This window comes from Acinetobacter sp. YH12208, from assembly GCF_013418055.1.
Taxonomy (GTDB): Bacteria; Pseudomonadota; Gammaproteobacteria; order Pseudomonadales; family Moraxellaceae; genus Acinetobacter; species Acinetobacter pseudolwoffii.
Genome location: NZ_VPCT01000005.1, coordinates 1 through 115343, shown reverse-complemented (window position 1 = coordinate 115343; position 115343 = coordinate 1). Strand labels below are relative to the sequence as shown.

The following is a 115343-nucleotide window of genomic DNA, read 5'->3' as shown; positions in this document are numbered from 1 at the left end:
TCACGTCGGCCTGTAAGGTGACAAAGGCACAAATTCCCTGCCCTTTAATGTCATGCGGCATACCCACCACAGCAGCCTCAGCCACTGCTTCATGCGCCACCAGCGCACTTTCAACTTCAGCTGTGCCTAAACGGTGTCCGGACACATTCAGCACATCATCGACCCGGCCAGTAATCCAGTAATAACCGTCTTTATCGCGACGCGCGCCATCTCCGGTAAAATAAGTACCCGGATAAGTCGAGAAATAGGCTTCGATAAAACGTTCCGGATCACCCCAGATGGTTCGCATCTGGCCCGGCCAGGAATCTTTAATCACCAGATTGCCTTCAGCTTCGCCTTCCAGCTCCTTACCATCCGCATCGACAATCGCAGGTTGTACCCCAAAGAAAGGCCGTGTTGCAGAACCCGGTTTCAAATCAGTCGCGCCTGGCAATGGCGTAATCATAAAACCGCCGGTTTCCGTCTGCCACCAGGTATCAATGACGGGACAGCGACTTTCACCGACCACGGTGTAATACCAGTTCCAGGCTTCAGGATTAATCGGCTCACCCACCGAACCTAGAATTCTCAGGCTGCTGCGGTCACTTTCCCGCACAAAGGCATCACCTTCACGCATCATGGCGCGGATGGCTGTCGGTGCGGTATAGAGAATGGTGACGTTATGCTTATCGACAATGTGTCCGGTACGCGCCCAGCTCGGATACTGCGGAACACCCTCGAACATAAGAGTCGTGGTGCCATTCGACAATGGGCCATACAGCACATAGGAATGTCCGGTAATCCAGCCGACATCTGCGGTACACCAAAAGATATCATCCTGTTTGATGTCAAACACTTCGCGGAAACTGCAATTCACATAAGTCAGATAGCCGCCCGTGGTATGCATCACGCCCTTGGGCTTGCCGGTCGAACCTGAGGTATACAGGATAAATAGCGGATCTTCGGCATTCATCGGTTCCGGTGGGCAAATGTCATTCACCGACATGATTTCCATGTGATACCACAGGTCGCGCCCCTCTTGCATTTCAATCGGGTTGCCGGTGCGATGCACCACTATTACATTTTGAATGGAGTCTGTACCAGCCAGTTTCAGAGCTTCATCAACATTGGCTTTTAGCGGAATCGGTTTCCCGCCACGCATACCGGAATCGGCCGTAATCACCATTTTGGCCTGACAGTCTTCAATCCGGCTGGCCAGAGAATCAGGTGAAAATCCACCAAATACCACGCAATGCACCGCCCCGATGCGTGCGCAGGCCAGCATGGCAATCGCGGCTTCAGAGACCATGGGCATGTACAGCATCACCCGGTCGCCTTTAGCAATGCCATTTTTTTTCAGCACATTGGCGAAACGGCAGGTTTCGTCATGCAACTCGGCAAAAGAAATAATCTTGTGCCGTGAAGGATGATCCCCTTCCCAGATAATGGCCGGCTTATAGGGATGTTCTTTCAGATGACGGTCCAGACAGTTGGCGCTGACATTGAGCTGACCATCAGCAAACCATTCAATTTTAAAATTGTCGGGATCGAAACTGGTATTTTTGACTTGGGTAAAAGGCTTGATCCAGTCCAGACGTTGTGCCTGTTCTGTCCAGAATGCTTCTGGCTGCTCGATGGAATGTTGATAACGTTCGAAATACTGGTCTTCAAGCGTGCGTGCTGTTTTTTTAAAATCTTCGGGTACTGGATAGATCTCTTGCATATGTCACTTCCTTGATTTTGTTCTATCTCATCACGAGAGGTTAATGCTGTGTTGTTGATTGTTTTTTATGCATAATGGCAGTATGGCCTGCTTATTTCGAATCCGGCAATCATGCTTTCGTCGTAGATTATTTATTCAAATTCAAACAAAATAAAGCACAACTTACAGTACAGAATATTCTGCATAACTGTGTATGATCTGTAGCAATGCCCTTTAAAAAATAGAATTTAGCTCTCGCTCTTATTTCATTTTGTTCAGTTCAGGATCATATTTATGAAATCGCCCGAATCTCCCTATTTCACCCCTCCCGCTTTGGCGGCAACGGATCATCCCTTGTCGATAAAAGGCCGTTTCGGGCGTTTGAGTTTTATTGCGTGGTCAGCATTTCTACATTTCATCTTCCTGTTTAGCAGTATTGCACTGGGCTTAAGTATTGATATTGTGAATCTTGCAGTCCATTCAATGGATTCTAACTGGCTACTTTCAATACAAGGTTTGGCCGGTATCGGCGTGCTGATCATGATTCTGGTCTATGCCTATTTCGCTTTAGTGGTGACCGTTCGCCGTTTGCATGACATGAACCGCAGTGGCTGGTGGGCGCTGCTGCTGTTGCTGCCCTTGGTGAACATTTTTGTATGGCTTTATATCGTTTTTGGTTCGGGAGATCGCGGCATAAATGACTACGGCCCTGCGCGGATGACCCTGCTCTGGGAAAAGATGCTGGCCTGGCTGATGATTGTCCTGATACTACTGAGCCTATTTGGATCGCTGGCTTTATTGGGTTATATGAGCGGTGGAGAACAGCCACATATCCCGCCTGAGATCATGCAAAAAACCACACAATATTTTTAACAACTGTCTGCTTATTTTTAGGAAATATCCATTCCTGGCGGATAGCGCTTCTTAATTTTTTGCTCAACATCAGGCAAAATAGGCAAAATTTAAATGATGGAATTTTTGTGGCAGAGCAAAATAATACCTTAAGCCAGGTCACTGAGGGCACCACGGAGTTGTTGCATCAGGCAACTGAAAAAACCACCCAGACCGTGATTGAACATACTGCCAAATACAACGATGCCTATAGCACCATTGACAAGATCATGGAAGGTTTCTGGGAACGTGTGCCTTATTTCTGTATTGCGCTGGTGGTCATTGTCATCTTCTGGCTATTGTCAAAACTGTTTAAGTTTTTTGTGCGCAAAACCTTAGAGAACCGCTCTTATACCCGCCAGAATCTGGTACTGGTCCTGAACCGGGTCGGCAGTACGTTTATTATCTTCTTTGGGATTCTGATTGGACTGGTGATTGCCGTTCCTGGCTTTACTCCGGGTCAGCTGATGAGTGCCCTCGGGATTGGTTCGGTTGCGATCGGTTTTGCCTTCAAGGATATTTTCCAGAACCTGCTTTCTGGTGTGCTGATTCTGCTCAGTGAACCCTTCAAGATTGGCGATGATATTATCGTTAATGGCATGGAAGGCACAGTCGAAGATATCCAGATTCGTGCGACTTTTTTGCGTTCACCGGATGGCCGCCGTATCGTGATTCCCAATGCCACGGTCTATACCAGTGCCGTGACGGTAAACACGGCCTATACCCGCCGTCGCTGTGAGTTTGTAGTGGGCATTGGCTATGAAGATGATATCCAGAAAGCCAAAGACCTGATTACCGCCATTTTAGATAAAGACCCGACCATCCTCAGTCAGCCGGGCTTTAGTGTCAATGTCACGGCGCTGGCTGATTTTTCCATTACCTTAAAAGCGCTCTGGTGGGTCGATACCACTGAGACAGGCACAGGAACCTCAATCAGTGCGGTGCAGGAACGCGTGATTCAGGCATTTGCCGAACATCATATTTCAATTCCTTATCCGGTACAGGAAGTCAAAGTCTATCGCGGCGAAGGCAATGAAGATGCCTCAGCTCGTGCTAAACAGTCGACCTAGAACATAGGGAATCACGGTTTCAGTGCGGAGAATACGGTTGCCCAGACTCACAGCCTGGCAGCCGTTTTTAACCAGTAAATCTACTTCATAAGGAATGAATCCACCTTCCGGGCCGATGATCATCGTACAAGGATGCGGAATCGCAAAAGGCATGGATTGTTCGGCATAAGGATGTGCCACATAAGCGGGTCGGTCAGCCGTAATCAAGTCCGGTAAAATATCTTCAACAAAAGGTTTAAAACGTTTATACAGCTCGATTTTCGGAGCTATTGTATCTCCTGCCTGTTCCAGTCCCAGCTCGATATAATGATTTAACTGCTGTAAAAATGGGGTTTGCCAGTAGCTTTTATCGACGCGATAACTATGCAGTAAAATGATTTTTTCCACGCCCAAGGTGACACTGTCCATGATCAAACGGCGCAGCACTTTCGGCCGTGGCAAGGCCACAATCAGGGTCACCGGTAATTTTTTTGGAACAGCATCCTCTTGAAGCGGTTTTAGTCGCACTGCTTTTTCAGAAATCTCGACAATCTCGGTGAGATAACGCTGACCTTCCAGCACCCCTACTTTTAAGGTATCTCCAACTTGAATCTGCACATGCTGCTGTAAATGTTCCAGTTGACGTTTCGATGAAATCGTCCAGAGATCCGATTGTGTTTGTCGATGGTCAAGCAGGACAATATTCATAGAGGATTTTATACCGAAGAACTGTTGAATGACCTCTATCCGCTAGAGGGTAGCGACATGGATGTCGCGCGTATCCCTGAGGGATAAGGACATCCCTTCAGTGATACAAAAGATTTTTGCTACTTTTCATCTTTGAAAAGTAGGCTAGATAAGCCAGCTTAGAAATATTGAAAAAACTTCAATCCACACAGCCTAACGACGGCATCCTTGCCGTCTTGGTAAATCCAATATCTGTTACTTATCAATATCAATTAAAGATACTGATCAATCACCTGAATATGCTTGGCAAGCGATCCCGTATTTAACTGCATAATTCTCTGCGCTGCTGTATTTAAACGTTGTGCCTTGATTTGATCTTGCAAAAGTTCCAGCAATACCTCTGCCGCCTGCTGCGCATCCTGCACAACTTCTACTGCATCTGCTTGAACGAATTCATCGACAATGGTCTGAAAATTAAAATAGTTTTTGCCTAAAACAGTCGATACATTCAAAGCAATCGGCTCCAGAATATTATGCCCGCCACCCGGCTCATTCAGCGAGCCACCGACATAACAGGCCTGACTCAAAGCATACCAGAGCCACATTTCCCCCATCGAGTCCGCCAGATAAACCTGGGTATCTGCTTCAATGTTCTGGGCCAAACTACGGCGCTGAGTTATTAAATTTAAACTCTGTGCAGCCTGAAACACCTCATCAAAACGTTCCGGATGACGGGGTACGACGATACATAAAAGTTTTGGGTTGCTATCTAAAGCCGATTTTAAAGCGCTTAGAATGTCTTTTTCTTCAGGCGCATGGGTACTGGCCAGTATCATAATTTTGCGACCTGCCAGTTGCCATGCTTGCTTCAAGTTTGCAGCATGTTCTACAAAACTTTGTGGTGCAGTAATATCAAATTTGATATTGCCCAAAACCTGGGTTTTTTCGGCGGTGATCCCCAACTCGATATAACGCTGCTGGGTGGCAGTATCTTGTGCCAAAAGCTGACTTAACTGCTGTAGCATGCTCCGGGTCAGACCTTTAACCCTGGCATAGCCCTTGGCCGACTTTTCCGAAAGACGCGCATTTAACAAAATCGTGGCTACATCAAACTCTGGTGCCTGATCCAGCAGATTCGGCCAAAGCTCGGTTTCCATCAGCAATAACAGTTTTGGCTGATACTGCTGATAAAAATCACGGATCAGTACTTTCTGATCAGCAGGTAAATAGACCGCTTGAAATAAATCCAGATAAGGTGCTTTTAAAAAAAGTGATTTGGCCCGTGCCTGACCTGTTTTGGTGGTATTGGTGACCAGTACCGGATGGCCAAGTTTCAAATAATGCTCGATGAGAGGCTGGGCAGCATTGGTCTCACCCACTGACACCACATGAAACCAGATGGCATGCAGATTTTTGGGCGGCTGAAATGGGCCGAAACGCTCGGTCAGCTCTTGTTGTAATTGTTCAGCATCGCTCGCACGTTTACGAATACGTGATTGATATAAGGGTTTAATCAGAGCTAACGCTGCGTTATACCAAAATGGAGTAGCCAAATGCGCCTCGAAACAGATTCAATCGGCAAAATATAACAGAGCCACATCGACATGTTAATCAATGTGGCCCATTTTTAGATTATTCTACTGTAGTTAAAGCGTCTGCTTCAGCCAAGGTCGGATAATCAATATAACCTTCCGCAACATTGGTACCGATCATATTTTCCAGCTTCAGTTCATTCAGTGGCGCATCTTCGAGCAGGCGCTCGTATAGATCCGGATTGGCAATATAAGCCTTACCAAAAGATACTGCTTCGGCTTTGCCTGAAGCCAGTAATTCAATCGCATCTTCACGGCTCAAACGCATATTGGCAATATACGGCACGCCATTTGAACGCTGTTTCATATCGTCCGAAATACTGTCTTCTGCCAGATATTCACGGGTAAAGAAGAAGGCAATCTGACGTTTGCCCAACTGTTCCATCACATAACCGAATGTTTCACGTGGATCATTGTCACCCATATCATGTTCATCACCACGTGGCGCCAGATGGATACCGACACGGTCTGCACCCCAGACTTCAATCAGTACATCCATGACTTCGAGCAGGAAACGGGCACGGTTTTCAACAGAACCACCATATTCATCTTCACGCTGGTTGGTTTTGGTTTGCAGGAACTGGTCGATCAGGTAACCATTGGCTGCATGCAGCTCGACCCCATCAAAACCGGCTGCTTTGGCATGAATTGCTGCCTGTTTATATTGTTCGGTGATGGCGTGAATTTCTGAAATTTCCAGCGGACGTGGCAACACATAAGGACGTTTTGGACGTAATAAACTCACATGACCTGCTTGCTGTACTGCGCTTGCCGATACTGGCGTTTCACCATTTAACAGTTCAGGATCTGAAACACGGCCCACATGCCAAAGCTGCGCCACGATCAGGCCACCTTTGTCATGTACTGCTTGAGTAACCTGCTGCCAGCCTGCTACCTGAGCATCGGTAAACAGTCCCGGAGTATTGCGGTAACCATTGGCTTCTTCAGAAATCACCGTGGCTTCAGAAATGATCAAACCGGCACTTGCACGCTGTGCATAATATTCGGCCATCATCGGCGTTGGCACCCGGTCATCCGTTGCACGACTACGTGTAAGCGGTGCCATGATGACACGGTTTTTAAGTTCTAACGCGCCTAGCGTTAAAGGAGAATTTAATTCAGCCATCGTTACTCCCACCTGTTGGATTAAAGGTGTTGTTGCATATAGTCGATATATTGCTGAATCAAGGCTTCGTTACGCGAAAAATAAGACCATTGTCCGTGCTTGGTCGCGGTAATCAACCCGGCCTGCTGCAATACAGACAAATGATTGGACATGGTGGACTGAGAGACTTGTCCTAACTTTTCAATCTGCCCTGCACAGACCCCGCGTTGAAAGCCGCCACATTCTTCTGCAGACAGATAATGTTCTGGCGATTTCAACCATTCCAGAATCTGCCGGCGTATCGGATTGGCTAAGGCTTTAAAAATTAGATCAAGGTCCATAGGTACATCACAATCTGTGGCGCAACAAAACTTGTTCAGCATCTGAAATTATTATATCGTATTTTTTCGATTTATATATCGATAATTTTAGATATAAGAGTCACAGTCTGTACAAACTTGGTTACGCCAGCTATTTAAACGACTTCTTACAAGCCCTGTTTCAAGCTTGCTTCGATAAATTTATCCAGATCGCCATCCAGAACCGCGCCGGTATTGGAACTTTCGACACTGGTACGTAAGTCTTTAATACGTGAATCATCCAGAACGTATGAACGAATCTGGCTTCCCCAGCCGATATCAGACTTGGTATCTTCCAGCGCTTTTGCAGCATCATTACGAATTTGCATTTCACGTTCATAAAGTTTGGCGCGTAACTGCTTCCAGGCATGGTCGCGGTTGGCATGCTGTGAACGCTGGTTCTGACAGGCCACTACAATCCCGGTCGGTGCATGCGTTAAACGAACCGCAGAATCCGTTTTGTTAATATGCTGACCACCGGCACCCGATGCACGATAGGTATCGGTACGCACATCTGCCGGATTAATTTCGATCTCAATATTGTCATCGACTTCAGGCGAAACAAACACAGCCGAGAACGAGGTATGACGACGGTTGCCCGAGTCAAATGGCGATTTACGCACTAAACGGTGCACCCCAGATTCTGTACGTAACCAGCCATAGGCATATTCACCGTCTACACGAATCGTCGCTGATTTAAGCCCTGCGACATCGCCGTCCGATTCTTCCATGATTTCTGCTTTAAAGCCATGGCGTTCAATCCAGCGCAGGTACATCCGCATGAGCATCGATGCCCAGTCCTGCGCTTCAGTACCACCCGAACCGGCCTGAATTTCTAAATAACAAGGATTAGGATCCATCGGATTGTTGAACATACGACGGAATTCAAGTTTAGCCAGTTCTTCTTCAGCTGTAGTCAGTTCAGCCTGTACATCTTCCAGTAAGCCTTCATCATCCGCTTCCACTGCCAGATCAAGCAAGGCCTGCGCATCTTCAAGCTGTGTGGTCAAACCATCCAGCACATTTAATACGTTCTCAAGTTCGCCTTTTTCTTTGGCCATTGCCTGGGCACGACTTTGGTCATTCCAGATGGTGGGATCTTCTAATTCACGCAGGACTTCTTCTAAACGCTCTTTTTTCAGATCGTAGTCAAAGATACCCCCGTAGTGTTTGACCACGTTCGTTTAAGTCTTTTAATTGGTTTAGATACGGATTAATTTCCACGTGAATTACTCTCAATCAAAATTAGGCACAAATTATTTAGCCCCATATTATAGCACAGTCTATTTCTGCTATTTCAGTGTGATGGATCCAGTCCAAAGCTCGAATGTCATCCCAATTTAGAGTTATGTTTTCGTCAGAAAATTTTTGACAATTGAATCGGTTATTAAATGTCGTTTTGATCTGAAGCTTGATCGGATTTCGCATCTCGCATTCATTATCAAAATATAGTTTTTCATTTGATTTTATCGTCTAAAAACACCTACCAAACTAAATAAAAAATCAGCAAATTCAATACATTCCACAATATCTACACAGTTTTAATAAAACACTACATTATAAATTTAATTCTATTATTCAGTTACTTATTTAGAAAAGATTACATAAGATTACGCTATTCACATTGCTGTAACTTTCCTTTGATTGACGATCTTTGAAATTGCTCTAGACTGAAAGTTGTAACAAAAAGTGTAATGTTTTTAACTAAAGATTTGAGGGGTAGTAACCATGAAAAAATTAGCGATTGCTTCGGCACTACTTTCAGCAATAGCAATGACAGGTACAGCAGCACATGCTTACCAGGCAGAAATTGGTGCATCAGCAGGCGTATTTGATCCTGATAACGGTGGAACCAGTGGCTCTTTCGGTGTTGATGGTACATATTACTTCAATCCAGTTCAAACACGTAATGCACCATTAGCAGAGGCAGCGTTCCTTGATCGTGCCAGTAACGTAAATGCTCACTATCAATATAATGAGATTGGTGACAGTGAAGCGCATCGTTATGGCGTAGGTGCAGAGTATTTCGTACCGAATTCTGACTTCTACCTCAGCGGTAACGTGAATGGTCATGATCTGCAAGATAATGATGAGATTGATAACGATTTAACTACTTACGGTGTAGAAGTTGGTTATTTACCAGCTCCAGGTCTATTGATTGCGGCGGGTGTAAAAGGTTGGGATAACGACAATGATGATGGTGTAGATCCAACACTTCGCGCCAAATACGTGACTACACTTAGTAATGGTAAAGATATCAACCTGGAAGCAGGTGCAGCTTTTGGTGATCTAGATGAATACAATCTGGCAGCAGATTATTTCATTGACAAAACCTTCAGTGTCGGTGCTGATTATCACAACAATGATATTACGGATCGCAGCGAATTCGGTATCAATGCACGTAAGTTCATTAACCAGCAAGTGAGCCTGGAAGGCCGTGTCGGCTTTGGTGAACAGTTCAACAATGACTATAATACTTTTGGTGTAGCAGCGAAATACCGCTTCTAATCTAAAACCACAGATTAGTCATTTATAAAAAACCCATCCTCGGATGGGTTTTTTTATTGCACTCTTAACCAGCATTTAGGTATTTTTTGCACATTGACTCGGCGAATATAAACTGTACAATTTGTTACAACTGTTAATAATACAGTCATATTTTTATAACAAAGAGAGAAAATCTAAATGTTTAAGAAACTTGCTCTTGCTACAGCACTTCTTGCTAGCCTAGGAACTGCACATGCTTACCAAGCTGAAATCAATGCTGGATATGAAAATACAGATATTGATGGCTTTGGTAACGATGTAGATACTTTTTCTATTGGTGGAAAATATTACTTAAATGCTGTTCAAGTTAAGAACTCTCCACTTGCAGAAGCAGCTTTCCTAAATAAAGCTAGCAATATTGGTTTAGCTTATGCGAATGCAAACACTGAAGATGAAGGCGCTGAACTTGAAATTGATACTGTAGGTATCAATGGCGAATTCTTTATTCCAAATTCTCAATTCTATGTTTCAGGTAGCCTTAATCGTGCAGAGGTTACTATCGAAGGTGAATTTGGCAAAGTATCTGATGACAATACAGGTTATGCAATTGAAGCCGGTTATCTGCCTATTAATGGCTTACTTTTAGCAGCCGGTATTTCTAAAGAAAATATCGATGCAGCTCAAGTTGCTAAAAAGGGGTTCATTAACGCTTATAGCACATCAAGTGCATTGGCAGATGATACAGCTCTTACACTACGTGCTAAATATGTAACTTTAATTGGCAACCACTACGCTAACTTTGAAGCATCCACTGCTTTTGGTGATGAGAATGCGTATGGTGTAGCTGCTGATCTTTATATTGATCCAACTTTAAGCGTGGGCGTATCTATTAACGATGCAACCTTAGAAGATTTTGATACTGTATTCTCAGTACGTGCACAAAAATTCTTTACACCTGTTATTGCTGCTGGTGTGAATTACACAACTACTGATGGTGCTGACTCTTTCGGTATTAACGGTACTTTCCGCTTCTAATCTCTTCGATTAAAAGTCAAAAAACCGCTCACTCGAGCGGTTTTTTATGGCCTATTGTTCTAAATGGATAATCCGCATTTGCAGGCTGACATTGCCATTAAAGACATTTTTATCCAGCTCATACACCAAGCGCGTATCTTTCATCGGATCAAATTCATATTTATCGGCTGCATTGAAGGCGATCGCATCAATCACCTGCCCATTTTCCAAAGCCACGCGTAATTTAAGATGTACATCTTTGAGCCAACGATAGTCCATAATCTTGAAGATCCCTTCAAAAATAGGTGGAGGGAATTTTTGCCCCCACGGACTTAAATGTTGCAGGATATCGACTGTTTCGATCTGGAAAGCCGAAGCGGATAGCTCCCCATCCGTCCATAAAGTCGCAGTGAATAAATCCGCGTCCATCGTAGCAATCAGTGCTTCAAAGACCTGCTTAAATTCAGCAAAATTTTCTTTTTTCAGGGTTAAACCCGCTGCTGCTGCATGCCCGCCAAAATGACTGACTAAATGTGGATATTGCTCCGCCACCTGTTCAATCGCATCACGGATATGAATCCCTTCAATCGAACGCGCCGAACCCTTGATATGTCTCCCATCTTCATCTGCGGCAAAGACAATACTCGGACGATGAAACTGCTCTTTTAAACGCCCCGCCACAATACCAATGACACCTTGATGCCAATGCTGTTCAAACATGATTAATGCAGCCGGCAATTCAGTTTCGTCTAGCTGGATTTTCTCAAGTTCGTTTAAAGCGTCCTGCTTGATTTTAGCTTCGACCTGACGGCGTTCAACATTCAGTTGATTCAGCTGTTCAGCCAATGGATAGGCCGTGGCCAGATCAGGTGCCAATAGACACTCGATCCCGATGTCCATGGTTTCCATCCGTCCGGCTGCATTAATTCGCGGCCCTAAGACAAAACCGAGATCTTGCGCTTTTAGACCTGCCGGATCACGTTTTGCAATATCCAGTAGCGCACTGATCCCTGCGCGGCACTGCCCTTGCTGAATCCGTTTCAGGCCCGCATCGACCAGAATACGGTTGTTATAGTCCAGGCTCGCGACATCGGCATAAGTACCGAGTGCCACCAGATCAAGATAATTGGTAATTACCGTAGAGGATTTTTCAAGTTTCTTGCGATGGGTAGACAGATTGGCCAATACATAAAAAGCTACCCCGACCCCGGCCAGTGCTTTGCTTGGAAAGTCGCAACCCAACTGATTGGGATTGACCACGGCTTCAGCTTCGGGTGTCGGCTTGGTCGTCAGATGGTGATCGGTAATGATCACCTGCATACCATGATCTTGCGCCTGTTTCACTCCTGCATGGCTGGAAATACCATTGTCCACGGTAATCAGCAGATCAGGCGTGAAATTGACGAAAGCCAGATCGGCAATGGCAGCAGTCAGACCATAGCCATACTTAAAACGGTCTGGTACCAGATACTCGACCTTGGCGCCCATATCACGTAGAGCCAGCACCATGAGTGCAGTACTGGTTGCACCATCGGCATCGTAATCGCCGACAATCACGATTTTCTGGCCACGATCAATTGCCTGATCGATCAACTGAATCGCATCCGTCAGGCCTTTCATGGTCGGTGCCAGCAGATGCTTGAGTTTAAGCTCAAGTTCCTGCTCGGACTCCACCCCGCGACGGGCCAGAATTTCAGCCACAAACGCTGGAACACCCTGAAAATTTTCAGGACGGGTCAGAAAGGGGCGCTGTTTGATGTCAAGTTTTGGCATGATTTTTGGCATAATCAAGGCATCAAGCGTTGCAATTGCCATGCACCGTCAATTTTCTCATAGCTTAAACGATCATGCAGACGGTTCGGACGGCCCTGCCAGAATTCATAATAATCGGGTTCGAGACGATAACCGCCCCAAAACTCCGGTTTATCCAGCTGTTGCTGATTCGCCACCTGATTATGCAAATCCCAGAAACGCTGTTGCAGCTCTTCACGGCTGGCAATTACCCCACTTTGCGGGGTGCTAATATGCGCAGCAATCTGGCTGTCACGTGGGCGTTTATGATAGTAATCAGTCGACTCCTGTTCAGAAATCTTGATGACTTTACCACTTACCCGAATCTGACGTTCCTGATCCTGCCAATAGAACAATAATTCGGCATACGGATTTTCGGCCAGATCCAAACCTTTTTGGCTGTCATAATTGGTATAGAAGTCATAGCCGGCCTCAGTCGCCCCGCGCAGTAATACGGTACGCACATGCGGATGACCTTGAGCATCCGCCGTTGCCAATGACATGGCATAGGGTTCATGCAGCTTCGCTTCTAGTGCATGGTTAAACCATTGCAAGAACTGCATATGCGGATTCGGGTTGACCTGCTGTTCTTGCAGCTCGCCTTTCTGATAATTCAGGCGTAGCTCACTCAGATCTTTGATCAGATCACTCATTCTTTCTTCCTCTAAGCGGCATTGGCACGTACAGCATCAGCTAATGAATTTGCCAGTGCAGTCACTTCACTTAAATCTTCGCCTTCAACCATGACACGAATCACCGGTTCAGTGCCTGATTTACGAATCAACAAGCGGCCACGCCCTTTAAGCTGCTGTTCGGCTTTTTCAAATTCAGCGGCCAAGGCCGGGACTGAATAAGGATCAAACATGGCATCTAAACGCACATTGACCAGGACATTTGGCAACAGTTGAAAATCAGCCACCAGCTCATGCAGGGCTTTCTTCTGTTCAACCATGACTGTCAACACTTGCAAGGCGGCAATAATAGCATCGCCGGTGGTGCTCTTGTCCAAGGTCAGAATATGCCCAGAAGGCTCGCCACCAATCGTCCAGCCATTTTCTTCCAGACCTTGCAACACATAACGGTCGCCGACTTTGGCACGTAATAATGGCACTTGAGCTTTTTCCAGTGCCAGTTCCAGTGCCATATTACTCATTAAGGTGCCGACGATACCTGCCGGCTTTTTCGAGCTTTGCGTGGCAAGAATATACAGAATATGATCGCCATCAATCAGCTTTCCAGACTTATCCACCAGAACTACACGGTCGGCATCGCCATCAAAAGCAACACCTAAGTCGGCCTGATGCTGGATCACGGCTTGTTGCAAGCTTTCAGGATGAGTCGAACCACAGTCTTTATTGATATTTAACCCGGTCGGTTCATTATGAATGGCAATCACACGTGCGCCTAGCTCACGGAACACAGCAGGCCCGACGTTATAGGCGGCACCATTGGCACAATCCACCACAATGGTGAGTTCATTCAAGTCCAGATGATAGGGGAAAGTCGATTTACAGAATTCAATATAGCGACCATTGGCATCTTTGACCCGGATACTTTTACCCAGGCTCGCGGTATCTTCAATGATGAAATCTTGTTCGAGTTCCTGATTGATTTCTTCTTGCAAGGCATCCGGTAATTTCTTGCCTTCCGCCGAGAAAAACTTAATACCGTTATCGAAATACGGATTATGCGAAGCAGAAATTACAATTCCCAGGCTGGCATGCAAGGCGCGGGTCAAATGAGCAATCGCCGGTGTTGGCAGTGGGCCTAAAAGATGAACATAGACGCCAGCCGCATTTAAACCTGCCTGCAAGGCGGCTTCCAGGATATAGCCAGACAAACGGGTATCTTTACCCAAAACCACCAAGGGCTTGGCTTTTTTACTATGACGCTTTAAAACCTTACCGGCTGCAAACCCCAATTTCAGGGCAAACTCAGGGGTAATCGGCAATTCGCCAAACTTTCCACGAATACCGTCCGTACCAAAATAACTCATCTTTATCTCACTTCTTAGCGGATGATTGATCTCACCCATTTTTTCCCTGTGCCACACTTTACACCAAAATAAAAAAGCCGTCATTTGCATGACGGCTTTTAAAAATTTTAAATCACAGGAGATTACCCCACGCGATAGTTGGGTGCTTCTTTGGTAATGGTCACATCATGCACATGTGATTCCGACATACCGGCAGAAGTGATTTTCACAAACTTGGCATTTTGACGCAGGTCTTCAATCACGGCAGAACCGGTATAACCCATCGAAGAACGTAGGCCGCCCATCATCTGATGCACGATATTGCCCATTGGACCTTTGTACGGTACGCGACCTTCAATGCCTTCAGGAACCAGTTTCTCGGCACCGGCTTTAGAGTCCTGGAAGTAACGGTCAGCCGAACCGGTTGCACCCGCCATGGCACCCAACGAACCCATACCGCGGTAGGCTTTGTAGTAACGGCCCTGGAAGAATTCAACCTCGCCCGGTGCTTCTTCAGTACCGGCCATCAATGAACCGACCATAATGGTACTTGCACCCGCACCAATCGCTTTGGCCATATCGCCAGAGAAACGGATACCACCATCCGCGATCAAAGGAATCTGATCTTTCAGCGCATTGGCCACAGAATCGATTGCAGAAATTTGCGGCATACCAATACCGGCCACAATACGTGTGGTACAGATTGAACCCGGACCAATCCCGACTTTAACCGCATCCGCACCTGCATCAAGTAAGGCCAATGCAGCATCGCCAGTTGCGATGTTACCGCCAATCACCTGAACTTGTGGATAGTTGGCTTTCACCCAACGTACCCGCTCGATCACACCCGCAGAATGACCATGTGCTGTATCGACAACAATCGCATCGACTCCAGCTTCAACCAGTGCTTCAACACGGCTTGGGGTTTCTGCACCGGTACCGACTGCAGCACCGACACGTAGACGACCTAAATCATCTTTACAGCTGTTTGGATAAAGTTCAGCTTTACGGAAATCTGTCACCGTAATCAAGCCTTTCAGCTCTTGCTGATCATTCACCACCAATACTTTTTCAATACGGTGCTGCTGTAATAAGGCTTGGATATTTTCTTTCGATTCGCCTTCGCGAACTGTTACCAGACGATCCTGACCAGTCATGATGTTGCTGACTGGCTGCTCAAGATTGGTTTCAAAGCGTGTATCGCGACCGGTGACAATACCGACCACTTTGCCATCTTTCACCACTGGTACACCACTGATATTGTTGGCTTGAGTCAAAGCAATCAATTCACGTACTGTGGTTTCAGGAGTAACTGTAATCGGGTCTTTGACCATACCCGCTTCGAATTTTTTCACACGGCGCACTTCTGCAGCCTGAACAGCGATATCCATGTTCTTGTGCAAAATACCGATACCACCGTTTTGCGCCATTGCAATTGCCATACGGGACTCAGTCACCGTATCCATCGCTGCAGACACAAGAGGAATATTCAGGTTAATGCCACGGGTCAGGCGTGTCTTTAGAGAGACATCTTTTGGGAGAACAGTAGAATAGGCAGGGAGTAATAGGACATCATCGAAGGTTAACGCGTCTTGAACGATGGTCAACATAACAGTCTCACTGGTAATTTCCGTGCACTATTATAAACAAATATCGACTTAAATTTCATTGCAATTGCAAAATTATTTTTGCATTAAAATAGTTTTGAGGGCTGGATTTTTCCAGTGAATCAATTTGAGAACTACGACATCAGAAAAGAACTGACCACAGTAGTCTGATGCTTGAACTCAATCCCGATACTTTGAAAAGCTAAAAAGCAGAGCCTAAACTCTGCTTTGGGTCGATTTAGCTGACGTATTCAAAACTGTCATCATTGTCAGCTTCATCATTTTCAATCTGAATAAAAGGCAACATATTATGTGCCAAACGGGCTTTATTGCATTGATCATCGGCGATCTGTACTTCTTTGCAGGATGAACTGCGCAGCTCGTACATACCGCAACTGACCTGCTGGCCAATGGTGCCATCCAGTGCAATACAGCGTGGATTTTTTTGATTGGTTCCAGCCATACATGAATAAACTGCTGTTACAGGTTCCGTATAATGCTCAGGCATATGAATCCCTTCAGCCCAGTAAAACGAAACCCTGAAATAGGCGCAGCACGCCCCGCAGCTTAAACATGCATCTGGTGTTGGAACTTGAGATAACATTTCTTATAAGTTCTCATGATCAAAAAAAAGTTTTTTGGAGAAGAAATATAAAAAATGTTGTTTTTCTACACAAGAAAAATTTTATTTTTCTGTGAACTATTCAGGACAGGTAAAAACAGTTTCGTCCATCAGGTCGGTGCCACATTGCAGCGTTTCAATCCAGTCCAGAAACTGGGTGATCTGCTCTTTACCCATAAAAGGCGTGCCATGCTGCGGCACAATCATCTCGATATCCATGCCCCGCACCATGTTCACCCAAAGACGAATCACCTTGTTATTGCACATATAACGCTGATGAAAGCTTTTCATTTTTGGGATATGCGCAGCAAAATTTTCCAGTGGCTTGGCGGCATCATCCACCATAGAGGCACCCATATCGCCTGAAAACAGGATTTTGGCAATCGGATCGTAAAACTGGAAATTGCCTACCGAATGCAGAAAATGCGCCGGGACTGCCACGATATTAGAATTACCCAAGGGAATAATCTGGCCATGATCCGGCAGCTCGACCAGCCGATCCAGCCAGTTGCCTTTCATGCGGTCACTCATAAAAGCCGAGTTTAAATGTGGCAAGAAACGCGCCCAGAGCTTGGAAGCCACCACTTTGGCATCGGTATATACCAGCCAGCGCGGCATGGAAGTGATAATGTCCGGGTCCTGATGTGAAGCCATGACATAGTCCAGATGGGTCAAGCGGGTGTATTTATTCAGCTCCATGGTCAGCGGAACATAGGTCAAATCGCCACCCGGATCGAGTACCGCAGCGCGCTCATTGTCAATAATCAAAAACTGGTTTGCCTGAACGCCTTCACCTTTGACCAGACTGGTAAAACTAATGCATTTATGTGTCCCGTTATCAAACAGGACTTGCGATGTGGTGCGCTCAAAAACCATGTAAATTCCCCAATTTATAGTTAAAACTGCTGTTTTATACCCGTACAACATATAAGGAATTAATAGAATTTACAATCCATAAAACTGGCCATATCACGAGATTTATCAAGGTTTTCAGAGAATTTTAAGCAGAAAAAATCCTGAGTTTTTAGCTCAGGATTGGATTCATGCAGTTCTTGTTTCAGGCTTTAGAATAAATAGTATTGGACCAGTGTCGCGACACCTATGACCAGGAAAATGGCCGCGCCAATTTTATGGATCAGGCTGATCGGCAGTCTGTTCGCCAGTTTATCACCCAAAAATACTGCAGGTGCATTGGCCAGCATCATACCCAGCGTAGTACCTAACATCACCCAGAAGACGCTGTCGAAACGTGCCGCCAGTGCTACTGTAGCAATCTGGGTCTTGTCGCCAATTTCTGCCAGAAAGAACAAAATGAAGGTTGCACCAAAGACCCCGAATTTTTGCCATTTATTGATACTGGCATTTTCATCACCCAGTTCATCCGGAATCAGCATCCAGGCCGCCATCGCAATAAAACCAATAGACACAATCCACAGCAACACTTCCGGCCCAATCACCGTGGTGATCCATTGCCCCAATACCGCAGAAAGGCCATGGTTAATCAGCGTCGCCAATAAAATAGCAACTAAAATAGGAATGGGTTTGCGAAAACGTGCGGCAAGCAGCAAAGCCAGCAGTTGGGTTTTGTCACCCATTTCAGCCAGTGCCACGATTGCGGTCGACAGTAAGAATTCATACATGAGGTCTTTCTCTGGCTAGCATCCAATACCAATGACTCACCGCTCCTGCTAGCCAAAATCTACAGAGTGGTAAATCAAAGGTCTTGCCAACAAAAGAAAGCTTCGAGAAGCTCATTTGGTTCTTTGCTATGATGACCATGTCCGGTTCAGGACAAATATGTTGACCATCACCCTTCTGCTTTGCGCAAAAGGCGGCTACTCCCCAATGAAGTGCGCCAAGTATAGAATCAAATCCATTATTTTTCAATGTGGCAAAAATAAACCCCGCCGAAGCAGGGTCTATGATTGAAATAATCTGATCAGATTAAATCAATAAAGTACGGATATCTTTGAGCAGCTGGGTCAGCTTGTTGGTGAAACGCGCAGCATCTGCACCATTAATCACACGGTGATCGTATGACAAAGACAACGGTAGCATCAAGCGTGGATCAAAGCCTTCACCATTCCAGACGGGTTGCATGGTGGCAGGTGAAATTCCCAGAATTGCCACTTGCGGCCAGTTCACCAGCGGCGTAAATGCAGTACCACCAATTGAGCCCAGGCTGGTAATGGTAAAGTTCGCCCCTTGCAGATCTTTTGGCGACAATTTCTTGTCACGCGCTTTTTGACCCAAGCTTCCCAGCTCAGTGGCAATCTGTTTAATCGACTTCTGATCGGGATGACGCAATACCGGAACCGTTAAACCATCTGGCGTTGCCACCGCGATCCCCATATGGATCTCGTTACGTAGCAATACTGACTTGCCATCATCGGCCAAGTGACCAGCAAACTCGCGCTCTTCTTTTAACAAGTGCGCAACTACTTTGATGATGAAGGCCATAATGGTCAGGCTCAGGCCTTCTTTCTTGAAGTTGCCTTTCAGCTCATTACGCCACGCTTCTAGTTCAGTAATATCGGCTGCATCAAACTGGGTCACTTGCGGAATGAAATTATTCAGCGACAACTGCGGAATAGACACTTGTTGCAAACGCGTCAAGGCTTTTTCTTCCACACCACCAAAAGCACTAAAGTCTGGCAATTTTGGTAGACCTGCGGCTTGAGCAGCAGCGGCTACAGGAGCAGCCTGCGGCGCAGTCAGGCGCGCTTTGACATACGCTTTCAGATCTTCTTTCATCACCCGGGCATTGGAACCTGAAGCCTGAACTTCTGACAATACTACGCCCAGTTCACGTGCCAGTTTACGTACAGCAGGGCCGGCATAGACTTTCGAGTTGGCGATATTCTGCTCTTTGGTCAGCTTGTCGGCATTGTCAGAGGTCGCCACCGCTGGAGTAGAAGATGCAGCAGGTGCTGCTTTGGTGGTCTCTACTGGTGTAACAGCTGCTTTCGGTGCTTCCGCTTTAGCCGCAACAGGTGCAGCCTCTGCTTGCGCTTCAGCTTGAACTGTCATCAGTGCAATGCCTTCAGAGACATTTTGTCCCAGCTCAACATGAATGGCCTTGATTACCCCAGCAGTTGTGCTTGGCACTTCAACCGTGGCTTTGTCTGATTCCACCACAATGATGCTCTGGTCTTTTTCAACCGTATCACCGACAGAAACCAGAATTTCAGCCACAGCTGCTTTGTCTACCCCGAGGTCAGGCGCCATCACTTCAACCTCACCCGCAGGTGCTGCTGCAGCTTGAGCCACTGACTCCGCTTTAGCATCTTGAACTGGCGCAGCTTCAGCTTTTGGCGCTTCTGCTGCAACAGTCGGGGTCGATCCTGAAGTTTTCACTTTTAGAATCACCACACCTTCTTTAACCGTGTCGCCTTCTTTAATGTCGATGGATTCCACCGTGCCTGCAACCGTACTTGGCACTTCAACAGTCGCCTTGTCCGATTCCACCACCACGATGCTTTGATCCACCTCGATTTCATCACCGACAGAGACCAAAATTTCACCGACAGTGGCTTTCTCTACACCAATATCGGGGACTTGAACATCGACCACTTGTGAACTTGCTTGAGCCTCAGGCGCAGCAGAAACTTTTGGCTGATGTGATGCCAGTTCTTGCATGATTTCCTGATCAGGCAAAGACGTCGGTGTATTTTCTGAGGTTTTTTGTGAGGCATCTGCTTGCTGTGGCTCGACCACATCCGTACTGCCATCTTCAGCTTGCAGTTCAATCAGTACCGCGCCTTCAGTCACTTCATCACCCTGACTGACCAGAATGCTTTTCACCACCCCTGCTGAAGTGCTGGGCACTTCAACAGAGGCTTTATCGGATTCAAGCAACACGATGCTGTCATCAATCGCAATCGTATCACCGACTTTGACCAGAATTTCGGCCACGGTTGCCTGATCTACACCAATATCGGGAGTCGTAATTTGCATGCTTAGTTCTCCTCTTTGTAGTCAGCAACAGCATGTACAGATGGGGTGTCTTGCGGTGCCCAAGCCACCGGACGATCGGTATCCAGCTCAAACGTCGAGATCGCGTCTTTCACCAGGCGCGGATCAACTTCACCTTCATCTGCCAGTTTTTTCAGAGTTGCCACCACAATATGGGCAGCATCGACACCGAAGTAGCTACGTAAATTACCACGTGTATCTGAACGGCCATAACCATCGGTACCGAGTGCCACAAATGGGCGGCCATCTGGAAGATAGGCACGAATCTGTTCGCTATAGGCACGCATATGATCAGTTGCAGAAACCACAATACCTTCGGTACCGCGTAGCTGTTTCGATATCCATGCTTCTTTCACATCCTCAGCAAGTGGATGCAGGCGGTTGTATTCTTCACATGCCATACCATCACGTGCCAGTTCATTGAAGCTGGTGACACTGTAGACATTTGAGTGAATTTGATATTCCTCACGCAGAATCTTCGCCGCCTTGATCACTTCACGCAGGATCACACCCGAGCCCAGTAACTGAACCGTGGCTTTTTCATCTTCTTCCAGTAAGTACATACCACGCTTGATGCCTTCTTCAACACCTTTTGGCATTTCCGGATGCTCGTAGTTTTCGTTCATCACGGTCAGGTAATAGAACACACGTTCCTGATTCACATACATACGTTGTAAACCGTCATGCACGATCACTGCCAGTTCATAACCAAAACATGGGTCATAAGAGACACAGTTTGGAATGGTATTGGCCAGAATATGGGAATGACCATCCTGATGCTGCAAGCCTTCGCCGTTTAGTGTAGTACGACCAGCAGTCGCACCGAGCAAGAAACCTTGTGCCTGTGCATCGCCTGCTGCCCATGCAATATCACCGATACGCTGGAAACCGAACATCGAGTAGTACATGTACATCGGGATCATTGGCAGGTTATTGGTTGAATAACTGGTGCCTAACGCGGCCCAGGCACTCATGGCGCCGGCTTCGTTAATTCCTTCTTGCAACATGTGTCCGTCTTTGGCTTCACGATAATGCATCAACTGTTCTTGGTCTTCAGGCGTATATTTCTGACCATGCGCAGCATAGATACCGAGCTGGCGGAACATGCCCTCCAAACCAAAAGTACGTGCTTCATCTGGCACAATCGGAACAACACGGTCTTTAATTGCTTTCTCTTTAAGAAGCGCAGAGATTAAACGTACCATCACCATCGTGGTCGACTGTTCTTTACCATTTGAACCCGCCAAGACCGAATCAAATACCGAAAGTTCAGGAATCGCCAGTTGCTCGCTTTCCTTCCGACGTGCAGGCAGATAACCACCCAATGCTTCACGACGTGCTTTCATGTATTTCAGCTCAGGTGAATTTTCGCTTGGACGATAGAATGGTACTTCTTCCAATTGCTCATCGGTAAATGGCAGGTTGAAGCGGTCACGCACGTATTTCAAAGAGTTGATTTGCATCTTCTTGATTTGGTGTGTTTTGTTGACTGCTTCGATTTCTTCTGACAAGCCATAACCTTTGACGGTTTTCGCCAGAATCACGGTCGGTTGACCTTTGGCAGTACAAGCTTCAGCATAGGCAGCAAAAACTTTGTACGGGTCGTGGCCACCGCGGTTCAGATTATCAATATCTTCATCGCTTAAATCCTTGACCAGCTCTTTGGCTTCTGGGTATTTACCGAAGAACTTTTCACGTGCATAGGCCCCACCTTTGACCTGGTAACGCTGGAAATCACCATCAACCGCTTCTTCCATCACCGCTTTGAGTGCGCCAGATTTATCTTTATCCAGTAATGGGTCCCAATGACGGCCCCACACCACTTTAATCACACGCCAGCCTGCGCCGCGGAATAGTGACTCAAGTTCCTGAATGATCTTGCCATTACCACGTACCGGACCATCCAGACGTTGCAAGTTACAGTTCACCACCCAGATCAGGTTGTCGAGTTTTTCACGACCTGCCAGCGAGATTGCACCGAGGCTTTCTGGCTCGTCCATCTCGCCATCGCCCAAATAAGCCCAGACCTTACGATCTTCTTCTTTGATCAGGCCACGGTTCATCAGGTACTTTTGAATATGCGCCTGATAAATCGACATGATTGGGCCCAAACCCATCGATACCGTTGGGAACTGCCAATAATCCGGCATCAAATAAGGATGCGGATAAGATGGCAAACCTTTGCCACCGACTTCACGACGGAAATTATTCAGATGATCTTCAGTCAAACGGCCTTCTAAAAACGAACGCGCGTAAATACCGGGGGCACAGTGACCTTGATAATAGATCATGTCGCCGCCAAAGCTGTCACTGTTGGCACGGAAAAAATGGTTAAAACCGACATCATATAAAGTTGCGGAAGAGGCAAAGCTGGCCAAGTGACCACCGAGGTCATCACCGGTTTTATTTGCGCGCAATACCATTGCCAAGGCATTCCAGCGAACCAGCGCACGAATCCGGCGTTCCATATCCTGGTCGCCCGGCATTGCCGGTTGTTCTTCAACCGAAATCGTATTTAAGTAGGGAGTATTTAAACGCTGAATAGGAACATGCTTTGCAATTGCGCGTTGATAAAGTTTTTCTAATAAAAATGCTGCACGCTCGGTACCCATGTGTTGCAAAACAGAGTCAAATGCATCTTGCCATTCTTGGGTTTCTTGCGCGTCTGTATCGCCATAAAACGCCATAATCTACAGTTCCTAAAAGCCTAATTTAATGTCTTATATGTACCATATTTGAGACCTCAGCAGGTATGGCTCTGGCTGAATGCGATTTGGCAGTACTATTTAGGAACTAAATGATTGGTGACGTTTAATTACACAACATAACAAAAAATAGTCAATATAGGAGATTTATTATACATTCATTATAATAGTTGGTGATAATATCAGACTTAAAAGCGATTATCTGAAGAACCCTTCAATGTGGGTTGAAGAGCCTTAGCTTAATCGCTTTGAAATGCTTATTGGAGAGATGCTTATGTATAAAGAGCCTAATAGAAATTCAGGTCTATACTTAAGGTAACATAGCCAAATAAGTAGATGGGTTTTTACGTTGACCGTCTTTTACAACTTCATAATGCAAGTGTGGACCGGTACAGCGGCCAGTACAGCCAACGTTGGCAATATGATCACCTGCCTGTACCTGTTCTCCCACACGTGCAATAAGACGTGAAGCATGAGCATAACGTGTTAAATAGCCATTGCCATGATTGATTTCAACATATTGACCATAACCCGTACCCCAACCTGATTTGGTTACAATACCTGGGCCTGTGGCATAAATTGGTGTACCACTTGGCGCTGCAAGATCAAGACCTGAGTGATTTTCAGCACGGCCACCCATGGTACGACCACCGTAATTTGAACTTACGCGAGAATTGGGTAAGGGATGAGCGATCAGCCAGGAATAAGCACTATTTGCAGCAGCTCGATTAGATGAGGTATTTGCATACTTCTGTGCCAGCGTGCGATTGTTAAGCTCAACTGGCTTTTCACGTAGCTGAACATTCAATTTGGTTTGCGCTGGAATATCGATATCATCTGGATGAGTATATGCACCCTGTGCCAGAGTACGCGTCAATTGCTCGATACGATCTGTTGAACCATTTTCTTGATTTAGATTGACTAAATCTGCAAACGCTACCGAAGCAGCTGAAACTGATAAAGAAAATGCCAACAAAATACGTCGCATATGCATAAAAAACCTCTCTAAACTGCTTTAATCGAGTTCCTTGAAGATCTCTATCCTTGATATCCACTAAAAGAAGCGCATAAGATTAAGACATAAACATGTAGGAATTATGTATGTCGGAACCTGTCAACGTTTTTCAACAAACCAGAAAACAGATAAAAACAGGAAACTTTTCGTTTCTCTCATCACAAGTTGCTGCCTGGCAGAAACTTACGAAACTCGTACAACCGCTATTGCCCCAACCGGAACGCTGGCAAGTTGTGTGCTATCAAAATGGTGTGTTAACGATTACCGGTGAAAACCAGGCCATGATCAGTCAATTGGCCTATCTTCAAAAGCAATACATTTCACAACTCTCTCAAATAAATGAATTAACAGATCTTACAAAACTTCAAGTTTGTTTGCGGAATCCTTCACAAACGCAACCTGTTGCAGCAACACCTGAAAGAGCCTTAAATGCAGAAACACAGGAATTACTTCGTGGTGCTGCTGACTTTATAAGCGACCCTAAGCTTAGCCAAGCTTTGCTACGTTTGGCAAGCAATAAAAAGTAACATAGCAATCAAATGTAATAAATTAGAAAAGCAGTATTATGCGACACATGTCACACTATTGACGCAATAACTAAAACATAAAGACACAAACACAATGACTTATGTCACATTCACATACATGATTGGACAATTGGCCTCGTCATCAAATGTTACAATTTCATAGCAGCTTGGATCACTTTTCACATTGCGCAACAGCTGATTATTCAAAGCATGTCCAGATTTATAACCATCAAATTTGGCAATGATCTGATGTCCAAGCAGATACAAATCCCCGACTGCATCCAAAATTTTATGGCGTACAAATTCATCAGAGAATCTTAGACCCTCTTCATTCACCACTCCGGTTTCATCCACACCAATGGCATTCTCCAAACTGGCTCCCAGTGCCAGATTATTGGCTTTGAGATAATCCAGATCTTTCATAAAACCAAAGGTACGCGCTTCACTAACCTCATAAACAAAAGTTTCAGTCGAGAAATCGATACTAGCGGACTGATGTTCTTTTTTAAAAGCAGGATGATCAAAATCAATGGTGAAATTCAGCTGAAAGCCATGGTGCGGACTAAAAATAGCACGCTTATCATCAATCAGTGCTTCAACCGGTTTAATAATCTTGACGAATTTTTTCGCAGCATCCAGTTCTTGCAGACCACCTTGCATGAGCAAATAGATAAACGGGCCTGCACTGCCATCCATAATCGGCACTTCCGAGGCAGAGACTTCGATAATCAGGTTATCAATTCCTAAACCGGCAATCGCACTCATGACATGTTCAATCGTACCGACTTTGGCATTTTCCTGAACCAGATTCGAGCACATGAAAGCTTCCTGAATCAGCATCGCATCGGCAGGAATGTCGACCGGCGGATTCAGGTCAATACGACGAAACACAATTCCCCCATCGGCATGGTGCGGCACAAAGTTAATCATGACTTTTTGCCCACTGTGAAGACCGATTCCGCTCGCTTTCACGATACGTTTCAGGGTACGTTGTTTCAACATGCTTCTTTCATCTGTTCATCAATAAAACCGCTATACGTTAGCATATTTGGCCATTGAGAAAAAACAAAAAGGTGGCTTAAAAGCCACCTTTCCTGTGTAATCATGGTAAACACATGATGTTACATGTTATTTACGCTGTTGATTCTTAAGATAATCCTGAATACTCATTGGCGTTGGACGCGGGCTTGAAACTGATGCTGCAGCATTCGCTGGCGTAGCGGTTTCATGCTGTTGGCGCTGAATCGCTGGTACATCATCATCTTCTACCACAGCCTGTGAGGCTGCTGCTGGGCGCGTTGCCTGTACATTGGTACGTTTGGTCGGTTCAACTGAATCCGCTGCATGACGGGTTAAACCCGTTGCAATCACGGTCACACTGATTTCATCACGTGCATCCGGATCAAATACCGTACCGTAGAACACCTGACCTTCATCCAAATCGACAATCTGGTTAACAACATCGGTGATTTCTTCAATTTCACCGAAAGTGACATCATCGCCACCCGTTACGTTAATCAGAATACCTTTGGCATTCATGATGGTTACGTTATCGAGTAATGGGCTACGAATAGCCTGTTCAGCAGCCTGACGGGCACGGTTTTCACCACGGCCTAAACCAACACCCATCATGGCATAACCACGAGTACTCATCGCTGTTTTCAAATCGGCGAAGTCAAGGTTAATATGACCCGGACGTACCACAAGATCAAAAATACTGCGTACCGCATTCAGTAGCACATCATCCGCTTTTTTATAGGCATCTTTCATTGAAATATCACGGAAGACTTTCAATAAACGCTGATTTGGAATGATAATCAATGAGTCGACATGCTGCTCAAGCGCTTCAATGCCTTTTTCCGCAGATTGTAAACGGCGCTTGCCCTCAAAGTTGAATGGCGTCGTCACTACACCAACCGTCAGGATACCCATTTCTTTGGCAATTTCAGCAACCACTGGCGCAGCACCCGTTCCGGTACCACCGCCCATACCCGCAGTGACAAAGACCATATCGGTCCCTTCAAGCTGCTGGCGGATCAGTTCACGGCTTTCTTCTGCGGCAGTCTGACCCACTTGCGGATTGGCACCTGCACCCAGACCACGGGTACTTTGCTCACCCAGCTGAATTTTAAATTCGGCTTCCATGCGATCGAGTGCCTGCTTGTCCGTATTGGCACAAACAAACTTTACGCCCTGGATATCAGACTGCAACATGTGTTGTACAGCATTACCACCCGCACCGCCTACACCAAACACAGTGAAACGGGCTTGACCATTGCTATCGCTATGATCGTCTTCGAAAAATTCAAATGAGGCCATGACCTATAAAATTCCTAATTCATAATTGGCAGTCACTAAGCCCGTACACTGCCTTAATCTTAATAAAATTGTTTTTAAGAATGCTGCTCATGCGTTAACTTGTCAAGTACAAGCCCGATTAACTACATCTTCTCAACAATATTCACAATAAAAATCGACTTAAAAGATTGATTTCAAGGTGTCATTAAAGCCAGACCAAGCCCGCTTGACGCGCTGAGTTAACGATAATCGCTCTACATCATCCTGTTCTACAATCGTGTCTTGAGTATCACTCTGACTAAACATCAGCAAACCCGCGACCGTACTATATTGCGAACGGCGTAGCGCTGCCTGATGCTGTTCATCGGCATACACCTGCGTTGGTGGATTACCCAAATGAGCTGACACACCCAAGGTACGGCGTACAAAACTCACCATACCTTCAATATGACTGGCATCACCGGTCAGGACCACACCATGATACAAGCCCTGGATCGCGCCATTTTTCACCAGTTCATCACGCACCAATCCAAGAATCTCGTCATAACGCGCCATGATAATTTCGGTCAGCTCAATCCGGCTGATGGTTTGTGGCCCATCAATCCCCTGGAACTGAATCATATGGTCAGGCTTGACCACTTTCAGGTCTACGCAGCCATACAGCAGTTTCAGGCGTTCAGCTTCTTCGGTCGTGGTCTGCAACACCGCCGCAATATCACGGGTCACATGCTCGCCACCACGCTGGAAGGTATGGGTTAAGGCCAGACGACCATCCACATACACCGCCACATTGGTGGTGCCGGCACCGATATCGACCAGACAGACGCCATATTCTTTTTCATCTTTGAGCAGACTGGCCTCAGCAGTTGCCAGACTTGAGACCACCATTTTCTCCACACCAATATTGGCGCCCTTGAGGGCACGGTCAATATTTTGCATGGTGCTAATCGGCAGCATCATCAGATGATAATGACCAGTCATGCTATGTGCAGACATCCGAATCGGATTCAGCACCCACTCTGATGAGTCATCCAGCTCGAAGCCCAGAGGCACAGCACTGACCAGATAATGGTCTGAAGTCAAATGACTGGCTTTGGCCAACTCCAGTGCACGAACCACTTCGCTGGTGGTAATCGCATGTTCGCTATTGTCGATCGAGGTTCGACCTGAAGCATAAAAACTTTTTAATTCGGCACTTGGAATAGAGACCCAAGCAGAATGCACCCGACACTCCGCCATATCTTCTGCTTCTTGGACGGCATTTTTAATTGCGGTAATAACTTTATCGAGACTGACAATTTTCCCTTTACTCATGCCTCGGTTACGAGCGGTAGCCATACCAATCACTTGGATATTGTCTGGCGCGTGTACCTTGCCAATCAAAACTGAAACTTTGTGTGTCCCAATGTCAATCGCCACAACCGAGGGAACAGCTTCACTCATTATTCACTACTACCATTACATGTTTGTTAGATTTATGGCTTGAATGCCTCTATTTTTTAAAGCCGATCATTATGGCTTTACTGTTACATTATTCTCAACGCCCGTGTCATCAATGGTTACAATAAAATGCCCATTTACAATTTTAGGCGGAATTGAATTTTTCCACTGTATCGACAATCCATTGCGATAACGCAGGTCGATGGCCGAAATTTTAGACCAGACCGGCTTTAAGTCGCTTTGAGATAGATAGCTCAAGCGCTGTAATTTGCTCATGGTCTGATCTTTATCCACAATTATTCTTAAACCCGAATCAAACTGCATAAACCAGGTCATTCGCTCGGTGAGATAGAGTTCTTTTAGACGAATGCCGTGTGGCAAAAATAACTGATTAATTTCATTATAACGACGCATCATGGTTTCTGCATGGCTCGCCGGCCCATGTAGTAACGGTAATGCCTGATAATTCTTGGGTGTGACTTCCGTGAAAATAACACCACTGTCACTTAGTAAACGCCCTGTCCCCCAACGCGCAATCGCATGATGCGGCATGACCCGTACCCGAATGCCATTTGGCCAAGCTCGGGACACCACGACCCGATCTACCCAGGACAATTCCAGGGTACGATCACGGATCGCTTCCAGATCCGAAGTAAAATAGTTTTCGGTCACAATCGGTGACACATATTGCATGACCTGACGCTGTTCAGCAGCCGAGCGCGTACCTATCACGCCCAGCTCTGCCACGTCACTATTGGTCATGACTTTATATAAGCCCAATATTCCAAAGGCCAGCACCAATACCGCAATACACAACAATAACCAGCCACCAAAATTGGTCAGCTTTTCTTTACGTGTTGGCGGCTTGTCGTGAATTGAAGTAATCGCAGCACGTTTACGGCGCATGGAAACAGGAAGTTGAGCCATATTTAGTGTGCCGAACCGGTCAGAGTCTGTTCCAGAATCGCAACACACAGCTCATCAAAACTGTATCCAACTGCAGCTGCCGCTTTTGGCACCAGAGAATGACTGGTCATACCCGGTACAGTATTTACTTCAAGCAACCAGAAGTTGCCCTGTTCATCCTGCATGGCATCAATCCGGCCCCAACCACTGGCACCGACTGCCTGGAATGCGCGCAAACTCAAGGCTTTTAACTGCTGCTCTTCAGCTTCGCTTAAGCCACACGGAATGCCATATTGCACATCATTACGGTTATATTTAGCTTCATAATCGTAGAAGGCGACATCTTGAGGTGGTTCAAGACGAATCACGGGCAGCGCCTGACCATTTAAAACCACAATGGTGTATTCACGGCCAGTAATCCATTTTTCTGCCATCACCACGGCATCATGTTCAGTTGCCTTGGCAATTGCTTCTGCAAAGTCTTCAATTTTTTCGACCTTGCTCATGCCGATACTTGAACCTTCATGCACCGGCTTGATGATCAAAGGCAAGCCTAAAGCATTGACAATATCGGTCGCATCAGAGTCTTTGGTGACAATGCGATATGGTGCTGTCGGCAATTCCGAACCCTGCCAGACCTGCTTGGTCTTGACCTTGTCCATGCCGATTGCAGAGCCTTGTACCCCTGTACCGGTATAGGGCACATTTAGCCATTCCAGTACACCCTGAATCTGACCGTCTTCACCACCACGACCATGCAATACAATGAAAGCACGGTCATAATTTACCAGTTCTGTGACACTACGTTGCTGCGGGTCAAAAGCTTCCGCATTGACCCCTGAACGCACTAATGCCTCAAGTACCGCCGTACCACTGTCTAGAGAAACCTCACGCTCTGCAGATTTACCACCAAGCAACACGGCAACTTTTCCGAATTTTGAAGCATTTGACACGTTTATATCCTTAAACTTTTTTCAATCTGGTCAATTCAATTCAGTCACGCAAGATGACTATTTTATATATAAGTGATTTTGCGCAAGCTCGACTGAGATTGCTCCAACATTACCTGCGCCCTGGGTTAATAACAAGTCATTTGCTTGCAATACTTTTCTCATGATCTGATTCAGGTTGCCGTCCGCCGCATCGACCAGAATCGGCTCGACTTCACCACGTAGACGAATGCTACGGGCCAAAGTACGGCTGTCTGCCCCGACAATCGGTTTTTCACCGGCAGGATAAACATCCAGCAACAATAACTGGTCTACAGTAGAAAGCACTTCCACAAAATCATCAAAGCAGTCACGGGTACGGCTATAACGGTGTGGCTGGAACATCATCACTAGGCGACGGTCCGGATGGCTCTGACGCGCGGCTTTAATCGTCGCTTCTACTTCTTTTGGATGATGACCATAATCATCCACCAGTTTCACATCACCGCCCTCAATCGCAAACTCACCCTGAACCTCAAAGCGGCGACCCACACCACTAAAACCTTCCAGTGCACGGCAGATTGAAGCATCAGACACGCCTTCATCGGTTGCTATACCAATCGCGGCCAGGGCATTCAGCACATTATGCAAACCTGGCTGGTTGACCGTTACACGCAATGGCTCACGCTCTTTACGCAATACGGTAAAGTGGGTTTGCATGCCATCCTGATCAACATCTACTGCGCGGATGTCATTGTCTTCATTGAAGCCATAAGTCAGTAATGGACGTGCAATCCGCGGCATGATTTCACGGATATTGGCATCATCACCACAGACTACGGCCAGGCCGTAAAATGGCAGTTTTTGCAGGAACTGGATAAAGGTATCTTTCAGGACATCGAAGCTACCGCCATAAGTATCCATATGATCGGCATCAATATTGGTCACCACGGCAGCCATCGGTTCCAGGTGCAGGAAAGAAGCATCTGACTCATCGGCTTCGGCTACGATATAACGGCTGGCGCCCAAGGCTGCGTTCATACCGGTACGGTTCAGCAAACCACCGATCACATAGGTTGGATCCATGTTTTCTTCAGCCAGCATACAGGTGATCAGACTGGTGGTTGTGGTTTTGCCATGCGTGCCGGCAACGGCAATACCATGACGGTAACGCATCAGTTCACCCAGCATTTCCGCACGGCGAACCACAGGAATACGGTTTTCAATCGCGGTTTTAATTTCCGGATTTTCTTTATCAATCGCGGTAGAGACCACGATCACATTGGCACCCTTAATATTATTTGCCGCATGTCCGATATAGACTTTAATGCCATTCGCTTCCAGCTGTGCGGTGGTATTGGATGCCTTGATATCTGAACCGGAAACTTTATAGCCTTGGTTTTTCAGTACTTCTGCAATACCACACATGCCTGCGCCGCCGATCCCCACAAAATGAATGTGTTTGATACGGCGCATTTCCGGCACTTTAATTAACTTTTTCGCTTGTTCAGCTGGGGTTGTTGGAGACATAGTTTACTCGGATTACAATTCTTGAATTAAACGGACCACATGTTGAGTCGCATCGGGTTGAGCCTGTCGACGTGCTTTTACCGCCATTTCCATTAATAGCTGGCGATTCAGCATCGGCTCTAATAAGGTTTTTAAACTTTCCGGGGTCATGCTGGCCTGTGGGCAGATTTTTGCCGCATTAATCTTGGCCAGAAAACCGGCATTGGCAGTCTGGTGATCATCCACCGCACTTGGAAGCGGTACAAAAATCGCAGCCACACCTGCCGTCGCAATTTCGGTCACCGTCAATGCGCCAGCACGACAGATCACCACATCGGCATCACTATAGGCTTTGGCCATATCTTCAATAAAAGGCTGGACTTCGACGTGCAGATTTGCCGGAGCATTGGCATAACATGCACGCGTCGCCTCAGCATGGTTTTGACCACACTGATGATAGACATTTAAAGGCACATTGAACTGTTTTAAGGCTTCAGGCACCCGTTCATTTAAGGCCTGCGCCCCCAAAGATCCGCCCACGATTAAAATGCGTAAGGGTAATCCTGCTTTTTCACGCTCCTGATAACGCCAGGACGGATTTAAAATGTCACTAATTTCTTGGCGCACCGGATTGCCCGTGGTCACGATTTTATCCTGTGCGGGAAAGGTGTCCGGAAACGCCTGACACACCGTCTTGGCAACACGCGACAATTGGCTATTGGTAAAACCGGCCACCGCATTCTGCTCATGAACCAGCACCGGAATGCCTAGGATACGCGCAGCCAGACCACCCGGCCCTGCCACATAACCACCAAAGCCGGCTACGGCATCGACTTTTAGCTGCTTCATGTATTTCATGGCACTAAAAGTCGCTTTCATGATTTTAAAAGGGGCCAAGGCCTTACGTACAAAACCATTACTACGCACACCCTGAATATCAATTTGATAAATAGGAATATTCTGATTTTTTAATAAACGATTTTCCATGCCTGCAGGCGTAGCCAGCCAAGACACTTCAATCCCTTGTTGTTGTAAATTTTTTGCAACGGCTAACGCTGGAAACACATGTCCACCCGTACCTGCGGCCATCATCATGACATGTTTAGGCTGTTTTTGCTGAGCGTCGGTCACGGTCTAATTCTTCAATTTAAAAAATGGAACAGGAAATCTGATTTAAGTGGTCAATTGTAATCACAATTGTAGGGCCTTGAAAGTTTATTTACTTTATTTCAACAAGGCATTAATTGTTTTTTTCATACGATTTTAAAGTTTAAACTAGTTTTGTTATCAGGCAGGCATTTTTCCTTAGACTTAAGTGACATATAAACACAATTTTAACCCTCTTTCATTTAATCTTTCCCTCACTGTATTTGTTAGATCTATTTGTTTTTCGGGATTTTCTCAGCAATTTCTATTCATTCACCAGTTTAATTGCTCTATTAACTTATGCCTAAATCATATAAATCTTAATAAAATTTTATGTTATCCATATCGCTATATACTTTTTTAGCTGTATTAGCGCATTGATTGAATGGATTAAATCATTATAAATGTCAAAAATATCAATTCGTGACCTATGGATTATTTTGGCCGGCTATTTGGCGGCTATTCATGTCGGGAAACTTTCTGCGGTTATTCCCATTTTACAACAGGATTTAGGTCTCAGCTTTACGCAAGCCGGTTTTTCCCTGTCTCTGGTTCAAGGCGCGGGGATGCTGTTTGCCTTGTGTATTGGTGCATTGTCAGAAAAAGTCGGTTTAAAACGCTGTCTGATCTTGGCGTTGATCATTTTAGGCCTCAGCAGTATGGCAGGCCTCTGGATTCAGCATGTCGCGGCGTTGTATTTCTTCCGTTTTACTGAAGGGATCGGATTTTTAACTATCTCCTTATGTGCCCCTGCCATTCTCAAACGTATCAGCCGAGTTGAAACACTCAATTTTAAAATGGGACTCTGGAGTTCCTATATGGGGGTTGGTGTCAGTCTTGCTGTTTTTACCATTCCCATGCTGCTTGAATACCTGAGTTGGCAAAGTATTTGGGCCATTTTAGGGAGTCTCTGTCTGCTCATTGCAGTGATGATTAAACGGTATTTATATATTGAAGCGGTCACACCGGTACAGCCGAATCGCCCGCAAGCCAGCACAGAAAATACCTCCTTCTGGCAAATTATTAAAGTGACCCTGACTCACCCACCGATTTTGTGTTTGGCCATTATTTTTGCCTGTTATACCAGTCAGTGGATAACCGTGACTGGATTCTTGCCTACCCTGTATATCGAACATGGGATTGATTTAAAAGTCGCAGGGGCTCTGGTCTCGATGGTGGTGCTTGCTAATTTAGGCGGTACCTTTGGCGCAGGTATGTTGCTGCAAGGTGGCTGGAAACCCAAAACCCTGTTAAGCACAGGATTTATCGCCATGCTGTGCAGCAGCTTGCTGACTTTTGCGGCAAGCTCTTGGCTGTCATTTGAATTACAGTTTGTGAGTGCCGTACTGTTTTCACTCATTGGCGGAATGATTCCGACCACGATCTTTGCGATTACCCTGCGCTATACACCGCGTGCCAATGCCGCAGCCGCCAGTGTCGGTCTGGTTTTACAGGTTTCAGCCTGTGCGCAATTCTTTGTACCTCCTCTGAGTGCGGCACTGGTATCCACGACACAACAATGGGCCCATATCGCGACAGTCACAGCCTGTCTTTCTATCTTAGGGATATTGATGACGCTGCTTTTATTTAAGCGATATGCTTAATAAAAAAAAGCCTCAGATGAGTAATGCCAGTCAGTTAAGAAATTGACTAGCATTTTCTTTTTTAAATTCATGATCATATTTGACAAGTAGAAAAGTCATCCGCAACTGTTTGAGGCAGGACTAGATTTAAAAATGATTGTTTCTGCGACAAATTTACTAGTCGATGGTGGCTGCCGAGTTTTGCGGTGAGGAGTGTTGCTCCGCAAGATGCCTTCCTTGCGAAGCTTCGCTTCTCATTTGGGCGAAACCAAAGTAACAAATTATTTTCAAGCATTTGATTTATAAAGTTAAGACTCCGTCGTGAACGACTAAAAAGTTAAAGAGTCTACTTCTAAACTCCTTAACTGATCAGCATTACCTCAGATGAGGCTCTTTTTCTGTCTGGTTTAAACCTGCCGCGAACGGCCTGCCTCTAATACAGCAAACAGATCATCGGCAATTGAGGTTCCAAACTGGTCATCAATTTCACGAATACAGGTTGGGCTGGTTACATTAATTTCAGTGACATAATTACCAATCACATCCAGTCCTACAAAAACCAGACCTTTTTCTCTAAGATAAGGGCCTACTTTTGCCGCAATGGCGCGGTCATTTTCAGTCAGTGGACGTGCTTCTCCCAGACCGCCTGCCGCCAGATTGCCGCGCACTTCACCATTTTGTGGAATACGGGCCAAGCAATATGGTACTGGCTCGCCATTAATCATCAGGATACGTTTATCACCTTCGACAATTTCAGGAATATAACGCTGTGCCATAATCGGCTGGGTACCGTTATTGGTCAGCATTTCAATGGTTGAACCAATATTGATGCCATCCTGATACAGGCGGAAAATTCCAGTACCCCCCATGCCATCCAGCGGTTTCACAATCACATCGACCTGTTCTTTGAGAAACTCACGAATCAGGCTTTGCTGCGAAGTCACCAGTGTCGGAACTTGCAGATGCGGGAACTGGGTCGCAAACAGTTTTTCATTACAGTCACGCAGGCTTTGTGGCTTGTTAATAATCCATGCACCTTCGCGTTCTGCCTGCTCCAGAATATAAGTGGTGTAGACAAAATTCATATCAAAAGGTGGATCTTTACGCATTAACACCACATCATAAGCAGCGATGGATTCTTTCTTTTTTTCACCGAGTTCATAATAGTGATCGTAGTCTTCAAACACCTGTAGCGGCGCTATCAAACCAAAAGCTTTGCCCTGTTCAATATATAAATCTTGTTGTAATGCATAACCAAGCTCATGCCCACGGCGTGCTGCTGCCCAAAGCATGGCCATGGTCGAGTCTTTCTTCAGGTTTACATTTTCGATGGGATCCATCACAACAAGTACGCGCATGTGTCTCTGCTCTTTTTCAAAAAATGACTTAGCAAGGAGTATAGCTTGTGTGGATTCTTTTGTTTATGGTGATTTTGCATGACTTGTTCTGTATAGATTTTTAGATAAGTACTGAGGCAGATTGAGCTCAAAAGGAGGTTTGCCATGCAACAGGCAATTATCGGTTTTCATTTGGATGAAGAACAGCATTGGGTTGCAGAGCTGGCCTGCGGACATGGCCAGCATGTACGGCATACCCCGCCGTGGCAAAATCGGCCCTGGGTGATGACCGAGCAAGGTCGCAAAGAAAAGCTTGGCATGCTGCTGGATTGTAAAAAATGTGAAAAGTGCGAAACTGAAACCTGAACCTATAAAAGTGTGATGTAGCTGACTAAAAATAATCTCGCACAGGATTTGCTAATTGCAGTCACTGCGTTTATGCTTTTATTGCTCAAACATGCAGCGTATTTTTTCAGGGTGGACTTTGCTCACACGGCTCGTCAAACAAATCTGGTTGGTGATGCTTATGGTTTTTGCCATAGGCTGGAGCAGTGTGTCTATTGCTTCTGCAACAACCATGCATTTGGTCATGTCGTCTGAACAGATGAGCAGCCATTGTCTGGATATGGTAAAAGCCTCCACCTCTCATGCTATGCATGAATCTGCGCATAACTCAGATCAAGACCTGACACAGGCTGACTGTTTTCCGAATACGCCACAGCACTCACAAGACTGTCTGGATTGCAGTATGATGGCTTGTCAAAGCCAGATGAGCGGCTTGCAAATTTCAGTCCCTGAACTGACAGTATTCGACCATCATTCTCTAGAAAGAACCCTCCTCCCAACTTATCATGCCAAACACCTTGCCGGTTATTGGCAGGAAATCCTGCGCCCACCCAAAACTTAATCCTGAATATTCAATTTTTTATTAATTAAGGATTAAGTGATGTTAATTAAAATTCCCCAATGCCTATGTCTGGGCATTTGCCTGATGTCATCGTCTGCAGTTTTTGCAGCTGTTAAAGAATATCATCTGGTTATTGATGAAAGTCCGCTCAATCTCACCGGAAAGACGGTCAAACGGATTACCGTAAACGGAAAATTCCCTGCCCCCTTGCTGGAATTCGAAGAAGGTGATGATGCGGTGATTCATGTGCAAAATAACCTGAAGAATCAAGATACCTCGCTGCACTGGCATGGCCTGCTCCTGCCCGGCCTAATGGATGGTGTCCCTGGATTTAATGGTTTTCAGGGTATCAAACCGAAGCAGTCTTTTACTTATCGTTTCAAGGTTCGTCAAAACGGTACCTATTGGTATCATGCGCATTCCAAAGGCCAGGAACAGGACGGCTTATATGGTGCCTTGGTGATTTATCCTAAAGCACAAACACCGATGCCTGAGCATGAAAAAACCGAGCGGGATTATGTGGTGATGCTGTCGGATTTTCATGAACAGGACAGCCAGCAGATTCAGAATAATTTAAAAAAATCGGCTGAATATTATCAGAATCAGCGTGAAACCGTGGGCGATGTACTCCAGCAGGTAAAACGTGACGGTCTCAAGGCCACCTGGTCAGATCGCAAAATGTGGAACCAGATGCGCATGTTGAAAACCGACCTGTCTGATGTCAGCGGTTATACCTTTTTAATCAATGGCAAAACCCCGCAACAGAACTGGAGCGGCCAATTTAAACCGAATGAAAAGGTTCGTCTGCGATTCATTAATGCCTCGGCCATGTCGTTTTTCGATGTACGTATTCCCCAGCTTAAAATGACCGTGGTTAGCGCCGATGGACAAGCTGTACAGCCGGTCGCTGTAGATGAATTCCGTATCGGAACTGCTGAAACGTATGATGTGATTGTGGAACCAACTGCACCTCATTACCAGATTGAAGCCGAATCGATCGACCGTTCAGGCTTTGCCATTGGCAGCTTGCACAATGAGGCTGATCCAGCGACACATCCGATTCAATTACCGACGCCACGTCCACGTGCCTTATTGACCATGGAAGATATGGGACATGGCGAACCGCATGACATGTCTCATACCGCACACAGCAGTCAGACCACGAAATCTGCAACAGATACGCCTAAACATGATGAGCATGCCCAGCACGACATGCACGCAGGTCACAGTGCTATACCCAAGACAAATCCGTCTCATCCACCGGTTGAGGGTTGGGTCAATATGTCTACGCCTACAGGGCATAAAGCATTGCAATATCAAGACCTCAAAGCCCTGACGCCACAAACCGATACCCGAGCCACAGAACGTGAACTGGTGATTCGTCTGGGTGGAACCATGGAACGTTATATCTGGACCATCAATGGTAAAAAATTCAGTGATGCCGAACCATTACAGGTGCAATATGGCGAACGGATCCGTTTGAAATTTATCAATGACAGCATGATGGCGCATCCGATGCATTTACATGGCATGTTTATGCAGTTGGAAAATGGTCAATCTGCTGCACAGATGCCAAATAAACACACCGTGATTGTGCCACCTGGAAAAACGCTCACAACCTTATTAACGGCAGATGAACTGGGAGAATGGGCGATTCACTGCCATCTGCTCTATCACATGAGTGCCGGCATGATGAATAAGCTGATTGTGGCACATGTGAATGACGATCAAGCTTCTCATGCTTCGCCGCAACAAATGCCGTCAAAGCCAGCAGTGGATCAAGGAGAAAGCCATGCACATCACTAAGCTCTTTTTAAAATCGGTATTAAGCAGTGCACTGCTCGTGGCGAGTTTCGGTATATTGGCAGCGGATCATCAGGATCATCAGGATCATCAGGATCATCAGGATCATCAGGATCATCAGGATCATCAGGATCATCAGGATCATCAGGATCATCAGGATCATCATCCTAGCAAAACCGCAGTACATCACAGCGCTCCTATTGCAGTGCCGGATCTACGCTCACATACCCAACAAGCTCGATCTTTATCTGATCAAGAATCTGTAGGGCACGAAAAACCTGTTGGCGCTACTGCGGAGCATGACCATCGGAAAGAACATGGTGCACAGATTTATAGCCAAGTCATTCTGGACCAGAAATGGCAAATCAATTCAGCTGGAAATGGCGCTTTTAAATCAGAGAATGAAGCCAGAATTGGTACTGATGAAAACAAGGTTTTTCTCAAGCTGCAGGCAGATAAATCTGAATCGAGTCAGGCTGACTATGCGGCCGAAATCCTGTATAGCCGTAATATTTCCGATTTCTGGGATGTACAAACCGGTTTGCGCTACCGTCAGGAAAATATAAGCCAGCATACAGCTTCCCTACAAAATGAACGTTTCGATGCAGTGCTTGGACTGCATGGCCTGGCCCCTTATTTTTTTGAAACCAATGCCTATCTCTATGTCGGTGAAGATGATTTTGTCGGATTCAAACTGGAAACAGAACGTGACCTGTTGCTGACTCAGAAACTGATTATGCAGCCCTTTATTGAACTGGATATCATTTTCAATGATCAAGCTGCGAGTGCGAAAAAATCTGGTCTGAGTCATGCGACATTAGGATTGGAAACCCGTTATGAGATCAGTAAAAAAGTCATGCCTTATCTGCAGGTTGGCTATGAATATAGCAAAGGAAACAAACAGGCTGTCTGGCAGCAGGCATCCGGCTCTGACTGGGTCTGGATCTATGCTTTAGGACTTAAAATGATGTTTTAAGGACGGATTATCATTTTTAAGATAAAAGGTAAGACCACGACGAAGTATGAAAAACCCATTCATACTTCGTCGGCTGTTATTAAATTGACTCAAGAGAAGGAGGCTGTGTATTGTCCAGAGAAAGCATTGCTACTGCCTGCTCTCTGTTTCTATTCCTCACTCTGTTTATCATTACTTTTGGCAATCAAGGTGCCTAACATAATCATAAAGGTGATTACCCCACCAATCACCAGACTCATCAGCCCAATTTCAAGCATAAAGTCAAGATTCCCGACTTCCCGGTGACCCCAAAGGAAATGCAGACTCTTTCCAAAGATAAAATTGATGGCATAGATAATCAAAAAACTCATTATGGTCGAAATCAGTAAAGTGACGATCAGGTTTTTCCAGATTTTACAGCCGACCAGCAGGATAATAATCGTTAGGCCTACAACTGCAATAATGGAGATTAATAAAACACAATTCCAGTAATCCATGAGACTCACTCTTATTCTGGTTTTAAATTAAAATTAAGAAATTCTTATAGTTAATTTTTCCATGTGTTTTTAATATAGGGGCCTTTGAATAGCTGAACAATGACCAGAACTATCTTAAACAAGCCAGCTACAAATTTACCCAATGTTATAAAATACATTCACTTAGAAAAATATTGCCGCGTACTGGTTCAGTTTGATTAACATAAAGTAACGTAAGTAAAATGTATGTTTGTTGTTTTGCTTGAGTAAATCTTTTATACAGTCAGTCATACTAAAAAAATTGACCAGCACATATTTAAAAAGAAAGATCCACGTATATTTATAAGAAAAATAAATAATAAATATAAAAAACTTGAATATTTGCTGATTTAGGTTATGCTGTACTCAACTAGAAAAAAGTGTTGTTTAGTTAAACTTCTTTAAGTACCGCAGTGTTATTTTATAATCCTCAGTTTTTTCAGATCTTTATTTCAATTCTTGTTGTTTTTCAAAGTTATCCATAGTCATTTCAATGGCTAAAATTATTAAAAATTTGATAGGTTATATTATGTCTACTACAGTTACCGGTACAGTGAAATGGTTTAACGAAACTAAAGGTTTTGGTTTTATTCAACAAGAATCAGGTCCTGACGTTTTTGCTCATTTTAAAGAAATTAGCAGTTCTGGCTTCAAAACATTGTTTGAAGGCCAACGCGTTTCTTTCAGCGTAGTTGAAGGTCAAAAAGGCCCGAACGCGATCAATATCGTTGCGCTATAATTTAGCCCAGCAATAAAAAAAGCACCTTAAGGTGCTTTTTTTGGCTCTAAAGATTAACAATCTTCAAAAGCGATCGGTTGGTGATGCTCTCTAAACCTATTCCAGTCATTTAAACCAGTAACTCACCTTATTTATTCTCCCCGCGCCTAAGCCTGTTACATCTGGGCCTGCATGAATCGCTAAAAATGAAAATCCCCCAGCATCCTGCCGGGGGATTTTCGTGTTGGTTCGCTGGGTATGACTCCTGTCTTACCTTACTTTCCTTGTATTTATCTCTTGTTATTCTTTTATGGAACATCCTGTTCCTGATGAATTCATCATAGGCAATGCAGCACAGCACGTATAGACGCAAACGGCTTGAACTCACGTAAGCAAATGCGTACAGAATCACTGAATATTATTGTCAATTTCCAGTATTTTAAACTGTATTCATCTACATCAAGATTGAAAGTCTTTAATATTAAAAATCTTTGAATTACAGCACTTTGACTTGGTTTTTTAAGTATTCACCCTGTATTTGAATGCTTAATTTCTACATCAATTGAACTTTAAAACAAAAAAGGAAGCTGTAGCTTCCTTTACGATAAGGATCACCGCTTAGATCCCGTATTTAACTCGATAATCTTCCATTTTAGCTAAAGCTTCTTGATCGCCCTTGGTTTCCAGATAGTCCATCAAATCTTTCATGGTAATTAAGGCATGTACAGGAATCTCGAGCTCTTGCTGCACTTCCTGAATGGCTGATAAATCGCCCTGACCTTTTTCCTGACGGTCAAGTGCAACCAAAACACCTGCGATTTGTGCACCGGCATTTTTCAAGATTGTCACGACTTCACGAATCGCTGTTCCTGCCGTGATCACGTCATCAATGATCCAGACTTTTTTACCTGCTACAGAAGCACCGACTAGCACGCCACCCTCGCCATGATCTTTGGCTTCTTTGCGGTTAAAACCCCAAGGCACACTCACCCCATGATTTTGTGATAGCGCCACAGCGGTCGCTGCCACAAAAGGAATACCTTTATATGCAGGACCAAAAACCACTTCCACATGGTCACATGCCGTTAATTTTGCTGCATAGCCAGAAGCCAGCAATGTTAAGGCTTCACCATCATTCAGCAGACCCGCATTAAAAAAATAGGGACTCACACGTCCCGATTTTAAAGTAAACTCACCAAATTTAAGCACACCGCGTGATAATGCGAGTTCGATAAAAGCTTGCGGGTTAAACTGAGCTGGCGTTGGCATGAGGTGCTCCTAAATCCATTAATTAAGGTAAGACTTGCGCATGATACCAAAGAGTAGCTATCCAGGTGATCAAAAAATTCTTCGTGTCGTTTCAATTAATGTCAACGGTTTACGCTCATCGGTGAGCAAAGGCCTATTGGAATGGATGGAACAGTCGGATGCCGATGTGATCTGTATGCAGGAAAGCCGGATCACCCATGTGCAGTGGACCGATAAATTTAAACCGGAAGGCTGGTATACTCATCTATTCCCTGCCGAACGTCCAGGTTATGCCGGTACCGCGATTTATAGCCGCCTGCCCTTCGTCTCTTTAACCGATGGTCTGGGCTTTGAACTGGCAGATTCGCAAGGCCGTTTTATTGCAGCCGAATTTGATTTAGGTTTGGAGCAAACGGCCCATATCTGTTCATTGTATCTACCTTCCGGCTCATCAGGCGATGAAGCACAAGCGCGTAAAGATCACTTTCTGGAAGAATATGCCAAAATCCTGAAACAATGGCGCGATGAAAACAAATCGGTGATTGTCTGCGGTGATTACAACATCGTGCATAAACGGATTGATATTAAAAACTGGTCCGGCAACCAGAAAGCTTCCGGCTGTTTACCACATGAGCGCGCCTGGCTAGATCATATCTATGATGAACTCGGTTATGTCGATACGTTCCGCGAAGTACGCAAAGAAGCTGAACTGTATTCCTGGTGGTCAAACCGCGGACAAGCCCGAGCCAAGAACGTCGGTTGGCGGATTGATTATCAGGCCTGCTCACCAGACTGGAAAGAGCGTACCGTCAATGCCTGGGTGTATAAGGAACAATGGTTTAGCGATCATGCCCCAGTGATCATCGACTACAAACTATAAAAAGATACCTATCAGTTGAGTGCACACCTGTTCACTCAATTAAGGCTTATTGCTTACATGACATGACGTATTTTTTGGGTTTATCTCGATGTCATAACAGAGCATTATAGCCTCACGGCACAGGGACATGTCAGGATGACAATATAAGGACAGGACGCCGTAGGAAGAAAATAAAACAAACTAGAACATTTAGCTTGTTTTTCATGGATGTGACAATGGACGTTGAATTGAGACCCGCATGATCAGGATGATTAAATGCGGGTTTTCTATTTCCACTGCCTAAAATTATTATTTTTTTTATTGTTGTTTTTCTTGCTGATCATTTTAAAGCGCATTGATGTCATTTTGATGACGATTCTGCCTCCCTATTTTAAATTGTTTTCTAATCATTCTATTTTGCATGGTCGACTGCTGCGAATTTGGTTAAGCTAGGCCATGATTTAAGATGTGTTAGATGGCGAATATGTTAAAAATTTACGGGATTAAAAACTGCAATTCGATGAAAAAAGCTTTTGACCTACTGACTGAGCTGGGGTTGAGCTATGAATTTCATGACTATAAGAAACAGGGCATCGATGCTGATACCATTAAAGTCTGGCTGAATGCGCTGGGTCAGGATGTGGTATTAAATAAAAAAGGAACCACATGGCGCAAACTGACTGAAGAACAGCAGCAAACGGCGCTGTCCAGTGAAGATGCTTTAATTGCCGCATTAAGCACTCATACCAGTTTAATTAAACGTCCGATCTTGGCCACGCCCACAGGTTTTATTGCCGGTTTTGATGACGCGGCTTATCGCACCCTAAGTAATTAATTATTATCCTAAATAATTCATACAAAAAAGCCTGACAGCAGTCAGGCTTTTATCTTTCTATCGAACTGGATTAGTTTGCACGAACCCAAGTCTGGTTACGGCCTAATGCTGCCACACCAATAAAGCCACGAAGCTCAAGTTTCTTGCCACCATCTGCCAGTTGGCCTTTCAGTTTGTAAGTTTTACCAGATTGCGGATCCAGAATTGAACCACTGTCATAGCTGGTACCACCTGAATTCTTAAGACCTTTCACAATGGTCAAGCCTTTGAGTGACTTGTTCTTGTACGGACCTTCACACTTGGTACAGGCATTTTCTTCACCTGGTGTTAACACAGATTGAATACTTGCTGACAACGTACCGTTCTTTTGTTCAGTAAATTTAACCATGGCCTTAGGCTGCTTGGTTTTATCATCAATGGTTTTCCAAACCGTGCCATTTAAAGGATCTGCGGCATTTGCCAGTACAGATAAGCCTAGTAGTCCTAACATAAGCGCTATTTTTTTCATTTTTCTTCATTTCCTTAGTCTGAAAATAGACCTCTGTAGTATTAAAAAGTCACAACAATTTTTCAATTTTTAGCTGTGACTATTTAGTGTAACCTTGTAAATATGGTTGGTAAATAATCTACATGATCAATAAAAGCACAAAAAGATGGAAGGAAAATGAAGATAAGCCCGTTAACAAAACAATTAATTACAGAAAGCATCTTAAAGACAGTCATTCGTGCCCCGAGCAGATTCAATCTTCCACCGAGTTCAATGCGCATTGCACTGGAGCAGATGTGCAAACTCTTTCCACAAGACAAAACCGTACAGATTCGCTCGCTACGTCTGGCGGGTCTGCGCGCAGAGGAAATTAAGCCGCAGCAAGAGTCGACCCAGCTGATTTTTCATATTCATGGCGGGGCATTTTATTTAGGCTCTTTAAATACCCATCGTGCCTTTATGACTCAAATTGCGGCTCGAACCCAGATGCAGGTACTGCATGTAGATTATCCGCTGTCACCGGAATCTGCCTATCCAGAGGCCTTGGAAGCCTTGTTTGATGTGTATAACTTATTGCTCGATCAAGGCGTTCAGGCCAAAGATATCATCCTGTCCGGTGATTCTTGTGGGGCCAATCTGGCGCTGGCCTTGGCGCTCAAATTACAAAAAGAAAACCTCCCACAAGTGAGTGGTTTGATTCTGTTGTCTCCTTTGCTGGATTTGACCCTGACCAGTGAATCGTTGCGCTATAACAAGAAACATGATGCCCTGCTGTCTCTAGAAACAGTTGAAACTGGCATTGAATATTATGTCCCGCGTGCCATCGATCGGGGTGATCCGGAAGTTTCGCCCTTTTTCGCCGATTTAAGCGGCTTGCCCCCAACTCATATTCAGGTCGGTTCCAAGGAAATTCTACTGGATGATGCCAGTCGTTTTAAGGAAAAAGCCGAACAGGCGGGTGTCGATGTGGAATTTAAACTGTATACCGGCATGTGGCATAACTTTCAGATGTTCAGTGCCTGGTTTGAGGAAGCTCAACAGGCGCTGAGCGATCTGGCAGCCTTCGCGCACCGTCTGGATCGAGATTAATCACTGTTCACCCATATAAAAAGGCCAGCATAGGCTGACCTTTTGAGTTGTTTTTGGATATTTAGATGGCTTGAACCTGCTGCAGTGCCGTCTCTAAGGCTTGTGCCTTGATCGTTTCGCCCATGTTCACGCCTTCCGCACGAATCACTTCAATATCGGTTACGCCGGTAAAGTTAAACACGGTTTTCAAAAAAGCTTCCTGAAAATCGGCAGGACTTTGCTCACCATAAACTCCGCCACGGCTGCTGGCAATATATACTTTTTTATTGCCCGCCAGACCGACAGGGCCTTGTTCGGTATATTTAAACGTACGTCCCGCCACACAGATCCGGTCAATCCAGGCTTTTAAGGTCGATGGTAAGCCAAAGTTATACATGGCCGCGCCAATCACCACGATATCTGCCTGTAAATACTGTTGCAGGATGTCTTCGCCTAATGCAGTCTGTTCTGCATTCTGACCCATTAAAATTTCAGCCGTGAGATGTGGAATCGGCTGCGCAGCAAGATCGAGATATTCAAGCTCGATGGCCTGAGCATGTTTTTGTTGTAACTGACTCACCAACGCCTGAGTCAGCTGACGCGAAATAGAGGCATCGCCTAAAATACTGGAATCAATCTGTAAAACTTTCATGGCTTCGCTCTCATCTATGGGGCTATCTAACTAATGCAGCCATTTTAAGGCTTAGGTTGCATGAAATAATTAGCACAGATAAAACACATCATTCTGAATTTAGAACAAAACCAGCTTTAATATTAGAAATTCCTATTTTGCAGACGCCTTAAATATTGTGGTTTATCAAGCGTTAAAACTTATGTTATCTTATGTAAATGAAGCTATAAATAGTCAATAAATCTTAAAAAGTTGCCATAATAATTTAAGTCAGACCGACAACATGAAGCGAATATCGCCTGTATTACAAAAAATAATCAAACACAGAATCACGAAATATCTGGTCGAAGATGAAGTCGTGATGAACTGGAGTATTCTCAAAAAGTGCATCCTGATGCTAACTTTGGGCTGCGGCGTACATCTGACTTGGCTCGGTTGGGATATCTTTGTTTTATTCAATCCAGAGTATTGGCAATATGTTCAGTTAGAACGGGTTCATACCCAAGTTATCTTGAACAGCAGCTTTTTAGCGATTTTATTGGCACTGATTTATCCCTGTTATAAATTTCAGGGCAATCCTCTGGTGGAACGTTATTTGCCCTATCTGGCAGTCGGTACTTTTGTGATTTCGCTGTGCCGTGATGCCTATGTCGTGGGGGTGATCAGCCCTGTGGCCACCACATCCTATGTCTGTTTAATTATGGTGGGACTGGTGCTGTTTCATCGCAGGCTGGTTTATAGCATGCTGATTCCAGCCTCGCTCTTTTTAGGCGGTTGCGCTTATTTGAGCTTCAGTCAGCAATTGCCTTATTCTCCTTTATTCAACATTCAGGACAAGCATTTTTATAATGCTTTCTGGCTGTTTTCAATGCTGTATTTCATTGTCCCAATTTTAGCTGTATGCATGGTGTTATTTGAAATTTTACTCAGCCAATGGCGTCATCGTGAAGAACTCATCAAGCAGCTCAGTCAGATTGATCCGCTCACCAACCTGTTTAACCGGCGCAGTATCAATCAATGTCTGGATCAGCTCAATGCTACGGCTGTACCCCATTACGCTCTGGTTCTCTTAGATCTGGATCACTTTAAGAAAATTAATGATCTGTATGGTCATCATAAGGGCGATGAAACCTTGGTTGAAGTCAGTGCTGTATTAAGCCAACAGTTACGCGAAAGTGATGTAGTGGGCCGCTTTGGCGGTGAAGAGTTCATTTTGGTGCTGAAAAATACCAGTCTGGAAAAAGCCAAACAAGTAGCAGAACGCTGCCGCAGCGCGATTCAGCAATTACAGATGATGAGTGATGAAGGTGAGCCGATTCCGGTGACTGCCAGTTTCGGAATTGCTATTTCCAAAGCCGAGTTACGCCCACAACAGCTACTCAGTCAGGCCGATCAGGCGCTTTATCAGGCCAAAGCCGGTGGACGTAATCGGGTCAAAGCCTATGCTGAGCCGGTGACTGCACAGATGCAGGTTTCTTAAACGGGTTCAGCTTTTTCGATGATTATGAATATTATAGGGTTGAGCTTTGAGCCAGACGTTGCAGCTGGGCCAGCAATTCTGCTTCGCTAAAAGCACCGGTCAAACGTAAACCGCGAATTTCCTGCTGCTGCTCATTCAGAAATAAATAGGTTGGTGGTCCCAGAATTTCCCATTGATTTAACAGCATTTGATGCGAGGCATTGTATTGGCTTAAATCCAGCTTGATCAGGAAATAAGGTGCCAGAGCCTGCTGTACCTGTGCAGATTTTAAAATACGATGTTCAATCGGCTGACAAGCGACACACCAGTCGGCATAGACATCAATCACGATCTTTTGCCCTTGCGGTGCTGTATTCAAAATCTGCTGAAATTCTGCTGCGCTGCGTGCCACATGCCACTGGGCTTCTGTACTGGACTGCTCAACAAAAAACCGCTGACTATGCTGATATTGGCTATAACTGATATAAGGCAGCGCTATCACCAGACACAGGATATATAACCACCTCAAGCCGGTACGATGCCAGAAAATCCGGAACAGTACATAAGCCACAAAGGCCATGCCCAAGCCCAAGGATAACCACTGTAAAGTCGCTTCTGAAATCAGTGGGCGAATAAAATACAGTGCCAGCGCCAGCATGATAAAGGCAAAGAGCACTTTGATCTGATTCATCCAGTGCCCGGCTTTAGGTAGTACCCGTGCACCCAAAATACTGGCCAACAGTAAAGGTGTGCCCATACCAAAACCGAGGGTAAATAGCAGCAAGGCACCTTGCCACTGGCTTTGGGTCTGGGAAATAAACAAGAGTGCACCCGCCAACGGTGCGGTCATGCATGGCCCGACCAGCAGCGCCGAGATCATGCCCATGACTCCAGCACTGACCAAACTACCGCCCTGCTGCATGGCCTGAGCCCGATCCAGACGCTGAACCAGACGTTGTGGCAGTTTAATCTCAAACAGTCCAAACAGATTCAGGGCAAACAGGACAAACAACACACTAAACGCAATCAGGGTACCGGGTTGCTGCAACCAACGCTGGAAATTCAGGCCGGCCGAAGACGCAATTAAACCCAGCACCGCATAGACCGCGGCCATACTGCTGACAAAAGTCAGGGCGATCATCCAGGCTTTGACACCTTTGCTGTCCCGTACAATCAGCGAGGTCAGGATCGGCAGCATCGGCAAGGAACATGGGGTAAAAGCCAGCAAGATTCCTAAGCCAAAGAACAGTAACAGTCCATAACCCAAAGAGCGTTCAAGCAATTGAGCTGACCATTTTTGGTCTTGTGCCGCACCGACTGCGGGTTGCCCGCTAGAGGTTGCAGAAAATGCATCCGCTGTAGATTCTGAGGAAGCCGCTGTATTAAACAGGGTATTGTGTTGTAGTGATGACCCGTTTAGATCAAGTAAGCGCTTGCTTCCTGGGCCGGCAGCTTCAAATTGCACCAGACCTGACAGATCTGTCTTGAACTGAATACTTTGCGGCGGATAACAGATTCGGTCTTTGGCACAGCCCTGCCAGCTCACCTGATAGGACTGGTTGGCCTGCGTCGGAATCTGAAACTTTAACTGCTGATAATACACCTGGGTATGCCCATAGTTGTCATCATACAGATCTTCAGCGAGTGGCAACTCAAACGAAACGGGCTGGTTGCCTTGACGGACTTCAATTTTATGCTGATACAGATAATAGTTATCCGGAATCTGCCAGCTCAGTTCAGCCTGTTGCTGACTGGTAGAAATCACATGAACAGGAAAAGCCTGCTCGGCAGACAAGAGCGCTGTTTCGGCCTGAGCTGGACTGCTAAACACGAAGCTTCCCAAGATGACCGGGGCAAGTATTTTGCCCCAGCTCTGAAATTGCGGGTTTCTGATCATCACGAAACTGGAGTGTCCTAGAATAAGAAGGATACGCCTAAACCTGAAAAGTAGCTTCGCTCTGCACCGTCCAGATCAACCCCCACACTGGCATCCAGCTGAACACGGTCATTAAATGCATACATTAGGCCAGTGCCAAGCGCGTATTCATTGTCGATGCTTTCAGCTTTACGGTAAATCAGTTCCGAATAGCCTGACCAGCGATCGGTGATCTGGTAGCCGATCGATGGAATCGCAGCTACGGCCCAATTGCTGTCCTGCCATTCATAACGCATAGTCAATGCGGTACTGACCAAGTCATTATATTGGTACGATACGACAGAACCCAGGCTGTAAATATCTTCTTCATTACTGAAACCGGCATTGCCTGTCGCAATGACTGCTTCGGCCAGCAAGGCCAGACTCAGTTTGTCATCATCCAGATCAATGGCTTTTTTCAGACCAATACTGACATCGCCCAGACCATCATTTTCATTCGTCTGACCGTTGGATTTGACTTGTGACCAGACAGGGCCTTCCCAGCCCAGACGCAACTCCAGACCATCACTAAGTCCGGTACGTAACAACATATCTGCATTCAGTGTCGTTACCGTTTGCTCGCCCGACTTGCTGTAGCGGGCTGTGGGTAAACCTTGCTCCCAGGCAACATTTCCGACCGGGGTAATGCCTGTACTCAGACCTTCACCTGCTCGATCAAATTCAAAATCTGCTGCGAAAAGTGATGCACTGCAACCAGTCAGTGCAATTAAACCCAAAGTTTTTAATATTGTCATCTTGGTGCTCTTTATTAAAATTTAACCCAGTTCTTTGCTCATTTTTGCGCCATGACTACGCAGGAGTTCTAGCGTCTGTTTTTCTTCATCCAAGGCTTCTGACCAGTTAATTTCATCAAAATCACAATCGAAGAACAGGTCACTAATCGAAGATAAAATGGTCATGCCATCTTCATCTTTGCTATTTGGATCAACTTTTTCATCGAGTAAACGCTGCACGGCAGGTGCACATGCGGCACTTGCAGCATCCCATAATGGGCCATAAATTTCTTCTGCATCCCAGAGATGCAAATTCACTTTGGCCTGGATCAATTCTTCCAGAATTTGTAAATGTACAGCCAATCTTGCCTGTTTTTCTTCAGCTGAAAGTGGGGTGCCGGCTTCATATAACTCGCATACCTCTTCCCACCATTTAAATAAACCATCTGACCAGACCGAAATTACCGGGCCTTTGTCATGATCAATAAAATTTGGATTGAGTCCATCTGCCAAAAGCTGCTTTACCTGATCCAGATTTAATTCTTCGAGTGCTTGCACAAAAAGCTGTTGTTGCGCAGTTAACATGATGGAGCTCACTTTCATTCGTTTTCGACTATTATGCCGAATAACGTGCGGCTTTGTTGCGCTTCTCACTATTATATTTTTATTTCATACAAAAAAAGCCCCGCAGGGCTTTTTAAAATCGGTCAGCATTACTCGTCAATCTCTGCTGCAGTATCTGTATCTGCCAGTGCTAAGGCACCAGGACGAACATTGTCTTTTTTCTCAATCACATGTTCCAGACTGCGTTTTAGCCGGTCAATCGCACCACGAATGGCAGTATCCACATTGTGAGCGCGATGATTGACGACCACGGGTTTTAACCCTGCAGGACGCGCTTCTATCATGCAGCGAATATCATCATCACCGCCTTTGGCGCCATTTTCATCACTGAGATGGACTGAAAAATGAGTAATACGCTCACTATGGCGCTGGAATTCTTGATTTAATTCTTCACGTACATAATCAATTAAACGCTCGCTATTCTGAATGTGTTTATCTGTACGAAGTTCAATATTCATAAATTACCATCCTCAATCTTTGTAACTTTTTGAGTGCAAAAATTTTTATCTTGGCACGTTTGTAACTTGCTGTTTCGCATCGCATTTCACTTCTTCAAATGATTGGAATTACACCCTCCACTTTGAATGATGAACACATTTTTGAGTCTGCAGAACCGTGTCCTTATATCTTGAATATCAGCCCTATCTTGAAAATATGCAAGTCCTATTTTGGCTTTTTAGCAAAAGAATAATGGATTGTGACAACTGTTTACTCAGCTTAAAATAGGGTTATTGACCTCTCTCAATTACATTATCATTCATATGATTTCATCAAAAATTGATAGCGAAATATTCTTATAAAAAAGTACAAATAACATCCAGATCACTCTGTTCATGAGCTGAAATAATGGCAAAATCTGAAGAGTTTATCTGAAAATCTCAGGAGCAATAATCAGGTGGATTTTCTGGAGAATATAAGCGTGACAAGCCTTACAATGGTTCTTCCCTCTGCTAGGCTGGTGATTGTTTTCTACTCGTCTTAAAGATTTTCAAAAATTCTTATATCTTCCCCTAAACACAATTTTCTTATGGATTTTTGTATGCAGGAAATGACCGGTCAGGATGATTTCCACACAAGCCAAACAGTTTAATAAATAAACAAAAAACTTTAATTAAAGCTTGAATTTATTACACAAAATGAACAGGAATTTAAAGATTCTGGCAGCTAGAGTCGCTTAAATACCGGCCAAATAGCTTCATCGAGCCAAACATTTTCATGCTTTTTAGCAAAATATTCGCTCTAAAAATACATCGCTATTGTGCTTTCTCTTTTTGATGAATGATGAGATGGCAATCTTGCAAACTCAAAATACTAAAAAAAACAGTGAGATTTAAATTCGATTGAACAGAGTTTCAGCTTTTTTATTTCAATAAAGCTTTCTTGGTTTTTATACTGCCTGATTTAAATTTTTTTTAATAATAATGACTTAAAAACTCATCTCTTATTTTCGGAAATGCCTATCGATGAGATCAAATATTTCCTCATGCTGAAGACTTGGAGATATTTAGGTCAGCGATCAATTTTAACTTTATTTTTACGCATTAATCTGTATGCTTACTCTGCTTTCTTGGGGGAGAGATTTAAATGAAATTGACACAACTCGCGGCACTTTGTGCATTGGCTACCACTGCAACATTTACCCAGGCAAAACCAATCTGGCAAGACTTTAGCCTGACCGGCCTTTATGGTGAAAACTATAAAGTACCTTCAACTCAAGATGAAAAAATTGAGCAAAGCACAGTTACTGCTGAATATGCGGCAGGTTTAAAATATGGTGATTTCTTTGCTTTCGCTGATCGTACTAACAATGATCCAGAAGGTAATAGTACCTATTTTGAGGTTGCACCGCGTTTAAGCTTAAGTGCAGTTTCAGGAACTAAACTTGAAGTTGGTCTAATCAAGGACGTACTCGTTGCGACAACTTGGGAAGGTGGCGAAGGCTTTAATAACTATTTGTATGGTGTTGGTTTTGCTTTAAATGTTCCATATACAAATTATGCAAATGTGAACTTCTACAAAGCTGAAAATGATGGCAGTGAAGATGATTATCAAATGACGATCACTTACGCAGTCCCATTTAAAATTGGCGGTGAAGAGTTCTTGGCTGATGCATTCTTAGACTGGTCAACAGCTGAAAAGAATGGTCACGCAAGTGAGTTAAACTGGACATCTCAGTACAAATGGAATGTAGGCAAACACATTTCTCCAGAAACAAAATTGTATGTGGGTATTGAACATTCAGTTTGGAATAACAAATATGCCATTAAAGGCTTAGATCAAAATGATGTTAGTGCATTGGTTAAATACCATTTCTAATTGATGTATGATCAAAAGCAGAACTCCGGTTCTGCTTTTTTTTAAACTGTGATTTCAGATCAACCTTACCAGAACAAGAATATGCCTGATTTTGACATTCGACCTGCGACCGAACATGATCTTGAAACCATCCTCGAGATTTATAATCAAGAAGTGCTACATGGCACTGCGACCTGGAACAGAACAGCCTTTGATTTGAACTATTTTAAAATCTGGTTTAAGCAGTTGAAGAATCAAAATTTCCCGGTTTTTGTGGTTGAAGATAGACAAGATCAGCGTGTTGCTGGCTATGCCTGCTATGACCAGTTTCGTAGTATTCAAGGCTTTCAACACACGGTAGAACATTCAGTTTTTCTAAATCCGGATTATGCAGGACAAGGTCTAGGTTCTAGCTTATTAAAGCATTTAATTGAAGAGGCTCAAGCACAGCAATTGCATATCATGGTCGCAGCGATTGATTCAGAAAATATCTCATCGATTCGCCTGCATGAAAAACTGGGCTTTGTGCAAAGTGCTTATATGCCGCAAGTTGGACAAAAGTTTGGTCAATGGCGCGATCTGGTGCTATTACAACTGAATTTGGAGCAGGCCGAAGTAACGGCTCTTTAAATCTCCTGTTATTTAGACCGGCTTCTCTTTTATTAAACTGGTATCGAAACAGACACTCTATTTACTTCCAAAGCTGGCTATGTTTTATTCAGATCAAAGCCGTCCAGAGTAAAACAATGTATAAATCTCTATGTTGTATTGGTATTTTAACTTTAAGTACACTAACTTTTGCCGATTCAGATTTTGAAAAAGAACTTCGTACAAGCTGCAGCAAAGTGAAGAGCTACGCCAATAATGGCAAAAAATTCTATGATCAAAAACACTATCAACAGGCCATAGCACAATTTAAGCAACAAGCTGCCTGGTCATCTTTTTGTGAAATGAACCGGGATGAAGCTAAAACCTCTTTCTCTGAACAAGCCATTACAACAGCATTTAATAATGTGGGTTTAAGCTATAGCAAACTTGGCAAGCCTCAATGGGCACGTGCCTGGTTCTCCGTTTACCCCGATGCTAAAAGTAGTCAGTTTAATTTAAAACAGCTTCCTCCACCTAAAAAGGACACTCAACTTGCAGGTACTTATGTACAGCATGCCGGTTTTGGTGCCTGGAGTACGCTGAAAATTGTCAAACAGCAGCAACATTATGCGATCGAATATGAAGGTCTCTATATGGGCTTACGCAGTTTGATTTATGGACCAAATCTAGGTGGATTTAATACCACGATGCCACTGAATAAAACACAGGCACAATATCGCTCTGAAGACTGCAAAATCGATATCTCTTTCGGCTTTGATGCCAAACTCGGAAGTCGTGCAGTGCTTAAGCAAAATAGTGGTGATTCAGGTTGTGGCTTTGGGCATAATGTTTCAGCGGCAGGAGTTTTCTTAAAAGTAGAGAATTAATCGGTTTCAGATATAAAAATATCAGCACTCAGATCGAAAAAATAGGGCTTAGATTCAAGCCAGCAAAAAGCCCGCAGTTGCGGGCTCTTGATCTAAAAAAGAGTGCTATTACACAATAATATCTGCCAGATTGCCTTTTTGCTCTAACCATTCCTTACGGTCACTGGCACGTTTTTTCGCAAGTAACTTATCCAGTAAACCTGCGGTAAAATGACTATCATCCAAATCCAGCTGCACCAAACGGCGTGTATTTGGATCTAAGGTCGTTTCACGTAACTGGCTGGCATTCATCTCGCCCAGACCTTTGAATCGGGTAATTTGCGGATTTTTGCTTTTGCATTTTTTCAAAATACCATTGAGCTCGTCATCATCCAGGGCATAGTGCACGTCTTTGTTGTCATCAATCCGATACAAGGGCGGCATGGCAACGAATAAATGCCCTTCTTCCACCAAGGTCGGGAAATGCTTGACGAACAGGGCACAGAGCAAAGTTGCAATATGCAGACCGTCGGAATCAGCATCGGCCAGAATACAGATTTTGCCATAACGTAGCTCGGACAGGTCATCTGAACCCGGATCGACACCGATCGCAATCGCGATGTTATGTACTTCTTGCGATGCCAAAACTTCATCCGAAGAGACTTCCCAAGTGTTTAAAATTTTACCGCGAATGGGCATAATCGCCTGGAAGTTTTTATCACGCGCCTGTTTGGCAGAACCACCCGCAGAATCGCCTTCCACAATAAACAGTTCCGACTGATCCAGATCATGTCCAACACAGTCGGATAATTTACCCGGCAAGGTTGGACCGGCCACAATTTTTTTACGTTCTACTTTTTTCGCGGCTTTTAAACGGCGACCCGCTTTGGAAATGGCCATTTCAGCCAGTTGCATCGCGATATCAGAATTCTGGTTCAGCCAGAGTGCAAATGCATCTTTGGCAATATTCTGCACCGTACCTGAGGCTTCACGACTCGACAGACGCTCTTTGGTTTGTCCCGAGAACTGCGGCTCCTGGAATTTCAGCGACAGAATATAGTTGACACCATCCCAGACATCTTCCGCAGAGAGTTTCATATTACGCGGCAACAGATTACGCAGCTCACAGAATTCACGCATGGCATCGGTCACGCCTGAACGTAAACCATTGACATGGGTACCGCCCTGCGCGGTCGGAATCAGGTTGACATAGGATTCCTGAATGCTATCGCCGCCTTCTACATTCCAGCAAATCGCAAACTCGGCACTGGCACGCTCAGCGTCACCTGTTGCAACAAAAGCCGGTGCAGGAATGATTTCACGATCCTCAAGCTCATCCATCAAATAGTCGACCAGACCATTTTCAAACTGCCAGCTGATCTTTTCATCATTGATCTGGTCAACATAATTGATCTGTAAGCCCGCAGCCAAAACCGCTTTGGCTTTGAGATTATGCTTTAAAGCTTTTAAGGCAAATTTGGGTGAATCGAAGTATTTGGTTTCAGGCCAGAAATGTACCGTAGTTCCCGAGGCACGTTTAGGCGCCTTGCCTGCCAGCACTTCAAGTGGAGCCGTCGGCTCACCATTTTCAAAGGCCATTTTATACAGGTTGCCCTGACGCTGAACTTCAACTTCTACACGGGTCGAAAGCGCATTGACGACTGAAATCCCCACGCCATGCAAACCACCGGAAAACTGGTAGTTATCGGTGCTGAACTTACCACCGGCATGCAGTTTGGTCATGATGATTTCAATACCACTTTGACCATATTCGGGATGAATATCGACTGGCATACCACGACCGTTATCTTCGACAGATAATGAACCATCTTTACAGACCGTGACGGTAATCTTGTTGGCATGTCCGGCCAAGGCCTCATCGACAGCATTATCAATCACTTCCTGCGCCAGATGGTTCGGACGAGAGGTATCGGTATACATGCCCGGACGACGACGTACCGGATCCAGACCAGATAAAACTTCAAGAGATTGAGCCGTATATTGAGACACGTTATTCGGTTTCCTTTTTTATGCAGTCCAACAAAAACTGTAAGAGCAGCGGAATTTTCTCCGCAAAATCATCCATCCCGTGACTGCCATTCGCTTCGGTCATCAGCATTGCAGGGGGACGCGCAGCACTATAATAACGATGTGCTTCACGATAATCCAAAACTTCATCGCCTTGTTGCAGCAGAACCAGCATTTTGTCTGCATCTTGTGCAACTGGCAGGGCCAATTGTTGCAGTTGTCGAAGATCCGCATCATCCAGACACCAGTTCGGATGCACCTGCAAAGGCAGTTGCTCGTCAAACAGTTCACGAAACAGTTGCCATGGTCGCATTGCCGGATTAATCAGTACAGCAGGCACAGCATGCTGTGCGACCAGATATGTCGCATAGAATCCGCCGAGACTGCTGCCCACCAGCGCCACATCTTGCATTGACTGAATCTGCTCGGAAAGCTGCTGAATCGCAGCCAGTGGCGACATATTTAAATCAGGCAAATGCACATGAACCCCGGGGTATTTTGCACAGTAGTGTTGCAGCAATGTCCCCTTGATCGAGTGGGTATTACTTTTAAAGCCATGCAAATAAATAATATTCATGAACTACCAACAAAAAAACCATTCATCATCAAAATTTAATTTAAAAAATGTGAAGTACACTACATTATAAGACCCGTTAATTACTTAAATTGTCTGACAAAAAAGCCAGAAGTATTCTGTAATTCTCGCTATTTTAGAATGAAGGCCTCAATATCTGGAAACTCGACAAGAAAAAGAATTTATACCGCGAAGTTCTTTAAAAAGAAAGATGACAAATCATGCGGCTCATTGAAAGGACAGCATCAGATGCCAAGTTTGACACCGTTACATGAAACCTATTGTCGCTGGGACCGAACCCCACCGAGTCAGGCCGATGTACTGGAAGGTCTGGCGCAGCTGGTGACGACGCGCTTTAACGACGTGATTCAGGAACTGATCAAGAGTATTCAGCGTGAAATTTTAATGAGTATTTTTGGTCTAAGTGAGAATAATTCACAAAAAATTCAGAATATTCCATCGATTGCCCGGCTCTATCAAATGTCCTATGACATGCTGTTTCATTATGGCAATACCCTGATTGCACCCGGTCTACGCCAGATTATTGAACGTTTTCCCAAACTGCATAATAAGCCGCTGACGCCTTCCTTGTATTTTCTGGTCAGTGCCTTAAATGGCATTATTGGGGATTATCTGCTGAAATATCAAAACCCTTTGGCCTTGCCCATGGTGATCTATGATCATTATGGCTCATTGCAAAATGGTGAGCTGAGCGGACGGATTACCCTGTTTGTACATGGCTTATGCATGAACCATTTAGACTGGTCAAATCGCAAATATGAAGGGATTGGAGAAAAATTACTGGCCCAGCGCGACCGCAATACCATGCTGTATCTGAATTACAATACCGGTCGGCGAATTTCAGCCAATGGCCGCAGTCTGGCCAATACCTTGCAGGATCTGGTTGCTCGCAATCCGAGAATTACCAGTATTGACCTGATCGGGCATAGCATGGGGGGTCTGGTCTCTCGTAGTGCGCTGTTTTATGGCAAGCAGAATATGTATGGCTGGATCAATATGGTGGAGAATCTGGTCTGTCTCGGCTCACCACATCATGGTGCTGTACTGGAACGTTTTGGGTTTAGCTTGCAGGACAAACTTGGACATTTCCCGCTGATCCGGCTGATTGGTCATTTGGTCAATATTCGCAGTAATGGAATTCTGGATTTACGCCATGGCAGCGTCCGTGATGATGACTGGGAGCATAATGCGCTTCGGATCGGCTTTATGGATGACAACCGTAAACCTGCCCCGATTCCGTCGCATATCGACACCTATCTGGTCGCGGGTACGATCGAATTTGAAAACCGCAAAAACAAGACCCTGCACGTGATTGGCGACTATCTGGTCAGTATCAAAAGCGCTTTGGGCGAGCATCCCAATCCGCGTTTCCAGCTCAAAGTTCCGGATGCCCACAAGGCTATTTTCTATGGCTTGAACCATTTCGAGATTCAATATCATCCGCTGGTCGCCGAACAGGTGGCACGCTGGTTCTATCCAAGTGTAGAAGATGAAGCCTTTGATCAAATTCGTGAATATACAATTGATCTGGAAAGTCTGGAAGGTATTGCCCTGACTTAACTTTCAGCGCATTAAAAAACCCTCAATTGAGGGCTTGTTAATGCGAACTTATTAATATTTATCTCTGAGCCGTTTAACCGGTGCAGTTTTATATTTGCGCAGCAGTTGCCATAGACTGACCAGCAATAAAATACTAAAGAAGATCAGAGACCAGACCGGCAAAGATTGCCCCAAGAAAGTCCAGTCAATGGTGGCACACTCGCCAGAACCATTGAGTACCTGTTGCAACACTGACTGCATTGGCAAGGTTTCCAGCCAGTATTCCAGGCCAGGACCACAACTCGGCACCTGATCCGGTGGCAGATTCTGTAACCAGACATGCCGGGCAGCAACGCCCACAGACCATAAAATACTCAGCGAACCTAGCAAGGCATAGAGCCGCTTCATGATATTGGATTTAGGGTTATGCAGACATGCGATGAGTGAGATGATCCCCAGTCCAATTAATCCCACACGCTGAAACACACAGAGTGGACAAGGCGCCAGGCCCTGTACATGCTCAAGATATAAGGCAAATGCCATTCCAATGACAGCAGCCAAAAATAACATACCACTCACGAAGCGATAACCCCATTGCATGGTGAATCCTCTTATTTTTTATCGATATTGGGCTAAATAATCAGCAAAACTGACGCTGCTATCTTGCTCGAGTTGCTGTTGTTGCTGCAATGACTTTTGTGACATTTCTTCAAAATAAGCCAGTGTTTCCGGGCTAAGCTGGTGTGCTTCATAAACACTGCTATGTTGCTGAGCCAGATGCTGGCCAAAGTGCCACATACTGCCTTGAGTGCGTGTATCGCCCACCACCAGGGCAGATAAAGTCGCATCAACTTCATCAACCCGAATCTGCATCATTTTCATGGCATTGCTATACAGGTCGGTTGCATAGGTCTGATTGAGCAGCTCGGCCAGAGGCTGCATGCGTTGCAGATGTATGGCACACCAGTCTTCAATCGGATAGCATTGACCATCTGCCAGAATTGCAGCATTCGGCGCACGGCCACGATTTACCACTTCGGTCTGATTCTGCTCAATGATCTCCTGCTCCTCACCGAAAAGTGCTGGACTGTCCTGCAATAAACAATACAAGGCCACCACTTCCAGGAAGCCGGCGGTGTCTTCATTGATGCCAATCGGGCTATATGGATTGACATCGACTGCCCGCAGCTCGACATAGGCAATCCCGCGATTTTCCAGTGCTTGAGATGGGGTTTCACCCTCTTGTGGCACCTGCTTCGGACGTACCAGACTGTAATATTCATTTTCGATTTGCAGCACATGATCATTGATCTGAGTCGGCTGGCCATCTGCTGCATTCAGTCCAAGACGACTAAAGGGTTTATACGGCGTTTTGACTGCTTTTTGCAGTCCTTCTAGATAGTCTTGCAAGTTATTATAGTGAATGCCGAGCTGTTTCTGGGCTGAGTTCTGGTAGCCAAATCGTCCCATACGCAATGCTGTCGCATAAGGGGTATACAGGGTGCCTTTTACCAAGGGCAATAGATGATGATCACGACCGGTCATAAAGCACTGGCAGACTGCCGGACTGGCACCGACCAGGAACATCACCAGTGGGGTCAGACGAATAAAGTTACGGATCAGCCCCATATAGCGGTGGCTGCGATAATCCTGCAGGCTTAAGTCCTTGAGTGCTTCATCCTGCTCCTGCTGCTGTAAGGCTTCGAACAGATGATCCGGGAAAGACAGGTTATAATGCACCCCTGAAATGGTCTGCATACGGCGACCATAACGCACCCCCAAGCCATGACGATACAAGGTTTTAAATAAGCCGATATTCGAGCTGCCATACTGCGCCAACGGAATACTTTCATCGCGGCTATCCAGCATGCAGGGCATCGACATCGGCCAGAGTTTTTCCTCATTTTCCAGATGACGATGCACAATCGCGTGAATATCAGTGAGATAGTCCAAGGCTTTTTTGATCGTGTCCTGCGGCGGCGTAATGAACTCCATTAAGGCTTCAGAATAGTCTGTGGTGATATGTGGATGAGTCAAGGCTGAACCCAAGGCACGCGGATGCCCTGCCTGTGACAGGAAACCATCACTCTGCATACGTAAGCTTTCACGCTCAATACCACGCAGCATGCCTTTGATGAGTGACGACTCTACCCAGGTCGGTAACACATTTTGGGAAGTCGGTTCAGGTTGACTCATTACAATCTCGCTTAAAGGGGCTAAACTATTAAATTAAAATCATCAGTTTAATCAGTATAACGTGATTTCTGGCCGGCACATGATAGGCTGTCTAGTTTTCAGGCAAACCATTGATTTTTAATTTGGCAATTTTTTAACACAAAGTTCCTCTATAAGACATGTGAAATTTGTGATTTTATGAATAAATAAATGCTAATGAATTGTAAATGTTATGAATTATCAAGATATTTTAGACTTCTGGTTCCATGCTGACAGCCAGCCGTTGTGGTTTAGCCAGAGTCATGAATTCGACCAAAGTATCGCGCGGCAGTTCATGAGCACGCATCAGCAGGCCGCCCAGGCTGAACTCTGGTCCTGGCGTAAAACCGCCGAAGGCCGTCTGGCTGAAGTTATCGTTCTAGACCAATTTTCACGAAATTTATTCCGTGATTCGCCGCAAGCTTTTGCTCAGGACAGTCTGGCACTGGCCTTGGCGCAAGAAGCTATTAGCCTGGATCTGGATCAACAGCTCAGCCCGGAACAACGCGCTTTTTTATATATGCCTTTCATGCACAGTGAGTCTAAACTGATCCATGAATTCGCATTAAAGCTGTTCCAGCGTCTGGGCAATCCGACCAATCTGGAGTTCGAGAAAAAGCACAAGGTGATTATCGACCGCTTTGGGCGCTACCCCCATCGCAACCAGACCCTGGGTCGTGACTCGACCGATGAAGAGTTAACCTTCCTGACCCAGCCCGACAGCAGTTTTTAAAGCCTGTTTTTGTGACTGGATCATTGCATCAGGAGATCGAACATGAAAAATATGCTACTGGGATTGAGTGTGATCGCTGCCATCAACCTGAGTGGTTGTGCAACGACGCCTTCAAAACCATTAACGTTTGATCAGTTGGGCCGCTACAGTACCACGCCACTCAACAACAACACCTATCGGATTGGGTTTCAGGCCCGGCCCAATATGAGCTTTGGCACGGCTGAGGAAATTACCCTGCTCAAAGCCGCGCAGACCACTGTGCAAAATGGCTTTCAGTTCTTTAGAGTGCTGAATGATCCAAGTAATCGTACCCAGCAACCGCCACGTCAGGCGATCGTCTATCCGGCACCGAGCTATTATCCATATGGTTATTACCGTCGCTATCCGGGGTTCTGGCCAGACCCGTTCTATGACCGTCCTTATACTGTCACCCTGGATCCTGCTCAGGTGGCCTATACCATTGAATGCTTCAAAGCCGGTCAGGCACCTAGTGATGCTTTCGATGCGCGCTTGATTTTACAGTCACTTGGGACTAAATATGGTCTAAGTCCATCCGGCGCAGTGCTGCAACCGCAACCGGCCAATCCCTCTTGACAGGATGATCTATGCAGACAGAGCCTATCTCACCGAGCTTACAACGCAGTAAACGTTTTGCGACCATCGCGCTGGTGGTCGCGGTACTGATCTGGTTGGCACTCATGCTTGCTGCCAAGCTGCTGCCCGAATATGTCTGGCTGATTCATATCCTGATGCTCTCTGCAGAAGCCGGTGTGGTCGGTGGTCTGGCTGACTGGTATGCGATTACCGTACTGTTCCGTAATCCTTTTGGCCGCTTGCCGATCCCGAAATTTTTACGTGACCATACTGAAATTATTCCCCGCAACAAGGCCCGTATTGCAGAGTCGATGGGCCGTTTTGTGCAGGAAAATTTTCTTTCTCCGCAAATTGTACAGCGCAGTCTGGCCAGTACCGACCTGAGTCTGGCCGCGGGGCGCTGGCTGGCGAATCCGCAGAATAATGCCCAGGTCACCCAGGTGATCCAGCAAACCGTGCCTAAAGTTTTCGAATTTGTCGGGCAGGAACAGATTGCCGGATTTATCCAGAATAATAGCGTGCAATGGGTCAAGAACACCCAGATCAATACCCTGGCCAGCGAGATGCTGCGCGCCGTACTCGAAAATGATTTTCATCAGGATGTACTGCAACGCGGCCTAGACGTGGTACATGCCTGGATGAGCTCACATCCTGAAGAAACCCGGGAACTGACCCGCAACCTGTTCAAGGAAATGGGAGTCTGGAAACTGGCCAAAGGCGCGAGCTGGATTGGAATTGATGTACAGCAACGCAGTATCGATTCTGTCATTCAGAGGGTTGAAGCGATGCTGGCCGACCCGGATCATCCTTGGCGGCTTAAAATTGAGGAAACTGGACATCACTGGATGTTGCAACTGGCCGACAACCACAGTGAAGCCAGCCAGCGTCTGAATGAAACCAAGGATGCCTTGCTCGATAGTCCGCAAGTGCTGAATTTTATCAGTGGTGCCGTGGTGATTTTATGTGATGCCATTAAAGAGGATTTGCAAAAACCGGATTCCGGTATTGCCGAGAATCTCAGAATTGCGATTCAGCAGGTCGGAGAAAATATTATCTCGAATACTTCGGTACGTGAGCTGCTGAATAAACGTCTTAGCGGGATCGCGGTGGATCTGAGTGATCAGTACAGTGAAAAAGTGATTCGTTTTATTAGCGAGCGCATTCACGAATGGGATTCGACCGAAATGATCGACAAGATTGAAAATGAAGTCGGTGGTGACCTGCATATGATCCGGGTCAATGGTGTCGTGGTCGGTGCCTGTATCGGTCTGGTGCTCGGGATTATCCGGGCGGCGGTGGAGCATCTGATTTAAAAACCCTTTTCTCTTTGATACAGCTTGGCTCTTCAACAGATTCAGGCTGTTTGGGGACAGAATAAAATCAGCCCAACCTTAAAAATAAAACTTGCCTGCCCTATTTTTACATCGGCATTTTTAAAAGGCTGAAACCCTTACTATTGTCAGAGTTGTTTTAATCAATCACTTCGGTGCTTGAGGGCCGGACATATCCACCAATAGTCCGGTAAATTTGCGGACAACAGGCAATAAGGTCAACACGACTGGAAAGGCAATTGCCCAGGAAATCATCCAGTTGTGAAACCAAAGTGGCATGAATCCATCAATCCAGCCTAAATTGCGCAGCATATTGATCATGGAAATGATGCCACTCATCAGACCAGACAAGATAAACGGCACAATAATCAGTGCCCATTTCGCCGGAAGTTTAGGAATATTGCCAATAATGGTCGGATGTTGTTGCGAATCCACGGACTGCTCTTTTTCTATATTTTAAGATCACTAATATAAGCCAAATTTTATACTTCTGAAGGTGCATTTTTATTAAAATTGATGTTATTTTCACCCGATTGATCACATTCTCCCAAAGACCAGATTGTAAAAAATCTGTGGAGTGATCGTATAATTTTTATTCCCTAGAAATGCTTTTACCTAAAGAGCATGAAATTTGCTATATTTGCTGTTTTTCTGCGACATTTATTTTCGACTGATTATGAACACGGCAATCCAAGCAGCTCTAGAACATGCAGTGCAATCCCTTCAAGCTGAAGGTGTCCTCCCATCTGACTGGAAAAACAGCAGTAGTTTGACGCGTACCAAAGACCGAACACACGGTGATTTCGCCTCAAATATCGCGATGATTGCCTCTAAAGCTGCGGGTATGAAGCCGCGTGATTTAGCAGAAAAAATGCTTGCTGTTCTTCCTGAAGTGGCGGATATCAGCAAAGCGGAAATCGCAGGTCCTGGTTTTATTAACTTCTTCCTCAATGCAGACCAGCGCTTTGTGGTACTCGATCAAATTCAAGCACAGCAAGATGCTTATGGTCGCACCCAGGTCAATGCGGACAAACGCATTCAGGTTGAATTTGTCTCTGCCAATCCGACCTCTAGCCTGCACGTGGGTCATGGTCGTGGTGCCGCGTATGGCATGACCGTTGCCAATCTTTTAGAGGCGACTGGTGCCAAAGTAGATCGCGAATACTATGTCAATGATGCTGGCCGTCAAATGGACATTCTGGCCACTTCAACTTACCTGCGTTATTTAGAGTTAAATGGTCAGGAACTGGTGTTCCCGAAAAATGCCTACCAAGGTGACTACGTTAAAGAAATCGCGCAAAGCATTATTGACCAGGATGGCAATGCCTATGTCCGTCCTGTGGCTGACGTGTATAAAGACGTGCCTGAAGATGTGCAATTTGCTGCTGAATTAGATGCAGATGGCAATAAAGTCGTATTGTCTGGCGATAAAGAAAAACACATCGATGGTTTGATCTTTAACTCACAAGCCTTAATTGGCACAGGCTACCGCGTATTCTTGCAAGCCGCGCTTAAAGCAATTCTGGATGATATTAAAGATGACCTCGGCGAATTTGGTGTGACTTTCAATCAATGGTTCAGCGAAGAATCATTGACAGACAAAATTGAAGAGGCCTTACAGACCTTAGATCAGCGTGGTTTCCTGTATGAACTGGATGGCAACATCTGGTTTAAATCGACTGCATTCGGTGATGAAAAAGACCGTGTGGTGAAACGCCGCAATGGCCAGACCACCTACTTTGCCTCTGACATTGCCTATCACCTGAATAAATTACAACGTGGCTATACCGATATTATTGATATCTGGGGTTCCGATCACCACGGTTATATCGCACGTGTAAAAGCAGCGATTGATGCGATGGGCTATGACTCGAAGAAATTAACGGTGCTTCTGGTTCAGTTTGTTAGCCTGTGGCGCGGTGGCGAGATGGTACAAATGTCATCTCGTTCAGGTCAGTTCGTGACCTTGCGTGATCTGCGCAAAGAAGTCGGCAACGATGCTGCACGTTTCTACTATGTGATGCGTAAATCTGAACAACACATCGATTTCGATCTAGACTTAGCGGTGTCGCAAAGCAAAGATAACGCTGTATATTACATCCAGTATGCGCATGCCCGAATCTGCCGTATGTTAGAAAAAGCGGCCTCTACAGGCGTGAATTTTGACGCTGCGGCAGCGCGTACTCTAGCGGCCCGACTCGAGCTGGATGCTGAAACTGAAGTTCTGGCTAAACTGGCTGCCTATCCAGAAATTCTGGTGCGTGCTGCAAACAGCCATGAGCCACATCAAATCGGCAACTACCTGAAAGAGCTGGCAGCCTTGTTCCACGGCTGGTACAACGACAATAAAGTACTCGGTGATGATGCTGAACTGACTCAGGCGCGCTTACTGTTATCAGTGAACGTACGTCAGGTATTGCGTAATGGCTTAGAACTTTTAGGTGTGTCTGCGCCTGAGAGCATGTAAGCAAAGCACCGCTTTGCATGCTCGCAAGGCGAAAGCTTCGCTTGAGTAAGCATGTATAGATTGTTTTGCATGCTCGCAAGACAAAAGCTCTACTCGAAGCCACAACGAAAACTGTTGTTTTAGCTGTTCAAAAAATACCTGGCTAGATTCTGCCAGCTATTTGAAAAATAGCTCAAGTATAAATCTGGTGTGCAGTTTGATCTAAATAATGACATTTGGATCTTAATCACATAGGATGAAATAATAGTCAGGCATAACCACTGTTATGCCTTTTCTATGAGGCAACCCCATATAGAGGAAATCCCAAGTGTTTGGAAAAACGCAACGCGGTGTATCTGAAAGACCGAATAAGCCTAAAAAGCCACTGATTCCGACCTGGCTCGGCACACTCGTGATCATTTTAATCGTGTTGAGTTTTTTAATGGCACTGATGTTGTGGAAGCCATGGGAACCGGTTAAGCCTAAAACTCAAACGACTGCAGCATCTGTCCAGGAAGAAGACACCAATAAGGATTACCGTTTTTACGATTTGTTGCCACAACAACAAGTAACTCCGATTCCTGAACAGGCGGTACCTGAAGCTAAAAGACAGGATACTGTGGTGATTGTAGAAGCACCTCGACCTGAAGTTCCTGAAGCTGCAGCAAGCACTGAACCTGGCTTAGAAGTCAGCGAAGCACCGGTTACAGCTCCGGTCAGCTATATTCTGCAAGTACGCAGCTTTGATGATCCGGATCAGGCCGATGCCCGCCGTGCGGAAATTATTCTGAATGGCCTGTCTGCTGATGTGGTCAGAAGCGTAGAAAATGGCAAAGTCTGGTATCGCGTGGTCTCAGGCCCTTATGACTCGGCTGATGCGGCACTGATTGCCCAGCAGACCTTGCAACACAGTGGCATTGATTCGATTGTGGTGAAACGCTAAAGATTTAAATGAGAAAAAGCGCCTGATGGCGCTTTTTTTGTATCCTTCCCCCCTTTGGAAAAGGGTGAGGAGCATTGCTCCGCAAGGGAGGATTTATATCATTCAGGATTAATCCCCCTCGATCCCCCTTTGAAAAAGGGGGAGGATACAAGAGGCTAAAATCTTTAAACCCTATGCCCCAATGCTTCACCCATATTCACCAAAGAATTGGCCTTGAAAGCGGCATCCCACTGCATTTTATGTTCTTCAAATAAAATCACTGCAGTTGAACCGAGGTAGAACCGGCCCAGTTCCGCACCTTTTTCCAGGAACAGATCATGCTGGTTTAACTCGATCCGACCAGAAGGTTTAACCTTGCCAGTAGCCACCGTTTCGATACCGGCCACAATCATCGCACCAACCAAGACCACGGCCATACGGCCAATTTCAGTATCAAACAGGCAGACCATGCGTTCATTGCGGGCAAACAGACCCGGAATGTTTTCTGCCGTGACCTGATTGACCGAGAACAGTTCCCCTGGTACATACAAAGTTTCAGTCAAAGTCCCTGCAAATGGCATATGCACACGGTGATAATCACGTGGTGACAAATATACTGTCGCAAATTCACCATTCTTGAAGGGTTCAGCCAGTTGCGGGTCAGCAATCAGCGCTTCTACAGTAAATTTTTGACCTTTGGCCTGAAACACATCGCCATTTTCAATTTTACCCAGCTGGGAAATCGCCCCATCTGCAGGTGAAACAATGCTGCTGGCATCTAGATCAACTGCACGAATCCCTTGTTTCAGGGCACGGGTAAAGAATTCATTAAATGATTTGAATTTCAAGGCATTGGCCTGTTCAGCAATCGACATATCAATGCCGTACTGTGCCTTAAAGGCAGTAATTACAGCCGTTTTGATAATCGGGTTTTCGCTGGCAGCAATTTTGCCGACCACACGAGACAGGCGATGTTGCGGTACTAATCGTTGAGCTTTAATAAAAAACTGTTGTTTTAAACGTGATGTGATGCTCAAGATGGCACCTCCCCTGTAGCGATTGGACTATTGAGGCGATTGCCCCATTCACTCCACGCACCATCATAGGCTCGAATTTTCCAGCCCAGTAAACGGCCCAGAATATAGGCCAAACCTGAGCGATGATGGGACTGGCAGTACACCACAACCGGCTGAGTCAAATCAAAGCCCAGTTGTTCCAGACGCTGCTGAGTACGTGGTAAAGGCTGCAATTTTAAATGATTTTGCCGGTTAAGTGCAGTACTCCATTCAAAATGACGTGCTCCCGGAATATGACCGCCGCGGCGCGCTGCCAGACGCAGGCCAGTATATTCATCTTCAGTGCGGCAATCCCACAGTTGAACTTGTTCATTTTCAATGAGCTGGTGTAATTCATCATAGTCAATCTGAAACTCTGATTTTTGCTCGAGATTGACAGGAACTAAATGACTCACCGGGCTAAATATTTCCTGATCGGACGAGGTTGGCAAACCTGCACCTAGCCAGGCATGAATCCCGCCATTCAATAGACTGGTATTTTCAAAACCCAGACAATGCAGATTCCAGAGTAAACGCCCGGCCCACGCCCCGCCCTCATCATCATAGGCCACCACATGATGCTCAGGCGAAATATTCAGATAAGCAATGAGGGCCTGCAAGCCTTCTACATCCGGCAATAGCCCCATCGTATGATCTTCCTGACGAACCAGCAGCTTGGGTTGTAAATGCAGGGCATGTGGAATATGCAACTGCTCATACACAGAAGCCCGGCTGAGGTCGACAATACGAAGTTTTTCATGGCCCAAATAGGGAACTAAATCTTCTGCCTCGATCAGCAGACCAAAATTAAAAGCTGAAGCTGTCATCGTTATCATGGCTATGATGGGTCAAATTGTTTTGATCTTAGCACAGCTCATTTTTACACTTATGCGGTTTCTTTTAAGATGATTAGCAGGATTTTAGATAAGTCATGCTAAAAATCCATCTCGTATAAAAAAACCGCCCCTGTAGCGAAGCGGTTTTTAAAATTGCTCATGTCTAAAATGTGCTTAAGCAGGTTCAGTGATCTCGAAAACCTGACGCAAATAAGCCAGGAAAGTATCATTATCAGTCATGGTTTTGCCTGGACTGTCCGAAATTTTTGCCACCGACTGACGGTTACATTCCACCAGTTTCAATACGATATTTAAGGGGGTTTGGCCCATGTCGTTGGTCAGGTTGGTGCCAATCCCGAAACTGACCTGAAAACGGTCTTTAAAGTATTGATGCAGTTTCCAGGCTTTTTCCAGATTCAGACCATCACTGAAAGTCAGCATTTTGGTTTTGCTGTCAATTTTCAGTTTTTTATAATGTGCATAGGCCTTGTCGCCCCAAACATAGGGATCGCCACTGTCATGACGCAGGCCGTCAAACAGTTTGGCAAAATACAGGTCAAAATCACGCAGGAAAGCATCCATACCGACCACATCAGTCAGGGCAATACCTAAATCACCACGATATTCCTGTACCCAGGTTTCCAGCGCAGATTTCTGGAAATTACGCAGACGCACGTCAAGCGCCTGAAATGCTTGCAGGAATTCATGCGCCATGGTGCCAATCGGGGTAATTCCCAATTCTTTCGCCAATAACACATTACTGGTACCACGGAAGACATGTGGTGCAGCCTTGTTGAATTCTTCTACCACATGCTTTTGCCATTCGAAACTATAACGGCGACGTGTTCCAAAATCCGACACTAAAAATGGCGGATCATGTGGATGTTGCGATGCATCGTATTCTTTTAATAATTGTATTTTCGCCTGTAAACGGCGCTCACCTTCAGCCAGCACTTCAGGACTACGGATCCGGCTAAAATACAGTTCATTGACAATTGCCAGTACGAAGATTTCAAACATCATCGCCTGAACCATCGGGCCTTCAATGGTGATATCTAAACGACCTTCGCTATCGATACTGGCCTGAATAAAACGGCGTTTCAGTTGAAACAGTTCCAGATAATCGACGAAATCGCTCTTGATAAAACGCAGACTTCTTAAATATTGCAACTCGTCTTCTTTGAAGTTGAGCTGACACAACAGATCAAGTTGATGATTGAGATCATCCAGAATATCCGTCAGTGGATAGACTGTATCTTCCAGATTACGACAACGGAAATGGTAGACACTATGCGTTTGCGGAAACTTGTGTAATACCACTTGTAACATGGTGAATTTGTACAAGTCAGTATCTAACAGGGAACGGATAATTGGAGCCATAACTAAGGAAATATCGCTGTGCTTATCTCAACATTAAAGCATAAAATTTTATGTAATATTGCAGGATTTACGTACAGCTAGCTGAATTCGCGACAAAAGTATCAGAGTATAATGGGTTTTATTTTGACAACTGGCCTTGGGTTTTCCCCTGTTCCTGAATGATTTTCTGCAGCTGTTTTTCCTGACCAATCACTTTGGCAAATTCAGCTGTGGTCTTTTGCCCGGTCTGCTTGGCTTGGACATCACAGTTGACCTGACGCAGCTGTTTGGCAATCGCAAATTCCATTTTAAACAGTGCCCCCATCAATGCGGTATTGCCTTTATTGTCGCGGGCGCAACGATCAGCCCCATGATTGAGCAAGGTCGTCACAATAGTTTGATGGCCATAATAGGTCGCCATCATCAGTGGGGTAAAACCGGCACTATTGCGTACATCAACCGGAAAACCATACTTTAGAAATTCATGAATCACTTCGTCATTGCCGGTTTTGGCTGCGGCAAAAAACAGCGCAATTAATTCCTGTTGTGAGCTCATCTGAACATTGTCCACAGTTTTAGCGGGGGAGATCTCCTTGGCGGTGGCCACGTTTGCGAATATGGAACCTATCGCGAGAATACTGGCTAAAACAGCATGCTGCATAGCTTTCATAATGAACTCCAACAGAAATCAAATAGAGACATGAATCGAAAATGATTCTATTCAGATTAGATAAGATGAGTAAAACGGAGTGCCTGTAGAACTCCCCCTAGGGTGCAGGAAAGGTTTGGAGTTCTACAGGACTTTGCGGAGGTGAATTCTTAAACCCTAGTCACCAATCCTGATCGACCAATCGAAATCAGTCTTTAAGTTGTGCTGCTTTGGCTTTGACCGTTGCGATGTTGCCCTTCACCGCTTTGGTCATACGTGTACCGTAGTCGGTATCTGCCTTGTAGAAATAAGACAACATGATGTGCTTGGTTTCTGAATCTTTTACTGCACCTAAGTCCGCAGCCAGGTTCATAATCAGGTCATCTTTCTCTTTGGCAGTATACGAACGGTACAGCTCACCTGCCTGCTTGAAGTTCTGCTCTTTCACACCGATTTGCTGTACATGACCCGATAATGGTGTTTGTACCGCACGTGCTTTTGCAGTTGCAGCTTTTGGCTCTTTGCGGCTTGGCTCATAGTTCACATCCGAATCACGCTCAGACACGTTCATATAACCTTCCTGGTTGTTGTTATTTACAGCAACCACTGGACGGTTCACCGGAATTTGCTGGTGATTCACACCCAGACGATACATTTGCGTATCTGAGTAAGAGAAGATACGGCCTTGTAGCAGACGGTCTTCCGATGGCTCAATACCCGGAACCAGATTACCTGGTGCAAATGCCGACTGTTCAGTCTCATTGAAGAAATTCTTTGGCATGCGGTTCAGGGTCAATGTCCCCACTTTCACTTCTGGAACTAAGTCAGTTGGCCAGATCTTGGTGGGATCAAGTGGATCAAAATCAAACTTGCCGAGATCTTTTGGATCCAGTACCTGGATATGCAGATCCCATTTCGGGAAGTTGCCGGCATAAATGTTGTTATAAAGATCATTGGTCAAGTGATTGAAGTCTTTGCCCTGTTGCACGGCAGCTTCTTTCACATTCAAACCCTTCACGCCTTGTTGCGAGCGGAAGTTGAATTTCACATATTTGTATTCGCCCTTGTCGTTATATAGCTTGTAAGCATGTACACCGAAACCGTCCTGTTCGCGGTAGCTAGTGGGCACACCTTGTTTGCCGTACACATAAGTCAGCATGTTGGTAGCCCATGGCTGGCTCGACAGGAAGTCAAATACACGGTTGGCATCTTGTACGTTTGTCACCGGGCTTGGCTTCATTGCATGAATGAAGTCCGGGAATTTGATCGCATCACGGATGAAGAATACCGGTGTCTGGTTACCGACCAGATCCCAATTCCCTTCTTGAGTATAGAACTTGATCGCGAAACCGTGCGGGTCACGCAGGGTTTCCGGTGAACCTTTACCATGAATTACCGTAGACATACGTACAAAAACTGGAGTTTTAGTACCGGTCTTGAATAGAGAAGCAATTGTTAAGTCAGACAGGTCTTTAGTTGCAACGAATTCACCATAAGCCCCTGTACCACGCGCATGTACCACACGCTCCGGAATACGCTCACGACCAAAACGTTGTAGTTTTTGTACCAATTGAACGTCTTGAAGCAAGACTGAACCATTTGGGCCTGCTGTGATTGAGTTCTGGTTATCACCGACTGGCGCACCATTGTCTTTAGTTAGAGGAGCAGCTTGTGTGGCTGTGACAGTTGCAAGCATTGCAACCAGTAATGAACGCTTAAACATTTCTAAATCTCTCAATTTATTACCTTTCCTGCAGGTGCTAAGATATATAAAAACTAAAAATTGTTAAAACAGATTATTTTTATCACTTCAATCGTTTTAATGAATTTATAAAAATTAATCAATTGATTTTCAAATATTTAAAACTCATAAAAATTAGCATCTGATACTGCTTCAGGTTTTATTCTTGCTACAATCACGCCCATCTATCGTTATCAGTCAATATGTAAAATGCGTGCCTTATTACAAAGAGTTTTAGAAGCTAAAGTCATGGTCGAGGGTGAAACCACGGGCGAAATAAATAAAGGAATTCTGGTTTTTCTGGGCCTGGGCAAGGACGACAATCTGGAAAAAGGTAAAAAGCTGATTGATAAGATATTGAAATACCGATTCTTTGATGATGAACAAGGCAAAATGGGCTGGAATGTCGGTCAGGCCGGAGGTGGTTTACTGCTGGTTTCGCAATTTACCCTGATGGCGCAAACCCAAAAAGGTTTACGTCCAGATTTTGGCCCTGCCATGCCACCTGCTGCTGCAAAAGAGCTGTATGAGCAACTGGTTGACTATGCAAAGTCACAATTTGAACATGTACAAACTGGTATTTTTGCAGCGGATATGAAAGTACATTTGGTCAATGATGGGCCGGTGACGTTTAATTTAGAAGTTGAATAGCGACATTATTTTCCACATTAAAAAGCCCTCAGATTCAGTAATCGAGATCAGGCAGGAAACTGTCTGGTTTTTTATTATTGTTATTCATAATGATATGGGGTAGCTGGAAACCTCATCCCCAACGGTCTGGGGCATCAGGTGTATTGTACCGCAAGATTAGAAAATAATTGTTTCTGCAAAAGATTTAAAAAATTAAGGAGCTTAGATCTAAACTCCCTAACTGACTGGCATTACCCAGATTGAAACTGGCTGAATCCTGCCCTCAGCCCTCCTTGAAAAAGGAGAGGAAGTCAGGAGCAGAGTTTTATTTACCCGTTTTTTCTTTAATAAACGCCCGGGCAAATTTAATTTTTTCTTTGACCGGTTTGGGCAATTTGGGTGGAATCATCTTCGCCACCTGGTTAAACCAGACCAGCAGGCCAAAGTCACCTTCCATTTTGATGGTGCCACTTTGCATACCGGTCATGAATGCTGTCGGGTCACCTTTGACCAAGGTCTTTACACCCTGTTCACTATCAGCAAACTGCAATACAAAATCTGCTTTCTCTGCATCACCTGAAACCGTCTCAATCTGGCCATTATTGACAATGATCTGACGTGCCATACCTTCATCTGTGCCAATCTGGATCCGGAATTGACGCTCATGTACCAGTTCAATAAATTTTGGGCTGGTACGTGCCAATTGCTTCATACGTAAAGCCAGACCCGCGACCAACAAGTCCAGTGGATCTGTACTCATATCAATAAGAGGAAGTTTTAACACAGGAATGGACGACAGTTTCATGGAGGATGCCTATTCTAATTGTACGAAAATTGACAAATATCCTAGCATAATTCTTGGCTAGGTTGATTAAGCAGTTTGTATCATATTTCTAAGCTAAAAAATGCACCCGTGGGTGCATTTTTTCTTTGCGATTTGTAGACTTAACGGCTCGAAAGCTGCTGCTGATCATCTTCATAGACTGGCGTATGTTCGATACAACGGCGTTTTGCCAAGGCACGCTCTGCACGACGGTCTTCACGCAATAATAAGAAAGTGACCACCATCATGACTGCTGTCAATGCACTCAGATAGCTATAGGTCATTGGCAGATCAAACCAGGCTTGTGTGCCTACACGAATCATCTCAATCAAGCCCCAGACCAACATCCCGGCTGCCATAAAACTCAACCAGCGACGATAAGGCGAGAAGAACACAGCAACTACAGCTGCAGCGACTAAACTGAAGCCCACGATCGTTGCTAAATTCGCTGTTACCATATAAACCCCTCCATCCAAATAGATAGTTTGCCTGTTTGATATTGCAACGGTTCTATCTATTGAATTTCGTTCAATCAATAAAATGGAATCTGTTGATTTGTATCTCTATGCCTGCATTATGCTGAGTTTTTTGCATAAAAAAAGTCCTGTGATCTGGTCTCACGACATACTTTGTCGCGATATTATATTGTCATTACATTTTTTGCTTTTGGCATTTTTGTGGATCAATGACTGCGTCAATGTTGGCGTGTCATTACAAAATTATCAGGGCTGTTATTGACTGAAAAAATTATTTTTCCGTTTAAGATGATCGATGTTTTTATAGTCAACCTTCTCTGCTGGCTTGGTCACCCTGGTTCAAAGGCAATCAAAAAACGCGACCCTGAGGTCGCGTTTATTCTATCAAAAATAGTGTTTATGCCTGATTCAGGTCTTTATCGTGTACCCCGAGCAGATACAGCACGCCATCCAGACCGACACTGGAAATCGCCTGCGTGGCATTTTGACGCACCAGTGGCTTGGCACGGAAAGCCACACCGAGTCCTGCAATCGATAACATTGGCAAGTCATTGGCACCATCACCGACTGCAATGGTCTGTTCCAGGGAAATTCCCATCTCTTTGGCAATTTCGCCAAGCAATAAAGCTTTACGCGCGCCATCAACAATATGACCTTTGACTTCACCCGTGACTACACCATCCTGAACATCAAGCGCATTGGCATGCACTTCATCAATATCCAGTTTGCCTTGCAGATATTCGGCAAAGTACTGAAAACCACCCGACAGAATTGCAGTACGGTAACCCAATGCTTTCAAAGTCGAAATCAGGCGTTCAGCACCCTCGGTAATGGTCAGGCGCTCGGCAATTTTCGGCAGTACCGATGCATCCATGCCTTTCAATAAAGCCACACGGGCACGGAAACTGGCCTGAAAATCAAGTTCACCCTGCATGGCGCGTTCGGTGATTTCAGCAACCTGCGCACCGACCCCTGCTTCAATCGCCAGTTCATCAATCACTTCCTGTTCGATCAGGGTCGAGTCCATATCAAAGCAGACCAGACGGCGGTTACGGCGATAGGCATTGTCTTCCTGAACCGCAACATCGACATTCAGTTCACTGGACAAACGCAAACAGGCAGCACGCATGGCTGCGGCATCCAGCATTTGTCCTTTTAAACCAAATTCGATACAGGCACGTTTCGGACCGGTACTGCTGCCATCCAGGGCCGGACGGCCAGACAGACGGGTTACGGTTTCAATATTAAAACCCTGAGCCGAGACAATCTGGGTCACGGCCTGCAAATGAGAGGCATTTAATTCAGGGGCCAATGCCGTTACGATATAACGTGTGCGCCCACCCTCTTTGACCCACTGATCATATTCAGTCGCAGAGATCGGTTTAAAGCGCACAGTTAACCCGATATCATGTGCTAGAATCAGGATTTCCTTCATGGCTAATGCTGTCGCCGTTTGGTCATCAGACGCTACAACAATACCTAAGGTTAACTGATTATGAATAACCGCTTGCCCCACATCTAAAATCTGTAGGGAATGGGCGGACAAAACCTGCATTAATCGTGTAAATTGATTAGGCTGGTCAGGTCCTAAAAATGATATAAGAATGATTTCTCGCATGAATTGACTCGGGTCTGAGCTACAACTATTGTTAGAATCATAATCGAAATTGAACAGAATTGCCTTGGAAGTTTACGTTGAATGCGCCTAGACAAGGGCTATTTGCTAGCCTATTGATTGTAAGTTTTGCTCTGCATACCTTTTTACTGGTATTGGCAACCACTCACCAACTGAATGAAAACCGCACCAGTCAGGGGCAGCTGATCACCAGTCAACTGGTGACAGACAGCCTGTCCGAGCTGGAACCCGCCAATCGTGTTTCTCTGGCTTTGCTGGCAAATCGTTATGCGACCAACCCGAGTGTGGCTTCGATTCGAATTCTGGATGCGAAAGGTCAGGTTTTAGCCACCGGTGGACTGACCAAAACTCGTGATGGTGAAGTTTTTGTCCGTGATGCACTGCAAAACGAGAAAAAAGTCGGTCTGATTGAAATCACCCTGATTGAGCCAAGTATGGGTGAAATTCTGCGGACGCAATGGCTGGCGATTCTGTTCTCTTTCATTATTCATGCTTTGATTTGGGTGGCGTACCGCGCGATCGCGCGTCCTAGCCGAACCGAATATCTGGCACGCATTAACAATGAATCCCGTTTAAAATTCGAGATTCAGACCCTGACCCAAGCTCTGGAACAGGAAAAGCACAATGCTGCGCTGGCCATTGCCCAAGCCCAGCAGGCAGTAAAAAATAAAGCCAAAGAAAAAGAACATAAGCCAGCTGTACTGGAAAGCGATAGCCTGAGCTTGAATATCCAGTTCTATGATCCAAAACAGTTACTCGATAGCGTGAATAAAACCGTATCGGTGCCTTATTTCAACCTGTGTCAGATTTTCCTGAATAAAGCCACTGAACTCTGTGTGCAGCGCTACAAACTGAATGGCAGTGATATTAGTACTGTGCATAAATTTGATGAAAAAGGTGCCACTATCAGCATTGCGGCAGACAAGCCAAATGCCTTGGCCTGCCTGACCATGATCAGTGCGGTATTCCAGTTACTCTCTGAGGTACTGTATAAACGCTATCGTGAAGAAAAACGTTTTGTACTGCAAACCCGTAGTGCAATTGCGTCTAAAGTCGAGGAGATGCAGCTCAGCTCGGTGCAGGCCTCTGAGCGTCTTAGCCAGCACCTGGTCGCAAAAGAAAGTGCCTTACATGTCCCGAATAGCTTGCTGAAAGATGTGAGCGAACATTTCCAGCTGGTCAGTATGCCGAATCCAACCAATGTCCTGACCCGTCATGCCTTTGTGGTAAATGGCATGGATGCAGAAACGGCTGAACTGGCACAGACTTTTAGAACCGAGATTTTAAAATCCAAACAGTCCAAAGCCTCATAAAGGTTGTACAGTACAAAGCCCGACTTTAAATCGGGCTTTTTTATGCGCAGAATTTTTAAGCTGTTACTCGTCAAGTTCTATTATTCAGCGCCTTGCAGCAATTAAAATCACTGCCGCATTTTAAAACTCTAGCTGTCTGTATCCAGATTTTGCTTTGGCTCTAATGTCGTTACCCTGCTTTTGGCTGCCCAATAGGTGGCCAGAGCTGGCCCTGAAATATTGTGCCATAAGCTAAAGATTGCACTGGGCAAAGCCGTAAGTGGAGAAGCTGCAAAATGGGTCGCAGCCAAAGCCACACCCAGACCCGAATTCTGCATTCCCACCTCAATCGATACCGCACGACAGTCTATTTCCGCCAGCTTAAAGATACGACTGGCCCAATAACCCAGCAAATAACCGAGACCATTATGCAAGACCACAATCCCCAAGATCAGTAGTCCAGATTGCAAAATCTGAGCTTTGCTGCCGGCAATAATTGCTGCCACAATCGCGACAATGGCAATCACAGAAATCAGCGGCATCACCTGAATATAGGCATTTACTTTTTGCTTGAGCAGACTCCGTACAATCAAGCCCAGAAGAATTGGAAATAGCACCACTTGTAGAATCGACACCAGCATGGATAAGGCATTGATCTCGATCCATTGGCTGGCCAAGAGATAAAAAATCGCAGGGGTCAGAATCGGAGCCAATAAGGTTGAGACGGAAGTACAGGCCACAGACAGAGCAGTATTGCCTTTGGCCATATAGGTAATGACATTGGAGGCAGTACCACCCGGACAGCAACCGACCAGTATCACCCCGATCGCAATTTCCGGCGGCAACTGGAACAATTGACACAAGAGAAAAGCCAGACCCGGCATCACTACAAACTGGGCCACGACCCCAATCCCGACAGCTTTCGGACTTTGTAGCACACTTTTAAAATCGCCTACGGTCATGGTCATGCCCATACCAAACATGATAATGCCCAGCATCCATGGAATATAAGCGCGTAACCAGACAAAGCCCTCGGGCAGCATTAAGGCAATGCCGGAAAACAGCAGCACCCATAAAGCAAAGGTTTTTTGGACAAATTGGCTAAACTGGAGCAAGGCTGACATGGGGTTCATCCAGGGGTACAAAGGGAGAATAATAACAAGATAAAACAGGCATCTCTCAATACCAGAAATCTGAAGATTTAAATGCGCCGAAGATCAAATAAATATCCGAAGCGCATCATGATAAAATTTTAAACCGGCTGAACGATATCTTTGGTATAGATGCGTTTTACCCCATGCGCCAGCATATCTTGCCAAGCATGTTGCAAGGAACCATTCAGATCAATGCCCTTGCTGGCATCGGCAATGACAAAGGTCTTAAAGCCCATTTTGCAGGCATCGATGGCGGTCCAAGCCACACAGAAATCGGTAGCAATCCCAACCACAAATACCGTATCAATACCACGTTCACGCAGATAGCCGGCCAAACCTGTTGTGGTTTTCTGATCTGCTTCCATAAAGGCGGAATAACTGTCAATCCGGGAATCAAAACCCTTGCGAATAATCAGTTGCGCTTGCGGTAAATTTAAATCCGGATGCAACTCGGCATCTACTGTCCCCTGCACACAATGCTTTGGCCATAAAACCTGAGTGCCATAATCCAGCTGAATGCTGTCATAAGCCGCTTTAGCGGGGTGATTGTCTGCAAAAGAAATATGGTTTTCTGGATGCCAGTCCTGCGTCAGGATAATATTTTGAAAATACTGCCCCAATAAATTGATATTGGGGATAATCTGGTCAGCATTGGCCACTGCCAGATTACCCCCTGGGGTAAATCCTCTTTGTACATCTACGACCAGCAAAGCGATATTATTTTGCATGTATTTTCATCCATTGAAATCTCGATTTATGTCCAAGCATAGCGCAAATTGTTATCGGATTTTTAGAGCGACTGCTAAAAACCCTGTGACTGCATATTCTGATTCTGCCTGTTTTTAACCGCACTGCGGATCTGATTCCTTGAATTTTAAACACAAAAAAGCCTGCAAAAGCAGGCTTTTTCAAATCTTGGCCTATTACACTTTGGTACGGTTCACCAGGAATAGCATACACAGTGCAGAGATGATGATACATGGGATTGCGGCTGTAATTACCCCTGCGGCACCAAAACCTGCCACCAGGAGCTGACCTGCGATGACTGGGCCTAGCATGGCACCAATACGACCGACTGCAGAAGCAACACCGACACCGGTACCGCGCACTTCTGTTGGATACACGATACTACCGAAGGCATAAAGTACACCCTGACAGCCAATTACGAAGGCACCTGCCAATGCTGCTGCCATATACATCTGGTTCAGTGAGCTTGCACCATTTAGTGCCAATAGACCTGCAAGAATACCGCCGTACATCAACAGGATCACATACGCTTTTTTCCAGCGATCGGTCAGCATACCCAGGATAATTGTACCAATCGTCGCCGTGACCATGAAGTAGAACTGTGCGGTTGAACCATCCTTACGGCTAAAGCCAAGTTCCATAAACAATGAGGGTAACCAGCTCAACATGATGTAAACCACCATCAGCGTAAAGAAGTAGCTGATCCAGATGCACATGGTACGTAACAGGTTGTCCGAATTAAACAGGTCCTTAAATGAACCTTGTGGTGCAACGGCAAGTTCTGCTGCAGTTTTGTTCTGTGTTTTCAGGTATTCCTTCGATTCAGGCAAAAATAGCATCATCAATGGAATTGCAAAAATCGGTAACAAGCCGCCCAGATAGAAAACATTTTTCCAGTTGGCACCAAATTCAGTCGCAGCAATTAAAGATAAAATCGCAGCACCCACAGGCATACCGCAATACATCAAGCCGACTGCACGACCACGATTTTGCGGCGATACCGCTTCAGAAGCGAGTGTGATGAGAATCGGCATCGCACCGCCCAGACCTGCTCCGGCCAGAAAACGTACTGCCAGCAGACTGTTAAAGCTATTGACCCAGACTGTACATAAAGTGAATATGGCAAATGTGGCTGTCGACCAGATCAACACTTTCTTACGGCCGATACGGTCTGCAAATCGACCGCCGATCAGTGCACCGGGTAATAAACCCAGAATCCCTGCACTAAAAAACACACCCAACTGGGAACTATCGAGACCGAAGTGTTCACGCACACCGGCTGCAGCAATACCAGCAGCCTGAATATCCAAGCCTTCAATCACCGCTATCAGAAAACAGATGGCGACCGTGACGATAGCATGCTTATTGTCTGATTTTTCCATTGGATTATCCTTGTTCAATCAGCGTTACAAAAGAAAGACCATCATCTATGAGCCTGAGCGCAGAAATAACTATCAATAAGTTGAACGTTTTACTTGGATATCCCCACAGCAGCTGAAGCAGCTCCATGCAATAGACCTTGAGATAAAGTCGCAAAAGCAATTAATCAAAAAGTTTTAAAATTCACAATTTATGCTTTAAGACTTATACATCAAGTTAAAAAACCAACCGATTAGAAAAATATTATGCAATTCATTGATATTAAAAAAAGATTAATAGATTCAATTTTTCAACCTGTTTACATCAGCTTAGCCTCCAGACAAAGATGTTTTACATATAGATTCATCCAATAAAAATATTAATTCAGCAGCTAAAAACAACGAAATTCACGACTTGGCCGAGATTTTTACTCAAATCGAGCTAATTTTGCAGACAAAATTCCATAATATCTTGCTGAGCCGGGACTTAAGTCGCAGTTTGACCACAGTATTTCGCCGGATAAATCATCTAATTTATTACTTGATTGTTTTCAAAAGGCTTTGTATAAAGAATTGAGTGGCTTTGACTAAAGCATATTGTTCTTATGCGTTTGATCAGTCATAATTTGCATAAGCAATCTTCAATTCAGCGCAAGTCCATTGAATTTGCTATAAATCAAAATACAAATCCATCCCAATTTATGTTTTCTCATTCCTTTCGGATGGACAAATAGGATAGTTTTTTAAAATGACTCAGCAAGCACAGACCATTCAAGGTTCCATAGTCGCAATCGTCACCCCTATGTTTGAAGATGGCAGCGTAGATTGGAAGGGTCTCGAGAAGCTGGTTGAATGGCATATTGCAGAGGGCACCAACAGTATTGTTGCCGTTGGAACGACAGGCGAAGCCTCGACCCTGAGCATGAGTGAACACACCCAGGTGATCAAAGAAATCATTCGTGTGGCCAACAAACGTATTCCTATTATTGCCGGCACAGGCGCAAACTCGACCCGTGAAGCCATCCAACTTACCCGTGAAGCCAAAGAGCTCGGCGCCGATGCTGCTCTTCTGGTGACGCCTTATTATAACAAACCGACCCAGGAAGGCTTGTACCAGCATTATAAAGCTGTGGCTGAAGCGGTCGATCTTCCGCAGATTCTGTATAATGTCCCTGGCCGTACCGGTGTCGACATGCTGAATGAAACCGTGATTCGTCTGGCCGATATTCCACAAATCGTCGGGATTAAAGATGCGACGGGTGATGTACCGCGTGGTGCTGAACTCTTGCAAGGTCTGAAAGACAAAGACATGGTGGTCTACTCAGGTGATGATGCAACGGCATATCAGCTGATGGGTCATGGCGCCAAAGGCAATATCTCGGTCACAGCGAATGTGGCTCCGAAAGCCATGAGTGAAGTGTGTGCCGCTGCCATTACAGGTAATGCTACAGACGCTGAACAGTTAAATGCTCAGGTTGCAAATTTACACAATATTTTATTTTGCGAATCAAACCCAATTCCTGTGAAATGGGCACTCCATGACATGGGCTTAATTGGTACTGGCATTCGCCTTCCATTAACACCACTTGCAGAACAATATCGCGCTCCGCTTCGTGAAGCACTGGTCGAAGCGGGCGTTATTAAATAAAAGAGCACAAGATTATGCAATTACGTTTAGGACTTAGCCTTACACTTTCAGTATTCAGTTTGGCAGGTTGTAGTTCAATGGCCTTTAATAACGGCACTTTAGACTATAAAGAAACTACAACTCTGGACGCTTTACAATATCCTGAAGGCGCCATGGTACGTCCTGCAACGCCATTGTATCCTGCTCCAACAGTCGATCCGCTTGCAATTGAAAATGCACCGAAGCTTGAAAACCAGCGTGGCAACCGTTTTGCCTTGCCACGCCCTCAGGCCCAGACTGAAAACACCGCTCAAGCTGAGCTGACTGAAAGCAATGCTGTTGGTAAACCACAGTTGGTCACAGACGGAAATCTTAATCCGCTGCTTAAAATTGACGGAAATTCTGCTACAATTTGGCAATATACGCTTGCCACCCTCAGCAGCCTGAATCATAGCATCGTTGCGCAGAATAAAAACCGTTACGAAGTCACGATTCGGGTCGACCAGCAAACCTATGTATTAAGATTATCTTCTGTCGGTTCAAGTAATAACCTCGCTGTGTTCAATGCCGATAACAGTTTTGCCGACCGTGAAAAAGCCGCAGAACTGCTCAACCAGATTTACCAAAATTGGCCAGCCTAGACATTTCTAGGCATTTTTTTTTGTAAAAGGTTCCCTCATGTTAAAACAAACCTTGCTCTATACTGGTAAAGCGAAATCTGTCTACACCACAGACAGTTCAGACCATCTGATTTTAGTCTTTCGAGATGATGCCTCTGCATTCAATGGCGAAAAAATCGAGCAACTAGATCGTAAAGGCAAGGTGAATAACCGTTTTAACGCCTTCATCATGGAAAAGCTGGCAGAAGCGGGTATTGAAACTCACTTTGAAAAGCTGCTGACTCCAAATGAAGTGCTGGTGAAAAAACTGGATATGATCCCGGTTGAATGTGTGATTCGTAACTATGCAGCAGGTTCTTTATGCCGCCGTTTAGGTGTTGAAGAAGGTAAAGAACTGACTCCATCTACATTCGAATTGTTCTTTAAAGACGATGCGCTTGGCGATCCAATGGTCAATGAATCGCAAGCGATTGCTTTAGGTTGGGCGACTGCTGAGCAACTGGAAAAAATGAAAGAATTGACTTACCAAGTCAATGACGTGCTAAAAGCATTGTTTGATGCCGGCAACATGATTCTGGTCGACTTCAAACTTGAATTCGGTGTATTCCATGACCGTATCGTTTTGGGTGATGAATTCTCTCCAGACGGTTGCCGTCTATGGGACAAAGACACCAAGAAAAAACTGGACAAAGATCGTTTCCGTCAAGGTTTAGGCGGTGTGGTTGAAGCCTATGAAGAAGTTGCGGGCCGTTTAGGTATTAACCTCGACAATATCTAATGGCATAGTCCATTGCTTCAAAAAAACCGAGCTCAACAGCTCGGTTTTTTTATCCCTGATTTTTTGTGGCTGGGCCAGATTGACCTTTTAAGCTTTAATCGAAAAAACAAATATTACAGATGAAAATGATCGTTTTTACATTGGAAAGCCTATGGCTTAATATCATCACATACCAGGCAAATCAGTGAGCTGATTGATTTAACTCAAGGTTTGCCGACCAGATTGATCGCCTACCCTCTAGGATGTTCTCTCCCTTGAAAAAACATCCTAATTTATGCCCAATTCGCCTTGAATTGGGCTTTTTTTGCCTGAGTTTAATCTATTTGTGTACTGATATTATTGCTGCTGTTGCTGTTGTTGCCAACGGCGTTGCTGTAAGCGCTCTCCTTCAACTTCACGTTTATTGCGTGCCGACTCATACAGTTTGGTATCTTTCAGTTCTGGCGGCATATAGTCTTGCAGCACAAAATGCTCAGGATAATGATGCGGATACAGATAATCCACCCCGTAGCCCTGTTCTTTCATCAGCTTGGTCGGTGCATTTCTCAAATGCAAAGGCACCGGCAAATTCGAGGTTTTATCTGCAAGCTCCATCGCCTTGTTAATTGCCAGATAGGTGCTGTTACTTTTGGCACTGGTGGCTAAATACACCGCACATTGTCCTAAAATAATCCGGCATTCCGGCATGCCGACGGCCTGCACTGAACGGAAACACTCACCTGCCAGCAGCAAGGCATTCGGATTGGAGTTGCCAATATCTTCCGAGGCTGCAATCAGCATACGGCGCGCGATAAATACCGGGTCTTCACCGCCTTTGAGCATGCGTGCCATCCAGTACAGCGCTGCATCCGGATCACTGCCGCGAATTGATTTAATAAACGCCGAAACCAGATCATAATGCTGTTCACCCGACTTGTCATAGCGGGCAATATTCTGCTGTGCCACTTTGACCACCACCGCATTGGTGATGATATTTTCCATATCCGGCTCAAAAGTACTGGCAATCAGATCCAGCAGATTCAGTGCCTTACGGGCATCGCCTGCGGCGAACTGAACCAAGGCATCAAATTCTTCAATCAGGATATGTCTTTCTTGCAAGAAGTGGTCATTTTGCAAGGCTTGAGTCAGCAAGGTCTGAATCGATTCGGCACTCAAGGCATTCAGGCTATACACCTGACAACGTGACAATAAGGCACTATTCACTTCAAAAGATGGGTTTTCGGTAGTGGCACCAATTAAGGTAATTTTTCCCTTCTCCACTGCGTTTAACAGTGCATCCTGCTGGGACTTGTTAAAACGGTGAATTTCATCAATAAACACCACTGGCGTCAGCAGATCACCACCATCGGCAATCACTTCACGCAGCTCTTTCACTCCGGTATTCAGGGCAGACAGACTGATAAAAGGCCGATCTACCGCTTGTGCCAACAGTAAGGCAATGGTAGTTTTTCCAACGCCGGGTGGTCCCCAGAAAATAATCGACGGTAGATGACCCTGATCAATCATCTGGCGTAAGGGCGCCTGTTCCCCAAGCAAATGTTCCTGCCCGATAATCTCTGCAAGGTCACGTGGTCTTAAGCGTTCTGGAAGCGGGATATGACTATCTGACATGTTATTATTGGCTCAAACTAAATTCTGATCTCATTCTAACACCAGCAGTTTTGATTCCAAGATTGCAAACATAAAGCATAAAAAATTAATTTATGTAGAAATCCTCTATTTTTTTAATTCTGAATGAATTAATCTTCATAAAAGCAAGTAATTTGAACATGATTAATTGTGAATTAATTACAGTGTAATTTTCATATTGTTTATTTTAATTAAAAGAAACTTATGTCGCCCCCTTGGGCATTTTTGGGTTGTATTGGTGAATGCATGAAGCATGATAAATTTGAACAGGGAGCTGTGAGCCAGTCGGAACCTCTGCTGGCAACATCACTGAGTTCAACCCCTGTTCATCTGTCTGAATTAATTCAGCTTCAAAAACTGATTGATGCCTTACCCCAACCTCTCTGGGTCAGTAGCAAAACACATCTGCACTATTTTAACGCCGCCATGACTGATTATCTTGGTGTGAACCTGAATGAACCGGACAATATGCCATGGCAGAGTTTCATTCATACCGAGGACTTACAGCTGTTTTCGAAGCTGTGGCATGCGGCACTGGATCAGCATCAGAATTTTGAAACCCAGTGCCGGATTAAACGCAGCGATACTCATTATCGCATGTGTACGCTGGCGGTAAAATTCCATCATGCACCTGAACATCTGTTGCAGTGGGCGGTTTCACTGACCGATGTACATGATTATTTTGAAATCCAGCAACAACTGTCTCAAATCGTTTCAACCCAGGAAAATATGCTGGATGCCAGCGCAGACTGCATCCATATTATCAGTCCTGAAGGTCAAATTCGGCATAGTAACCAGTGCTGTGGCCTGATTGCGGAAACCGAAACCGTAACACAGGCTCAGGACAGTTCATTGTCCTGGTTGAACTGTTTAGCACCTGAAGCCCGAAAATCCGGACAACGCGCACTGAAACAGGCAGCCCTAGGCTTAAATAGCCGTTTTTCTAGTAAAATTCAGAGCAAAGACCAGCCGATCCAATATTGGGATCATCTGCTGACCCCGATTCTGGATCAGCACAATATTACCCAAAGCATCCTCTGTGTCTCACGCAATATCAGCCAGCAAAAAATTGCAGAAACCCGCTTAAAAGAAGCCATTAAACGAGATGAACTGACTGGTCTGTATAATCGCAGTACCTTCTATAAAACCTTTAAACAGGTGCTATGGAAAGCGCAACAACAGCAGACCAAGGCGGGTCTACTGCTGATTGATCTGGATTATTTCCGGCACATCAATGACACCCTAGGTCATATTGCTGGCGATCATCTACTCCATGTTCTGGGTCAGCGTTTCCAGGCCTGTTTCGGCCCGAATACCATTGTGGCCCGTTTGGGTGGAGATGAATTTGCGGTTCTGGTGAAAAATCTGGAAAGTGAAGAACAGCTGCTGGCCACGGCGCAACTAGCCTATACCCAGCTGGATCAACCGATCAATTATATTGGCGACAGTATCAGCAGTGCCATGAGTATTGGCTGTGCCATCTATCCACGTGATGCCCTGAACACCTCGAATCTGTTGAAGTGTGCCGACATTGCCTTAAATGATCTGAAAAATAGTGGACGTGGCGGCATTCGCATGTTTAGTCAGGACATGTGTGGTTCGCTGGAAAATATGACCAAGCAGCTGACTTTGGCCCGCAAGATTATTCTGGCCGATCAGATCATTCCCTACTATCAACCCAAAGTTCGTCTGTCTGATGGTGTGGTGATTGGTTTTGAAGCGCTGTTACGCTGGCAAGATCAGGATCAGCAGGTGCAACTGCCTTCCGAGATTTTTGGTGCCTTTCAGGACTATGAGCTGGCCTCACGTATCAGTGAAACCATGCAGCTGAAAGTCTTTGCCGATATGAGTCGCTGGCAGGCCCAAGGACTGGATCTGTTGCCGATTTCAATCAATGCCGCACCGGTTGAATTTTTGCGCGATGACTATGCTGAAAAAATGTTGGCCCGCCTGTCCAATTTTGATATTCCTGCGCATAAGGTGGAACTGGAAATTACTGAACAAAGCCTGTCCGAGCATGGTGCCAATTATGTGATCCGGGCCCTGAACCTACTGAAACAGGCCGGAATCCAGATCTCACTGGATGATTTCGGCACCGGGCATTCTTCACTAACCCGTTTACAAGACTATCCGGTGGATTGCATCAAAATTGACCGCAACTTCGTCGAGCGTATGAACAGTGACCCGTCCGCCTTGGCGATTGTCAAAGCCATTACCCAGATTGGCTCCAGCATTGCTTTGGATGTTCTGGTCGAAGGCATCGAAAATACCGAACAACTCGATACCCTGATCCATTGTGACTGTCAGATTGGACAAGGCTTTTATTTCTATCGTCCGATGGTCGGTGCTTCGGCTCAGGCCCTACTGCAGCCGGCAAATCAATAGCTACTTATCGCGGCAAATTAACGCACCCAACGCACGATATAGTCTTCGATGTCGTCTTCAGGAATGTCGGCTTCACTCAGGCAGCGCCCTGCTGCCGACTTGCGTGCCTGAATCACACTTTCCCGTGAACCGCTGATCAGATAATGCCAGGATGGCAGGCTTTTGCCCTGCTCGACCCGGCGATAAGCACAGCTTGAAGGCAACCAGTGAATCGTTTCCAATTTTTCTGGCGTGAGCTGAATACAGTCTGGCACATAGTGCAAACGCTCTGGATAATTGGAGCAACGCGCAGTCGTACAATCCAGCAGTTTGCAGGCCACTTTGGTATAAGCGACTTCCTGGGTATCTTCATCTTCCAGTTTAATCAGGCAACAGAGTCCGCAACCATCACACAAGGCTTCCCACTCGGCTTGCGTGAGTTCGGCAAGGCCATAGTTTTTCCAAAATTCGGGACGTAAAGTATCGGTCATGATCAGGTCGGCGCACTCAAAAATCAGCTGATTATAGCAGCCCAAACTGCGCAGACCTACCGCTCAAATTCTTATTACCATCACGTAAACTATTGTTAAATCATAGACAGTTCGTCAACAAAACACTAACAGTCGCTGGAATCGTTTATTTCTATACTAAATTTGAAAATAAAAACACATGGAGAATATATATGTTTCGCTGGGCTATTATTTTTGCTGTTATTGCATTAATTGCGAGTCTACTTGGTTTCGGTGGAGTAGCAGGCTTATCTAAGGATTTTGCAATTATCTTGTTAGTAATTGCGGTGATTCTTGCGATCGTTGGATTTCTTTCCCGCGGTAAGGTCTAGATTCAGTTTAGATTGAGTCGAAGCAAGTATGATCCTTCGAAAAAAACAAGAGCCTTCTGGCTCTTGTTTTTTTATAGCTTTATTAAGCGAATATCAAGTTCAATATTCACTTAAGGTTTTAAATGACGCGGTCTAAAACCTGCCGCCAGCAAGGCCGCCAGATAGGCCACCACACCAATGACACACAAGATGAGTACTTCTGCGACACGCATCCATTGCGACACATCGGCATTGTACCAACTTAAGGCATAAGCCAAAGCTGCGATCATCACCACATTGGCAAACATGAATTGCAGGAAGATTTTTTTCCAGTGCGGGCCGAAGCGGAAAATATGACGCTTATGCAGATAGTAATAAAGCAGGCCGGCATTCACCATGGCTGAACCGGTCGATGCCAGTGCCAGTGCCATATGTTCTGCTTCCCAATCAATCAGCTTGAAAATACCGATAAAAATCACGTTCAGGATTGCATTGGCAGCCACAGCCATCAGACCGACACGCACCGGTGTTTTGGTATCCTGCTGTGCATAGAAACCCGGGGCAAAGACTTTAATCAACATAAAGGCAATCACACCACCACTCATACATTGCAGCGCCAGAGCCGTCATTTGGGTATCTTCAAAGCTGAACTGACCACGTTCAAACAGGGCCTGAATGATCGGGGTCGACAGCATAAACAAGGCAATACTGGCCGGTAAACCTGCCATTACAATCACTTTAGCGGCCCAGTCCATCATGCCACGGAATTTTTCTGGATTCTGCTCGGTATGTCGTGCCGATAAAGATGGCAAAATGACAGTACCAATCGCTACACCAATCAGGCCAAGCGGCAACTCGGTCATGCGCTCGGCACTATACAGCCAGGACACCGAACCATCCTGCATAAATGAAGCCCAGATGGTATTCAGCAGCAGGTTAATTTGCGTGACGGATACACCAAATAAAGCCGGCAGCATCAACTTCATGATGCGATCCACGCCTTCATGCTTGAAGTCAATTTTAGGTGGAATCAGCAGGTTTTTACGCCACAGTTCAGGAATCTGAATCGCCAGCTGTAAAATACCGGCAATGATGACTGCCCAGCCCAGTGCCATAATCGGCTCTGCCATATGCGGAGTCAGCCAGAGCGCGCCAGCAATCATGGCCACATTGAGCAAGACCGGTGCAAAGGCCGGTGTACTAAAAGAACCATAACTGTTCAGAATACTACTGGCAAAAGCCGTCAGTGACATGAACAATAAATAAGGAATGGTCAGGCGGAACATGTCAGTCGCCAAGGCGAATTTCTCAGGATCGCTATGGAAACCGGGCGCATAGATATACATGATCAACGGTGCAGCAATCACTGCAAACATGGTCAGCAGACTCATTACCGTTGCCAGACAGCCAAATACCCGGCTAATCAGAATCTGCACTTCGGCATGGGTACGACTGGTTTTGTATTCGGTCAAAACCGGAATAAAGGCCTGTGAAAATGCCCCTTCGGCAAATAAGCGCCTGAAAAAGTTTGGAATACGAAATGCGACCACGAAGGTATCGAAGTCCTTACCCGCACCAAAGACATTCAGTAAAACAATATCTCGAACCAATCCCAGTACACGTGACAACATGGTCATCGCACTGACAATGACGGTCGAACGCCAAAGCGCCATCTTATTCACCTAATGTATAAATTTGTGGCTATTGTAATGAAACCTCTGTCAGAAGTTCATTGCTTAATTGCATCCCTCAAGCGAGGTTGAGGTATTTTTATAATGCTGTAACTGGCGACGAAAATCAGCCCAGTTAAAATACGGTCCCGGATCGGTCTTACGGCCTGGGGCAATATCCGAATGTCCGGCAATATGCTGCTGAATTTTAGGATAATAATCTTGCAAACAGGCAGTGACTTTGATCAAGGCGGCATACTGTACCGGTTCAAAAGGCAAGTCGTCACTGCCTTCCAGCTCGATGCCAATCGAATAATCATTACATTCTTTTTTACCCAAATAGGTCGAACGTCCAGCATGCCAGGCACGGTCATTAAAATTGACGAATTGCAGTACCTCACCAGAACGTAAAATCAGTAGATGGGTCGAAACCTGCATCCCTTCAATGCTTTGAAAATAGGGATGGACTGACCAATCCAGTTGATTTTGAAAAAACTGTTCAATATAACCGCCGCCAAACTGTGAGGGTGGCAGACTGATGTTATGCACCACAATGAGCTGAATCTCGGTATTGTCCGGACGCTGGTTAAAATTGGGAGAGGGAATGTGACGTGCGCCCATCAATTGTCCATTCTTAACCTGAAACTCGGCTGCCTGTTGCATAAAACCATTCTCTCCAAAAATAAAATCTGCACGATCAGGGTTGCAGCCGGCTTCATGCTAAAACTTTCAGGCACAAATCTCAATTCATCCCGGCAGACTGTAGGAAAAATCGCTCATTTTTTATGTAACAGTGCTAAGATAATGCGCAATTTTCACGGCTTAAAAGATACGGAAATACTCATGCGCATATCTCAAGCGTTGCTAGACCAGTCGATTCAGATCAATATCCAACAGGCACTTTCAGAAGATATTGGTGACGGCGATATTACTGCCCTGCTGACCCCTGAAGATGAACAGGCCACTGCCACGATCATCAGCCGTGAAGATATGGTACTGGCCGGGCAACCTTGGGTGAATGCCTTGATTCAGGCTTATGATCCAAGTGTTGAAGTGATCTGGCTAAAAAATGAGGGTGATCGGGTTCAAGCCAATGAAACTTTCCTGAAACTGGCCGGTTCTGCACGCAGTTTATTGACTGTGGAACGTCCTGCGCTGAATTTTGTCCAGACACTGTCTGCAGTTGCGACGAAAACAGCGCATTATGTCAAACAATTGGATGGCTTAAATACCAAGCTACTGGATACCCGTAAAACCCTTCCTGGCCTGCGTATTGCACAAAAATATGCCGTTGCCATTGGTGGTGGGCAGAATCATCGTCTGGGTTTATTCGATGCCTTTTTGATTAAAGAAAATCATATTATGGCCGCTGGCGGAATTGTTCAGGCGATTGCCAAGGCACACCAGATTGCGCCGGGCAAACCGGTCGAAGTGGAAGTCGAAACCTGGGATGAACTGAATCAGGCCTTAGAGGCCAATGCGGATATCGTGATGCTGGATAATTTCAGCCAGCAGCAAATGATTGAGGCAGTACAGCATGTGGCCGGCCGCTGCAAACTGGAAGCATCTGGCAATATCACGATCGAAAATTTACGTGAAGTTGCCAGTAGCGGTGTCGATTATATTTCGATGGGTGTCTTGACCAAAGATGTCAAAGCTGTGGATTTATCGATGCGATTTAATGCTGAAGCCTAAATTCGATAGATGACCATTGAGGGTGCGAAGCACCCTTTTTTGATTTTTAGAAATTTTTTTGCATATATTTTGCTCAATTTTCTATTTTAGACCTTAATCATCATCGTCGTCCCGATTACCTCGACGATCGCGGTCATCATCGTCACCATCACGGTCGTTATATCTTCCGTTATCCTCCTCACGATCCTGATTTAACACTGAACGCTCGTCATCCTCCCGCTGATTGCCCCAGTCACAGGCGCTTAGTCCAAACATGCCCAGCAAAGACATTGCACAAATCCACTGTTTCATCTCGCATTCCTCATGGTGATATCGTTTGAATATCGGGGCAAAATAGATCTGGATCTAGCCGATTCATGTCGGAATTTTGTCAGGAAGTTTTGTGATGCATTTTCAATGGGCTATATTCTGAAATTTCCGGCATAAAAAAACGCATCCGGAGATGCGTTTTATATTTGGCAGTAATGAATTACCAGCCCAAAGCTTGTTGCTGCTTTTTCACCAGCTCCTGAATACCTTTCTCGGCCATTTCCAGCATGGCATCCGATTGGGCACGGGTAAATGGTTTGTCTTCCGCAGTGCCCTGAATTTCAATAAATTCACCGGCCTGTGTCATCACCACGTTCAAATCGGTTTGACAGTTCGAATCTTCTTCATAGCAAAGATCCAGTAATACTTCATCTTTGAAAATACCAACAGAAACCGCAGCCACCAGACCTTTTAATGGATCATGTTTGATTTTCTTTCTTTCCAGCAAAACATTCATGGCATCGACCAGCGCCACCGCAGCACCGGTAATCGCTGCAGTACGGGTACCGCCATCAGCCTGAATCACATCACAGTCAATGGTAATGGTATTTTCACCCAGCTTTTTCAGGTCAACCATTGAGCGCAAGCTACGACCGATCAGACGCTGGATTTCCTGGGTACGGCCACTCTGTTTGCCACGTGCCGCTTCACGGTCACTACGGGTATGGGTTGAACGTGGCAACATGCCATATTCAGCCGTCACCCAGCCCTGGCCCTGACCTTTCAGGAAACGTGGAACAGAACTCTCTACACTGGCAGTGCACAGTACTTTGGTATGACCAAACTCAACCAATACCGAGCCTTCCGCATAACGTGTATAGTTACGGGTAATTTTCACTTCACGTAATTGATCTAATGCTCGTTGGTCGATACGCATGATAAGTCCTGTATAGGCTAAAAATAATTGCGGCTCAGTATAACAGAAGCCTTTGCCAAGATTGGTCAGCCGGATGATTGATTTACAAAATCGATGCATCAGAGTGCGGTTAAATGTCGAAATTCTGCCGACCTGTGGCGCTACGATTTGCCTTAATTTTTGCTAGACTAAATCTCCCCTTGAGGAAACTCTATTTATGTCCTTACGTGAAGATCGCAAGCAGCAAAGCCATCAGGCGCTACTGGATGCCACACTGGCCTTGAGCAGTCAGGGTCGCGCTTTTAGCACCATCAGTCTGCGTGAAGTCGCGCATGCCGTTGGATTGGTGCCCACGGCATTTTATCGGCATTTTCAGGATATGGAGCAGTTGGGACTGGAGCTGCTGGATCAGGTCGCGATTCATCTCAAGGGAGTGCTGAATCAACTGGGACAGGCCTATCTGTATCAGCCCAATACCCGGACTAAAACCGGAATTGAGCTATTTTTTCAGGCAGTCGAATATCACCCTGAACCCTGGATTTTTTTTGTTGCAGAACGCTGGGGGGGCTCGGCAGTGTTACGTGCCGGAATAGAACGGGAAATTCGTTTTTTGACTGAAGATGTCATGCATGAACTGGAAAAAATGCAAGCCGCCCAGCATATCCAGTCCTCACAAGATTTGCAGGCACTGGCACAGATGCTGATTGATCTGTCGCTGAACTGGGCCATGGGCTGGATTCATCTGCAACATCAGGCTGATCCAGAGCTACGCCGCACCCAATCCAATGTCTTTAAAACCCAAAGCGTGCTACAGATGCAGCTTTTATTGCGAGGGATTTTGCACTGGCATCGAATTCCGACAAAAACAGCAGATCCGTCAATCAATACAGAAACAAGTACTCCCCCCATCTGAATAAAAAAACCTGCATTATTGATGCAGGTTTTTTACGGATACTCGGTTATTTCTTATTTGGCTTTACGCTCTTTTTCAATCAGGTAATTCACCACCTGAATTACTTTGGCATCATTGCCCTGCACAATATATTTACCATTGACAGTCACCGCCGGTACGCCGCTTAACTGATATTGAGCAGCCAGATTTTTGGCCTGCGCAATTTTTGATGAAATCGGGAATGATTTATAAGTTGTGTTAAATTTCGCTTCAGAAATACCATAACGGGTATAGAACTTGGCCAGTTGTGCCTGTTCCAAAATTGGACGCTGCTTGTCATGAATATCATGGAATAGCTGCAAATGGGCTTTTTGACGCACACCCAAGGCTTCAGACACATAATAAGCACGCGCTGCCTGTTCCCAGAGTGGATTCATTGCAGCAGGCGTACGCACAAAACGCACATCTTTTGGTAATTTTTTCAACCAGCTTTGCATATGTGGCTCAAGCGTGAAACAGTGGCCACAGCCATACCAGAAGAATTCACGTACTTCAATTTTGCCCGGTTTTTCGACTTTGACTGGTTTTGCGACCACCTGATAGTCCTGACCTGCCACAAAATTGGCCATCGCACTGCCAGAAAAGGCCAAAACAGATGCGGCAACAGCGCCTAAAAGGAATTTTTTCATTGGGATTATCGTCCTCTAAATCATTATGTTTAGTGTATGGGTTCACTATAAATCAATTATGCCGATTTCGTTTTCATTCTGTGAACTTTTTTGCTGCTTTTATCGCTTTTTCTGCCAGAAACGCTACACTAAAGCATCGGACTGATTTTCAAGGTTAAATCAGTTTCTCTGGCCATTTGGCCTCTATATTTTTAGCTAATCACAACTGATTGAGGTGACCACGATGTCGCAATTGAATGTTGATCCACAAGAAATTGCCAAGTTTGAAGCATTTGCAGCTATATGGTGGGATCAGCATTCCGAGTTCCGCCCCTTGCACATGATTAATCCACTACGTTTAAACTGGATTGATGAACATGCGGGTGGCCTGAGCGGCAAGAAAATCCTCGATGTTGGTTGTGGCGGTGGCATTCTGGCCGAAAGCATGGCGCGTCGCGGTGCCGATGTACTGGGGATTGATATGGGTGCTGCGCCGCTGAATGTGGCGCGGATTCATGCCGAACAGGAAGGCGTGACCAATATCGAATATCGTCAGATCCCGGTTGAACAACTGGCCGATGAACAGGCTGGCCAATACGACATCGTGACCTGTATGGAAATGCTGGAGCACGTACCCGATCCGGCCTCGATCATTCAGGCCTGTCACAAGCTGGTCAAGCCAGGCGGCCATGTGTTCTTCTCGACCATTAACCGCAATCCAAAATCATATTTATTTGCCATTATTGGTGCAGAATATGTGCTGCGGATGCTGGCCAAAGGCACGCATGATTACAGCAAATTTATCAAGCCCTCCGAGCTGGCGCACGATATTCGCAATGCCGGCTTGAAACTCAAAGACATGACCGGTCTGCACTACAATCCGCTGACCAAACGCTACTGGCTGGCACCGAATGTCGATGTCAACTATATGGTCTATACCGTGAAAGATAGCGCAGCAGAGACCACAGCATGAAGGCCGTTCTGTTTGACCTCGATGGTACCCTGATTGATACCGCAGCCGATTTTATCCGGATTATCCAGCAGATGTGCCGTGAAGAAGGCCGGATGCCGGTCGAGCCCGAGCTGATCCGGACGCAGGTCTCCGAAGGCGCGCGCGCCATGGTGAAACTGGTCTATCCGGAACTGGAACTGGAAGATCCGGTATTTCTGCAACATCGTCAGCGCTTTCTGGACATGTACGGCGCAGACATTGCAGTCGATACCGATCTGTTTAAGGGCATGTATCCGTTACTGGAACAGCTGGAAGCACAGGATGTTCCCTGGGGCATCGTCACCAATAAACCACGCTGGCTCAGTGAATCTTTATTAAAAGCATTAAACCTGACCGAGCGCTGTGCCGTGCTGGTCTGTCCGGAAGATGTGACCCGTACCAAGCCCGACCCTGAACCGATGTATCTGGCTGCCAAGCAACTGGGGCTTGCGGCAGAAGACTGTATCTACATTGGCGATCATCCGCGCGATATTGATGCAGGACGCCATGCCAAAATGCCTACCATTCTGGCAGCTTACGGTTATTTACCACTGCAATACAAAGATGACTTAACAGCCTGGCAAGCCGACTATATAGTGAACACGGTGGCAGAATTACAACAGCTGATTCAGACCTTACTACGCAAACAGCAGACTGCAGTATCTTGAACGCTTAAAACTGAACAATAACAAATAAGGAGGTAGATAATGAAATATTCAGCCTATCAACCTCGCCCCGATCTGCTCAAGGATCGTATTATCCTGATCACAGGTGCGGGCGATGGCATTGGACGTGCGGCAGCAATCAGTTATGCCTTGCATGGTGCAACCGTGGTGCTGCATGGACGTACCCTGAATAAACTGGAAGTCATCTATGATGAAATTGAAAGTTTGGGTGCGCCGCAACCTGCCATCTTGCCGCTACAACTATCGAGTGCGTCAGAACGTGATTATGAGCTTTTGCTCGATACACTAGACCGTCAGTTTGGTCGTCTGGACGGCATTCTGCACAATGCCGGCATTTTAGGCGAACGGGTTCCCTTGGCGGATTATCCGGTCAACGTCTGGGATGATGTGATGGCAGTCAATCTGCGTACACCCTTTGTCATGACCCAAGCGCTGTTACCGTTATTATCCAAATCCGAACATGCTTCTGTGGTTTTTGCCAGCTCAGGTGTAGGCCGCGAAGCCCGCGAACGCTGGGGTGCGTATTCGGTTTCTAAAATTGCTATTGAAGCGGTAAGCCAGTTATTTGCCAAAGAGCAGGTACATCCGAATATCCGTTATAACTGCATCAATCCCGGGGCAACGCGGACTGCCATGCGCGCCAAGGCCTATCCCAATGAAGATCCAAAGACCCTGCCTACACCCGATTCCATTATGCCGGCTTATCTATATTTGATGGGTAATGACAGCCTGCATATGAATGGTCAGAGTATTGATGCACAGGATTAAAATCATCTTGGTTTAATATCAGCAAGTGCCTGCTGTTGCTGTCCCACAATTGCATTGAGTTGATTTTGGATACGCGAGTGTGACAGGAATGTCACACCTTAGCCATCACGACAAGGATGTTGGGTATGGCGAACAAAAGACTTTTGCCTACTTTGGGGCTGTCAAAAGTAGGATTTCGCCGACACAAGCCATTTAAATATTTGAAGAAAAGATGATGAGACAGCAATGCAGTAATCGCTGCCTTTTCATTTCCGTTTGAGCTTCGCACAGTGAATAAATCTTCCGCAGCCTGATACAGCCAGCCTTGAGTTCCCCTCAAATTACAGCATACTAAGCTCCAACAAATTTCACTCGAGTGCACCATGACTGAATTAAACAACATGACCGTAAGCAACCTGGAAGATGGCATGGTTTCACTGTTGATCGATCAACAGCCGATTTCAGAAAAATATGACACCAAGTTTGAAGCCAGTATTGTGGATGACATCAAGGCACTCGAAAATGGTCAGAAACTGAAATTATTCGATCAGTTTGTTTTTTCACATAGTGATCTGAATTTTGAACATGCGTATTATTATGTGACCGGAATTGAAAAATTAGACGATCGCTATCGTCTGGCCAAGCATTTTGTTTATCGCATTAAAATTGAAGGTCAACCCGAAATTGAGCATGTGATCAGCAATCAGGGGAAAGCCATGACTGCCGAAGATGTCCGTAGCTTTATTCAGGCACATGTACAAAAATCACTTAACGATTATACCGATCTGAATTACGCGTATTAAAAGCCACGCAATTTATATCTACGAGGGCACTTCTTAAAAAGTGCCTTTTTTAGCCTGTGTTTTATCAGCCTGACAATCAATCGATTTTTTATATCAAATTTATAAAATTATTCGGTTTTTCAAATAGATTGTTCTGAGCTATGCTTTTCTGATCCCGTATAGCTTAAATCAGGAACACAGCATGGCTGACCAAAAACGTAAAATTGACACCATTCGCCGCATCGAACATTTGCAGTTATCCGAGGCTCTCATTGTGGCACTCGATGATGCAGTTCAAGCTGAATCGGTGGCTGCAGCGATTCAGTCCTTGCAAGGTTTGACCGAGCAATGGAATTAATATCCAGAAAGTTTTTAGAATTTTCTGTGTTTTAAGCCGATCATATATCGTTTCGGTGTGACTTCAATGCTGTTTTTTTGAGCTAAATCATCGATTTTAGCTTGCATGTTTGCCCTCACTTTGATGAGATAAGAACCAGGCTCAGCCTGTCGGGTCATCGGACAAATGCGCAGCCTAAGCTCATGTAAAATCATGACATAATCATAATATCTCTGCATTTGTTATAAAACTGGTGCCTGTTCTTCACAGTTTCTCTGTAATCTTTCCGTATATTAGACACAGTAGAACATGAACAATTTAATGAGGGTTCAACATGAAAAAGGTTTTGGTGGCATTAGCGATCTCCTGCAGTACATTCATGCTGAGTCATGTTGCAATAGCCTCCCCTCATTTCAATGCTGAATCACAAATGGATAGCCGTCATGGGCATGGCAAGAAAGGCCGTGAATTCCGTGAAAATGATCAAGGGCAACATGATAAACGCCGTATGCGTGAAGAACGCGGGGTCAAACGCCTGCAACAGCTCAGATGGCAGCCTGGCTATGTCATGCCGCAGCATTATCGTGGCAATGGCTATAAAGTCGAATATAAAGAGCATAACCTGCCTCGACCAGATCGCAAACAGCAGTGGTATAAAATTAACAATGACTACATTCTGGTCAATTCTGAAAATAACAGCATTATCCGGATTGTGGGGGATTAATTCACCATCCTGTTCAAGCTCCGATCCTCGTATCGACTCAACCATGTTTGGGTCTTTTTTTATTTTCAGCAATTGAAAATTTTTGAACTAAAACTCCTGCTGATTTTCACACTTTTGGTTCAAGTGATTTATCTTCTAAATTTCTTCATGAATTTAACAATTTAACTAAATAGCCCTCACGCTTTCTATGTACTTATTCGCTAATTTAATCTCATCGAAATCAGATCTACATTTTAGGTGAGAGCCATGAAAAAAGTCCTAACTACAATTGCGTTATCCCTAAGTGCTTTGTTGGCTACTTCTGCAATGGCAGCACCACAGCATGACCCGCGTTATAACCATAATCCGCATAAACCGGCACCGCACTGGAATGCCAAAGACAGTAAAAAATGGAATGACGACCGTCGCTGGAATGATGACCGCCGCCATAACAACCGTATGGTTAATCCAAGCCGTGACTGGCGCGTAGGACAAAGCTTACCGCGTCAATACGATAACAAGCGTTTTGAAGTGAGTGATCGCGAAGCTCGCCGTTTACCGAATACCGGCCGTTTCCAGCAATGGTACAAAGTCAACAATGACTACGTTCTGGTCAATGAACGTAGCAATAGAATTGTACGAATCATCAATTAATTTTTCTCCATTGCTGCTCGTCTTGCAGACACCTGAAGTCCCCTTCAGGTGTTTTTTTATTTCTGCACTTCCACTTGCGTTTTTTTTCATTAGAATCAAAGCTGGATCTTCAATCATTGAAATAGGCACAGGCATGACTTCAGCAGAAACCTCACACAGCACAACATTGCAATATGTGCACTGGTTTCGCCATTCTGCGCCTTATATCAATGCGCACCGCAACAAAACCTTTGTAATCATGTTTGATGGTGAAGCGGTCTTAAATGACAATTTTCAACATATCATTCACGATATCGCCTTATTGCACTCTTTAGGCATTCGGCTGATTCTGGTACATGGTGCGCGTCCGCAAATTAACCAGAATCTGGCGCAGAGCCAGATCAGTACGCCCTTTCATCAGCAGCGCCGGGTAACCACACGTGAATCCTTAAGCTGTGTGATGAATGCGGTCGGTTCGATTCGTCTGCAAATTGAAGCCCTGCTGTCTATGGGACTGGCCAACTCACCGATGTATGGTGCCCGTATTGATACGGTTTCAGGAAATTTTGTGACGGCCAAACCTTATGGCATTCGTGATGGCATAGACTTTCAGCTCACTGGTGAAGTCCGCGCGGTCGATACCGATGCGATTCAGCGACATCTGGACAGCCATAATATTGTGGTGCTTGGCCCGACTGGTTATTCCACCACCGGCGAAGTTTTTAATCTATTGGCTGAAGAAGTTGCGACCAAAACTGCAATTCGACTGAAGGCAGATAAGCTGATTTTTCTGGGCAAGCAGCATGGTTTAATGGACAGTAACGGCCAGCTCAAACGCGAAGTCACCCCGCAACAGCTGGATGACTATATTCCGGCAGAACAAGATGAGCTTGAAAGAGGCTTGCAACTTAAGGCAGCACAAGAGGCCTCCATGAACGGCGTACATCGGGTGCACCTGATTTCCTATGCCTCTGATGGCGCCCTACTTGAAGAGCTGTTTACCCGTGATGGTTCCGGCACTTTGGTCACTGACGCACATTATGAAGAAGTGCGAATGGCAGATATTCAGGATGTCGGTGGCCTGATCGGCTTGCTGCGTCCATTAGAAGAAGAAGGGATTCTGGTCTATCGTTCCCGTGAACGTCTGGAAAATGAAATTAACCAGTTTGCCGTGATTGAACGGGATGGCATGATTCTGGCCTGTGCAGCCCTTTACCCGATTCCGACCACGGGCGATGAATTACGTTCTGCAGAAATTGCCTGTGTCGCAGTGCATCCAAGTTATCGCCAGTCCAATCGCGGTAGCCAGATCTTGCATTATCTTGAAGGAAAAGCCAAAAGCATGCAGATTCAGCAGCTGTTTATTTTAACCACGCGTACCGCGCACTGGTTTCTGGAACAGGGCTTTGAACCAGCTTCAGTCGATGACCTGCCGGATGCGCGTCAGGCATTTTATAATTATCAACGTAATTCAATCGTTTGTAAAAAGTCACTTTAAGGTGGCTTTTTCTTTGAGTGCCTTAGCTTAATTTCAGATAAAGATATCTGACAATTTAAATTTTAAAATGCCATTGCTGCTTTTTAGCTAAATATATCAGCAGATTGAATTTATAAAAATAAATATATATTTCATAAGCTTGATTAATTTTATTGGCAAATCTTCATTGTCATATAAATCACTTTTTCGCATAAGTTTTGCGTTTTTTTATTTATCTTTTTTCTTCATTAGAAATTCCTGAATAGTTATTTTTTTAGAAAAACAAAAACGATTAGCGTGTGTCTAGGTTTTATTCGCTAGTTTTCACTTTCGGGAGTTTTGCTTCATGCGCCAATCTAATGTTCAGTTTTTAGCAAAAACTGCAGTACTCGGTACTGCAGTGGCTGGCGTCATGATGCTTTCTGGCTGTTCAAAACAGGAAGATACCACCACCTTGAATATTGGTTTCCAAAAATACGGCGTACTGCCAATTTTAAAAGAACGCGGCACGCTAGAAGCCTCATTAAAAAAACAAGGCGTAAATGTGAAATGGGTGGAGTTTCCGGCTGGCCCACAGTTACTTGAAGGCCTGAATGTCGGCAGCGTGTCTTTTGGTGAAGCAGGTGAAGCACCCCCAATTTTTGCCCAGGCAGCGAACTCAAATCTGGTCTATGTCGCAAACCAGCCACCAGCGCCTAAAGCCGAAGCCCTAATTGTACCGAAAGACTCCCCGATTCAATCGATTCAGGATCTGAAAGGCAAACGTGTGGTCTTGAACAAAGGTTCCAACGTGCATTATTTACTGTTGAAAGTTCTTGAAGCCAACAATCTGAAACTCAGCGATATTGAAGTGATTTACCTGCCACCCTCTGATGCACGTGCAGCTTTTGAACGTGGTGCAGTGGACGCTTGGGTGATCTGGGATCCATTCTTTGCCGCTGCTGAACATCAAATTGGCGCGCGTGTGATTGCCACGGGTGAGAACATCGTGAGCAATCACCAATTTTATCTGGCAGATCGCAAGTTTGCAGAAAGCCGTCCTCAGGTGGTACAGGCAGTCGTCAATGAACTGAATCTGACCACGGACTGGGTTGCAAAAAACCAGGATGCAGCAGCCAAACTTCTGCAACAACCGACCGGTCTGGCCGTTGATGTCTTAAAAACCTCGATTTCCCGTATGGGCTTTGGCGTTAAACCCCTCACTCCTGACGTGATTCAAAAACAGCAACAGGTGGCAGATGCGTTTTATGCACAGCAGCTGATTCCACAAAAGCTGAATATTGATGCAGCGATTATTAAATAACAACAGAATAATTCGGGAATACAGATGCGTCATTTAAAAACGGTTTCCTACCTCAGTTTAGCCTTACGCAGCTTGGCTCTGACTGCTTGCCGGAAACAGAAGCCACAGCGAAGCACTGCTGCAGAACATACAGCACGGCAACAGGTTCAAAGCATTGCGATGAGTTTTCAGAAATCAGCCTTGAATCTGCTGGTAGCAAGCAATGACAAGCTGACCTGTTCCAGCGGGTTCAATTAATTCCTAATCACATTAGCGTCCAGCAACAGATTTGGTCGCCTACTACTCCACATTAATTTCTGAGCAATTTAATTTTAAGGATATCGAGCATGAAAATTTTCTGGTTTATCCCAACACATGGTGACAGTCGCTACTTGGGCACCAGCAAAGGTGCACGCCAAGTCGATCATGCCTATATGAAGCAGATTGCAGTTGCGGTCGATAACTTAGGTTATGAAGGTGTCCTGATTCCCACAGGTCGTTCATGTGAAGATCCTTGGTTAACAGCTGCCAGCCTGATTGATGCAACGAAAAAACTAAAATTCCTGGTGGCACTGCGTCCTGGGGTGACCACACCTGCGCTGGCGGCACGTATGGCTGCAACCTTTGACCGTTTATCCAATGGCCGGGTGCTGCTAAATCTGGTTACTGGTGGTGATGAGCAGGAGCTAAAAGGTGATGGCGTCTATGAAGATCACAAAACCCGCTATAAAACTGCCACTGAATACACCACCATCTGGCGTGAAATTCTGAAGCGTTCACATACTGGTGAAAGCTTCACTTTCCACGGCGAACGCTTAAGTGTCGATGATGCCAAACTCCTCTATCCACCTGTACAACAGCCACATCCGCCGCTCTGGTTCGGTGGTTCTTCAGATGATGCGGTTGAGCTGGCCACCGATCAGGTGGACACTTACCTGACCTGGGGTGAACCACCTGCTGCCGTGAAAGAAAAAATTGAAAATGTCCGTGCCAAGGCAGCCGCTAAGGGTCGTGAACTGAGCTACGGTATCCGCCTGCATGTGATTGTGCGTGAAACCAATGAACAGGCCTGGGCGGCAGCGGAAGAACTGATTCAATATGTCGATGATGCCACCATTGCAGCGGCTCAAGCCAAGTTTAAATCTATGGATTCGGTCGGTCAGCGTCGTATGGCTGAATTGCACAACGGCGACCGTAGCAAGCTGGAAGTATCGCCAAACCTTTGGGCCGGTGTAGGACTGGTGCGTGGTGGCGCAGGTACGGCACTGGTTGGTGACCCGGAAACTGTCGCAGCACGTATTCAGGAATATGCGGATTTAGGAATTGATACTTTCATTTTTTCTGGTTACCCGCATCTGGAAGAATCCATCCGTTTTGCTGAACTGGTGTTCCCATTCCTTCCACTGGAAACCCAGAAAAAATTGGCTCAACCGAACTTGACGGGTCCATTCGGTGAAATCGTAGCGAATAACTACACACCGGATGAGAACAAGCAGGCTGAGAAAATTCAGGAGTCTGTTTAATGTCGAAAGTCGTTTCCGTTGAAACCCTCTCAAAAAAGCAGGTTTCACGTGGAACAATTCTGGGGCGGCATTTGCTGCCCTGGCTGGTTCCAGTTGTATTGATTGCCATTTGGCAAATTGCTTCCAGCACAGGTCTACTGGAAAGCCGGATTTTGCCTGCACCCACTGCAGTAATTTTGGCCTTCTGGAATTTATTGCTCAGCGGCGAACTCCAGACTCATGTACAAGTCAGCGCAGGACGTGCCATCAGCGGCTTATTGGTCGGTGGTGGTTTAGGTCTGTTATTGGGTCTGTTAAATGGTTCATCCAAAATCGCCTCTACCCTGCTCGATACCACTTTGCAGATGATCCGCAACATTCCGGCGCTCGCGCTGATTCCATTGGTGATTCTCTGGTTCGGCATTGATGAATCCGCCAAACTGTTTTTAGTCGCGATCGGGGTATTTTTCCCGATTTATATCAATACCTATCACGGAATTCGCTCAGTCGATCCACAATTGATCGAGATGGGTAAAAGCTATGGCCTCACGCGTTGGCAGCTGTATAAAGAGATTATTCTCCCGGGAGCAATGCCTTCCATTTTAGTCGGGCTACGCTTTTCTCTAGGGCTGGTCTGGGTGCTTTTGATTGTTGCCGAAACGATTTCTGCCCAGTCCGGTATTGGCTATATGACCATGAATGCACGCGAATTCCTGCAAACGGATATCGTCCTGGTCGGTATTTTACTCTATGCCCTGCTCGGTAAACTGGCCGATGTGCTGGCAGTCGCCTTAGAACGATTCCTGCTGCGCTGGCATGCCGGCTATCAAAAATAAATTGAAATGAGGAGCATGTAATGACTGATCTGAGTTTAGGGCGTCATGTCAATGACCCGATTGCACCACCCGAGCAACCTGCGAAAGATATCAATCCGAATGCAGCCCTTGGTGCCGAAATCATTATTGAACAATTGCACAAATTTTATGGTTCAGTCAAAGTTCTGGAAGATCTGGATCTGCATATTCAACCGGGCGAATTTCTAGCGATTGTCGGTCGTAGTGGTTGTGGTAAAAGTACCCTTTTGCGCCTGATTGCTGATCTGGAAAAACAGAGTTATGGCGAAATCAAGTTTAAATCCGCACGGCATATCCGTGAAGGAATTACTGCAGATGATATTCGGGTGATGTTTCAAGACCCGCGCCTGCTGCCATGGCGTAGCATCGAACAGAATGTACAATTAGGCCTCGGCAAAGAGCAACATGCCAAAGCTTCACACATGCTGGAAAAAGTGGGCTTAAAAGAAAAAGCCGGGCTGTGGCCATCACAGTTGTCTGGCGGTCAACGTCAACGGACTGCCCTAGCACGTGCATTATCGCATCAGCCCCGTATTCTGCTGCTGGATGAACCACTCGGCGCCCTGGATGCCCTGACACGTCTGGAGATGCAAAACCTGATCGAACGCTTATGGACCGAGCAAGGCTTTACCGCGATTCTGGTGACTCATGATGTCAGTGAGGCAGTGCAACTGGCAGACCGGATTATCCTGCTGGATAAGGGTCATATTGCCAAAGAGTTTCGGGTTGGCTTGCCACGTCCACGGCAAAAAAGTCTGAAATTTGCAGAACTGGAACAGCAAGTCTTACAGGCAGTTTTGGCCACCTAAATATCCGATGAAGCCCAGAATAGGGGAGTTTTGGGTTTCATCTTCAAGCCAAGTCCTGAGCTGAATTTAAAACTGCAGGCTAATCTGGGTCATAAAAGCATTCATTTTCTGACTCTATTTCAAAATAAAAATATTTCAATAATTTAAGTATTTTCATAAACTTGCATTTTTTGCTCTGGCTTGATGCATTTAAGCCATTTTAAATATTGATCTAGAGAATAAATCATCATTATTCAAAAAATTAGCCATGGACTGTGTGCACAAATCTGATGATTTGCCGTACAATTGAGGATTCCCATTTTTTCATTGTTTTTTATATTTGCTAATGGAACAAAAAAAGAGTACTCAAAAACGCAACCAGCTGCTGAATGCTGCACTAGATGTATTTTCCCTGTACGGTTTTAATGGGGCAAGTCTAGATGAAATTGCACAGATTGCAGAAATGCATAAGTCGAATATTTTCTATTATTATGAAAATAAAGAAGCCCTCTATGTAGAGGTATTGACCACCGTTCTACAAAAATGGCTGGCGCCTTTACAAACCCTTGAGGCCGAACTTGAGCCTGAAGAAGCGATTACCAACTATTTAATGCAAAAAATTGAAGTATCGCGTACCCAGCCTAAAGCATCTCGTTTGTTTGCTTTAGAGGTGATCCAAGGCGCACCGCATATACTGGAAATTTTAAAAGGCCCGCTAAAGAAACTGGTGAAGCGTAAGGCCAAAGTCATTTCTAACTGGCAGGAACAGGGCAAGATTTCAGCAGATATCGATCCTGAATTGCTGATTCTGAATATTTGGGCCCTTACCCAGAACTATGCAGATTTTTCGACCCAGATGGAAATGGTGACAGGGAAAACCTTGCGTAACCGCAGTATGCAGCAACGCATTATCCAGCATACGGTCAATATGATGTTATACGGCGTGATTCCACGTACGGATAAATAAGCAAGCGCTTCTGATTGGCATACGACCATAGCTGCTATGGTCGCCGAGCAAACTTACCCTTCTCTCTTATTTTACCATTCGATATAAATCTAATAACTTTTTCGCACCCAGTAACAGGTTTTCTTCCCAGTCCAGATGCGCAGTCTCATTGGCCCCATCCGTAATATACTTGACTGAAATCAGGCGAACACCGAGCTTCTTACACACTTTTGCCAAGGCATAACCTTCCATATCGACCAGATGACATGGCACTTTCGCACTACCGGTTTCAAAACTGTCGCCTGTCCCGCAAATTCCTTTGGGTAAATGTTCAAAGAAAGCCTCCAGTTCAATCGCGGCAGGATAATCCTGATCCATGGGTGTTACGCCGACTTCAAAACCGAGTGGTGAAACATCCATATCACGCTGTACAAACTGACTGACTTCAATCAGGTCATGAGCATTAAAATGCGAGCTGCCGGCTGTACCCAAATTCAGCAAGGTTTTGCAGCCCGTTTTTTGAATCACCTCGAAGGCTTTAAAGGCTGCGTTCACTTTACCAATTCCGCTGTAATGCACATTTATGCCTTGAGCTTCAAACAAGCCTTTTGATTCATTGGGTAGCGCCATGATGAGTGCCAGATTGGACATTTGAAATACCTGATACAAAGAAAAATACAAAGAAAAGCGCTGACATTAGAAAGCAAAATTCGCTGAATGAAAAGCAGGAATGCGCTGATCGGATCCATTTAAAGCGTCGAAAAACAATCTGATTTGATATTCAGGAAAATGAATTTTCAAGAAAAATATTGCATAAAAACACAACAACAAGACGAAACGGCGAGATTATGGCAATATATAGCCTCTCGATATTTCCAAGCACTTGATTTGCCCATGCAGCTGCTCCGTCTAAATGCTTTAGCATCTCATTCTGAACTACCCAAAACGGCCTTGACGATCGGCAATTTTGACGGCGTGCATTTAGGTCATCAGGCGATGATCCGTCAGCTGCAACAGGTGGCTGAAGCACAGGGTTTAAAATCTGTTGTAATGATTTTTGAGCCGCAACCTCTTGAATATTTTAAGGGTTATGAAGCCCCACCGCGGATTTCATCCTTACGTGAAAAAGTCGAATACCTGACTGAACTCGGTGTGGACTATATTGCGGTGGCGAAATTCGATCATACTTTTCGCAGCCTGACCGCAGAAGCCTTTGCCGACATTTTAAAAGACAAACTCAATGCACAGCATCTGGTTTTAGGTGATGACTTTCACTTCGGTAAAAACCGTCAGGGCAATAGCGAATTCCTGCGCAATTATGGTTTCCAAGTCACCAATTTAAGCACCATTGCTTTAGAGGGTGAACGGGTCAGTTCAACCCGGATTCGTCAGACTTTACAAGCAGGCGATTTAGCCCTTGCTGCCAAATTACTCGGCCGGCCTTATAGTATTACCGGACGGGTGCAATACGGCGATCAGATTGGCCGAACCATTGATTTCCCAACCATTAATGTACGACTGAACCGGCATAAGCCCTGTCTGAATGGCATTTATGGGGTTGAAGTCATCTGTGAAACTGAATCCCTCAGGGATAAAGTAAAACATGATCATGCTACTAAAACAGGCATTGCGGGTTATGACCCCACTGCCCTGTTTGGTGCGGGTCATGTGGGAACACGCCCAGCCATCAAACAAGCCCATCCAGAATGGCGATTAGAAGTACATTTTCCGGATGTTTCTGCTAATCTGTATGGCCTGTTAATGCGGGTGACGTTCTTAAACTATTTACATGGCGAAAAGGACTATCCTTCGCTTGAAGCGCTAAAAGCCGGAATTGATGATGATGTCGAGAAACTGCTGGAGTTTCGTCGAAATCATCCTACATTTCCCTTTTAATATCCCATATTTTTATTGTAAAACGTGTCAGTAACATAACTGATTAGATTGGAAGACGACTTGCATGAGCGATAAGCAAACTCCTGAAAATGCAGTGGACTATAAAGCCACGCTAAACCTCCCAGGTACTGAATTTGCAATGAAAGCAAATTTGGCAGTACGTGAAGCGAAATGGTTAGAAGAGTGGTATGCCGACAACATTTATCAGCAGATTCGTGCGTCGCGTATTGGCAAGAAAAAATATGTACTTCATGACGGCCCTCCCTATGCAAATGGTCAAATCCATTTGGGTCATGCGGTCAATAAAGTATTAAAAGACATCATCATCAAAAGCCGCGTGATGGATGGTTTTGATGCACCCTATGTACCGGGCTGGGACTGTCACGGTCTGCCAATCGAACTCAAAGTTGAAGAAAAAGTCGGTAAAGTCGGCGTCAAGGTAGATGCCTCTACCTTCCGTAAAGCCTGCCGTGAATATGCCTACACCCAAGTTGAACTGCAAAAGAAAGACTTCGTGCGTATGGGTGTATTCGGTGATTGGAACAACCCTTACCTGACCATGAACTTCAAACAGGAAGCGGACATCGTACGTTCATTGGGTGCGATTGCCAAAGCCGGTCATATCGAGCCGGGTCTGAAACCGGTGAACTGGTGTCTGGACTGTGGTTCATCTTTGGCTGAAGCTGAAGTTGAATATGAAGATAAAAAATCAGATGCCATTGATGTCGGTTTTACGGTGGTTGATTTAGCGGATTTATCTGCACGTTTGGGTGTAACTGTTAGTGATTCAACAGACATCGTCATCTGGACCACCACGCCTTGGACACTACCTGCCAACCAGGCCGTTGCCGTACATGCCGAAATTGAGTATCAACTGGTTAAAGCACGTGGTGACGAAAAAGCAGCACAAAACTTTATCCTGGCCAAAGATCTGGTGGAATCTGCAACTGAGCGTTATGGTTTTACTTCATTCGAAGTAATTGCAGGCTTTAGCGGTAGCAAACTTGAACACCTTGTTCTGCAACATCCTTTAATTAGCGATCGTCAGGTACCGGTCATTTTGGGCGAGCACGTGATTGCCACCAGTGGTACCGGTGCAGTACATACGGCTCCGGGTCATGGTGTGGACGACTATAAAGTGGGCTTATTGTACAACTTGAAGGTTGACAATCCAGTCGGCGGAAATGGGGTATATTTACCGACTTCGCCACTGTTTGCGGGTGAGCACATTTATAAAGCCAATCCACAAATTATTGCGGCGCTGGGTGAAGCCAATAAGCTGTGGGCACATAAGCCAATCAAGCATAGCTACCCACATTGCTGGCGTCATAAAACCCCGATTATCTTCCGTGCCACACCACAATGGTTTATCAGCATGGATGCCAAAGGCCTGCGTCAGGGCGCGTTGAATGCGATTGAAAATGACATCCAATTCGTTCCAGATTGGGGTAAAAACCGAATTCAGGCCATGATCGAAGGTCGTCCGGACTGGTGTATTTCACGTCAACGTACTTGGGGCGTGCCAATTCCGTTCTTCGTACATAAAGACACCAATGAATTGCACCCACGTACACCTGAATTGATCGAAATCGTAGCAAAACTGATTGAACAAGAAGGCATTGATGGTTGGTACAACCGTGATGCATCTGAATTCATCGGTGCGGACGCGGAGCAATACAATGCTGTACGCGATACGCTAGACGTTTGGTTCGACTCTGGTACCACCCATTATGCGGTATTGCGTGAACGTGAAGACTTAACTGATCCTGCTGATTTGTATCTTGAAGGTTCAGACCAGCACCGTGGCTGGTTCCAGTCATCGTTATTGACCTCGATTGCCATCAATGAACGCGCACCGTATAAAGGCTTGCTGACTCACGGTTTCGTGGTCGATGAAAAAGGCCGCAAGATGTCGAAATCAATCGGTAATGTAATCACACCGCAAGACATCATTAAAGATATGGGTGCAGACGGCTTACGTTTCTGGATCGCCTCTGCGGATTACCGTTATGAAATGACCGCGGGTAAAGAAATCTTTAGCCGTGCATCCGATGGTTATCGTCGTATCCGTAACACCTTGCGTTTCTTGTTAGCGAACTTGAATGGCTTCAAACCTTCAACAGATGCATTACCAGTCGATCAGTTGATTGCACTGGATCAATACATCCTGCAACGTGCAGCGGAAGTTCAGAAAACCGTTCAGCAAGCTTATGAAGATATGAACTTCCATATCGTGACCAGCGCATTAACTAACTTCTGTATCAACGACCTCGGTGGTTTCTACCTCGACATCATCAAAGACCGTCAATACACCACCAAAGCGGACTCAAAAGCGCGTCATTCTGCACAAACTGCGTTGTATCATTTGGTACAGGCCTTTGTGCGCTGGATGGCACCGATCCTGAGCTTTACTGCACAAGAAGCATGGCCACTGATTCCTGAGCAATCAGAGAAATATGTATTCACCACTGAATGGTATGACATTCCGGTCGCGTCTACAGCCAACGTGATTTCAGAAGCAGAATGGCAAACCCTGATTGCGGTGAAGTCGGCCGTGAACAAGTTTATTGAAACTGCACGTGGTGCCAAAACAGTCGGCTCGAACCTGTCGGCGAAAGTTGAACTGTGGGCAACTGCAGAACTGAAAACCGTACTTGACCGTCTCGATGATGAATTACGCTTCGTTCTGATTACCTCGCAAGTGATCGTGAACGAGTTTGAGGCTACACAAGGTGAAGCCTCAGATCTTGAAGGGCTTAACGTGAAAGTCTCTGCGGCAGATGGCGAGAAATGTGTACGCTGCTGGCATGTGCTTCCGGATGTAAATACACATAGCTCACATCCAGGACTCTGTGGCCGTTGTATTATTAACCTTCCTACAGGCCAAGGCGAAGAGAGAAAATATGCCTAATACCCAGACTAAAAAGGGCTTATTCCAGTTCTATCCACATAATTTATGGTGGATTGGGCTGGCCATTGTGGCGATCATTCTGGATCAATGGACCAAATGGATTGCAGTGACGAATCTGAACTATGCAGATCCTATCCCTGTGCTGCCCTTTTTAAATTGGACACTATTGCATAACTATGGCGCTGCCTTTAGTTTTCTGTCCGATGCGGGTGGTTGGCAACGTTATTTCTTTACTTCACTGGCAGGGATTGTGTCTGTGATCTTTGTTTTTTGGCTGATGCGTATGCCAAAAAACATGAAGGTTTTACCGCTAGCAATTGCCCTGATTTTGGGTGGTGCAATCGGTAATTTAATCGACCGGGTCAGTCTCGGCTATGTGGTCGATTTTATTCATGTGTATTACCAGAACAGCCACTTCCCTGCTTTCAATATCGCAGACAGTGCCATCACGCTTGGCACTATTCTGATGCTAATTGATACCTTTTTCTTAGAAAAATATCGAATTCAACGGGCGCAAGCACAACATGACTGATTTTATTCATCCTAATGAAGAAACCCGGGTTGCAGACGGCTCTAAGGTCGAGCTGCATTTTTCTGTCGCGATCGAAAATGGCGTAGAAATTGACAATACCCGTAGCCGTGAAGCCCCGGTCAGCCTCACGATTGGCGATGGTAATTTATTGCCAGGCTTTGAAAAAGCACTGTTTGGTTTACGTGCCGGTGACCGTCGTACTGTAAGTCTGCCTCCGGAAGATGCTTTTGGTCCGTGGAATCCGGAAAACATCCAGAAGTTCGATACGGTGAAGTTTGGAGAACGTCCGATCGAGGGTCACATGATCGAGTTTGAAGACAAAGCCAAGGCGACCTTGTATGGTGTGGTACGTTCAGTCAATGATGACATCACCGAAGTGGACTTTAACCATCCACTGGCAGGCAAGAACATCACCTTTGAAGTGGAAATCTTTAAAGTAACCCCTGCCGGTCAGCAAGGCCTAAAGTTGATGTAAAACATCTGCTAATCGCATGATTTTTAAAAGCTCCTTCGGGAGCTTTTTTATGCTCAGGATACAAATCATCTCTAGTCACCTCTCTGAAATCTGATTAATTTAATTGGATGATAAGAAACCCAGAAAGGAATAGGTATGAAAATTTATATTGTGGTCGGCAGTGTACGTGAGGGGCGTACCGCGCTTAAAGTAGCGCACTGGGTACTACAGGAAATTAAAAGCTATGGTTTTAGTACGCTTGAAATTGAAATTGTCGATTTAAAAGAATGGGCTCTTCCACTCTTTAGCGGTGCTCATCCGCCACTGACCGGGATCTATGATCAGCCCAAACAGCAAGACTGGGCAGACAAAATTGCGCGCGGCGATGCCTTTATTTTTATCACACCTGAATATAATCATGGCTACAGCCCTGCGCTAAAAAATGCGCTGGATTACCTTGCCAAGGAATGGCAAGGCAAACCGGCAGCCTATATTGGTTATGGTGTCACCAACGGTTCACGTTCAATAGACCAGATTCGTCAGGTCGGGACTCAACTTGGACTGATCGATACCAATGCCGTGATTGAAATCCGTGACATCTTCGCAAGAAATAAGGATTATTCGTTCCAGGGCAATGAATTTGATACTAAAAATCTAAAAGTAGTAGTAGATAAATTAATTCAGTATGTCAGTGCTTGAGACTTTAGCCGACAGCATCGTAGGTTTTCGCCTACAGCGACCGCTGCATATAGCGGCTATGTACTACGCTTAGTTAAGACTATAGTCACTACATAGACAGACAGGACGTCTGCAAAGCGATACGATAACAATAACAAGCGCAAATCAACAGGACGTTGACAGATTAGACAGGAGTCAGATCTGAGAAGCAAATCCAGAAAAGCCTCAACAGGATGTTGAGGCTTTTTTGTTTTTAAGCTTAGATCGTGATCTGTATGCATCAAAATATGATTTGCAAGAATAGTTATTTCCCCTAGACTTTTTATAATCTGCTGATACAGAGTAGGCTTAGTATTCAGGATCTGGCTAGTCAAAAATTTATCCTGATCAAGAGAAATATTCAGGTTGTATTCAATGATTCATTGAATAAAAATAATAATCATTCTTTCACTACTATTTTTGAAATTCACCTGTCAGCTTTGACCTACAATCGATGCAGTCAAATGCCCTATTGGGCTACACTACTTCGGGCTATATTCGAGTCATACCAAGACAGGCAGTCTTGTCAGAAAAATAAAAAGATTCACAAAGCAGGATGCTGATCGGTGTAACAGACATTATACCTTTGCCAGAATATGAAAAGGCCTTCACAGAATGTCGAGGCCTTTTTCTTTCATATCAGGATCATCTTTAAAAAAAATTTATTCAGATCGTCAGCAGATCATGAGCATTCTGCCTCGCTCGATATTTCATGTTCAAATGCAGCCTTTCAAACAAAGGATTAAGGTGCTGTCATTTTTAATAACTTGGCTTGCGTGCCATCCTGAATTATCCAAAGCGTACCATCACTGGCCTGAATCGCGCCACGAACCCGCTCCTTCATATCCACACGCTGGACTTCTTTGACCGGATTCTGTGTCGTATCCACAATCACAAGCGCCTTGGAAGACAAACCAGTCATGATCGCTTTATTTTTCCATTGTGGAAATACATTTCCTGTATAAAACAACAGATCTGAAGGAGAAATGACCGGCGTCCAATCCAGTGCTGGCGCTTCAAATTCCGGGCGGGTAGCATGGTCGGGAATGGGCTTGCCATCATAATGATCACCATTTGACACCACTGGATAACCATAATTTTTAGCTTTGATGATCTTATTCAGCTCATCCCCACCCTTCGGGCCCATTTCAATCACCCAGAACTGCCCCTGTGGATCAAAAGCCATGCCTAAAGGATTGCGGTGTCCAAGACTCCAGATCTGCTGGGCAATTTTACCCTGATTCATAAAAGGATTATCAGCAGGAATTGAACCGTCATCATTTAAACGAATAATTTTACCGGCATTGGACTGCATATCCTGTGCTGGAGTAAATTGCTGCCGTTCCCCTGAACCGATCCAGAGCTTACCATACGGTCCAAATACAATCCGGTGTGCATAATGTCCCTGCCCTGAAAATTTAGGGACTTGAGTCCAGATCCGTTCAATTTGAGTCAATTGAGGGGCAGTCTGGTTTAAATCCAGTTTGCCACGGATCACCACTGCGCCATAGCCACCCTGACCTTGTTCAGCATAGCTGAGATAGACCCACTGATTGTTTGCAAAGTCCGGATGTAAAGCGACTTCACCCAAGCCTCCTTGGCCACCATAGGCAACTTGAGGAATACCTTTAACTTCGACTTTCTGCTTGGTACGTGGATCAAAAAGTTGTAATTTTCCTTTACGTTCGGTAATCAGTAAACGGCCATTTTTGAGTGATGCAATTGCCCACGGCTCATTAAATTGTGCCACCTGTGCGATCTTATATTTTTGTACATTTGAGGCTGTAGCTTCAGATTTAGAAGATGAGGTGGAAGCCTCTTGAATACTGCCAGAAGATGAGTTATCGGCATGACAGGCAGTCAATGCCAAAGCACAACAACTGAGTAAAATTTTTATTTTAAATTGCGCTACCATCATTTTCTCCACGCTTCTTTCTTCTCTAAATTAATATTACAATATAGAAGTCTTCATAGAAATTCAGCATAGAAAAGTAAACAGATATGTTTGAGCAACAGCAGAGACTCGTTTTATAGTATTTGAATGGCTTTGATTTTACTTTTGGATCTAGGATTTAAATACCTGCCTCAATTTCATCTACTTATAATATTATCCCACACACAAAAAAACACCCCCTACTTATGCAGGGGGTGTTTCGAATAATGAGCTGGCGATGACTTACTCTCACATGGGTAACCCCACACTACCATCAGCGCAAAGAGGTTTCACTTCTGAGTTCGGGAAGGGATCAGGTGGTTCACTCTTGCTATTGTCGCCAGCACAA

Annotated in this window: 109 protein-coding genes, 1 rRNA gene and 1 riboswitch (1 of these 111 running past the window's edge); of the genes, 52 read left to right on the top strand and 58 right to left on the bottom strand. The window is 45.3% G+C overall.

The window, feature by feature from the left end; genetic code table 11:
* A protein-coding gene (gene acs, locus FTU95_RS06890; protein WP_074383876.1) for an acetate--CoA ligase crosses the window boundary here: on the bottom strand, window positions 1-1702 show its 5' portion. Its footprint begins 245 nt before the window's first position; 1702 of the gene's 1947 nt are visible here — the first part of the coding sequence; it begins with the start codon at window positions 1700-1702; the stop codon falls past the left edge of the window.
* Between the two features lie 273 nt (window positions 1703-1975).
* On the opposite strand from acs, the gene FTU95_RS06885 reads away from it, so the two are divergent.
* Window positions 1976-2554 (top strand): DUF805 domain-containing protein, encoded by a 579-nt coding sequence (locus FTU95_RS06885; RefSeq protein ID WP_180077977.1) that lies wholly within the window; start codon window positions 1976-1978, stop codon window positions 2552-2554.
* 107 nt (window positions 2555-2661) lie between these two features.
* Window positions 2662-3642, top strand: a complete 981-nt coding sequence (locus FTU95_RS06880; RefSeq protein ID WP_180077975.1) for a mechanosensitive ion channel family protein — start codon at window positions 2662-2664, stop codon at window positions 3640-3642.
* Here FTU95_RS06880 and FTU95_RS06875 read toward each other — a convergent pair.
* The 5 genes from FTU95_RS06875 to prfB all read right to left on the bottom strand — a co-directional run bounded on the left by FTU95_RS06875 (window position 3616) and on the right by prfB (window position 8588).
* Entirely contained in the window at window positions 3616-4329 is a 714-nt protein-coding gene (locus FTU95_RS06875; protein ID WP_074383873.1) for a 16S rRNA (uracil(1498)-N(3))-methyltransferase, read from the bottom strand. The genes FTU95_RS06880 and FTU95_RS06875 overlap by 27 nt on opposite strands.
* Before the next feature lie 251 nt (window positions 4330-4580).
* Window positions 4581-5861 (bottom strand): 3-deoxy-D-manno-octulosonic acid transferase, encoded by a 1281-nt coding sequence (locus tag FTU95_RS06870; RefSeq protein ID WP_180077973.1) that lies wholly within the window; start codon window positions 5859-5861, stop codon window positions 4581-4583.
* Window positions 5862-5940: 79 nt separating this feature from the next.
* A complete protein-coding gene (locus FTU95_RS06865) occupies window positions 5941-7026 on the bottom strand; it encodes an alkene reductase (RefSeq protein ID WP_180077972.1) in 1086 nt (361 codons plus the stop codon).
* 20 nt (window positions 7027-7046) lie between these two features.
* Window positions 7047-7346: a helix-turn-helix transcriptional regulator gene (locus FTU95_RS06860; protein ID WP_180077970.1), complete on the bottom strand. Its 300-nt coding sequence runs from the start codon at window positions 7344-7346 to the stop codon at window positions 7047-7049.
* A 146-nt stretch (window positions 7347-7492) separates the two neighbouring features.
* A protein-coding gene (gene prfB, locus FTU95_RS06855) for a peptide chain release factor 2 (RefSeq protein ID WP_100329506.1) occupies window positions 7493-8588 on the bottom strand; the annotation gives its coding sequence in 2 pieces (ribosomal slippage) (window positions 7493-8515 and window positions 8517-8588; 1095 coding nt in all).
* A gap of 504 nt (window positions 8589-9092) precedes the next feature.
* Here prfB and FTU95_RS06850 point away from each other — a divergent pair.
* Entirely contained in the window at window positions 9093-9872 is a 780-nt protein-coding gene (locus tag FTU95_RS06850) for a putative porin (RefSeq protein ID WP_005095060.1), read from the top strand.
* A 177-nt stretch (window positions 9873-10049) separates the two neighbouring features.
* Window positions 10050-10886, top strand: a complete 837-nt coding sequence (locus FTU95_RS06845; protein ID WP_180077968.1) for a putative porin — start codon at window positions 10050-10052, stop codon at window positions 10884-10886.
* A gap of 51 nt (window positions 10887-10937) precedes the next feature.
* Here the strand turns inward: FTU95_RS06845 and recJ are convergent, their stop codons facing one another.
* The 10 genes from recJ to FTU95_RS06795 all read right to left on the bottom strand — a co-directional run bounded on the left by recJ (window position 10938) and on the right by FTU95_RS06795 (window position 24534).
* Complete coding sequence (gene recJ / locus FTU95_RS06840) at window positions 10938-12638, bottom strand: single-stranded-DNA-specific exonuclease RecJ (protein WP_180078043.1); 1701 nt, start codon at window positions 12636-12638, stop codon at window positions 10938-10940.
* A gap of 14 nt (window positions 12639-12652) precedes the next feature.
* Window positions 12653-13309: a pyridoxamine 5'-phosphate oxidase gene (pdxH, locus tag FTU95_RS06835; RefSeq protein ID WP_180077966.1), complete on the bottom strand. Its 657-nt coding sequence runs from the start codon at window positions 13307-13309 to the stop codon at window positions 12653-12655.
* 11 nt (window positions 13310-13320) lie between these two features.
* Window positions 13321-14652, bottom strand: coding sequence for a phosphoglucosamine mutase (glmM, locus tag FTU95_RS06830; protein WP_034608847.1), 1332 nt, complete (start codon window positions 14650-14652; stop codon window positions 13321-13323).
* Window positions 14653-14774: 122 nt separating this feature from the next.
* Window positions 14775-16241, bottom strand: coding sequence for an IMP dehydrogenase (gene guaB / locus FTU95_RS06825; RefSeq protein WP_005095051.1), 1467 nt, complete (start codon window positions 16239-16241; stop codon window positions 14775-14777).
* Between the two features lie 235 nt (window positions 16242-16476).
* Window positions 16477-16842, bottom strand: coding sequence for a YkgJ family cysteine cluster protein (locus tag FTU95_RS06820; RefSeq protein ID WP_074383866.1), 366 nt, complete (start codon window positions 16840-16842; stop codon window positions 16477-16479).
* Between the two features lie 96 nt (window positions 16843-16938).
* Window positions 16939-17736, bottom strand: a complete 798-nt coding sequence (locus tag FTU95_RS06815; protein WP_180077965.1) for an MBL fold metallo-hydrolase — start codon at window positions 17734-17736, stop codon at window positions 16939-16941.
* A 188-nt stretch (window positions 17737-17924) separates the two neighbouring features.
* Window positions 17925-18500, bottom strand: a complete 576-nt coding sequence (locus tag FTU95_RS06810; RefSeq protein ID WP_180077963.1) for a TMEM165/GDT1 family protein — start codon at window positions 18498-18500, stop codon at window positions 17925-17927.
* Between the two features lie 73 nt (window positions 18501-18573).
* Window positions 18574-18716: riboswitch (yybP-ykoY riboswitch) on the bottom strand.
* 88 nt (window positions 18717-18804) lie between these two features.
* Window positions 18805-20817: a 2-oxo acid dehydrogenase subunit E2 gene (locus FTU95_RS06805; RefSeq protein ID WP_180077961.1), complete on the bottom strand. Its 2013-nt coding sequence runs from the start codon at window positions 20815-20817 to the stop codon at window positions 18805-18807.
* A 2-nt stretch (window positions 20818-20819) separates the two neighbouring features.
* Complete coding sequence (gene aceE, locus FTU95_RS06800) at window positions 20820-23522, bottom strand: pyruvate dehydrogenase (acetyl-transferring), homodimeric type (RefSeq protein WP_100356978.1); 2703 nt, start codon at window positions 23520-23522, stop codon at window positions 20820-20822.
* A 328-nt stretch (window positions 23523-23850) separates the two neighbouring features.
* Window positions 23851-24534, bottom strand: a complete 684-nt coding sequence (locus FTU95_RS06795) for a M23 family metallopeptidase (RefSeq protein WP_005173245.1) — start codon at window positions 24532-24534, stop codon at window positions 23851-23853.
* 107 nt (window positions 24535-24641) lie between these two features.
* On the opposite strand from FTU95_RS06795, the gene FTU95_RS06790 reads away from it, so the two are divergent.
* Window positions 24642-25082: a DciA family protein gene (locus tag FTU95_RS06790; RefSeq protein WP_005095034.1), complete on the top strand. Its 441-nt coding sequence runs from the start codon at window positions 24642-24644 to the stop codon at window positions 25080-25082.
* Between the two features lie 99 nt (window positions 25083-25181).
* Here the strand turns inward: FTU95_RS06790 and lpxC are convergent, their stop codons facing one another.
* The 7 genes from lpxC to murG form a co-directional block, all read right to left on the bottom strand.
* Window positions 25182-26084 (bottom strand): UDP-3-O-acyl-N-acetylglucosamine deacetylase, encoded by a 903-nt coding sequence (gene lpxC, locus FTU95_RS06785; protein WP_005095032.1) that lies wholly within the window; start codon window positions 26082-26084, stop codon window positions 25182-25184.
* Between the two features lie 126 nt (window positions 26085-26210).
* Window positions 26211-27401, bottom strand: coding sequence for a cell division protein FtsZ (gene ftsZ, locus FTU95_RS06780; protein ID WP_005095029.1), 1191 nt, complete (start codon window positions 27399-27401; stop codon window positions 26211-26213).
* 159 nt (window positions 27402-27560) lie between these two features.
* A complete protein-coding gene (gene ftsA / locus FTU95_RS06775; protein ID WP_005173256.1) occupies window positions 27561-28823 on the bottom strand; it encodes a cell division protein FtsA in 1263 nt (420 codons plus the stop codon).
* Between the two features lie 69 nt (window positions 28824-28892).
* Window positions 28893-29747 (bottom strand): cell division protein FtsQ/DivIB, encoded by an 855-nt coding sequence (locus FTU95_RS06770; RefSeq protein WP_180077960.1) that lies wholly within the window; start codon window positions 29745-29747, stop codon window positions 28893-28895.
* A 2-nt stretch (window positions 29748-29749) separates the two neighbouring features.
* Window positions 29750-30679, bottom strand: coding sequence for a D-alanine--D-alanine ligase (locus tag FTU95_RS06765; protein ID WP_180077957.1), 930 nt, complete (start codon window positions 30677-30679; stop codon window positions 29750-29752).
* Between the two features lie 57 nt (window positions 30680-30736).
* Window positions 30737-32185 (bottom strand): UDP-N-acetylmuramate--L-alanine ligase, encoded by a 1449-nt coding sequence (gene murC, locus FTU95_RS06760; protein WP_180077956.1) that lies wholly within the window; start codon window positions 32183-32185, stop codon window positions 30737-30739.
* A gap of 12 nt (window positions 32186-32197) precedes the next feature.
* On the bottom strand, window positions 32198-33295 hold the full coding sequence (gene murG, locus FTU95_RS06755) for an undecaprenyldiphospho-muramoylpentapeptide beta-N-acetylglucosaminyltransferase (RefSeq protein ID WP_180077954.1): 1098 nt from the start codon (window positions 33293-33295) through the stop codon (window positions 32198-32200).
* Window positions 33296-33714: 419 nt separating this feature from the next.
* On the opposite strand from murG, the gene FTU95_RS06750 reads away from it, so the two are divergent.
* Window positions 33715-34914: a CynX/NimT family MFS transporter gene (locus FTU95_RS06750; protein WP_180077952.1), complete on the top strand. Its 1200-nt coding sequence runs from the start codon at window positions 33715-33717 to the stop codon at window positions 34912-34914.
* Between the two features lie 386 nt (window positions 34915-35300).
* Here the strand turns inward: FTU95_RS06750 and gshB are convergent, their stop codons facing one another.
* Window positions 35301-36251 (bottom strand): glutathione synthase, encoded by a 951-nt coding sequence (gene gshB, locus FTU95_RS06745; protein ID WP_180077950.1) that lies wholly within the window; start codon window positions 36249-36251, stop codon window positions 35301-35303.
* A 144-nt stretch (window positions 36252-36395) separates the two neighbouring features.
* On the opposite strand from gshB, the gene FTU95_RS06740 reads away from it, so the two are divergent.
* From FTU95_RS06740 to FTU95_RS06725, 4 genes are all read left to right on the top strand, one after another.
* Entirely contained in the window at window positions 36396-36596 is a 201-nt protein-coding gene (locus FTU95_RS06740; RefSeq protein WP_004281307.1) for a DUF3565 domain-containing protein, read from the top strand.
* 91 nt (window positions 36597-36687) lie between these two features.
* Complete coding sequence (locus FTU95_RS06735) at window positions 36688-37137, top strand: hypothetical protein (protein ID WP_257220112.1); 450 nt, start codon at window positions 36688-36690, stop codon at window positions 37135-37137.
* 39 nt (window positions 37138-37176) lie between these two features.
* Window positions 37177-38943 carry a copper resistance system multicopper oxidase gene (locus FTU95_RS06730; RefSeq protein WP_180077948.1) on the top strand — a complete coding sequence of 589 codons (1767 nt, stop codon included), beginning with the start codon at window positions 37177-37179 and terminating at the stop codon, window positions 38941-38943.
* Window positions 38930-39916, top strand: coding sequence for a copper resistance protein B (locus tag FTU95_RS06725; RefSeq protein ID WP_180077946.1), 987 nt, complete (start codon window positions 38930-38932; stop codon window positions 39914-39916). The genes FTU95_RS06730 and FTU95_RS06725 overlap by 14 nt, the downstream gene beginning before the upstream one ends.
* A gap of 149 nt (window positions 39917-40065) precedes the next feature.
* On the opposite strand, the gene FTU95_RS06720 is transcribed toward FTU95_RS06725, so the two are convergent.
* The gene (locus FTU95_RS06720) at window positions 40066-40392 is read right to left on the bottom strand and encodes a hypothetical protein (RefSeq protein WP_005095001.1); all 327 of its coding nucleotides are present in this window, start codon (window positions 40390-40392) and stop codon (window positions 40066-40068) included.
* A gap of 547 nt (window positions 40393-40939) precedes the next feature.
* Between FTU95_RS06720 and FTU95_RS06715 the strand changes: the two genes are divergently transcribed.
* Window positions 40940-41149: a cold-shock protein gene (locus tag FTU95_RS06715; protein ID WP_005094999.1), complete on the top strand. Its 210-nt coding sequence runs from the start codon at window positions 40940-40942 to the stop codon at window positions 41147-41149.
* 597 nt (window positions 41150-41746) lie between these two features.
* On the opposite strand, the gene pyrE is transcribed toward FTU95_RS06715, so the two are convergent.
* The gene (gene pyrE, locus FTU95_RS06710) at window positions 41747-42397 is read right to left on the bottom strand and encodes an orotate phosphoribosyltransferase (protein WP_005094997.1); all 651 of its coding nucleotides are present in this window, start codon (window positions 42395-42397) and stop codon (window positions 41747-41749) included.
* 40 nt (window positions 42398-42437) lie between these two features.
* Here pyrE and FTU95_RS06705 point away from each other — a divergent pair, with 40 nt between their 5' ends.
* Window positions 42438-43256 carry an exodeoxyribonuclease III gene (locus tag FTU95_RS06705; protein WP_005094995.1) on the top strand — a complete coding sequence of 273 codons (819 nt, stop codon included), beginning with the start codon at window positions 42438-42440 and terminating at the stop codon, window positions 43254-43256.
* Between the two features lie 463 nt (window positions 43257-43719).
* Entirely contained in the window at window positions 43720-44070 is a 351-nt protein-coding gene (locus tag FTU95_RS06700) for a Spx/MgsR family RNA polymerase-binding regulatory protein (RefSeq protein WP_034609159.1), read from the top strand.
* 70 nt (window positions 44071-44140) lie between these two features.
* On the opposite strand, the gene FTU95_RS06695 is transcribed toward FTU95_RS06700, so the two are convergent.
* A complete protein-coding gene (locus FTU95_RS06695) occupies window positions 44141-44578 on the bottom strand; it encodes a DUF2147 domain-containing protein (protein ID WP_005173279.1) in 438 nt (145 codons plus the stop codon).
* 156 nt (window positions 44579-44734) lie between these two features.
* On the opposite strand from FTU95_RS06695, the gene FTU95_RS06690 reads away from it, so the two are divergent.
* On the top strand, window positions 44735-45646 hold the full coding sequence (locus FTU95_RS06690) for an alpha/beta hydrolase (RefSeq protein WP_180077944.1): 912 nt from the start codon (window positions 44735-44737) through the stop codon (window positions 45644-45646).
* 61 nt (window positions 45647-45707) lie between these two features.
* On the opposite strand, the gene FTU95_RS06685 is transcribed toward FTU95_RS06690, so the two are convergent.
* A complete protein-coding gene (locus tag FTU95_RS06685; RefSeq protein WP_005094985.1) occupies window positions 45708-46277 on the bottom strand; it encodes an FMN-dependent NADH-azoreductase in 570 nt (189 codons plus the stop codon).
* 262 nt (window positions 46278-46539) lie between these two features.
* Here FTU95_RS06685 and FTU95_RS06680 point away from each other — a divergent pair, with 262 nt between their 5' ends.
* Window positions 46540-47736, top strand: a complete 1197-nt coding sequence (locus FTU95_RS06680) for a GGDEF domain-containing protein (RefSeq protein WP_180077942.1) — start codon at window positions 46540-46542, stop codon at window positions 47734-47736.
* A 31-nt stretch (window positions 47737-47767) separates the two neighbouring features.
* On the opposite strand, the gene dsbD is transcribed toward FTU95_RS06680, so the two are convergent.
* The 4 genes from dsbD to FTU95_RS06660 all read right to left on the bottom strand — a co-directional run bounded on the left by dsbD (window position 47768) and on the right by FTU95_RS06660 (window position 51446).
* Window positions 47768-49612 carry a protein-disulfide reductase DsbD gene (dsbD, locus tag FTU95_RS06675; RefSeq protein WP_218944632.1) on the bottom strand — a complete coding sequence of 615 codons (1845 nt, stop codon included), beginning with the start codon at window positions 49610-49612 and terminating at the stop codon, window positions 47768-47770.
* A gap of 17 nt (window positions 49613-49629) precedes the next feature.
* Complete coding sequence (locus tag FTU95_RS06670) at window positions 49630-50385, bottom strand: transporter (protein ID WP_180077940.1); 756 nt, start codon at window positions 50383-50385, stop codon at window positions 49630-49632.
* 21 nt (window positions 50386-50406) lie between these two features.
* Window positions 50407-50949, bottom strand: coding sequence for a hypothetical protein (locus FTU95_RS06665; protein ID WP_005094976.1), 543 nt, complete (start codon window positions 50947-50949; stop codon window positions 50407-50409).
* 128 nt (window positions 50950-51077) lie between these two features.
* A complete protein-coding gene (locus FTU95_RS06660) occupies window positions 51078-51446 on the bottom strand; it encodes an HPF/RaiA family ribosome-associated protein (RefSeq protein WP_005094974.1) in 369 nt (122 codons plus the stop codon).
* Window positions 51447-52572: 1126 nt separating this feature from the next.
* Here FTU95_RS06660 and FTU95_RS06655 point away from each other — a divergent pair.
* The 3 genes from FTU95_RS06655 to FTU95_RS06645 all read left to right on the top strand — a co-directional run bounded on the left by FTU95_RS06655 (window position 52573) and on the right by FTU95_RS06645 (window position 54758).
* The gene (locus tag FTU95_RS06655; protein WP_180077938.1) at window positions 52573-53304 is read left to right on the top strand and encodes an outer membrane protein OmpK; all 732 of its coding nucleotides are present in this window, start codon (window positions 52573-52575) and stop codon (window positions 53302-53304) included.
* An 81-nt stretch (window positions 53305-53385) separates the two neighbouring features.
* The gene (locus FTU95_RS06650; RefSeq protein ID WP_180077937.1) at window positions 53386-53913 is read left to right on the top strand and encodes a GNAT family N-acetyltransferase; all 528 of its coding nucleotides are present in this window, start codon (window positions 53386-53388) and stop codon (window positions 53911-53913) included.
* A 116-nt stretch (window positions 53914-54029) separates the two neighbouring features.
* A complete protein-coding gene (locus FTU95_RS06645) occupies window positions 54030-54758 on the top strand; it encodes a hypothetical protein (protein ID WP_100356993.1) in 729 nt (242 codons plus the stop codon).
* A gap of 108 nt (window positions 54759-54866) precedes the next feature.
* Here FTU95_RS06645 and parE read toward each other — a convergent pair whose 3' ends face one another.
* Both parE and FTU95_RS06635 read right to left on the bottom strand, forming a co-directional pair.
* Window positions 54867-56747 (bottom strand): DNA topoisomerase IV subunit B, encoded by a 1881-nt coding sequence (gene parE, locus FTU95_RS06640; RefSeq protein ID WP_100534542.1) that lies wholly within the window; start codon window positions 56745-56747, stop codon window positions 54867-54869.
* 1 nt (window position 56748) lies between these two features.
* Window positions 56749-57342 carry a YqiA/YcfP family alpha/beta fold hydrolase gene (locus tag FTU95_RS06635; protein ID WP_180077935.1) on the bottom strand — a complete coding sequence of 198 codons (594 nt, stop codon included), beginning with the start codon at window positions 57340-57342 and terminating at the stop codon, window positions 56749-56751.
* Window positions 57343-57588: 246 nt separating this feature from the next.
* On the opposite strand from FTU95_RS06635, the gene FTU95_RS06630 reads away from it, so the two are divergent.
* On the top strand, window positions 57589-58920 hold the full coding sequence (locus tag FTU95_RS06630) for a hypothetical protein (protein ID WP_100329526.1): 1332 nt from the start codon (window positions 57589-57591) through the stop codon (window positions 58918-58920).
* Between the two features lie 51 nt (window positions 58921-58971).
* Here the strand turns inward: FTU95_RS06630 and FTU95_RS06625 are convergent, their stop codons facing one another.
* On the bottom strand, window positions 58972-59499 hold the full coding sequence (locus FTU95_RS06625) for a disulfide bond formation protein B (protein ID WP_005094960.1): 528 nt from the start codon (window positions 59497-59499) through the stop codon (window positions 58972-58974).
* A gap of 18 nt (window positions 59500-59517) precedes the next feature.
* Window positions 59518-61095: a glutamate--cysteine ligase gene (gene gshA, locus FTU95_RS06620; protein WP_074383841.1), complete on the bottom strand. Its 1578-nt coding sequence runs from the start codon at window positions 61093-61095 to the stop codon at window positions 59518-59520.
* Between the two features lie 211 nt (window positions 61096-61306).
* Between gshA and FTU95_RS06615 the strand changes: the two genes are divergently transcribed.
* The 3 genes from FTU95_RS06615 to FTU95_RS06605 are packed head-to-tail and all read left to right on the top strand — an operon-like array spanning window position 61307 to window position 63753.
* Window positions 61307-61846: a DUF924 family protein gene (locus FTU95_RS06615; protein ID WP_005173312.1), complete on the top strand. Its 540-nt coding sequence runs from the start codon at window positions 61307-61309 to the stop codon at window positions 61844-61846.
* A gap of 42 nt (window positions 61847-61888) precedes the next feature.
* Window positions 61889-62440 (top strand): hypothetical protein, encoded by a 552-nt coding sequence (locus FTU95_RS06610; RefSeq protein ID WP_179999520.1) that lies wholly within the window; start codon window positions 61889-61891, stop codon window positions 62438-62440.
* A gap of 11 nt (window positions 62441-62451) precedes the next feature.
* Window positions 62452-63753 (top strand): DUF445 domain-containing protein, encoded by a 1302-nt coding sequence (locus FTU95_RS06605; protein ID WP_180077933.1) that lies wholly within the window; start codon window positions 62452-62454, stop codon window positions 63751-63753.
* Window positions 63754-63918: 165 nt separating this feature from the next.
* Here the strand turns inward: FTU95_RS06605 and FTU95_RS06600 are convergent, their stop codons facing one another.
* Window positions 63919-64206, bottom strand: a complete 288-nt coding sequence (locus FTU95_RS06600; RefSeq protein WP_074383837.1) for a DUF2798 domain-containing protein — start codon at window positions 64204-64206, stop codon at window positions 63919-63921.
* Window positions 64207-64447: 241 nt separating this feature from the next.
* Here FTU95_RS06600 and argS point away from each other — a divergent pair, with 241 nt between their 5' ends.
* Entirely contained in the window at window positions 64448-66238 is a 1791-nt protein-coding gene (argS, locus tag FTU95_RS06595; protein WP_180077930.1) for an arginine--tRNA ligase, read from the top strand.
* A gap of 307 nt (window positions 66239-66545) precedes the next feature.
* On the top strand, window positions 66546-67160 hold the full coding sequence (locus tag FTU95_RS06590) for an SPOR domain-containing protein (protein ID WP_074383835.1): 615 nt from the start codon (window positions 66546-66548) through the stop codon (window positions 67158-67160).
* 164 nt (window positions 67161-67324) lie between these two features.
* Here the strand turns inward: FTU95_RS06590 and asd are convergent, their stop codons facing one another.
* The 5 genes from asd to FTU95_RS06565 all read right to left on the bottom strand — a co-directional run bounded on the left by asd (window position 67325) and on the right by FTU95_RS06565 (window position 72761).
* Window positions 67325-68176, bottom strand: coding sequence for an archaetidylserine decarboxylase (gene asd / locus FTU95_RS06585; RefSeq protein WP_100357000.1), 852 nt, complete (start codon window positions 68174-68176; stop codon window positions 67325-67327).
* A complete protein-coding gene (locus FTU95_RS06580; RefSeq protein WP_074383834.1) occupies window positions 68173-69021 on the bottom strand; it encodes a sulfurtransferase in 849 nt (282 codons plus the stop codon). The genes asd and FTU95_RS06580 overlap by 4 nt, the downstream gene beginning before the upstream one ends.
* Before the next feature lie 183 nt (window positions 69022-69204).
* Window positions 69205-70410 carry a nicotinate phosphoribosyltransferase gene (gene pncB, locus FTU95_RS06575; RefSeq protein WP_100357001.1) on the bottom strand — a complete coding sequence of 402 codons (1206 nt, stop codon included), beginning with the start codon at window positions 70408-70410 and terminating at the stop codon, window positions 69205-69207.
* Window positions 70411-70528: 118 nt separating this feature from the next.
* Window positions 70529-71059 carry an ankyrin repeat domain-containing protein gene (locus FTU95_RS06570; RefSeq protein ID WP_100357002.1) on the bottom strand — a complete coding sequence of 177 codons (531 nt, stop codon included), beginning with the start codon at window positions 71057-71059 and terminating at the stop codon, window positions 70529-70531.
* Window positions 71060-71246: 187 nt separating this feature from the next.
* Window positions 71247-72761, bottom strand: coding sequence for a catalase (locus tag FTU95_RS06565; RefSeq protein WP_100329536.1), 1515 nt, complete (start codon window positions 72759-72761; stop codon window positions 71247-71249).
* 228 nt (window positions 72762-72989) lie between these two features.
* Here FTU95_RS06565 and dtd point away from each other — a divergent pair, with 228 nt between their 5' ends.
* Window positions 72990-73430, top strand: a complete 441-nt coding sequence (dtd, locus tag FTU95_RS06560) for a D-aminoacyl-tRNA deacylase (RefSeq protein WP_005173326.1) — start codon at window positions 72990-72992, stop codon at window positions 73428-73430.
* Between the two features lie 304 nt (window positions 73431-73734).
* Here the strand turns inward: dtd and FTU95_RS06555 are convergent, their stop codons facing one another.
* The 3 genes from FTU95_RS06555 to serB all read right to left on the bottom strand — a co-directional run bounded on the left by FTU95_RS06555 (window position 73735) and on the right by serB (window position 76326).
* Window positions 73735-74214, bottom strand: a complete 480-nt coding sequence (locus tag FTU95_RS06555; protein ID WP_005173328.1) for an SCP2 sterol-binding domain-containing protein — start codon at window positions 74212-74214, stop codon at window positions 73735-73737.
* A gap of 140 nt (window positions 74215-74354) precedes the next feature.
* Window positions 74355-74690 (bottom strand): ciprofloxacin tolerance protein AciT, encoded by a 336-nt coding sequence (gene aciT, locus FTU95_RS06550; RefSeq protein ID WP_074383829.1) that lies wholly within the window; start codon window positions 74688-74690, stop codon window positions 74355-74357.
* A 415-nt stretch (window positions 74691-75105) separates the two neighbouring features.
* Window positions 75106-76326 (bottom strand): phosphoserine phosphatase SerB, encoded by a 1221-nt coding sequence (serB, locus tag FTU95_RS06545; protein ID WP_074383828.1) that lies wholly within the window; start codon window positions 76324-76326, stop codon window positions 75106-75108.
* Between the two features lie 77 nt (window positions 76327-76403).
* On the opposite strand from serB, the gene FTU95_RS06540 reads away from it, so the two are divergent.
* Complete coding sequence (locus tag FTU95_RS06540; RefSeq protein WP_005173336.1) at window positions 76404-77657, top strand: hypothetical protein; 1254 nt, start codon at window positions 76404-76406, stop codon at window positions 77655-77657.
* Window positions 77658-77785: 128 nt separating this feature from the next.
* Here the strand turns inward: FTU95_RS06540 and FTU95_RS06535 are convergent, their stop codons facing one another.
* From FTU95_RS06535 to mhpT, 3 genes are all read right to left on the bottom strand, one after another.
* Window positions 77786-78760: a bile acid:sodium symporter family protein gene (locus FTU95_RS06535; RefSeq protein ID WP_005173337.1), complete on the bottom strand. Its 975-nt coding sequence runs from the start codon at window positions 78758-78760 to the stop codon at window positions 77786-77788.
* 128 nt (window positions 78761-78888) lie between these two features.
* A complete protein-coding gene (pncA, locus tag FTU95_RS06530; RefSeq protein ID WP_180077928.1) occupies window positions 78889-79518 on the bottom strand; it encodes a bifunctional nicotinamidase/pyrazinamidase in 630 nt (209 codons plus the stop codon).
* Between the two features lie 195 nt (window positions 79519-79713).
* Window positions 79714-80919, bottom strand: coding sequence for a 3-(3-hydroxy-phenyl)propionate transporter MhpT (gene mhpT, locus FTU95_RS06525; RefSeq protein WP_005173339.1), 1206 nt, complete (start codon window positions 80917-80919; stop codon window positions 79714-79716).
* 724 nt (window positions 80920-81643) lie between these two features.
* On the opposite strand from mhpT, the gene dapA reads away from it, so the two are divergent.
* Genes dapA through purC form a run of 3 tightly spaced genes read left to right on the top strand, consistent with a single transcriptional unit; the run spans window position 81644 to window position 83920 of the window.
* Window positions 81644-82543: a 4-hydroxy-tetrahydrodipicolinate synthase gene (dapA, locus tag FTU95_RS06520; protein WP_180077926.1), complete on the top strand. Its 900-nt coding sequence runs from the start codon at window positions 81644-81646 to the stop codon at window positions 82541-82543.
* A 14-nt stretch (window positions 82544-82557) separates the two neighbouring features.
* Window positions 82558-83163: a lipoprotein-34 precursor (NlpB) gene (locus FTU95_RS06515; protein ID WP_100329542.1), complete on the top strand. Its 606-nt coding sequence runs from the start codon at window positions 82558-82560 to the stop codon at window positions 83161-83163.
* Between the two features lie 37 nt (window positions 83164-83200).
* A complete protein-coding gene (purC, locus tag FTU95_RS06510) occupies window positions 83201-83920 on the top strand; it encodes a phosphoribosylaminoimidazolesuccinocarboxamide synthase (protein ID WP_005173343.1) in 720 nt (239 codons plus the stop codon).
* Window positions 83921-84256: 336 nt separating this feature from the next.
* Here purC and FTU95_RS06505 read toward each other — a convergent pair whose 3' ends face one another.
* Window positions 84257-85531: a replication-associated recombination protein A gene (locus tag FTU95_RS06505; protein ID WP_180077924.1), complete on the bottom strand. Its 1275-nt coding sequence runs from the start codon at window positions 85529-85531 to the stop codon at window positions 84257-84259.
* 264 nt (window positions 85532-85795) lie between these two features.
* On the opposite strand from FTU95_RS06505, the gene FTU95_RS06500 reads away from it, so the two are divergent.
* Entirely contained in the window at window positions 85796-87934 is a 2139-nt protein-coding gene (locus FTU95_RS06500; RefSeq protein WP_180078036.1) for an EAL domain-containing protein, read from the top strand.
* A 17-nt stretch (window positions 87935-87951) separates the two neighbouring features.
* On the opposite strand, the gene FTU95_RS06495 is transcribed toward FTU95_RS06500, so the two are convergent.
* A complete protein-coding gene (locus FTU95_RS06495; protein WP_171063370.1) occupies window positions 87952-88407 on the bottom strand; it encodes a YcgN family cysteine cluster protein in 456 nt (151 codons plus the stop codon).
* A gap of 188 nt (window positions 88408-88595) precedes the next feature.
* Here FTU95_RS06495 and FTU95_RS06490 point away from each other — a divergent pair, with 188 nt between their 5' ends.
* On the top strand, window positions 88596-88754 hold the full coding sequence (locus FTU95_RS06490) for a DUF1328 domain-containing protein (protein WP_004647174.1): 159 nt from the start codon (window positions 88596-88598) through the stop codon (window positions 88752-88754).
* A 110-nt stretch (window positions 88755-88864) separates the two neighbouring features.
* On the opposite strand, the gene murJ is transcribed toward FTU95_RS06490, so the two are convergent.
* Window positions 88865-90415, bottom strand: coding sequence for a murein biosynthesis integral membrane protein MurJ (gene murJ / locus FTU95_RS06485; RefSeq protein ID WP_171502643.1), 1551 nt, complete (start codon window positions 90413-90415; stop codon window positions 88865-88867).
* 54 nt (window positions 90416-90469) lie between these two features.
* Window positions 90470-91066 carry a 1,6-anhydro-N-acetylmuramyl-L-alanine amidase AmpD gene (ampD, locus tag FTU95_RS06480; RefSeq protein ID WP_159516521.1) on the bottom strand — a complete coding sequence of 199 codons (597 nt, stop codon included), beginning with the start codon at window positions 91064-91066 and terminating at the stop codon, window positions 90470-90472.
* A gap of 180 nt (window positions 91067-91246) precedes the next feature.
* Between ampD and nadC the strand changes: the two genes are divergently transcribed.
* Window positions 91247-92098, top strand: coding sequence for a carboxylating nicotinate-nucleotide diphosphorylase (gene nadC, locus FTU95_RS06475; protein WP_074383822.1), 852 nt, complete (start codon window positions 91247-91249; stop codon window positions 92096-92098).
* 93 nt (window positions 92099-92191) lie between these two features.
* Here the strand turns inward: nadC and FTU95_RS06470 are convergent, their stop codons facing one another.
* Together FTU95_RS06470 and rph are read right to left on the bottom strand one after the other, a co-directional pair.
* Window positions 92192-92389 (bottom strand): hypothetical protein, encoded by a 198-nt coding sequence (locus FTU95_RS06470; protein WP_005173360.1) that lies wholly within the window; start codon window positions 92387-92389, stop codon window positions 92192-92194.
* Window positions 92390-92567: 178 nt separating this feature from the next.
* On the bottom strand, window positions 92568-93284 hold the full coding sequence (rph, locus tag FTU95_RS06465; protein ID WP_005173362.1) for a ribonuclease PH: 717 nt from the start codon (window positions 93282-93284) through the stop codon (window positions 92568-92570).
* 196 nt (window positions 93285-93480) lie between these two features.
* On the opposite strand from rph, the gene FTU95_RS06460 reads away from it, so the two are divergent.
* Entirely contained in the window at window positions 93481-94176 is a 696-nt protein-coding gene (locus FTU95_RS06460) for a TetR family transcriptional regulator (protein ID WP_100357012.1), read from the top strand.
* 53 nt (window positions 94177-94229) lie between these two features.
* Here the strand turns inward: FTU95_RS06460 and FTU95_RS06455 are convergent, their stop codons facing one another.
* Complete coding sequence (locus FTU95_RS06455) at window positions 94230-94844, bottom strand: thiol:disulfide interchange protein DsbA/DsbL (protein ID WP_180040723.1); 615 nt, start codon at window positions 94842-94844, stop codon at window positions 94230-94232.
* Window positions 94845-95067: 223 nt separating this feature from the next.
* Between FTU95_RS06455 and ubiG the strand changes: the two genes are divergently transcribed.
* From ubiG to FTU95_RS06385, 14 genes are all read left to right on the top strand, one after another.
* The gene (gene ubiG / locus FTU95_RS06450) at window positions 95068-95796 is read left to right on the top strand and encodes a bifunctional 2-polyprenyl-6-hydroxyphenol methylase/3-demethylubiquinol 3-O-methyltransferase UbiG (RefSeq protein WP_180040721.1); all 729 of its coding nucleotides are present in this window, start codon (window positions 95068-95070) and stop codon (window positions 95794-95796) included.
* Entirely contained in the window at window positions 95793-96482 is a 690-nt protein-coding gene (locus FTU95_RS06445) for an HAD family hydrolase (RefSeq protein WP_100534559.1), read from the top strand. The genes ubiG and FTU95_RS06445 overlap by 4 nt, the downstream gene beginning before the upstream one ends.
* Window positions 96483-96521: 39 nt before the next feature.
* The gene (locus FTU95_RS06440) at window positions 96522-97268 is read left to right on the top strand and encodes a YciK family oxidoreductase (protein ID WP_180077922.1); all 747 of its coding nucleotides are present in this window, start codon (window positions 96522-96524) and stop codon (window positions 97266-97268) included.
* Window positions 97269-97630: 362 nt separating this feature from the next.
* Window positions 97631-98050, top strand: coding sequence for a hypothetical protein (locus FTU95_RS06435; protein WP_074383818.1), 420 nt, complete (start codon window positions 97631-97633; stop codon window positions 98048-98050).
* 181 nt (window positions 98051-98231) lie between these two features.
* Window positions 98232-98387: a hypothetical protein gene (locus FTU95_RS06430; protein WP_005173373.1), complete on the top strand. Its 156-nt coding sequence runs from the start codon at window positions 98232-98234 to the stop codon at window positions 98385-98387.
* 313 nt (window positions 98388-98700) lie between these two features.
* Window positions 98701-99090 carry an RcnB family protein gene (locus FTU95_RS06425; protein WP_005173376.1) on the top strand — a complete coding sequence of 130 codons (390 nt, stop codon included), beginning with the start codon at window positions 98701-98703 and terminating at the stop codon, window positions 99088-99090.
* A gap of 246 nt (window positions 99091-99336) precedes the next feature.
* Window positions 99337-99723 (top strand): RcnB family protein, encoded by a 387-nt coding sequence (locus tag FTU95_RS06420; protein ID WP_005173379.1) that lies wholly within the window; start codon window positions 99337-99339, stop codon window positions 99721-99723.
* Between the two features lie 133 nt (window positions 99724-99856).
* Window positions 99857-101200 (top strand): amino-acid N-acetyltransferase, encoded by a 1344-nt coding sequence (argA, locus tag FTU95_RS06415; protein ID WP_180077920.1) that lies wholly within the window; start codon window positions 99857-99859, stop codon window positions 101198-101200.
* Between the two features lie 325 nt (window positions 101201-101525).
* Entirely contained in the window at window positions 101526-102482 is a 957-nt protein-coding gene (locus tag FTU95_RS06410) for a sulfonate ABC transporter substrate-binding protein (protein WP_180077918.1), read from the top strand.
* Window positions 102483-102506: 24 nt separating this feature from the next.
* The gene (locus FTU95_RS06405; protein ID WP_180077916.1) at window positions 102507-102719 is read left to right on the top strand and encodes a hypothetical protein; all 213 of its coding nucleotides are present in this window, start codon (window positions 102507-102509) and stop codon (window positions 102717-102719) included.
* A gap of 89 nt (window positions 102720-102808) precedes the next feature.
* Window positions 102809-103984, top strand: a complete 1176-nt coding sequence (ssuD, locus tag FTU95_RS06400; protein WP_180077915.1) for an FMNH2-dependent alkanesulfonate monooxygenase — start codon at window positions 102809-102811, stop codon at window positions 103982-103984.
* Window positions 103984-104799, top strand: coding sequence for an aliphatic sulfonate ABC transporter permease SsuC (ssuC, locus tag FTU95_RS06395; RefSeq protein ID WP_005173397.1), 816 nt, complete (start codon window positions 103984-103986; stop codon window positions 104797-104799). Before ssuD ends, ssuC begins: the two co-directional genes overlap by 1 nt.
* A gap of 20 nt (window positions 104800-104819) precedes the next feature.
* Entirely contained in the window at window positions 104820-105626 is an 807-nt protein-coding gene (locus tag FTU95_RS06390) for an ABC transporter ATP-binding protein (RefSeq protein ID WP_100329557.1), read from the top strand.
* 325 nt (window positions 105627-105951) lie between these two features.
* Window positions 105952-106572 carry a TetR family transcriptional regulator C-terminal domain-containing protein gene (locus tag FTU95_RS06385; RefSeq protein WP_005173402.1) on the top strand — a complete coding sequence of 207 codons (621 nt, stop codon included), beginning with the start codon at window positions 105952-105954 and terminating at the stop codon, window positions 106570-106572.
* A 66-nt stretch (window positions 106573-106638) separates the two neighbouring features.
* Here the strand turns inward: FTU95_RS06385 and FTU95_RS06380 are convergent, their stop codons facing one another.
* Window positions 106639-107202 carry a 5'-methylthioadenosine/S-adenosylhomocysteine nucleosidase gene (locus FTU95_RS06380; RefSeq protein ID WP_005173404.1) on the bottom strand — a complete coding sequence of 188 codons (564 nt, stop codon included), beginning with the start codon at window positions 107200-107202 and terminating at the stop codon, window positions 106639-106641.
* Window positions 107203-107445: 243 nt separating this feature from the next.
* On the opposite strand from FTU95_RS06380, the gene ribF reads away from it, so the two are divergent.
* The 5 genes from ribF to FTU95_RS06355 all read left to right on the top strand — a co-directional run bounded on the left by ribF (window position 107446) and on the right by FTU95_RS06355 (window position 113043).
* Window positions 107446-108447: a bifunctional riboflavin kinase/FAD synthetase gene (gene ribF / locus FTU95_RS06375; protein WP_180000678.1), complete on the top strand. Its 1002-nt coding sequence runs from the start codon at window positions 107446-107448 to the stop codon at window positions 108445-108447.
* A 64-nt stretch (window positions 108448-108511) separates the two neighbouring features.
* A complete protein-coding gene (gene ileS / locus FTU95_RS06370; protein ID WP_100534571.1) occupies window positions 108512-111358 on the top strand; it encodes an isoleucine--tRNA ligase in 2847 nt (948 codons plus the stop codon).
* Entirely contained in the window at window positions 111351-111890 is a 540-nt protein-coding gene (lspA, locus tag FTU95_RS06365; protein ID WP_005173413.1) for a signal peptidase II, read from the top strand. Before ileS ends, lspA begins: the two co-directional genes overlap by 8 nt.
* Window positions 111883-112365 (top strand): peptidylprolyl isomerase, encoded by a 483-nt coding sequence (locus FTU95_RS06360; protein WP_100354970.1) that lies wholly within the window; start codon window positions 111883-111885, stop codon window positions 112363-112365. The genes lspA and FTU95_RS06360 overlap by 8 nt, the downstream gene beginning before the upstream one ends.
* A gap of 135 nt (window positions 112366-112500) precedes the next feature.
* A complete protein-coding gene (locus tag FTU95_RS06355) occupies window positions 112501-113043 on the top strand; it encodes an NADPH-dependent FMN reductase (RefSeq protein WP_100354971.1) in 543 nt (180 codons plus the stop codon).
* A gap of 760 nt (window positions 113044-113803) precedes the next feature.
* On the opposite strand, the gene FTU95_RS06350 is transcribed toward FTU95_RS06355, so the two are convergent.
* Entirely contained in the window at window positions 113804-114976 is a 1173-nt protein-coding gene (locus tag FTU95_RS06350; RefSeq protein ID WP_180078034.1) for a PQQ-dependent sugar dehydrogenase, read from the bottom strand.
* Window positions 114977-115224: 248 nt separating this feature from the next.
* Window positions 115225-115339 (bottom strand): 5S ribosomal RNA (rrf, locus tag FTU95_RS06345).
* Window positions 115340-115343 lie beyond the last annotated feature (4 nt).

What these genes read in the sequence shown, in the direction of transcription:
- FTU95_RS06470 (WP_005173360.1), bottom strand. Translation starts at nt 92,389, where the DNA reads ATGAAACAGTGGATTTGTGCAATGTCTTTGCTGGGCATGTTTGGACTA.
- ileS (WP_100534571.1), top strand. Translation starts at nt 108,512, where the DNA reads ATGAGCGATAAGCAAACTCCTGAAAATGCAGTGGACTATAAAGCCACG.
- FTU95_RS06750 (WP_180077952.1), top strand. Translation starts at nt 33,715, where the DNA reads ATGTCAAAAATATCAATTCGTGACCTATGGATTATTTTGGCCGGCTAT.
- FTU95_RS06805 (WP_180077961.1), bottom strand. Translation starts at nt 20,817, where the DNA reads ATGCAAATTACGACTCCCGATATTGGTGTAGATCAGGCAACCGTGGCC.
- argS (WP_180077930.1), top strand. Translation starts at nt 64,448, where the DNA reads ATGAACACGGCAATCCAAGCAGCTCTAGAACATGCAGTGCAATCCCTT.
- FTU95_RS06770 (WP_180077960.1), bottom strand. Translation starts at nt 29,747, where the DNA reads ATGGCTCAACTTCCTGTTTCCATGCGCCGTAAACGTGCTGCGATTACT.
- FTU95_RS06385 (WP_005173402.1), top strand. Translation starts at nt 105,952, where the DNA reads ATGGAACAAAAAAAGAGTACTCAAAAACGCAACCAGCTGCTGAATGCT.
- FTU95_RS06505 (WP_180077924.1), bottom strand. Translation starts at nt 85,531, where the DNA reads ATGTCAGATAGTCATATCCCGCTTCCAGAACGCTTAAGACCACGTGAC.
- FTU95_RS06695 (WP_005173279.1), bottom strand. Translation starts at nt 44,578, where the DNA reads ATGAAAAAAATAGCGCTTATGTTAGGACTACTAGGCTTATCTGTACTG.
- FTU95_RS06740 (WP_004281307.1), top strand. Translation starts at nt 36,396, where the DNA reads ATGCAACAGGCAATTATCGGTTTTCATTTGGATGAAGAACAGCATTGG.
- FTU95_RS06790 (WP_005095034.1), top strand. Translation starts at nt 24,642, where the DNA reads ATGTCGGAACCTGTCAACGTTTTTCAACAAACCAGAAAACAGATAAAA.
- lspA (WP_005173413.1), top strand. Translation starts at nt 111,351, where the DNA reads ATGCCTAATACCCAGACTAAAAAGGGCTTATTCCAGTTCTATCCACAT.
- FTU95_RS06605 (WP_180077933.1), top strand. Translation starts at nt 62,452, where the DNA reads ATGCAGACAGAGCCTATCTCACCGAGCTTACAACGCAGTAAACGTTTT.
- purC (WP_005173343.1), top strand. Translation starts at nt 83,201, where the DNA reads ATGTTAAAACAAACCTTGCTCTATACTGGTAAAGCGAAATCTGTCTAC.
- FTU95_RS06355 (WP_100354971.1), top strand. Translation starts at nt 112,501, where the DNA reads ATGAAAATTTATATTGTGGTCGGCAGTGTACGTGAGGGGCGTACCGCG.
- FTU95_RS06865 (WP_180077972.1), bottom strand. Translation starts at nt 7,026, where the DNA reads ATGGCTGAATTAAATTCTCCTTTAACGCTAGGCGCGTTAGAACTTAAA.
- FTU95_RS06875 (WP_074383873.1), bottom strand. Translation starts at nt 4,329, where the DNA reads ATGAATATTGTCCTGCTTGACCATCGACAAACACAATCGGATCTCTGG.
- dsbD (WP_218944632.1), bottom strand. Translation starts at nt 49,612, where the DNA reads ATGATCAGAAACCCGCAATTTCAGAGCTGGGGCAAAATACTTGCCCCG.
- FTU95_RS06700 (WP_034609159.1), top strand. Translation starts at nt 43,720, where the DNA reads ATGTTAAAAATTTACGGGATTAAAAACTGCAATTCGATGAAAAAAGCT.
- FTU95_RS06615 (WP_005173312.1), top strand. Translation starts at nt 61,307, where the DNA reads ATGAATTATCAAGATATTTTAGACTTCTGGTTCCATGCTGACAGCCAG.
- FTU95_RS06845 (WP_180077968.1), top strand. Translation starts at nt 10,050, where the DNA reads ATGTTTAAGAAACTTGCTCTTGCTACAGCACTTCTTGCTAGCCTAGGA.
- FTU95_RS06410 (WP_180077918.1), top strand. Translation starts at nt 101,526, where the DNA reads ATGCGCCAATCTAATGTTCAGTTTTTAGCAAAAACTGCAGTACTCGGT.
- FTU95_RS06850 (WP_005095060.1), top strand. Translation starts at nt 9,093, where the DNA reads ATGAAAAAATTAGCGATTGCTTCGGCACTACTTTCAGCAATAGCAATG.
- FTU95_RS06725 (WP_180077946.1), top strand. Translation starts at nt 38,930, where the DNA reads ATGCACATCACTAAGCTCTTTTTAAAATCGGTATTAAGCAGTGCACTG.
- FTU95_RS06660 (WP_005094974.1), bottom strand. Translation starts at nt 51,446, where the DNA reads ATGAATATTGAACTTCGTACAGATAAACACATTCAGAATAGCGAGCGT.
- FTU95_RS06425 (WP_005173376.1), top strand. Translation starts at nt 98,701, where the DNA reads ATGAAAAAGGTTTTGGTGGCATTAGCGATCTCCTGCAGTACATTCATG.
- ssuD (WP_180077915.1), top strand. Translation starts at nt 102,809, where the DNA reads ATGAAAATTTTCTGGTTTATCCCAACACATGGTGACAGTCGCTACTTG.
- FTU95_RS06860 (WP_180077970.1), bottom strand. Translation starts at nt 7,346, where the DNA reads ATGGACCTTGATCTAATTTTTAAAGCCTTAGCCAATCCGATACGCCGG.
- serB (WP_074383828.1), bottom strand. Translation starts at nt 76,326, where the DNA reads ATGCGAGAAATCATTCTTATATCATTTTTAGGACCTGACCAGCCTAAT.
- FTU95_RS06630 (WP_100329526.1), top strand. Translation starts at nt 57,589, where the DNA reads ATGCCAAGTTTGACACCGTTACATGAAACCTATTGTCGCTGGGACCGA.
- FTU95_RS06440 (WP_180077922.1), top strand. Translation starts at nt 96,522, where the DNA reads ATGAAATATTCAGCCTATCAACCTCGCCCCGATCTGCTCAAGGATCGT.
- FTU95_RS06665 (WP_005094976.1), bottom strand. Translation starts at nt 50,949, where the DNA reads ATGTTAACTGCGCAACAACAGCTTTTTGTGCAAGCACTCGAAGAATTA.
- FTU95_RS06350 (WP_180078034.1), bottom strand. Translation starts at nt 114,976, where the DNA reads ATGGTAGCGCAATTTAAAATAAAAATTTTACTCAGTTGTTGTGCTTTG.
- pncB (WP_100357001.1), bottom strand. Translation starts at nt 70,410, where the DNA reads ATGGCTCCAATTATCCGTTCCCTGTTAGATACTGACTTGTACAAATTC.
- FTU95_RS06715 (WP_005094999.1), top strand. Translation starts at nt 40,940, where the DNA reads ATGTCTACTACAGTTACCGGTACAGTGAAATGGTTTAACGAAACTAAA.
- dapA (WP_180077926.1), top strand. Translation starts at nt 81,644, where the DNA reads ATGACTCAGCAAGCACAGACCATTCAAGGTTCCATAGTCGCAATCGTC.
- FTU95_RS06515 (WP_100329542.1), top strand. Translation starts at nt 82,558, where the DNA reads ATGCAATTACGTTTAGGACTTAGCCTTACACTTTCAGTATTCAGTTTG.
- argA (WP_180077920.1), top strand. Translation starts at nt 99,857, where the DNA reads ATGACTTCAGCAGAAACCTCACACAGCACAACATTGCAATATGTGCAC.
- glmM (WP_034608847.1), bottom strand. Translation starts at nt 14,652, where the DNA reads ATGAGTTATTTTGGTACGGACGGTATTCGTGGAAAGTTTGGCGAATTG.
- FTU95_RS06680 (WP_180077942.1), top strand. Translation starts at nt 46,540, where the DNA reads ATGAAGCGAATATCGCCTGTATTACAAAAAATAATCAAACACAGAATC.
- FTU95_RS06705 (WP_005094995.1), top strand. Translation starts at nt 42,438, where the DNA reads ATGATACCAAAGAGTAGCTATCCAGGTGATCAAAAAATTCTTCGTGTC.
- FTU95_RS06430 (WP_005173373.1), top strand. Translation starts at nt 98,232, where the DNA reads ATGGCTGACCAAAAACGTAAAATTGACACCATTCGCCGCATCGAACAT.
- dtd (WP_005173326.1), top strand. Translation starts at nt 72,990, where the DNA reads ATGCGTGCCTTATTACAAAGAGTTTTAGAAGCTAAAGTCATGGTCGAG.
- FTU95_RS06735 (WP_257220112.1), top strand. Translation starts at nt 36,688, where the DNA reads ATGCAGCGTATTTTTTCAGGGTGGACTTTGCTCACACGGCTCGTCAAA.
- nadC (WP_074383822.1), top strand. Translation starts at nt 91,247, where the DNA reads ATGCGCATATCTCAAGCGTTGCTAGACCAGTCGATTCAGATCAATATC.
- pdxH (WP_180077966.1), bottom strand. Translation starts at nt 13,309, where the DNA reads ATGAGTGATCTGATCAAAGATCTGAGTGAGCTACGCCTGAATTATCAG.
- FTU95_RS06645 (WP_100356993.1), top strand. Translation starts at nt 54,030, where the DNA reads ATGTATAAATCTCTATGTTGTATTGGTATTTTAACTTTAAGTACACTA.
- FTU95_RS06535 (WP_005173337.1), bottom strand. Translation starts at nt 78,760, where the DNA reads ATGTCAGCCTTGCTCCAGTTTAGCCAATTTGTCCAAAAAACCTTTGCT.
- FTU95_RS06810 (WP_180077963.1), bottom strand. Translation starts at nt 18,500, where the DNA reads ATGTATGAATTCTTACTGTCGACCGCAATCGTGGCACTGGCTGAAATG.
- ubiG (WP_180040721.1), top strand. Translation starts at nt 95,068, where the DNA reads ATGTCGCAATTGAATGTTGATCCACAAGAAATTGCCAAGTTTGAAGCA.
- murC (WP_180077956.1), bottom strand. Translation starts at nt 32,185, where the DNA reads ATGTCTCCAACAACCCCAGCTGAACAAGCGAAAAAGTTAATTAAAGTG.
- guaB (WP_005095051.1), bottom strand. Translation starts at nt 16,241, where the DNA reads ATGTTGACCATCGTTCAAGACGCGTTAACCTTCGATGATGTCCTATTA.
- FTU95_RS06460 (WP_100357012.1), top strand. Translation starts at nt 93,481, where the DNA reads ATGTCCTTACGTGAAGATCGCAAGCAGCAAAGCCATCAGGCGCTACTG.
- FTU95_RS06720 (WP_005095001.1), bottom strand. Translation starts at nt 40,392, where the DNA reads ATGGATTACTGGAATTGTGTTTTATTAATCTCCATTATTGCAGTTGTA.
- FTU95_RS06570 (WP_100357002.1), bottom strand. Translation starts at nt 71,059, where the DNA reads ATGAAAGCTATGCAGCATGCTGTTTTAGCCAGTATTCTCGCGATAGGT.
- FTU95_RS06635 (WP_180077935.1), bottom strand. Translation starts at nt 57,342, where the DNA reads ATGAATATTATTTATTTGCATGGCTTTAAAAGTAATACCCACTCGATC.
- ssuC (WP_005173397.1), top strand. Translation starts at nt 103,984, where the DNA reads ATGTCGAAAGTCGTTTCCGTTGAAACCCTCTCAAAAAAGCAGGTTTCA.
- FTU95_RS06650 (WP_180077937.1), top strand. Translation starts at nt 53,386, where the DNA reads ATGCCTGATTTTGACATTCGACCTGCGACCGAACATGATCTTGAAACC.
- FTU95_RS06685 (WP_005094985.1), bottom strand. Translation starts at nt 46,277, where the DNA reads ATGAAAGTTTTACAGATTGATTCCAGTATTTTAGGCGATGCCTCTATT.
- FTU95_RS06455 (WP_180040723.1), bottom strand. Translation starts at nt 94,844, where the DNA reads ATGAAAAAATTCCTTTTAGGCGCTGTTGCCGCATCTGTTTTGGCCTTT.
- FTU95_RS06555 (WP_005173328.1), bottom strand. Translation starts at nt 74,214, where the DNA reads ATGAAACTGTCGTCCATTCCTGTGTTAAAACTTCCTCTTATTGATATG.
- gshB (WP_180077950.1), bottom strand. Translation starts at nt 36,251, where the DNA reads ATGCGCGTACTTGTTGTGATGGATCCCATCGAAAATGTAAACCTGAAG.
- FTU95_RS06820 (WP_074383866.1), bottom strand. Translation starts at nt 16,842, where the DNA reads ATGTTATCTCAAGTTCCAACACCAGATGCATGTTTAAGCTGCGGGGCG.
- FTU95_RS06730 (WP_180077948.1), top strand. Translation starts at nt 37,177, where the DNA reads ATGTTAATTAAAATTCCCCAATGCCTATGTCTGGGCATTTGCCTGATG.
- FTU95_RS06690 (WP_180077944.1), top strand. Translation starts at nt 44,735, where the DNA reads ATGAAGATAAGCCCGTTAACAAAACAATTAATTACAGAAAGCATCTTA.
- FTU95_RS06795 (WP_005173245.1), bottom strand. Translation starts at nt 24,534, where the DNA reads ATGCATATGCGACGTATTTTGTTGGCATTTTCTTTATCAGTTTCAGCT.
- pncA (WP_180077928.1), bottom strand. Translation starts at nt 79,518, where the DNA reads ATGCAAAATAATATCGCTTTGCTGGTCGTAGATGTACAAAGAGGATTT.
- recJ (WP_180078043.1), bottom strand. Translation starts at nt 12,638, where the DNA reads ATGCCAAAACTTGACATCAAACAGCGCCCCTTTCTGACCCGTCCTGAA.
- FTU95_RS06610 (WP_179999520.1), top strand. Translation starts at nt 61,889, where the DNA reads ATGAAAAATATGCTACTGGGATTGAGTGTGATCGCTGCCATCAACCTG.
- FTU95_RS06420 (WP_005173379.1), top strand. Translation starts at nt 99,337, where the DNA reads ATGAAAAAAGTCCTAACTACAATTGCGTTATCCCTAAGTGCTTTGTTG.
- FTU95_RS06490 (WP_004647174.1), top strand. Translation starts at nt 88,596, where the DNA reads ATGTTTCGCTGGGCTATTATTTTTGCTGTTATTGCATTAATTGCGAGT.
- FTU95_RS06815 (WP_180077965.1), bottom strand. Translation starts at nt 17,736, where the DNA reads ATGGTTTTTGAGCGCACCACATCGCAAGTCCTGTTTGATAACGGGACA.
- FTU95_RS06360 (WP_100354970.1), top strand. Translation starts at nt 111,883, where the DNA reads ATGACTGATTTTATTCATCCTAATGAAGAAACCCGGGTTGCAGACGGC.
- FTU95_RS06390 (WP_100329557.1), top strand. Translation starts at nt 104,820, where the DNA reads ATGACTGATCTGAGTTTAGGGCGTCATGTCAATGACCCGATTGCACCA.
- gshA (WP_074383841.1), bottom strand. Translation starts at nt 61,095, where the DNA reads ATGAGTCAACCTGAACCGACTTCCCAAAATGTGTTACCGACCTGGGTA.
- FTU95_RS06885 (WP_180077977.1), top strand. Translation starts at nt 1,976, where the DNA reads ATGAAATCGCCCGAATCTCCCTATTTCACCCCTCCCGCTTTGGCGGCA.
- mhpT (WP_005173339.1), bottom strand. Translation starts at nt 80,919, where the DNA reads ATGGAAAAATCAGACAATAAGCATGCTATCGTCACGGTCGCCATCTGT.
- FTU95_RS06405 (WP_180077916.1), top strand. Translation starts at nt 102,507, where the DNA reads ATGCGTCATTTAAAAACGGTTTCCTACCTCAGTTTAGCCTTACGCAGC.
- ribF (WP_180000678.1), top strand. Translation starts at nt 107,446, where the DNA reads ATGCAGCTGCTCCGTCTAAATGCTTTAGCATCTCATTCTGAACTACCC.
- pyrE (WP_005094997.1), bottom strand. Translation starts at nt 42,397, where the DNA reads ATGCCAACGCCAGCTCAGTTTAACCCGCAAGCTTTTATCGAACTCGCA.
- ftsA (WP_005173256.1), bottom strand. Translation starts at nt 28,823, where the DNA reads ATGAGTGAAGCTGTTCCCTCGGTTGTGGCGATTGACATTGGGACACAC.
- aceE (WP_100356978.1), bottom strand. Translation starts at nt 23,522, where the DNA reads ATGGCGTTTTATGGCGATACAGACGCGCAAGAAACCCAAGAATGGCAA.
- ampD (WP_159516521.1), bottom strand. Translation starts at nt 91,066, where the DNA reads ATGCAACAGGCAGCCGAGTTTCAGGTTAAGAATGGACAATTGATGGGC.
- FTU95_RS06655 (WP_180077938.1), top strand. Translation starts at nt 52,573, where the DNA reads ATGAAATTGACACAACTCGCGGCACTTTGTGCATTGGCTACCACTGCA.
- FTU95_RS06500 (WP_180078036.1), top strand. Translation starts at nt 85,796, where the DNA reads ATGAAGCATGATAAATTTGAACAGGGAGCTGTGAGCCAGTCGGAACCT.
- FTU95_RS06670 (WP_180077940.1), bottom strand. Translation starts at nt 50,385, where the DNA reads ATGACAATATTAAAAACTTTGGGTTTAATTGCACTGACTGGTTGCAGT.
- FTU95_RS06380 (WP_005173404.1), bottom strand. Translation starts at nt 107,202, where the DNA reads ATGTCCAATCTGGCACTCATCATGGCGCTACCCAATGAATCAAAAGGC.
- ftsZ (WP_005095029.1), bottom strand. Translation starts at nt 27,401, where the DNA reads ATGGCCTCATTTGAATTTTTCGAAGACGATCATAGCGATAGCAATGGT.
- FTU95_RS06625 (WP_005094960.1), bottom strand. Translation starts at nt 59,499, where the DNA reads ATGCAATGGGGTTATCGCTTCGTGAGTGGTATGTTATTTTTGGCTGCT.
- lpxC (WP_005095032.1), bottom strand. Translation starts at nt 26,084, where the DNA reads ATGTTGAAACAACGTACCCTGAAACGTATCGTGAAAGCGAGCGGAATC.
- rph (WP_005173362.1), bottom strand. Translation starts at nt 93,284, where the DNA reads ATGCGTATCGACCAACGAGCATTAGATCAATTACGTGAAGTGAAAATT.
- FTU95_RS06445 (WP_100534559.1), top strand. Translation starts at nt 95,793, where the DNA reads ATGAAGGCCGTTCTGTTTGACCTCGATGGTACCCTGATTGATACCGCA.
- FTU95_RS06580 (WP_074383834.1), bottom strand. Translation starts at nt 69,021, where the DNA reads ATGACAGCTTCAGCTTTTAATTTTGGTCTGCTGATCGAGGCAGAAGAT.
- FTU95_RS06435 (WP_074383818.1), top strand. Translation starts at nt 97,631, where the DNA reads ATGACTGAATTAAACAACATGACCGTAAGCAACCTGGAAGATGGCATG.
- FTU95_RS06565 (WP_100329536.1), bottom strand. Translation starts at nt 72,761, where the DNA reads ATGTTTAAGCGTTCATTACTGGTTGCAATGCTTGCAACTGTCACAGCC.
- aciT (WP_074383829.1), bottom strand. Translation starts at nt 74,690, where the DNA reads ATGGTAACAGCGAATTTAGCAACGATCGTGGGCTTCAGTTTAGTCGCT.